The organism is Streptomyces sp. NPDC029151 (assembly GCF_055564315.1).
On record NZ_JBVHWQ010000005.1, the window covers coordinates 233,924 to 349,266 of the forward strand.

At 72.8% G+C, this 115,343-nt stretch carries 85 protein-coding genes and 1 pseudogene (1 of these 86 cut by a window edge); 38 read left to right on the top strand and 48 right to left on the bottom strand.

Annotation, left to right across the window (positions count from 1 at the left end; genetic code table 11):
* Positions 1-397 precede the first annotated feature (397 nt).
* Positions 398-1,243: an RNA polymerase sigma factor SigF gene (locus ACZ4VF_RS20910; protein WP_467927640.1), complete on the bottom strand. Its 846-nt coding sequence runs from the start codon at positions 1,241-1,243 to the stop codon at positions 398-400.
* Positions 1,244-1,543: 300 nt separating this feature from the next.
* Here ACZ4VF_RS20910 and ACZ4VF_RS20915 point away from each other — a divergent pair, with 300 nt between their 5' ends.
* Entirely contained in the window at positions 1,544-1,831 is a 288-nt protein-coding gene (locus ACZ4VF_RS20915) for a hypothetical protein (RefSeq protein ID WP_467927641.1), read from the top strand.
* A gap of 66 nt (positions 1,832-1,897) precedes the next feature.
* Here ACZ4VF_RS20915 and ACZ4VF_RS20920 read toward each other — a convergent pair whose 3' ends face one another.
* Together ACZ4VF_RS20920 and ACZ4VF_RS20925 are read right to left on the bottom strand one after the other, a co-directional pair.
* Complete coding sequence (locus ACZ4VF_RS20920) at positions 1,898-2,794, bottom strand: RNA polymerase sigma-70 factor (protein ID WP_467927642.1); 897 nt, start codon at positions 2,792-2,794, stop codon at positions 1,898-1,900.
* Positions 2,795-2,885: 91 nt separating this feature from the next.
* Positions 2,886-4,073 carry an NAD(P)/FAD-dependent oxidoreductase gene (locus ACZ4VF_RS20925; protein WP_467927644.1) on the bottom strand — a complete coding sequence of 396 codons (1,188 nt, stop codon included), beginning with the start codon at positions 4,071-4,073 and terminating at the stop codon, positions 2,886-2,888.
* Positions 4,074-4,660: 587 nt separating this feature from the next.
* Between ACZ4VF_RS20925 and ACZ4VF_RS20930 the strand changes: the two genes are divergently transcribed.
* The 6 genes from ACZ4VF_RS20930 (at position 4,661) to ACZ4VF_RS20955 (ending at position 11,595) form a co-directional block, all read left to right on the top strand.
* Positions 4,661-6,823, top strand: coding sequence for a discoidin domain-containing protein (locus ACZ4VF_RS20930; protein ID WP_467927645.1), 2,163 nt, complete (start codon positions 4,661-4,663; stop codon positions 6,821-6,823).
* Between the two features lie 136 nt (positions 6,824-6,959).
* On the top strand, positions 6,960-8,051 hold the full coding sequence (locus ACZ4VF_RS20935) for a DUF1996 domain-containing protein (RefSeq protein WP_467927647.1): 1,092 nt from the start codon (positions 6,960-6,962) through the stop codon (positions 8,049-8,051).
* A gap of 303 nt (positions 8,052-8,354) precedes the next feature.
* On the top strand, positions 8,355-9,155 hold the full coding sequence (locus ACZ4VF_RS20940; RefSeq protein ID WP_467927648.1) for an alpha/beta fold hydrolase: 801 nt from the start codon (positions 8,355-8,357) through the stop codon (positions 9,153-9,155).
* Between the two features lie 2 nt (positions 9,156-9,157).
* Positions 9,158-10,477 (top strand): PP2C family protein-serine/threonine phosphatase, encoded by a 1,320-nt coding sequence (locus tag ACZ4VF_RS20945; protein ID WP_467927989.1) that lies wholly within the window; start codon positions 9,158-9,160, stop codon positions 10,475-10,477.
* The gene (locus ACZ4VF_RS20950; protein WP_467927650.1) at positions 10,474-10,812 is read left to right on the top strand and encodes an STAS domain-containing protein; all 339 of its coding nucleotides are present in this window, start codon (positions 10,474-10,476) and stop codon (positions 10,810-10,812) included. Before ACZ4VF_RS20945 ends, ACZ4VF_RS20950 begins: the two co-directional genes overlap by 4 nt.
* Before the next feature lie 408 nt (positions 10,813-11,220).
* A complete protein-coding gene (locus ACZ4VF_RS20955) occupies positions 11,221-11,595 on the top strand; it encodes a hypothetical protein (RefSeq protein ID WP_467927651.1) in 375 nt (124 codons plus the stop codon).
* 62 nt (positions 11,596-11,657) lie between these two features.
* Here the strand turns inward: ACZ4VF_RS20955 and ACZ4VF_RS20960 are convergent, their stop codons facing one another.
* The 5 genes from ACZ4VF_RS20960 to ACZ4VF_RS20980 all read right to left on the bottom strand — a co-directional run bounded on the left by ACZ4VF_RS20960 (position 11,658) and on the right by ACZ4VF_RS20980 (position 17,199).
* Positions 11,658-12,125, bottom strand: coding sequence for a hypothetical protein (locus ACZ4VF_RS20960; protein WP_467927653.1), 468 nt, complete (start codon positions 12,123-12,125; stop codon positions 11,658-11,660).
* Positions 12,126-12,475: 350 nt separating this feature from the next.
* Positions 12,476-13,537: a 2-hydroxyacid dehydrogenase gene (locus tag ACZ4VF_RS20965; RefSeq protein WP_467927654.1), complete on the bottom strand. Its 1,062-nt coding sequence runs from the start codon at positions 13,535-13,537 to the stop codon at positions 12,476-12,478.
* A gap of 17 nt (positions 13,538-13,554) precedes the next feature.
* Positions 13,555-14,175 (bottom strand): histidine phosphatase family protein, encoded by a 621-nt coding sequence (locus ACZ4VF_RS20970; protein ID WP_467927656.1) that lies wholly within the window; start codon positions 14,173-14,175, stop codon positions 13,555-13,557.
* Positions 14,172-15,695 carry an FGGY-family carbohydrate kinase gene (locus tag ACZ4VF_RS20975; protein WP_467927657.1) on the bottom strand — a complete coding sequence of 508 codons (1,524 nt, stop codon included), beginning with the start codon at positions 15,693-15,695 and terminating at the stop codon, positions 14,172-14,174. The genes ACZ4VF_RS20970 and ACZ4VF_RS20975 overlap by 4 nt, the downstream gene beginning before the upstream one ends.
* Positions 15,688-17,199: an FGGY family carbohydrate kinase gene (locus ACZ4VF_RS20980; RefSeq protein WP_467927659.1), complete on the bottom strand. Its 1,512-nt coding sequence runs from the start codon at positions 17,197-17,199 to the stop codon at positions 15,688-15,690. Before ACZ4VF_RS20980 ends, ACZ4VF_RS20975 begins: the two co-directional genes overlap by 8 nt.
* 247 nt (positions 17,200-17,446) lie before the next feature.
* Between ACZ4VF_RS20980 and ACZ4VF_RS20985 the strand changes: the two genes are divergently transcribed.
* Together ACZ4VF_RS20985 and ACZ4VF_RS20990 are read left to right on the top strand one after the other, a co-directional pair.
* Positions 17,447-18,223 carry a DeoR/GlpR family DNA-binding transcription regulator gene (locus ACZ4VF_RS20985; RefSeq protein ID WP_467927660.1) on the top strand — a complete coding sequence of 259 codons (777 nt, stop codon included), beginning with the start codon at positions 17,447-17,449 and terminating at the stop codon, positions 18,221-18,223.
* 250 nt (positions 18,224-18,473) lie between these two features.
* Positions 18,474-19,742, top strand: a complete 1,269-nt coding sequence (locus tag ACZ4VF_RS20990) for an MFS transporter (RefSeq protein ID WP_467927661.1) — start codon at positions 18,474-18,476, stop codon at positions 19,740-19,742.
* A 23-nt stretch (positions 19,743-19,765) separates the two neighbouring features.
* On the opposite strand, the gene ACZ4VF_RS20995 is transcribed toward ACZ4VF_RS20990, so the two are convergent.
* The gene (locus ACZ4VF_RS20995; RefSeq protein WP_467927990.1) at positions 19,766-20,485 is read right to left on the bottom strand and encodes a hypothetical protein; all 720 of its coding nucleotides are present in this window, start codon (positions 20,483-20,485) and stop codon (positions 19,766-19,768) included.
* A 229-nt stretch (positions 20,486-20,714) separates the two neighbouring features.
* On the opposite strand from ACZ4VF_RS20995, the gene arr reads away from it, so the two are divergent.
* Entirely contained in the window at positions 20,715-21,143 is a 429-nt protein-coding gene (gene arr / locus ACZ4VF_RS21000) for an NAD(+)--rifampin ADP-ribosyltransferase (RefSeq protein ID WP_467927662.1), read from the top strand.
* A gap of 245 nt (positions 21,144-21,388) precedes the next feature.
* The gene (locus tag ACZ4VF_RS21005) at positions 21,389-21,709 is read left to right on the top strand and encodes a hypothetical protein (RefSeq protein ID WP_467927664.1); all 321 of its coding nucleotides are present in this window, start codon (positions 21,389-21,391) and stop codon (positions 21,707-21,709) included.
* Between the two features lie 481 nt (positions 21,710-22,190).
* On the opposite strand, the gene ACZ4VF_RS21010 is transcribed toward ACZ4VF_RS21005, so the two are convergent.
* From ACZ4VF_RS21010 to ACZ4VF_RS21020, 3 genes are all read right to left on the bottom strand, one after another.
* The gene (locus ACZ4VF_RS21010) at positions 22,191-22,793 is read right to left on the bottom strand and encodes a dihydrofolate reductase family protein (RefSeq protein ID WP_467927666.1); all 603 of its coding nucleotides are present in this window, start codon (positions 22,791-22,793) and stop codon (positions 22,191-22,193) included.
* Entirely contained in the window at positions 22,790-23,218 is a 429-nt protein-coding gene (locus ACZ4VF_RS21015; protein WP_467927667.1) for a hypothetical protein, read from the bottom strand. The genes ACZ4VF_RS21010 and ACZ4VF_RS21015 overlap by 4 nt, the downstream gene beginning before the upstream one ends.
* Positions 23,219-23,689: 471 nt before the next feature.
* Positions 23,690-24,082, bottom strand: a complete 393-nt coding sequence (locus tag ACZ4VF_RS21020; protein WP_467927668.1) for a MerR family transcriptional regulator — start codon at positions 24,080-24,082, stop codon at positions 23,690-23,692.
* A 59-nt stretch (positions 24,083-24,141) separates the two neighbouring features.
* On the opposite strand from ACZ4VF_RS21020, the gene ACZ4VF_RS21025 reads away from it, so the two are divergent.
* The 3 genes from ACZ4VF_RS21025 (at position 24,142) to ACZ4VF_RS21035 (ending at position 26,927) form a co-directional block, all read left to right on the top strand.
* Positions 24,142-25,401, top strand: coding sequence for an MFS transporter (locus ACZ4VF_RS21025; RefSeq protein WP_467927669.1), 1,260 nt, complete (start codon positions 24,142-24,144; stop codon positions 25,399-25,401).
* 30 nt (positions 25,402-25,431) lie between these two features.
* A complete protein-coding gene (locus tag ACZ4VF_RS21030) occupies positions 25,432-26,226 on the top strand; it encodes an alpha/beta fold hydrolase (RefSeq protein ID WP_467927671.1) in 795 nt (264 codons plus the stop codon).
* 272 nt (positions 26,227-26,498) lie between these two features.
* Complete coding sequence (locus ACZ4VF_RS21035; protein WP_467927672.1) at positions 26,499-26,927, top strand: VOC family protein; 429 nt, start codon at positions 26,499-26,501, stop codon at positions 26,925-26,927.
* Positions 26,928-27,149: 222 nt separating this feature from the next.
* On the opposite strand, the gene ACZ4VF_RS21040 is transcribed toward ACZ4VF_RS21035, so the two are convergent.
* Positions 27,150-27,512, bottom strand: a complete 363-nt coding sequence (locus tag ACZ4VF_RS21040) for a winged helix-turn-helix transcriptional regulator (protein ID WP_467927673.1) — start codon at positions 27,510-27,512, stop codon at positions 27,150-27,152.
* Positions 27,513-27,608: 96 nt separating this feature from the next.
* Here ACZ4VF_RS21040 and ACZ4VF_RS21045 point away from each other — a divergent pair, with 96 nt between their 5' ends.
* On the top strand, positions 27,609-28,523 hold the full coding sequence (locus tag ACZ4VF_RS21045) for an NAD(P)-dependent oxidoreductase (protein WP_467927674.1): 915 nt from the start codon (positions 27,609-27,611) through the stop codon (positions 28,521-28,523).
* A gap of 313 nt (positions 28,524-28,836) precedes the next feature.
* On the opposite strand, the gene ACZ4VF_RS21050 is transcribed toward ACZ4VF_RS21045, so the two are convergent.
* On the bottom strand, positions 28,837-29,277 hold the full coding sequence (locus tag ACZ4VF_RS21050) for a MarR family winged helix-turn-helix transcriptional regulator (RefSeq protein ID WP_467927676.1): 441 nt from the start codon (positions 29,275-29,277) through the stop codon (positions 28,837-28,839).
* 69 nt (positions 29,278-29,346) lie between these two features.
* On the opposite strand from ACZ4VF_RS21050, the gene ACZ4VF_RS21055 reads away from it, so the two are divergent.
* Positions 29,347-29,721, top strand: a complete 375-nt coding sequence (locus ACZ4VF_RS21055; protein ID WP_467927677.1) for a cupin domain-containing protein — start codon at positions 29,347-29,349, stop codon at positions 29,719-29,721.
* A gap of 96 nt (positions 29,722-29,817) precedes the next feature.
* Here ACZ4VF_RS21055 and ACZ4VF_RS21060 read toward each other — a convergent pair whose 3' ends face one another.
* From ACZ4VF_RS21060 to ACZ4VF_RS21075, 4 genes and pseudogenes are all read right to left on the bottom strand, one after another.
* The gene (locus ACZ4VF_RS21060) at positions 29,818-30,510 is read right to left on the bottom strand and encodes a hypothetical protein (RefSeq protein WP_467927678.1); all 693 of its coding nucleotides are present in this window, start codon (positions 30,508-30,510) and stop codon (positions 29,818-29,820) included.
* A 126-nt stretch (positions 30,511-30,636) separates the two neighbouring features.
* A pseudogene (locus tag ACZ4VF_RS21065) lies at positions 30,637-30,900 on the bottom strand (hypothetical protein); the annotation flags it as partial.
* 15 nt (positions 30,901-30,915) lie between these two features.
* Entirely contained in the window at positions 30,916-32,502 is a 1,587-nt protein-coding gene (locus ACZ4VF_RS21070; protein ID WP_467927679.1) for a N,N-dimethylformamidase beta subunit family domain-containing protein, read from the bottom strand.
* Positions 32,503-32,824: 322 nt separating this feature from the next.
* A complete protein-coding gene (locus ACZ4VF_RS21075) occupies positions 32,825-33,256 on the bottom strand; it encodes a hypothetical protein (protein WP_467927681.1) in 432 nt (143 codons plus the stop codon).
* A 560-nt stretch (positions 33,257-33,816) separates the two neighbouring features.
* Between ACZ4VF_RS21075 and ACZ4VF_RS21080 the strand changes: the two genes are divergently transcribed.
* From ACZ4VF_RS21080 to ACZ4VF_RS21095, 4 genes are all read left to right on the top strand, one after another.
* Positions 33,817-34,566, top strand: coding sequence for an SDR family oxidoreductase (locus ACZ4VF_RS21080; RefSeq protein WP_467927682.1), 750 nt, complete (start codon positions 33,817-33,819; stop codon positions 34,564-34,566).
* A gap of 93 nt (positions 34,567-34,659) precedes the next feature.
* On the top strand, positions 34,660-34,785 hold the full coding sequence (locus ACZ4VF_RS21085; RefSeq protein ID WP_467927683.1) for a hypothetical protein: 126 nt from the start codon (positions 34,660-34,662) through the stop codon (positions 34,783-34,785).
* Positions 34,786-34,790: 5 nt separating this feature from the next.
* Complete coding sequence (locus ACZ4VF_RS21090) at positions 34,791-35,996, top strand: low temperature requirement protein A (RefSeq protein WP_467927685.1); 1,206 nt, start codon at positions 34,791-34,793, stop codon at positions 35,994-35,996.
* A 3-nt stretch (positions 35,997-35,999) separates the two neighbouring features.
* Positions 36,000-36,875, top strand: a complete 876-nt coding sequence (locus ACZ4VF_RS21095) for a LysR family transcriptional regulator (RefSeq protein WP_467927686.1) — start codon at positions 36,000-36,002, stop codon at positions 36,873-36,875.
* A 167-nt stretch (positions 36,876-37,042) separates the two neighbouring features.
* On the opposite strand, the gene ACZ4VF_RS21100 is transcribed toward ACZ4VF_RS21095, so the two are convergent.
* The 3 genes from ACZ4VF_RS21100 to ACZ4VF_RS21110 all read right to left on the bottom strand — a co-directional run bounded on the left by ACZ4VF_RS21100 (position 37,043) and on the right by ACZ4VF_RS21110 (position 39,711).
* The gene (locus ACZ4VF_RS21100; RefSeq protein ID WP_467927689.1) at positions 37,043-38,122 is read right to left on the bottom strand and encodes a MerR family transcriptional regulator; all 1,080 of its coding nucleotides are present in this window, start codon (positions 38,120-38,122) and stop codon (positions 37,043-37,045) included.
* 505 nt (positions 38,123-38,627) lie between these two features.
* Positions 38,628-39,086, bottom strand: a complete 459-nt coding sequence (locus ACZ4VF_RS21105) for a hypothetical protein (RefSeq protein ID WP_467927690.1) — start codon at positions 39,084-39,086, stop codon at positions 38,628-38,630.
* Between the two features lie 76 nt (positions 39,087-39,162).
* The gene (locus tag ACZ4VF_RS21110; protein ID WP_467927691.1) at positions 39,163-39,711 is read right to left on the bottom strand and encodes a DUF2231 domain-containing protein; all 549 of its coding nucleotides are present in this window, start codon (positions 39,709-39,711) and stop codon (positions 39,163-39,165) included.
* Positions 39,712-39,833: 122 nt separating this feature from the next.
* On the opposite strand from ACZ4VF_RS21110, the gene ACZ4VF_RS21115 reads away from it, so the two are divergent.
* From ACZ4VF_RS21115 to ACZ4VF_RS21140, 6 genes are all read left to right on the top strand, one after another.
* Positions 39,834-40,604, top strand: a complete 771-nt coding sequence (locus tag ACZ4VF_RS21115; RefSeq protein ID WP_467927693.1) for a helix-turn-helix transcriptional regulator — start codon at positions 39,834-39,836, stop codon at positions 40,602-40,604.
* A 346-nt stretch (positions 40,605-40,950) separates the two neighbouring features.
* On the top strand, positions 40,951-41,442 hold the full coding sequence (locus ACZ4VF_RS21120; protein WP_467927694.1) for a sortase: 492 nt from the start codon (positions 40,951-40,953) through the stop codon (positions 41,440-41,442).
* 60 nt (positions 41,443-41,502) lie between these two features.
* A complete protein-coding gene (locus ACZ4VF_RS21125; protein WP_467927695.1) occupies positions 41,503-42,153 on the top strand; it encodes a class F sortase in 651 nt (216 codons plus the stop codon).
* A gap of 327 nt (positions 42,154-42,480) precedes the next feature.
* The gene (locus ACZ4VF_RS21130; protein WP_467927697.1) at positions 42,481-44,919 is read left to right on the top strand and encodes an MFS transporter; all 2,439 of its coding nucleotides are present in this window, start codon (positions 42,481-42,483) and stop codon (positions 44,917-44,919) included.
* Positions 44,920-45,200: 281 nt separating this feature from the next.
* Positions 45,201-46,175: an Lrp/AsnC family transcriptional regulator gene (locus ACZ4VF_RS21135; protein ID WP_467927698.1), complete on the top strand. Its 975-nt coding sequence runs from the start codon at positions 45,201-45,203 to the stop codon at positions 46,173-46,175.
* Positions 46,176-46,341: 166 nt separating this feature from the next.
* Positions 46,342-47,283: a GNAT family N-acetyltransferase gene (locus ACZ4VF_RS21140; protein WP_467927699.1), complete on the top strand. Its 942-nt coding sequence runs from the start codon at positions 46,342-46,344 to the stop codon at positions 47,281-47,283.
* A 176-nt stretch (positions 47,284-47,459) separates the two neighbouring features.
* Here ACZ4VF_RS21140 and ACZ4VF_RS21145 read toward each other — a convergent pair whose 3' ends face one another.
* From ACZ4VF_RS21145 to ACZ4VF_RS21155, 3 genes are all read right to left on the bottom strand, one after another.
* On the bottom strand, positions 47,460-49,856 hold the full coding sequence (locus ACZ4VF_RS21145; RefSeq protein WP_467927700.1) for a glycoside hydrolase family 65 protein: 2,397 nt from the start codon (positions 49,854-49,856) through the stop codon (positions 47,460-47,462).
* Positions 49,853-50,596: a beta-phosphoglucomutase family hydrolase gene (locus ACZ4VF_RS21150; RefSeq protein WP_467927702.1), complete on the bottom strand. Its 744-nt coding sequence runs from the start codon at positions 50,594-50,596 to the stop codon at positions 49,853-49,855. The genes ACZ4VF_RS21145 and ACZ4VF_RS21150 overlap by 4 nt, the downstream gene beginning before the upstream one ends.
* Positions 50,597-50,704: 108 nt before the next feature.
* Entirely contained in the window at positions 50,705-51,664 is a 960-nt protein-coding gene (locus ACZ4VF_RS21155; RefSeq protein ID WP_467927703.1) for a hypothetical protein, read from the bottom strand.
* A 217-nt stretch (positions 51,665-51,881) separates the two neighbouring features.
* Here ACZ4VF_RS21155 and ACZ4VF_RS21160 point away from each other — a divergent pair, with 217 nt between their 5' ends.
* Positions 51,882-52,589, top strand: coding sequence for a DUF4097 family beta strand repeat-containing protein (locus ACZ4VF_RS21160; RefSeq protein ID WP_467927704.1), 708 nt, complete (start codon positions 51,882-51,884; stop codon positions 52,587-52,589).
* Positions 52,590-52,681: 92 nt separating this feature from the next.
* Here ACZ4VF_RS21160 and ACZ4VF_RS21165 read toward each other — a convergent pair whose 3' ends face one another.
* Positions 52,682-53,809, bottom strand: a complete 1,128-nt coding sequence (locus ACZ4VF_RS21165; protein WP_467927705.1) for an FAD-dependent oxidoreductase — start codon at positions 53,807-53,809, stop codon at positions 52,682-52,684.
* A gap of 207 nt (positions 53,810-54,016) precedes the next feature.
* On the opposite strand from ACZ4VF_RS21165, the gene ACZ4VF_RS21170 reads away from it, so the two are divergent.
* Positions 54,017-54,331 carry an NIPSNAP family protein gene (locus ACZ4VF_RS21170; RefSeq protein ID WP_189295838.1) on the top strand — a complete coding sequence of 105 codons (315 nt, stop codon included), beginning with the start codon at positions 54,017-54,019 and terminating at the stop codon, positions 54,329-54,331.
* Here the strand turns inward: ACZ4VF_RS21170 and ACZ4VF_RS21175 are convergent.
* The 6 genes from ACZ4VF_RS21175 to ACZ4VF_RS21200 form a co-directional block, all read right to left on the bottom strand.
* Positions 54,286-54,891 (bottom strand): DinB family protein, encoded by a 606-nt coding sequence (locus ACZ4VF_RS21175; RefSeq protein WP_467927706.1) that lies wholly within the window; start codon positions 54,889-54,891, stop codon positions 54,286-54,288. The two genes, ACZ4VF_RS21170 and ACZ4VF_RS21175, sit on opposite strands and share 46 nt — an antisense overlap.
* A gap of 102 nt (positions 54,892-54,993) precedes the next feature.
* On the bottom strand, positions 54,994-55,596 hold the full coding sequence (locus ACZ4VF_RS21180) for an anthranilate synthase component II (RefSeq protein WP_467927707.1): 603 nt from the start codon (positions 55,594-55,596) through the stop codon (positions 54,994-54,996).
* The gene (locus tag ACZ4VF_RS21185) at positions 55,593-57,137 is read right to left on the bottom strand and encodes an anthranilate synthase component I family protein (protein ID WP_467927709.1); all 1,545 of its coding nucleotides are present in this window, start codon (positions 57,135-57,137) and stop codon (positions 55,593-55,595) included. Before ACZ4VF_RS21185 ends, ACZ4VF_RS21180 begins: the two co-directional genes overlap by 4 nt.
* A gap of 159 nt (positions 57,138-57,296) precedes the next feature.
* Positions 57,297-58,712 (bottom strand): phenylacetate--CoA ligase family protein, encoded by a 1,416-nt coding sequence (locus tag ACZ4VF_RS21190; RefSeq protein ID WP_467927710.1) that lies wholly within the window; start codon positions 58,710-58,712, stop codon positions 57,297-57,299.
* Positions 58,709-59,389, bottom strand: a complete 681-nt coding sequence (locus ACZ4VF_RS21195; protein ID WP_467927711.1) for a flavodoxin family protein — start codon at positions 59,387-59,389, stop codon at positions 58,709-58,711. Before ACZ4VF_RS21195 ends, ACZ4VF_RS21190 begins: the two co-directional genes overlap by 4 nt.
* Positions 59,390-59,452: 63 nt before the next feature.
* A complete protein-coding gene (locus tag ACZ4VF_RS21200) occupies positions 59,453-60,304 on the bottom strand; it encodes an AfsR/SARP family transcriptional regulator (protein WP_467927713.1) in 852 nt (283 codons plus the stop codon).
* A 428-nt stretch (positions 60,305-60,732) separates the two neighbouring features.
* On the opposite strand from ACZ4VF_RS21200, the gene ACZ4VF_RS21205 reads away from it, so the two are divergent.
* From ACZ4VF_RS21205 to ACZ4VF_RS21225, 5 genes are all read left to right on the top strand, one after another.
* A complete protein-coding gene (locus ACZ4VF_RS21205; protein WP_467927714.1) occupies positions 60,733-61,386 on the top strand; it encodes a response regulator transcription factor in 654 nt (217 codons plus the stop codon).
* 32 nt (positions 61,387-61,418) lie between these two features.
* Complete coding sequence (locus tag ACZ4VF_RS21210) at positions 61,419-62,645, top strand: winged helix DNA-binding domain-containing protein (protein WP_467927716.1); 1,227 nt, start codon at positions 61,419-61,421, stop codon at positions 62,643-62,645.
* An 88-nt stretch (positions 62,646-62,733) separates the two neighbouring features.
* Positions 62,734-63,501, top strand: coding sequence for a thioesterase II family protein (locus tag ACZ4VF_RS21215; RefSeq protein WP_467927717.1), 768 nt, complete (start codon positions 62,734-62,736; stop codon positions 63,499-63,501).
* 39 nt (positions 63,502-63,540) lie between these two features.
* A complete protein-coding gene (locus ACZ4VF_RS21220) occupies positions 63,541-65,337 on the top strand; it encodes a non-ribosomal peptide synthetase (protein ID WP_467927718.1) in 1,797 nt (598 codons plus the stop codon).
* Positions 65,334-66,572: a cytochrome P450 gene (locus tag ACZ4VF_RS21225; RefSeq protein WP_467927720.1), complete on the top strand. Its 1,239-nt coding sequence runs from the start codon at positions 65,334-65,336 to the stop codon at positions 66,570-66,572. Before ACZ4VF_RS21220 ends, ACZ4VF_RS21225 begins: the two co-directional genes overlap by 4 nt.
* Positions 66,573-66,653: 81 nt before the next feature.
* Here the strand turns inward: ACZ4VF_RS21225 and ACZ4VF_RS21230 are convergent, their stop codons facing one another.
* The 6 genes from ACZ4VF_RS21230 to ACZ4VF_RS21255 form a co-directional block, all read right to left on the bottom strand.
* Positions 66,654-66,881 (bottom strand): MbtH family protein, encoded by a 228-nt coding sequence (locus ACZ4VF_RS21230; RefSeq protein ID WP_467927721.1) that lies wholly within the window; start codon positions 66,879-66,881, stop codon positions 66,654-66,656.
* A complete protein-coding gene (locus ACZ4VF_RS21235) occupies positions 66,878-68,851 on the bottom strand; it encodes a non-ribosomal peptide synthetase (RefSeq protein WP_467927722.1) in 1,974 nt (657 codons plus the stop codon). The genes ACZ4VF_RS21230 and ACZ4VF_RS21235 overlap by 4 nt, the downstream gene beginning before the upstream one ends.
* A 39-nt stretch (positions 68,852-68,890) precedes the next feature.
* Positions 68,891-70,519 carry a PhpK family radical SAM P-methyltransferase gene (locus ACZ4VF_RS21240; protein ID WP_467927724.1) on the bottom strand — a complete coding sequence of 543 codons (1,629 nt, stop codon included), beginning with the start codon at positions 70,517-70,519 and terminating at the stop codon, positions 68,891-68,893.
* Complete coding sequence (locus tag ACZ4VF_RS21245; RefSeq protein ID WP_467927725.1) at positions 70,506-71,321, bottom strand: thioesterase II family protein; 816 nt, start codon at positions 71,319-71,321, stop codon at positions 70,506-70,508. Before ACZ4VF_RS21245 ends, ACZ4VF_RS21240 begins: the two co-directional genes overlap by 14 nt.
* Positions 71,318-72,694 (bottom strand): serine hydroxymethyltransferase, encoded by a 1,377-nt coding sequence (locus ACZ4VF_RS21250; protein ID WP_467927726.1) that lies wholly within the window; start codon positions 72,692-72,694, stop codon positions 71,318-71,320. Before ACZ4VF_RS21250 ends, ACZ4VF_RS21245 begins: the two co-directional genes overlap by 4 nt.
* 424 nt (positions 72,695-73,118) lie before the next feature.
* A complete protein-coding gene (locus ACZ4VF_RS21255; RefSeq protein WP_467927728.1) occupies positions 73,119-74,075 on the bottom strand; it encodes a LysR family transcriptional regulator in 957 nt (318 codons plus the stop codon).
* Positions 74,076-74,197: 122 nt separating this feature from the next.
* Here ACZ4VF_RS21255 and ACZ4VF_RS21260 point away from each other — a divergent pair, with 122 nt between their 5' ends.
* Positions 74,198-75,712: an MFS transporter gene (locus ACZ4VF_RS21260; RefSeq protein ID WP_467927729.1), complete on the top strand. Its 1,515-nt coding sequence runs from the start codon at positions 74,198-74,200 to the stop codon at positions 75,710-75,712.
* 145 nt (positions 75,713-75,857) lie between these two features.
* On the opposite strand, the gene ACZ4VF_RS21265 is transcribed toward ACZ4VF_RS21260, so the two are convergent.
* The gene (locus ACZ4VF_RS21265; RefSeq protein WP_467927730.1) at positions 75,858-77,795 is read right to left on the bottom strand and encodes a condensation domain-containing protein; all 1,938 of its coding nucleotides are present in this window, start codon (positions 77,793-77,795) and stop codon (positions 75,858-75,860) included.
* A 122-nt stretch (positions 77,796-77,917) separates the two neighbouring features.
* Here ACZ4VF_RS21265 and ACZ4VF_RS21270 point away from each other — a divergent pair, with 122 nt between their 5' ends.
* Positions 77,918-83,014: an amino acid adenylation domain-containing protein gene (locus tag ACZ4VF_RS21270; RefSeq protein WP_467927732.1), complete on the top strand. Its 5,097-nt coding sequence runs from the start codon at positions 77,918-77,920 to the stop codon at positions 83,012-83,014.
* A 92-nt stretch (positions 83,015-83,106) separates the two neighbouring features.
* Here the strand turns inward: ACZ4VF_RS21270 and aroF are convergent, their stop codons facing one another.
* Both aroF and ACZ4VF_RS21280 read right to left on the bottom strand, forming a co-directional pair.
* The gene (gene aroF / locus ACZ4VF_RS21275) at positions 83,107-84,159 is read right to left on the bottom strand and encodes a 3-deoxy-7-phosphoheptulonate synthase (RefSeq protein WP_467927733.1); all 1,053 of its coding nucleotides are present in this window, start codon (positions 84,157-84,159) and stop codon (positions 83,107-83,109) included.
* 47 nt (positions 84,160-84,206) lie between these two features.
* On the bottom strand, positions 84,207-85,547 hold the full coding sequence (locus ACZ4VF_RS21280; RefSeq protein WP_467927735.1) for a condensation domain-containing protein: 1,341 nt from the start codon (positions 85,545-85,547) through the stop codon (positions 84,207-84,209).
* Positions 85,548-85,737: 190 nt separating this feature from the next.
* On the opposite strand from ACZ4VF_RS21280, the gene ACZ4VF_RS21285 reads away from it, so the two are divergent.
* The 3 genes from ACZ4VF_RS21285 to ACZ4VF_RS21295 all read left to right on the top strand — a co-directional run bounded on the left by ACZ4VF_RS21285 (position 85,738) and on the right by ACZ4VF_RS21295 (position 88,445).
* The gene (locus tag ACZ4VF_RS21285) at positions 85,738-86,541 is read left to right on the top strand and encodes a thioesterase II family protein (protein ID WP_467927736.1); all 804 of its coding nucleotides are present in this window, start codon (positions 85,738-85,740) and stop codon (positions 86,539-86,541) included.
* Entirely contained in the window at positions 86,538-87,146 is a 609-nt protein-coding gene (locus ACZ4VF_RS21290) for a phosphopantetheine-binding protein (RefSeq protein ID WP_467927737.1), read from the top strand. The genes ACZ4VF_RS21285 and ACZ4VF_RS21290 overlap by 4 nt, the downstream gene beginning before the upstream one ends.
* Before the next feature lie 69 nt (positions 87,147-87,215).
* Positions 87,216-88,445, top strand: coding sequence for a cytochrome P450 (locus tag ACZ4VF_RS21295; protein WP_467927738.1), 1,230 nt, complete (start codon positions 87,216-87,218; stop codon positions 88,443-88,445).
* A 16-nt stretch (positions 88,446-88,461) separates the two neighbouring features.
* On the opposite strand, the gene fabD is transcribed toward ACZ4VF_RS21295, so the two are convergent.
* The 8 genes in view from fabD to ACZ4VF_RS21335 are tightly spaced (at most 47 nt apart) and all read right to left on the bottom strand, a layout consistent with a single transcriptional unit that may run on beyond the window.
* Positions 88,462-90,336 (bottom strand): ACP S-malonyltransferase, encoded by a 1,875-nt coding sequence (gene fabD / locus ACZ4VF_RS21300; RefSeq protein WP_467927740.1) that lies wholly within the window; start codon positions 90,334-90,336, stop codon positions 88,462-88,464.
* Between the two features lie 4 nt (positions 90,337-90,340).
* A complete protein-coding gene (locus ACZ4VF_RS21305) occupies positions 90,341-92,584 on the bottom strand; it encodes an enoyl-CoA hydratase/isomerase (protein ID WP_467927741.1) in 2,244 nt (747 codons plus the stop codon).
* Positions 92,572-93,834, bottom strand: a complete 1,263-nt coding sequence (locus ACZ4VF_RS21310; protein ID WP_467927742.1) for a hydroxymethylglutaryl-CoA synthase family protein — start codon at positions 93,832-93,834, stop codon at positions 92,572-92,574. The genes ACZ4VF_RS21305 and ACZ4VF_RS21310 overlap by 13 nt, the downstream gene beginning before the upstream one ends.
* A gap of 5 nt (positions 93,835-93,839) precedes the next feature.
* Positions 93,840-95,075 (bottom strand): beta-ketoacyl synthase N-terminal-like domain-containing protein, encoded by a 1,236-nt coding sequence (locus ACZ4VF_RS21315; protein ID WP_467927744.1) that lies wholly within the window; start codon positions 95,073-95,075, stop codon positions 93,840-93,842.
* 1 nt (position 95,076) lies between these two features.
* Complete coding sequence (locus ACZ4VF_RS21320; protein ID WP_467927745.1) at positions 95,077-95,331, bottom strand: acyl carrier protein; 255 nt, start codon at positions 95,329-95,331, stop codon at positions 95,077-95,079.
* Between the two features lie 47 nt (positions 95,332-95,378).
* Complete coding sequence (locus ACZ4VF_RS21325) at positions 95,379-104,552, bottom strand: amino acid adenylation domain-containing protein (protein ID WP_467927746.1); 9,174 nt, start codon at positions 104,550-104,552, stop codon at positions 95,379-95,381.
* Positions 104,549-112,126, bottom strand: coding sequence for an amino acid adenylation domain-containing protein (locus ACZ4VF_RS21330; RefSeq protein ID WP_467927748.1), 7,578 nt, complete (start codon positions 112,124-112,126; stop codon positions 104,549-104,551). The genes ACZ4VF_RS21325 and ACZ4VF_RS21330 overlap by 4 nt, the downstream gene beginning before the upstream one ends.
* Positions 112,123-115,343 carry the 3' end of an SDR family NAD(P)-dependent oxidoreductase gene (locus ACZ4VF_RS21335; protein WP_467927749.1) on the bottom strand. The gene runs 11,158 nt beyond the window's last position, so the window shows 3,221 of its 14,379 coding nt (coding positions 11,159-14,379); its start codon lies beyond the right edge, outside the window; the stop codon is at positions 112,123-112,125. The genes ACZ4VF_RS21330 and ACZ4VF_RS21335 overlap by 4 nt, the downstream gene beginning before the upstream one ends.

Sequence of the window (115,343 nt, forward strand, 5' to 3'; positions counted from 1 at the left end):
GCGCCCTCCCGGCCGCCGGACCAAGCGGAGGCTCGCGCCCTCCCGGCCGCCGGACCAAGCGGAGGCTCGCGCCCTCCCGGCCGCCGGACCAAGCGGAGGCTCGCGCCCTCCCGGCCGCCGGACCAAGCGAAGGCTCGCGCCCTCCCGGCCGCCGGACCAAGCGAAGGCTCACGCCCTTCCGGCGCAAGCGCGAAGCGCGGGAAGTCAGGGTGAGACCGACGGGGTGATCATCACCTGTGCCGGGCACGGCAGCGTGCCGGCGGAGCAGGCCGGCAGCGCCTGCCTCGTGACCGTCCCCGCCGGTGCCGCGCCGCCCATGCCTGAGCCGCGCCGTGACCTGGCGAAGCCCGCCGCGAGACGCGGCGGGCTTCGTCCGGACTCTTCTCGCGCAGCCCGCTCAGCTCGTGGTCAGCAGGCCTTCGCGCAACCGGGCCAGGCAGCGCGTGAGCAGACGGGAGACGTGCATCTGGGACACGCCGAGGCGTTCGCCGATCTGGGCCTGGGTGAGTTCCTCCACGAACCGCATGTGGATGATCTGCCGGTCCCTCTCGTCGAGTCCCGCGATCAGCGGGGCCAGGGAGTGGAAGTCCTCCACCAGCTCCAGGGCGCCGTCCTCCGCGCCGATGAAGTCCTGCAGGGCGCTCTCGCCGTCCTCGCTGGCGTTGATCGCGGCGTCCAGCGAGGAGGAGTTGTAGCCGTTGGCGGCCAGTCGGGCTTCGATCACCTCGTCCTCGGACAGGCTCATCAGCTCCGACAGCTCCTTCACCGTGGGCGTGCGGCCCAGCCGGCTGCGGAGCTCTTCGGTGGCGCGGGCCAGTTGGACCCGGGCTTCCTGCAGGCGGCGCGGCACGTGGACGGCCCAGGTGGTGTCGCGGAAGAAGCGCTTGATCTCGCCGACGATGTAGGGGATGGCGAAGGAGGTGAACTCCACCTCCCTCGACAGCTCGAACCGGTCGATCGCCTTGATCAGGCCGATCATGCCGACCTGGACGATGTCCTCCATCTCCTCCGGACCACGGCTGCGGAACCGGCCGGCCGCGTAGCGGACCAGGGACATGTTCATCTCGATCAGCGTGTTCCGCGCGCACTGGTACTCGGGCGTGCCCTCCTCCAGCACCGCCAGACGGTCGAAGAACAGACGCGTCAGCTGCCGGGCGTCCTTCGGCGCCACCTGGGAGGGTTCGACGACCTCCGGTGGGCCGGCCACCTCCGCGTCCGTCTTCGCCGCAGCCACTGTCGCCATGATGCTTCCCTCCCCTGTCACTGCACGCTACCGGCGTGCCTCGGGCTGACGACCGCGCGTCTACCCCGGCATTCACAGGTCATGCACACGGATGGAAGACGAGCGTGCCGCCTGCCCGACCGCCGTGCCCGGCTCGTCACCGTTCCGGCACCGTGCACCCGGCGACAGGGGTGTACGAGACACGCGTGGGGGTAGGCACCCCAACCGGAACAAATGCTTCCGGAACGCTGTACGGCCCGTGCCGCGCGGTGACCGCTCTCGGCGGTCGCGCTCGGCGGGCCGAGCAAGAAGGAGATGAGCATGAAGGTGACGCGATGGATCGCGAGCGCGGGCGTGTGTGCCGCGATCGCCGGAGGCGTTGTACTGGGCGGCGGCAGCTCCGCGATCGCGGCTGCCCCGGGAGCGGGTGAACATCACCGGGTGGTCGGCGCCACGGTCGGCGCCGACCACCACGGCGGTGCCCGGCAGCCCACGGATCCGTGGATCGCCGACCAGCTGGCGACCTTCTACCCCTCGGCCGCCCACCGGCTGGCGGTGTTCGACCCCTGGGTCAAGGATCAGCTGGCCCTGCTGCACCCCGACCGGTGAGGACGAGGGGGTGCCCGGCCCGTCGCCCTCGCCTGAAGGGACCGTCGCCGCGGAGCGCCGGTGGGTTCATCGCAGGGTGAGAGGCGTTTCGGCGGTGGCCCTCGTGAGTTTCTGCGGGTTGCGGACGTAATAGAGGCTGGTGATACGGCCGTTCCCCACACAGGCCGCCATGATGCCGTCGATCTCGCCGTCGAGCCGGAAGAGGAGCCCGGGGCTGCCGTTGACCATGGTCGGGTCGACAGCGATGACGGCATCCGTCTTGCCGAGGCCGCCGGCCAGGAAACGGAGTACCTTCTCGGCGCCGACGACCGGCCGCAGCGCGGCGTGCCTGATGCCGCCGCCGTCATTGAGGACGACGATGTCGGGCGCGAGCACGTCCAGCAGCCCTTGGAGGTCCCTGCCCTCCAGCGCTCGCCGGAACGATTCCAGCACGGCCCGGCTCTCGCTCACCGAGACCACGGAGCGGGGACGCCGGGCGTCGATGTGCCGACGGGCCCGGTGCGCGATCTGCCGTACCGCGGCAGCGCTCTTGTCGACCGCTGCGGCGATGTCGTCGTAGCCGACGTCGAAGACCTCACGCAGCACGAAGACGGCGCGTTCCGTCGGTGAGAGCGTCTCCAGGACCAACATGAGCGCCATCGACACGCTTTCGGCGAGTTCGACGTCCTCGGCGACGTCCGGCGCGGTCAGCAGGGGCTCCGGCAGCCATGGGCCGACGTAGTCCTCCTTACGACGCGTCAGGGTGCGCAGCCGGTTCAGCGACTGGCGGGTCGTGATCCGGACCAGGTAGGCACGCTGGTCTCGTACCGTGTCCACGTCGGTCCCGCTCCATCGCAACCAGGTCTCCTGGAGGACGTCTTCGGCGTCGGCCGCGGATCCCAGCATCTCGTAGGCGACGGTGAACAGCAGGTTCCGGTGGACGATGAACGCATCGGTGGCCGCGTCGGTGGCGTGGTCACTCATGTCTTTCGTCTCTCCTCAGCGGTGGGCCCTGGCCATGCGCGGCCGTCTCAGCGTGGGCCGGATCAGTCTTCCTGCGATCGGGCGTCGGTGTTCAGGGAGCCGCCGGCGTAGCACGCTGCCCGTCGCGCAGCAGCCCGCGGCGTCCGGCGTCCTTGAACTGCCAGCTGAACGAACCGGGTGTGCGTGCCTCGTCCACCAGCTCCTTCACGACGCCCTGGCACGCGCGCTCCTTGATGAAGGCCGCGAGACGGCCGCCGATGGAGTACTTGTTCGCGGTGTCGTCCTTGGCGGCGAGCTGCACGGTGGCGGCACGCCGGCCCAGGGCGATGCACTGGCCGAAGTACCCCACGTCGATGGCCGCGGGCTCCCCGCCGGAGATACGCGCCAGCACGGTGTCGGCCGCGTGGGCGCCCAGCGGACGCGCGGTCTGGCAACTCATCCGCAGCGGCCTGCCCGACGGTGCCGCCGCGTCTCCGGCCGCGACGATGCGCGCGTCGTCCACGCTCGTCAGAGTCTCGTCGGTGAGCAGCCGCCCGGAGGCATCCGTGGTCAGTCCGCTGCGGGCGGCCAGGTCCGGTACGCCGAACCCAGTGGTCCAGATGGTCACGGTGCTGGGCAGCGAGGTGTCGTCACCGAGGCGGACGGCTTCGGGAGTCACCGCCGTGACCTTCGCGTCGGGTCCTGCGAGTACGGTCACACCGAGCCTGGCCAGACGTCCGGCCACCGCACGCCGAACCCGCGGGTGCAGGTACGGGCCGAGCACACCGCCGCACACCAGCGTCACCCGGCGGCCCTGCTCCGCCAGTTCGGCGGCGACCTCGATCCCGGTCGATCCGCCGCCCACCACCGTGACGGCCGCCGACGCGGGCGCGGCCCCGACGGCTTCCCTCAGGCGCCGCGCCTCCTCCAGAGTGGCGACCGGGTAGGCGAACTCGGCTGCCCCGGGCACGCGCGGTGCGGCACTGCCACTGCCCACCGCGTAGATCAGATGGTCGTAGCCGACCGTGCCACCGCTCGCCAGCGCCAGGCGCCGCCCGCCGGCGTCGATCCGGCTCACGGTGTCGACGACCAGCCTCACTCGCGGACCCAGTATCCGGCGGTAGTCGACGACACCCTCGTGGGATCCTCCCGCCACCTGGTGCAGTCGTACACGCTCGACGAAGACGGAACGCGGGTTGACCAGAGTCACCGCCACGTCACGGCTCCGGGTCAGGCGGTTGGCCGCCAGAACCCCCGCGTATCCGCCACCGGCCACGACCACCTCGATGTTCCCGCTCACGGTGTCCCCTTCTCTCATGGACGTTCAGCATGAAGACACCGGATCACCGGCTCCTGTGACAGCGCGGGGCACATGCGAGCGGCTCGCCGCCGGCAGCCCGTTCCGAGGCGAGCCACGAGCCCAGCCCGGGAAGGACGCAGCTCCGCCCGGTCCGACGAGTTTCGGGCTCTCGTGGCCGACGTGGGCGTGACCCCGACCGGAGCGGCGAACGCAGAGGCATCAACTTAAGTAAAGATGAAAGGAAAGCCCGTCCAACCGCTTGACCCCTGCATCACCGCCGGGCATGGTTCCCAGGAGCGCTCTCCGCACCGCGTCGCCCCCGGCACGCATCGGCAACCCCCCCTCGGGTCCCGGGGCCGCACCACCACGCCCCGGCTCGCCGCCCGGGGGGCCGCAACTCCCGTACCACGCGCACATGACGGCCTCCTCCCCGGAGCGCGGCCGACGCACCCCACACCGCCGTCGGCCGGTCGAGGCGGGACCGAGGAGTACGGCCCCTCCGGCGTCACGTCCTGCCCCGGCGGCCCCGAATCCGACAGGAGCGCCCGTTGTCCAGACCGGCTTCCCCCGCCCCTCTCCCTCGCCGTGTGACCGCCGGCCCCCTCCTCCGCCGCTCGGCCGTGTCCTTCATCGCCCTCGGTGCCCTCCTCGCCTCCTCGTTCACCGTCGCGTTCGCCCCCCGCGCGCGAGCCGCCGACGCGCTCCTGTCCCAGGGCAGGCCCGCCACCGCCTCCTCGGAGGAAGGCGACGGTTACGCGGCGGCCGCCGCCGTGGACGGCGACCTCACCGCAACCCGGTGGGCCAGCCGGTGGAGCGACCAGCAGTGGCTCCAGGTCGACCTGGGCCAGGTGTCGAACCTCAGCCGCGTGGTCCTGACCTGGGAGTCGGCCTACGGCAAGGACTACGAGATACAGGCGTCCGACAACGGCGACGACTGGCGCACCTTGACGAAGGTGGGCGGCGGTGACGGCGGCACCGACGACCTCGCCGTCTCCGGGACCGGCCGCTACGTCCGGATGCAGGGCCTGGCCCGGTCCGGCGGATACGGGTACTCGCTGTGGGAGTTCCGGGTCTACGGCTCCCCCGGCGGCAGCACTCCGCCGCCCGCCGCGGGCGCCGTGAAGGTCGAGGGCGGTCAGGGCGACTGGCGTCTGACCGTGGGCGGCCAGCCGTACACCGTCAAGGGAGTCACCTGGGGTCCGGCGGTCTCCGACGCCCCCCGCTACCTCCCGGGCGTCAGGGCCATGGGCGCCAACACGATCCGCACCTGGGGCACCGACGGCTCCAGCAAGGCACTGCTGGACGCCGCCGCGTCCAACGGGATCCGTGTGATCAACGGCTTCTGGCTCCAGCCCGGCGGCGGACCGGGCGCCGGGGGCTGCGTCGACTACGTGAACGACAGCGCCTACAAGAACACCGTGCTCACCGAGTTCGCCAAGTGGGTCGACACCTATAAGAGCCATCCGGCGACGCTGATGTGGAACGTCGGCAACGAGTCGGTCCTCGGGTTGCAGAACTGCTACGGCGGAGCGGACCTGGAGGCGCAGCGCAACGCCTACACCCGCTTCGTCAACGACGTCGCCAGGAAGATCCACGGCATCGATCCGGACCACCCCGTCACGTCCACCGACGCGTGGACCGGCGCCTGGCCGTACTACAAGCGCAACGCGCCCGACCTCGACCTGTACGCGATGAACTCGTACGGCAACGTGTGCAAGGTCCGTCAGGACTGGACCGACGGGGGGTACACCAAGCCGTACATCATCACCGAGACCGGACCGGCCGGCGAGTGGGAGGTGCCCGACGACGCCAACGGCGTTCCCGACGAGCCGACCGACGTGCAGAAGGCGGACGGGTACACCAGGGCCTGGAACTGCGTCACCGGCCACCCGGGGGTGGCCCTGGGTGCCACCTTGTTCCACTACGGCACCGAACACGACTTCGGCGGCGTCTGGTTCAACCTCGTACCCGACGGGCTGAAGCGGCTGTCGTACTACGCCGTCAAGAAGGCGTACACCGGCTCGGCGTCCGGGGGGAACACGCCCCCGGTCGTCACCGGCATGACCGTGTCCCCGGCCTCCTCCGCACCGGCCGGCGGCGAGTTCACCGTGCACGCCGACGTCCGTGACCCGGATGGTGACGCGGTCACGTACAAGCTGTTCCTCAGCGGCAACTACGCCAACGGCGACAAGCGACTCGTCGAGGCGCAGTGGCGCCCGACCGGGAACGGGAACTTCACCGTCACCGCTCCCCGGGAACTCGGCGTGTGGAAGGTCTACGTACAGGCCGAGGACGGACACGGCAACGCCGGCATCGAGACCGAGTCCGTCAAGGTCGTCGCCCCGCCGGTGAGCGGGACCGACCTCGCGCTGAACCGGCCCGCCACCGCCTCCTCCTTCCAGCAGTCCTACGGCGACTGCCCCTGCCCCCCGGCGCTCGCCGTCGACGGCCGTACCGACACCCGCTGGGCCGGCGACTGGAGCGATCCCCAGTGGTTCCAGGTCGACCTCGGCTCCGTGAAGGCCCTGCGCAGGCTGCAGCTCGTCTGGGACCCCGCCTACGCCAAGTCCTACGAGGTGCGGGTGTCCGACGACGCGAGCACCTGGCGCCCGGTGTACTCCACGACCGCCGGGGACGGTGACGTCGACACCTTCGACGTGTCGGCCACCGGCCGTTACGTGCGCCTCCAGCTGACGGCACGCGGCACGGGCTGGGGCTACTCCCTCCACGAACTGGGGATCTACGGCTGACGGCCGCCCCCCGGGCCACGACGCCGACGGGTCCTCCGCGGCGCCTCTGCTCACCGCACCGCACGGGTCACACCCTCCGCGGCACGCACCGCGTGACGCGGACGCCTCTTCCCACCCCAACAGGCAGGAGACTCCCATGAAATCGAGTCCGCGACGGCTCGCCGCACTCCTCCTCGGCACCGCCCTCCTCGCCGGCGCCCTCGGCGTCGGCACCCTCGCCTCCGCCACCGGTGACATCCGCGAGGTCCCGGCCGCTGCGATCGCGCACACCGGGCACACCGGGCACCCGACGGCCGTGTCCGGCCAGGCGTCCGGCGACGACCCGGACGGCGACGGCTACATACCGGCCGTGCCGCAGGTCACCGGCGTGACGCCGTCCACGAACACTCCGCCACCGCGCTACTTCCACGAGTTCCAGGCCAACTGCTCGGTCACGCACACCGCTGCGGACGACCCGATCGTCTACCCGGGCCGCCCCGGCCAGTCCCACGACCACACCTTCATGGGCAACACGTCGACCGACGCGGGCAGCACCACGGCCTCCCTGTACGGCGGCGCCACCACCTGCAAGGCGCCCGCCGACGCCTCGGGGTACTGGATGCCCTCGCTGTACAAGGGCGACCAGAAGATCCTGCCCGTCGGCCCGCAGACGATCTACTACAAGGCCGGCGTCACCGACTACACCAGTGTGCGGCCCTTCCCCAGGGGCCTGCGGTTCGTGGTGGGCGATCCGATGCAGAGCGCCGACCAGTTCCGCCACCACCGCGGTTTCGTCGAGGGCTGGGAGTGCGGCGACAGCTACTTCAACACCGACATCCCCACGCGCTGCCCCGACCGGGCCGACGTGCAACTGAACATCCGTTTCCAGGCGCCCAGTTGCTGGGACGGCACGTACCTCGACACACCGGACCACAAGAGCCACATGGCCTACCCGGTCGTCAAGCCCGGAACCAACGACAACATGTGCCCCGCCGACCATCCGGTCGCGCTGCCGATGATCGAGTTCAAGATGGCCTTCCCGGTGAACGGCGACATGTCCCAGGTACACCTGGCGAGCGGGCGCGGCTACTCCTTCCACTACGACTTCTTCAACGCCTGGGAGGAACGCACGCTCAAGGCCCTGGTCGACCACTGCATCGTGGGCGGCCTCCAGTGCGACGCCCGCGGCTACGACCAGACACACCCGGAAGCGGGGGCGGCCCTGAACACGGACTACCGGCTGCCCTGACCTCCGGCCCCGCCCCTCGGCCCGGCCGGGCCCGCTACGGTGCGGCCCGGCCGGGCCCGCTTTCTTCCGGGGGGCCGACCGGGCCTGTTGTCCAGGGAACCGGCCGGGTCCCGGTCGGCTCCGGCGTCGTGCGCGGAGGGACGAGTCCGCCGCCCGGCGCGCAGCTCGCAGTGACTGCTTGTGATGGACCGCCCACGCTGCACGCTTCCCCCTGACCGTGGCCCTATGTGGAGGTGGCGGGCGGGACCTGGGGTGTTCCGGAGCGGAGCCGGAGCAGCGGTCGCGACCTGAGAGACTGGCGGGATGGATGTCGTCCGCAGGAACAACGTCACTGTCACCGGCAACCCCGAGGGACGCACGGTGGTGCTGGCCCATGGGTTCGGCTGTGACCAGAACATGTGGCGGCTCACGGTCCCCGCGCTGGTCCGGGACCACCGGGTCGTGCTGTTCGACTACGTCGGCTCGGGCCGCTCCGACGCGTCCGCCTTCTCGGAGGACCGGTACTCCCGTCTGGACGGATACGCCGCCGATGTGGTGGAGGTGTGTGAAGCGCTGGACCTGCGCGACGCGGTGTTCGTGGGTCATTCGGTCAGCGCGATGATCGGCGTGCTGGCCGCCGACAGGGCAGCGGAGCGGATCGGCGCGCTGGTGATGGTGGCGCCGTCTCCGCGGTACATCGACTGCGACGGCTACCGGGGCGGCTTCAGCGCCGAGGACATCGACGAGCTGCTCGAGTCGCTGGAGGCGAACTATCTCGGCTGGTCGGCGGCGATGGCACCGATGATCATGGGGAATCCCGAGCGACCCGAACTCGGCGAGGAACTCAAGAACAGCTTCTGCGCCACCGACCCGGACATGGCGCGTGTCTTCGCGCGGACCACCTTCCTGTCGGACACGCGGGACGACCTGAAGACCGTGGCGGTTCCGACGCTGGTGCTGGAATGCGCGCAGGACGTCATCGCTCCCCGAGAGGTCGGCGCCTTCGTCCACCAGACGGTCCCCGGCTCGACGCTGGTCACTCTGGATGCCACAGGGCACTGCCCCCACCTGTCCGCACCCGAGGCCACCAACCGGGCGATCACAGAGTTCCTGGCGGCGTTGTGATGATGTGCCGTACCGAACAGCAGCCCGACCCGCCCGACGCCGACGCCGACGCCGACGCCGACGCCGACGAGAAGACACCGGATGCGGCGTTCGCCACGCTGCTGGAGGACAGCGCCGAGGAATTGTACGAGTCCGCGCCCTGTGGCTACCTGTCCACCCTGATGGACGGCACCATCGCGAAGATCAACGCCACGCTGCTGGACTGGCTGGGCCTGGACCGCAAGGCAGTGGTGGGCCGGATGCGGTTCACCGACCTGCTGACCGTGGGGGGCAAGCTGTACCACGAGACGCATTTCGCGCCGCTGCTGCGGATGCAGGGGGAGATCAGCGGGATCGCCCTCGACATCAAGCACGTCGACGGCGACAGGATGCCGGTGCTGGTCTCCTCGGTGGTCAAGCACGGCAGCACCGGTGAACCCCTGCTGATCCGCACCACCGTCTTCGACGCCCGGGACCGTCGCGCCTACGAGGAAGAACTCCTGCGCCGTCGCCGGGCGGCCGAGGAGGCGCGCAGGCAGGCGGAGGCCGACCGGGCCCGGCTGCAGGACGCCCTCGCCGTGCTCCAGCAGTCGCTGCTGCCCGACACCCTCCCGCAGGTGCCGGGCATGGAGCTGGCCGCCCACTACCACACCGCCTCCCCCGACCGGCTCGGCGGCGACTTCTACGACGTCTTCCCCGTCGACGGCAGACGGTTCGCCTTCTTCCTCGGCGACGTGTGCGGCAAGGGCCCCCAGGCCGCCGCGCTCACCTCTCTGACCCGGTACACCCTGCGCGCCGCCGCACTGCACGACCCCGACCCCGTCTCGGCCCTGACCACCTTGAACAAGGTGCTGCACGAGCGCTACGCCGGCAGCGGCGATCCGCGTTACTGCACCGCCGTCTTCGGCACGCTCGAACCGGACCCCGCGACCGGGCGGGTCGCCGTCCGGCTCGCCTCGGGCGGCCATCCCCCCGCGCTCGTCCTGCGCGCCGACGGCACGGCCGACTACCTGCCCACCCCCGGTGGCCTCCTCGTCGGCATCCTGCCCGCGGCCCCCTTCACCACCGCCGGCACCGTCCTCGGCCCCGGCGACACCCTCCTGCTCTACACCGACGGCCTCACCGAAGCCCGCACCGGCAAGGACCGCACCGGCCTCTACGGAGACGAGGCTCTGCTCGCCTTCGCCACCGGTCACGCCGGAAGGGCCCCGCACGCCGTCGTCCAGGCCCTCACCGGACTGCTGGACAGCTTCGGTGACGGTCTCGACGACGACACCGCCCTGCTCGCCCTCGGCGCCACCGCCGGCGCCCCCACCCACCCCACGACGAGAACCCCCGAATGAGCCCACTGAAGATCACCACCCGAGACGCCGTGACCGGTCCCGTTCTGGAGATCGCCGGCGAACTGGACTACAGCAACGCCACCGAGCTGCGTGACCAGGTCACCGCCCTGACCCTCCAGCCGGGCCAGCGCCTCGTCCTGGACCTGGCCGGCATGGAATTCTGCGACTCGAGCGGCATCACGGCTCTGATCGCCGCACACAACCACGCCCAGGCCGCCCGGGCCGGCATGGCACTCTCCGCGGTCCCGTCCCACACGCTGCGCGTGCTGCGCATCGTCGGACTCGACCAGGTCTTCCCTGTCTATCCCGACACCGCCACCGCGATCCGCTCCTGATCACTGGCCGGCGGCACCGGACGTCACCTGGCGTCACGTCGCGCCGGAGCATCACCGTCACCGCACGCGGCCACGGTCGGACGTGCCCGTCCCCGGCGCCGCCTCGGAAGCAGGTGGGTCCTCTCGGGGAGGCGTCGGGCCTCTCGGCGAGGCGTCGGCGCAGGGCCGCGGCTGCGGGGCAGGACCGTCGAGATCATCGGCCCGGGTTCGTGGGGCCGTCACCGTCTTCCCGCCCGGCTCGGACCGCTCGGGCCTGCGCGGACGCGGCGCCCGTCGCCAGGCCGGGAGCCCAGGGAGTCGGTGGCAGGCGGTGAGCTGATCGACAGGGGGCAACGACGCCTGGGTGACCGCGAGCGGGATACCCGCCTGGGACCGGGACTCCACCTGGGGGCTCTTGGAGGTGCTGCGATGCGTACCGGACGCTTGAGGCTTCTGGGGACGGCGACGTTCGCCTACGGGATCGCGACCGCGTATCGGCCGGGTCTGCTGGCCCGCCCGTGTGGGCTGGTGGATCCGAACGGGCGCGTCGGGCCGCACACGGCGATGGTGGTGCGTCCACTGGCGTTGCGGGACGCCGCCACCGGACTGGCGATGGCCGTCGCCCCTCAGGGGCCGGCTCTGGCCACGGCAGCGGTCGTCCGTGTCGCGTCGGACGTAGCCGACGCCGCGCTCTTCGGTTCCTCCCTCCCGACCCGGACCCGCCGTGCGGGGGCGGCCGTCACCGCCCTGGGCTGGGCCGCGCTGACCCTCGCCTGCCTGCTCGGCCGCCGCCACGCCGCATGATCCCGACCGCATACGGTCGTAAGCCACCCTGACCTCGTGGGCCCACGCCGAACCGATGGCGGCTACGGCCGGCGGTCGGAACCGGCCAGCACTCCGTACGTGGTCAGTCCGTAGAAGAGGTGCGGCACCACGTCGGACGCCCAGTCCTTCGCCGACCAGCTCTTCGGATCACTCACACCCAGCCGTGCCATCGGAAGGTCGGTCGCCACCATCGCGAGAGCGCCGGTGACCACTCCGCCCAACCACCAGGGCGGCCGGACACCCGCGCCGCGCGTCAGCGAGACGGCCATGCCGATGCCACAGCCCACGGCTATGCCGGACAGCGCACCCAGTCCCGACAACCGGTTGTCCCGGGTCTCTCCCGCGCCGGGAACCGGATGCCCGGTGTCGCCGGCGATCTTCTCCACGGTCCGGGCCGGGGTCTGGCTCGACGGCCGGCCCCGCAGCGCCATGTCGGCGTAGGTCACGGCGTTCAGTACCGTCGTCCCGGCGGCGCCGGCGACGCCACCGCGCACAATGCTTCCCATCATGCTCGACCGAGTCCCCCTCGGCCTTCAGCCGAATCGCACGACCGCTCCGTGCGCGGGCCGGTAGCAGCGCGGGCAAGCAGTGGGCCGCTCGGCGCCCCGACCGTCCCACGGTGTCGGCCGGCTTGACGCGCACCGACGCGCGGGGTCGTCACGGCGAGGCATCCGTCGTACGGGAGGAATCGCTCAATGACGCAGAGTAACGGCGCGTCGCGGTTGGCATCGTTCACCTGCGCGGCATGCGGAGGCCGACCTCCCATGCCGACTCCGGGGTACATCGATGAGACCGCAGATGGGCTCCCGGGCGGTGCTCACGGGCGTGGCACTGTCGCCTTTCCTTCTCAACGCCAGGGTCAACCATCGTGCCCGGGAGCGCCGGTTCGGGCGGCCGGGTTCGCGCAGTGGGCGAGCGGTTCGCCGCGCAGGTGGCGGCCCACCTCCGCCGCGACGATCCGGGCCGCCTTGTGGGCGACCTCCCGGCTGGCGCCCGCGATGTGCGGCGTGAGGACGACACCCGGCGCGGCCAGCAGCCGGGCACCCGCCGGCACCGGCTCGGTCGGGTACACGTCGAAGCCCGCACCGGCCAGCTGCCCGGAGTCCAGCGCGTCGCACACCGCGTCGTAGTCCACCAGCGCGCCCCGCGCGCAGTTCACCAGCACCGAGCCGGGCGGCATCGCGGCGATCTGCTCGCGGCCGATCATGCCGCGCGTCTCGTCGGTCACGCGTGCGTGCAGGGACACGATGCGGGAGCGGTGCAGGAGTTCGTCCAGCGGCACCAGCTCCGCGATGCCGTCCACCGCCCGCGGGTCCACGTACGGGTCGTGCACCAGGACCGTCGCGCCCATCGCCGCCAGCACCCGCGCCACCCGTGAGCCGATCGCGCCGAAGCCGACCAGGCCCACCGTGGCGCCGTCGATCTCGATGCCGCAGTTCGCGTAGTCGTAGTAGTCGCCGCGCCAGACCGCCCGCTTGAGGTCGGTGTGCACGTCGGTGACCCGGCGGGCGGCCGCGAGGATCAGGGCCAGGGTGTGCTCGGCGGTGGCGACGGCGTTGCGGCCCGGTGCGTAGCAGACCCGCACCCCGTGCCGGGTGGCCGCCTCCAGGTCGGCGTTGACCGGGCCGCCACGACTGACGCAGAACAGCTCCAGGTCCGGGCAGGCCCGAAGGATCCGCTCGGTGAGGGGTGCCATCTGTGTCACGCAGATCCGTGCGCCGCGCAGCGCCTCGATCATCTGCTCCTCGGTCCCGGACGCCTCGTCGACCTCGGCGACCTTCCCGAACGGCGTGTGCGGCCAGGGTAGTTTCAGCTCGCGCACGTCGAGGGCGGCGGGGTCGGGCACGGCGGCGCGCAGTTCGCGTGCGAGCAGCTCGGGCAGGACGAAGTGGTCGCCGGCGGCGAGGACGGTGGTGGTCACGCGGGTACTCCGGTCGGTCAGGGGTGGTCGGTGGGCAGGGCGGGGACGTTGAGCCGCAGCAGCGCGGCCTGGCCCTGGCGCAGCCGCAGTTCGGTCAGCGCGCCGTTCTCCAGCGCGGGGAACACGCTCCGGTAGCGGGCGAGCGGGATGCCGAGCAGCGCGCACAGCATGAGGCGTACGAGGGTGGAGTGGGCGACGACGAGGACGCGCCCGTCGGGCAGTTCGCCGGCGACCTCCGTCAGGCAGGCGATGCCCCGCCGGGCGGCCGCCGCCGGGTCCTCACCGCCGGGCAGGTGGTGGGCGACCGGGTCGGTGAGGAACGCGGCCAGTTCGTCGGGGAAGAACTCGGCCATCTCGGCGCGGGTCAGCCCGTCACCGCGCCCGAAGTCCACCTCGTACAACCGTTCGTCCACGCGCAGCGGCAGGCCGCGGGCGGCGGCCGCGGGCTCGGCGGTGAGCCGGGCCCTCGACAGCGGTGAGCACAGCACCGCGTCCAGGTGCTGCCCGGACGCCCAACGGCCCAGCGCCGCAGCCTGCTTGTGGCCGCGCTCGGTCAGCGGTACGTCGGTGCGGCCGGCGTAGCGGTTGTCCGCGTGCCACGTGGTCTCCCCGTGCCGTACGAGAATGAAGTCGGTCATGTCCGGGCCTTTCCATGGGCGTGTTCGGCCACCCGCTCCTCCAGCCATCCCCGGCGGGCCAGTTCGTCGACGAAGCCGAGGTAGGCGGGCAGCAGCAGCCGCGTGCGCTCCGGGTCGGGTTCGAGTTCCTCGCGGACGCGCACCATCGCCGCCGCCGCGTCCCGCAGGGCGACCCCGGACGAGGTGGCCGCGAGGACGGCCATGCCGACGGCGCTCTCGGCCAGTTCCGGCAGCAGCACCCGGCGGCCGAGGACATCGGCGCGCAGCTGGGACCAGTACCGGTTCCGGGCGCCGCCGCCGGTCAGGTGCAACGGGCCGGAGACGGGGGCGCCGAGCTGGTCGAGGTAGTCGAAGCACAGCCGTTCCAGGCAGGCCACACCGAGCAGGCACGCGTGGAACTCCTCGGCCGTGTCCGCCGGTCGGCCCAGCGTGAAGGCGGTGGCCTGCGGGGCGCGGAAGGGGAAGCGTTCGCCGCCGTCGCCGGCGAGCGGATAGGTCACGGCCGCCGAGCCCGCCGGGCCCAGCGGATGCGGAGACCCCTTCGGTCCCGTCGCCGCGGCCTCGGCGGTCAGCGCGGGCAGGTCGGCGCCGGGGAAGCGGCGGGTGAGCACTCCGGCTCCGCTGCTGGAGGCGCCGCCGGGCAGCCAGGTGCCCTCCGGCCCGCGATGGCAGTACACCACCCCGGCCGGGTCGCGCACCGGGTGCGGGCTGACGCCCTTGAGCACGAGCGTCGTCCCCAGCACCGCGTTCCAGGCGCCGGGCTCCAGCGCGCCCGCGCCGATCTGCGCGGCGCAGCCGTCGGTCATCCCGGCGACGATCGGGGTGCCGGCCGGAATGCCGGTGGCGGCGGCCGCCTCGGCGCAGACCTCGCCGGCGACCGTGCCGGGGCGTACGACGTCGGGCAACAGCCCCGCCGGGACGCCCAGCGCGGACAGCTCCTGCTCCGGCCAGCACTCGGCGAGCAGGTCGTACCCCGTCTTCAGGGCGTGGCTCGCGTCGCTCGGCACCTGTCGGCCGGCCAGGCGCCAGGTCACCAGGTCGGCCTGGTGCAGCAGCCGGGCCCCGGCGGGCGGGCGGTCGTGCTCCAGCAGCCACAGCAGTTTCGGCAGTGCCCAGGAGGGCTGCATGCTCCGGTAGCCGAGGCGCTCCCACACCGGCGCGCCCACCGCGTTGACACGGTCCGCGCAGTCGGCGGCGCGCCCGTCGTCGTACATCAGGCCCGCGGTCAGCGGGGTGCCGTCGGGGGCGGCGAGGAGGATCGTCCCGGAGGTGGCGTCCACGGCGACGTCCCGCACCCGGCCGGCCTCCACGCCGTCGAGGGCCGCGCGGCAGGCGGTGCTCAGCGCGGACCACCACTGCGCGGGGTCCTGCTCGTGGCGGGGCCCGTCACGGCGGCCGGCGAGCGGGCGGGAGGCGGCGCCGACGACCCGTCCGGTGCCGTCGACGGCGACCGCGCGGGCGCTCTGGGTGCCCAGGTCGAGGCCGAGGTGGACGGCGTCGGACGAGAGAGCGTCAGACATGGGTGGCCTCCGGGGCGCGGTGCGTGGCGGCGGTCGTCCAGCCGAGGCCGCGGGCCGCTTCCCGCCAGGTCAGATGCGCCGCGTACAGCTCGTCGTACAGGGCGGCGCGCCCGGGGTCGGGTTCCCAGGCCGGGCCCATCCGCACACATCCGTCGACGGCCTCGCGCATGTCGCGTACGGCGCCGGTGAGCACCAGACCCGTCAGGAAGGCGCCCTTGGCGCCCAGCTCGGTGTCGGTGCTGCGGGCGGTGGGCACCCCGGTGACGTCGGCGATGAGCCGGCACCAGCGGTCGCTGGCCGCGCCGCCCCCGCACAGCCGGAGTTCGCGCACCCGCGTCCCCGACGCGTGCAGGCAGTCCCGGAGCACCAGCGTCAGCCCCTCGAACACCGCCCGGGCCAGATCGGCCGGCGTGTGCGTGAGCGACAGCCCCCAGAACGCCCCCCGTGCGCGGGGATCGAGGAACGGCGCCCGCTCCCCCGCCGGCGACAGGTACGGCAGGAACGCCAGCCCCCGCGCACCCGGCTCGGCCGAGAACGCCAGGTCGCCGAGCGCCCCCGGACCCTCCACACCCAGCGTCCGGCACGCCCAGTCCAGCACCTCCGTACCGGACAGCGTCGGGAAGGCGCGCAGCACCCGCTCGGGACCGTCGTAGGCGATGGTGATGCCGCACGGCTCACCGGAGGTGTCCACCGAGCCGCGCACGATCTCCGTGCACAGCGTGGTGCCGAGGATCGCGCACGCCTGCCCGCTCTCCACGACGCCCGCACCGCGCGCGGTGGCCGCGATGTCGTACGGCGCCATGACGACCGGCAGACCGGCCGGCAGCCCCAGCTCGCCCGCCGCGTGGTGGGTGATCTCGGCGATCCGCTCCTCGTCGCCGAGGACCCGGGGCAGCAGCGGCCGCGCCCAGTCCAGGCCGAACAGGTCGATGACCGCGGGGTCGTAGTCGCCGGTGGCGTGGTCGAGGAACGGAGCGGAGGCGTCCGAGGGGTCGATCGCCGTGACGCCGGTGAGCTTGAGGAACAGCCAGCCCGCGGCGGTGAGGGCGGTCCGCGAGCGCTCCAGCCGCCCCGGGTCGTGCCGCGCGAGCCAGGCGAGGACCGCGTTCGGCATGCCCGCGCAGGTCAGCGAGCCGTTGCGGCGGAACGCGTTCTCCAGCACGCCGTCCTGCTGCCAGCGTGCCAGCAGGTCGCCGGCCCGCCCGTCGGACCACAGGACCGCGGGCCCGGTCGGGCGGCCGTCGCCGTCGACCAGCCAGCAGCCGTCGCCCTGCGCGGTGAACGCGACCAGCCGCACCGGATCACGTGCCTCCAGCTGGGCGAGCGCGCCGCGCACCGTGGACACGACCGCGTTCCAGACGGCCTCCATGTCCTGCTCGGCCCAGCCGGGATGCGGCCTCAGCACCTCGGTGCCGATGCGGGACACCGCCAATTCCCGACCTCGATCGTCGAACACCACGGATTTGATGACGGACGTGCCGACGTCGACGGTCAGTACCGACATGGCTGCACTCCCTGTCCCTTCGTTGCTCCGGCGACACCCTCAGGGAAGCCCGCGGGAGAAGCCCCGTCAATTACTCACCGCGCATATCCCGCGACGGAGGGGGCGACCGGTGTGAAGTACCGGCGAGATGCGGCCGAAACGCCCTCGAGGAGCCGTGTGCCACCGGCTGCGGGGCCCGTGAGGTGGCCGAACTCCGTGTTATGTTCGTGTGCGTTTCGCACGGCGAGTTCGCATGGAGGCCGACGTCATGGACCGCGAGGACGCCCAGCACGACCGGCGGCGCCGGGTGCGCGAGCTCGTCACCGGCAAGGGGTTCGTGCGGACCGCCGACCTCGCCGCGGAGTTCGACGTCAGCGTCATGACCATCCACCGCGACCTGGACGCGCTGCAGGCGCAGGGCTGGCTGCGCAAGGTGCGCGGCGGCGCGAGCTGTCTGCCCTCCACCCAGTTCCACGGCAGCGTCGGCGAGCGCATGCGGGCCATGGCCCAGGTCAAGCGGCGTCTGGCGGGGGCGGCCGCGGAGGAGCTGGCGCCGGGCCAGGTGGTCATGGTCGACGACTCCACCACCTGTCTCGCCCTCACCCAGCACCTGCCCGCGCACACGCCGGTCACCGTCATCACCAACTCCCTGCCCGCCATCTCCACCCTCGCCCGCGAACCCGGAGTGGCACTGGTCGCCCTCGGCGGCGCCTACTTCCCGGCGTACGACGCCTTCATGGGCCCGCACACGGCGGCCGGCGTGGAGGCGTTCCGCGCGGACGTGCTGTTCATGTCCACCACGGCCGTCACCGCCGGCCGCTGCTACCACATGTCTCCGGAAACCGTGCAGGTCAAGCGCGCGATGATGGCGGCCGCGGCCCGCCGGGTGCTGCTCATCGACCACACGAAGTTCGCCAACCAGGGGCTGTACGCGCTGGCCCCGCTCACCGACTTCGACCTGATCCTCGTGGACGACGCGGCCCCGGCGACGGAGGTGCGCCGGCTGCGCGAGCAGGGCGTGGCGGTGCGGGTGGTGGCCGGCTGACCGGCCGCCACGCGTCACGTGAACATCACGCGGACTTCACCCGGCACCCGGCGCGGACATCACCCCAGCTCCCGCCCCTGACCAGCGCCGACGTGCTCGCCCCTCTCCCGTTCGACGGACGACTTCACGCGACGGCCCCCGTGCCCCACGAGGTGTTCCCACCGGCGGATTGACGGACTCCGGCACGGCTCTTTTCATCGTCACCACTCGCGGCATTCCGTTCCGCTCAGCCCCGAAAAGGTGACGAGACGTGCTGAACCTCGATCGCATCGGAATTCCCAGGACGCTTGCCTGGGGATTTCTCGGCGTCCTCATATTCATGATCGGTGACGGCGTCGAATCCGGATATCTGTCGCCGTACCTCGTCGACGAGGGATTCCCCCGCGGCCAGGTGGCCGTGCTGTTCACCGTGTACGGGGTGACGGCGAGCATCGCCGCGTGGTTCTCCGGCGCCCTCTCCGACCTCTGGGGTCCGCGCCGCGTCATGCTGCTCGGACTCTGCGTCTGGACGGCGCTGCAGGTCTTCTTCCTCGCGGTCGCGATCCCCGCCCACAACGTGGGCCTGCTCCTCACGGCGTACGGCCTGCGCGGCTTCGGCTATCCGCTCTTCGCCTACGGCTTCCTGATCTGGGTGACGGCCGTGACACCGCCGCGCCGGCTGGGTTCGGCCGTGGGCTGGTTCTGGTTCGCGTTCACCGGCGGACTGCCCACGCTGGGCTCGCTCCTGGCCAGCTTCGCGGTGCCGTGGATGGGCGCCTACCGCACCCTGTGGCTCTCGCTGGCGCTGGTGGTCGCCGGCGGGCTCATCGCCCTGCTGCTGGTCCGCGAACCGGTGGGCCGCTCCCGGCTCGCCCCGGCCGGTGAACGTCCCGTGGCGACCCTGGTCGGCTCCCTCGCCATCGTCTGGCGCGACCCACGGATCGGTGCCGGGGCCGTGGTGCGGGCGATCAACACGGCCGCGCAGTTCGGCTTCCTGGTCTTCCTGCCGGCGTTCTTCACCGACACCCTCGGCTTCTCGCTCGCCCAGTGGCTGCGACTGCTGTCGGCGATGTTCGCCACGAACATCTTCTTCAACCTGCTCTTCGGTGTCGTCGGCGACCGCATCGGCTGGCGGCGCACCGTCGCCTGGTGCGGCGGCGTGGGCTGCGCGGTGACGACCCTGCTGCTGTACTACGGGACCGTGGCCGCCGGCCACAACTACCCGCTCGCGCTGCTGCTGGTGAGCCTCTTCGGCGCGACACTCGCCGGCTATGTGCCGCTGTCGGCACTCATGCCGTCGATGGCACCCCGGCACAAGGGGCAGGCCCTGTCGGCCCTCAACCTCGGCGCCGGCGTCAGCACGTTCCTGGGACCGGCCGTCGTCGGGCTCTTCCTCGGTCCCCTCGGCGTCAAGGGCGTCATGTGGATCTTCGCCCTGCTGTACGCGGCGAGCGCTGTGCTGACGGCGTTCCTGACGCTGCCTCGGGAGGCGGCGGCCTCGTCCGCGGGCACGGTCGCCGCGCGGCAGTCGGCGGCGTAGGACCCGGCTCCGCGCCGGGTCACCTACCCATGCAGCCAGACCCGCAGCGGACCGAGCGCCTCGAAGCCGTGGCGGACAGCGGCGTCCAGGTCCGCGCCGTGTTCGTAGCCCACCACGGGCAGGGTCGGGAACAGCCGGTGCACTGCGTCCAGCACCACCGGCCAGGCCCGGTCGGCGCCGCCCTCGACCGCGAAGACGTTGGAGATTCCCACCACGTCGTCGCTGCGGCTCGCCACCGCACCGGCGGCCACCAGGCCGTCGGCGGACCGTCCGACGAGCACGGACGTGGCCGGGTCGTCGAGCAGTTCGGGCCGGAAGAGGTCGGCTTGGCCGTCCCCGTCGTCCCAGGCGAGGGCCCAGGCCCGCAACGCGTCCCGGTCCCCGGCCACGTCCCAGGAGAGATCCGGTGAGGCGGGCGGCGCGCCCGCCGGACGATGGATCCACTCCGCGTCGAACAGCACCTTGAAACCGGCCGCCGTCAGGTCGAGGTCGGCGAAGCTGTCCTTGACAGAGGCACCGGCGGCAGCGGTGTCGATCCGGTCCACCAACGCGCCGGCATCGGCTCCCGGTACCAGGGTCACCGCGTCGGGGTGGTACAGCGGCGGCCGGGCCGGGACAGCCCAGGCCTCCGCTCCGAAATCGCCCGTCACGCCGTGCGATCGGCTCATCGACGCGCACCACTCGGCGTTGTTGCGGGCCGCGGCCCGGATCAGGTCCTGCTTCCTCGTCGTCACAGTGCGCATCATCGCCCGCCCCGGCCAGGCCCGTCGAACGATTTCCGCCGGCCACCACCCACTTCGGTGCCCCGACGGGCCACGCTTCGGGGTGGTCCCGGCCGCCCGTCCCGCTCGCGGCACGCCGCCCGGCCGGCCACGCACCCTCGGAGGTGGCGCACGGTGCCGGTGCCGCAGGTCTGTTCGTGTGCGCATCATGTTCCCTGTCGTTGCGCGCACCAGGCCGAAGGAGTAGCCCATGACCAGCAGCCCCGTCCCCTTCCAGGTGTACGAGGCAGGAACCTACCTGCACGGTACGAAGGCGGACCTCGCGCCGGGTGACCTGCTGACCCCCGGCTACGCGTCCAACTACGAGGCAGGACGCACGTCCCGCCACGTCTACGTCTCGGAGACCCTGGACGCCGCCGCATGGGGTGCCGAGCTCGCGGTCGGCGAAGGACCGGGGCGGATCTACGTGGTGGAGCCGACCGGTGATCTGGAGGACGACCCCAACGTCACCGACAAGAAGTTCCCCGGCAATCCCACCCGTTCCTATCGCACACGCGAGCCGGTGCGCGTCGTGTCGGAGCTCACGTCATGGGTCGGGCACTCCCCCGAGCAGATCGAGGCCATGCGGAACGGGCTGGCCGACCTTCGCCGCCGCGGCAAGGCCACGATCCTGGACTGACAAGGGCCGCCGGTACCGCGGAAGCCGGCAGCCGGACCTCTCGCCGGTCGCCGGGGACTCCGCCCGCCGCCCTCGCCCCGGCAGCGGGCCGTCCCCGCCGGAGCGGGCCACCGCGACAACCCGAGACGGCCGACCGCCGGCCCTCTGCGATCCTGTCTGCCATGCCCGCCCGAAATCGAAGACTGCCCCGACACCGTGCCTGGCCGTTGACCACCACCGACATCGAGGCGTGTCTCGGCCCTCACATGAGTCGCGTCACGGACCTGCGGTTCCTCACGGGCCATGACAGCGGGGCCATTGTCCTGGGCGCGGCATGGATCGCTCCCGACCCCCGCAACCACGGTCGCGGAATCCACCCGGAGACGGTCGGCTTCCGCGTGGACGTCCACCCCGTGGATGCCGCTGACCGAGCCGTCACCCGCGCCGTCCTCCGAGCGCAAGCCCTCCCGCAACTGCGCGACTGGATCACGCGGGCGGCCGCTGCCGGCGAGACCTGGCGGTCGACCCCGCACCAGCGCCACTGGCGGCTCACCGACGGCCGCCTCGCCCTCAGCGACGAAGCCTGAACACCGGCCTGGCCGGTGCTGGACCGGGTACCACGGCACGGCACCGACACCATGCGTCCACTCGGCGGGAGTGCGCTCGCCCTGGTCTACCGGCGTCGTCAGTGGTCATACGGACCGCCGACACGGGACACCGGCAACCGAGGAAGGTGAACAGCATGTCCGCCAGTGGGTGCACCGCCCCGGCCCCTGCCTGCGTCCACGTCGTCCATCCGCCCGCAGGGGGCGCGGGTGTTCCCGGGCGGGCGGCAGCCCGCCCCTCCCCCGGGCACCCGGGACGCGAGTGTTTCCACGGCTCCGGGTGGCTGCCGGGTGCGGAACTCGGCCCTCGTGCTCGGCGGCAGAGGCGCGGGAGGGAGGTGGCGGCACCATTCGTGGGCGTACGGCGGTGCGCGGTGCGTTTCCTCTCCCACCAGCTGGGCTTCACCGCCGCCGGACCCGGGGGCCGGTCTGTTGGACCCCGGGTTCAGCGGACGGTCGTAGCTCAGCGTAGACGGTCGTAGACGAGAGACAGCGTCCCGTGCTCGCCCGCGGCCTGGCTGACGAGCGTCCACTTGCCGGCGGGCAGGCCGTCCTCGAAGAGGCGGGGTCCGCCGCCGAGGAGGACCGGGAAGACGGTGAGGGCCAACCGGTCGACCTGGTCGGCTGCCAGCAGTGCCTTGATGACGCTCGCACTGGACAGGACGAGGACGTCACCGCCCTCGGTGGCCTTGAGGCCGGCGACGACCTCGACGGTGGGCTTGTCGACGATCGTCGTCCGGTCCCAGGGTGCCTGGTCGAGAGTGGAGGACAGGACGACCTTGTCGGTGTCGACGAGCCACTTCGCGAAGGCCTCGTCGCGCGGGTCGGCACCTTCCATGCCGATGACGGTGGGCCAGAAACCGAGGAAGCCCTCGGCGTTGACGCGGCCGAGCAGAGCCGTCGTCGCCGTCCGGTGCAGGCTCGTCAGGTGGTCGCGGGCGACGTCGGTCACGGCGTAGGGCATCACCCAGCTCATGTCCAGCGGGTCGTCCGGAGCGGCGTAGCGGCCGTCGAGGGAGAGAGCCATGTTGGTGACGATGCGGCGACCGCGACTCTGCTGGGTCATCCCGTGCTCCTCGTGTCGGTGCTGTCTGTGTCGTGCGCGTGCTCATGGTGCGCGTGCTCGCGGTGAACAACCGCGAGTTCGCCCAGGCTCCGGCCGGAGCCGGTCACGATACCGGCGACGACGTCCGCGGTGCCGACGGTGCTGTCGGTGATGCGCCGGTGGACGTCGAGGCCGGTGCCCGTCCCCGTGCTCCGCAGGTCCGTGCGGACGTGTGCGGTGAACACGGGACGGCCGTCGGCCAGCAGGGGGAGCAGGCGGCAGACGAGGTGCTCGCCCGGAAGGAGGTCGGCGACGACGCCCCGCGCGCGTCCGACGACCAGGTCCGAGCTCTCGGCCTCCTCGGCATCGCGGTACGCCTGGACGATCCGTCGCCGGTCGTGGCTCGAAGACCGAATCCGCGACCGCGCGGGTCGTCGGGGGTCCACCAGCGGGCCGGCAGGGCGGGCTCGATCGAACGGCGCCGGACGCGCCCGGGACTCCCCGTCAGCGAGCGGTGGAGGGCGAAGGACGGGCCGTCCGCCCACCCCGCTTCCCGGGCGGCGAGCCGCTCCGCGTCCAGGGCGCGCCCCTGTCGGTCGTGCCGCGCTCGCGTGCCGCCGCCCGCCTGGTCCGCGGGGTCGGCGAATCGGCCGACCGCGGCCGCCGGTTGACGCAGGGCGGCGGACCGAAGGACGCAGACAGGAGGCCGGCCGATGCGCTGGGAGGTCCCGGTGCCGGCGCGTGCGAGCGGCTGCGGGTGCTCGGTCGTCTGCGGCCGGCGGGCCTGGGCCGGTTGAGCGGCAACCCCGGCCGAGCGGAGGGTCGTTCCGCCGGCAGGCTCACCCGCCGCCGGCGAGCCGGGATCGGCCGGTGCGGCCAGGAATGCCTCTGCGGATCCCGACGGGCGCCGGGCGGTGTCAGCCCTGTGACACCGGCTGAGGGATCGCCGGATCGGCGTCGTCCGGCCCGGCGGCGATGACCGTGTCCAGCACGCTCCGTGACGCCTGCAGGTCGTTGATCGCGCGGGTGATGCGCTCGCGTTCGCGGCGCAGCTCCGCCACCAGGTCCGGGCACACCGGTACGAGGGCCGGACTGTCGTCACGGACGCACGGCAGGACCCGGCCGATGAGGGCTGTCGGCAGTCCCGCGGCGAGCAGGGTGCGGATACGCCGGACGGTGTCCACGTCGGCGTCGCTGTAGACGCGGTAGCCGCTCGGCAGCCTCGTCGGCGCCAGCAGCCCCTGCTCCTCGTAGTAGCGCAGCAGCCGCTCGCTGACCCTGGTGCGGCGGACCATCTCCCCGATGCGCACGTGACCTGCACCTCACTCGATTGACTCTCACACCGATGTGAGACTTTAGCGTCTCGGTCATGACCACCCGCACCACTCCCCCAACGCCCCGACAGCCCCTGGCCCGGGGGCCGGCCCGCACAGCCGCCCTGGCAGCGCTCACCGCGTGCGTGTTCGTCGTGGGCACCGCCGAGTGGGTCATGGTCGGGCTGCTGCCCCAGCTGTCCGCGGACCTGCACCGCCCGCTGCCGGCCGTGGGGTCCCTGGTGACCTGGTACGCCCTTGTGGTCACGGTGGCCGGGCCGCTGGTGACCGTCGTCGTGCTGGGACTCCCCCGCCGCCGCGCGCTGTTGGCTCTGCTGGGCGTGTTCGCCGCCGGCAACCTCGCCGCCGCGTCGGCGGGCGGCCTCGGCACCCTGGCGGCGGCCCGCATGCTGACCGCGCTCACCCACAGCACCGTCTTCGCGGTGGCGGTGGTGACCGCCGTGGCGATGACACCGGTGTCACGGCGTGGCCGCGCCATCGCCGTCGTGACCGCCGGCTGGAACATGGCCACCGTCATCGGCGCGCCCCTGGGTACCTGGCTCGGCGACCGGTTCGGCTGGCGCACCACCTTCTGGGCCGTCACCGCCCTTGCCGGCGCGGTCCTGTGCGCGGTGAGCGCACTCGTACGGCCGCCCGCACCGGAGGAGGTTTCCCTTCCCCGCCGCGAGGTGCGGGGCATGCTCCGGCCACGCGCAGCCCTGGTGCCGGCGATCATCGTGGTGGCGCAGGCCGGCCTATTCACCACCTACACGTACATCGCGCCGCTGCTGCGGCAGGTCAGTGGCTTCACCGACGCCGCGGTCACCACGGTGCTGGCCCTGTTCGGACTGGGCGCGGTCGCGGGCAACATCCTCGGCGACCGCCTGACCGACCGCTCCCCGTGGAAGGGGCTGTGCGCACTTCTGACCGCCCTGGCAGCCGTACTGGCCGCGTTCACGCTCACCAGCGAAACCCGGTGGACGGCGGCCGCCACCGTGCTCGTCCTCGGCGTGATCGCGGCGGCCCTCATCCCCCTGCTGCAGGACCGGGCACTGGCCGCCGCCCCTGAAGCACCCACCCTGGTCACCGCGATCAGCGCCTCCGCCTTCAACCTCGGCGTCGCCGGCGGCTCTCAACTCGGCGGCCAGGCCCTCGGCACCGGGCTCGGCCTCCACGACCTTCCCTGGACCGCCGCGCTGGTAGCCGCAGGCGCCGTGCCCCTCGCGGTCGCTGCCGCACGCCGAACCCGCACCACCACAACCGACCCGACAGCCGCCCCGGCGACCACGGCCACCACGGTCACCGCCCGGCGGTGAACCCGTACGGAAACCGAAGGAGACACACCCATGTCCACCGCTCTGCCCACCTCACGCCTCGGCCGCATCGTGCGCGGCACCGGCCCGGGCCTGCTGCTCGCCCACGGAGCCGGCGGCGGCATCGACGCCAACTACGGCCCCGTCCTGGACACGCTGGCCGAGCGGCACACCGTCGTCGGGCCCGACTACCCCGGCACCGGCCGCACTCCCCGCGCGGGCGCTCCGCTGTCCCTGGACGGCCTGGCCGACGACCTGGTCGCCACCGCCGTGGAGGAGGGCGTGGAAACCTTCGCCATCGCGGGCTACTCGCTCGGCAGCGCCGTCGCGATCCGGGCCGCCGCCCGGCACCCCGAACGTGTCACCGCTCTCGTCCTCACCGCAGGGTTCGCCCACCCCAACCCGCGGTTCCTGCTGGCGGCCCGGATCTGGCGCGACCTGCTGCTCTCCGACGACCTGGAGCACCTGGCCGGCTTCATGGCCCTCGTCGGCCTCAGTGCCCCCGCCCTGGACGCCGTCGGCCAGGACGACCTCGACACGGCCCTCAAGAGCGCCGCGGCCACGATCCCGCCCGGCACGCCGGAACACCTGGACCTGCTCATCAACCGCGTCGACGTACGAGCCGACCTCCCCGCCGTCGCCGTACCGACCCTCGTCGTCTCCACCACCCTCGACCAGCTCGTCACACCGCACCACCACCGGCAGCTCGCCGAGACCATCCCGGGCGCGCGGTACGCCGAGATCCCCACCGGGCACCTGCCGTTCATCGAACAGCCCGAGCAGTGGGGCGCCCTGATGCGCGACTTCCTCCACGCCAACCGCGTCTGACGCCGGCCTCGAACCCGCCCCGGGCTTCCCCGGCCGGGCTGTCGGCGACCTCCTCGGCCGGTCGCCGACAGCCCGCCCCGTGTTCGTAGGAGACCTCGTCGACCGGGTCGCCGACAGCGCATCACGTCCGACGGCCGCGGGATCACAGCGGTCCGGGCACGTCGGCGGGTGGACCTCGTTGCCGGCGAAGTCCTGCCCTTCGGACACCTGGCAGGACCACCTGGTCCCCGAAGGGGCTTTCCCCGTGGCGCACGGGTCAATACGGTGGTCCTGTGATGTCGATCAGGAAGTTCCAGGTCACCTTCGACTGCGCGGAACCCGAGCGCCTCGCCCGCTTCTGGTGCGAGGTGCTGGGGTATGTCATACCGCCACCGCCCGAGGGGTTCGCCACCTGGGAGGACTTCAAGCGCTCGCAGCCGCCTGAGCAGCAGGACGCGTGGTTCGCCTGTGTCGACCCCTCAGGTGTGGGGCCGCGGCTGTACTTCCAGCGCGTCCCCGAAGGGAAGGCCGCCAAGAACCGGGTGCATCTCGACGTGCGGGTCGGCACCGGACTCGTGGGTGAAGAGCGCCTCGCCGCGCTGGAGGCCGAGTGCGCACGGCTGGTCCCGCTCGGAGCGGTACACGTGCAAACGCTGTACGACGGCAACGACGCGTGCATCCCGATGCTGGACATCGAGGGCAACGAGTTCTGCCTCGACTGAGCGAAGGTGTCGGGGCCTTTCCGCGGGCCGCGGTGGCGGCGCGAGGCGGGACCACGCGTCACCGGACTCCGGTCTCACCCCGAAGCGTCAGCCACGCTGAACCGGACAGGCTCCGCAGACTCCGTCCGTAGCAGCGCGCGCCGGGAGCCGAAGGTCCGGCCACCACCCCTCCCCGCAGGCCGTCGTCATCGCGACGGCAGTGACCGGCACCCGTACGAGACCCTAACCCGCCTTCTCCTCCAGCCCCCGAGCGTTCACCCGCTCGCGGCCCCAGGCGGCCAGCGGCTGGAGGGCGTCGTTGAGACGCCTGCCGTCCTCGGTCAGCGAGTACTCGACCCGGGGCGGCACCTCGTCGTAGGAGACGCGGTGCACGACTCCGTCCCCCTCCATCTCGCGGAGGTGGGAGGCCAGCACCTTCTCGGTGATCCCCGGAAGCAGCCGGCGCAGCTGGCCGAAGCGGCGGCAGGGCTGCTCGTGGAGCGCCCAGAGAATCAGGACCTTCCACTTGCCGCCGATCACCTCCATCGCGATGTCGATCCCGCAGACGTGTCCGCCCTGTGTGCTCGGCCGGTTCAGCGTCGTCATGCCCCACCCTTCCGACGTGCTCGCTCACCCCGGGGTAACCACCCACCAGCAAGTGCGTACTTGATCAACCCCAGGCCTGCGACCAGCCTAATCGGCATGACACAGAACCCCGTTGAGAAGACTCCCGTCACGCTGCTGGGCCTCGGCGCGATGGGCACCGCGCTGGCCCGCGCCTGGCGCGCCGGCGGCCATCCGCTGACCGTCTGGAACCGCAGCCCGGCACGAGCCGCGGTGCTCGCCGCCGAGGGCGTCGAGGTCGCGGACAGCGCCGCCGAGGCGGTCGCGGCGAACAGTTTGATCGTCACCTGTCTGCTGGACGACGCCTCGGTCGGTGAGGTGCTGGCCGGCACCGACCTGACCGGCAAGGACCTGGTCAATCTGACGACCGGCACCCCGGCCCAGGCCCGTGCCCGCGCCGAGTGGGCCGGCGAGCGCGGCGCCCGCTACCTGGACGGCGGGATCATGGCCGTGCCCCCGATGATCGGTGTGCCGGAGGCCGGCGGTTACGTCTTCTACAGCGGCTCGCGGCACCTGTTCGAACGGCACCGGGCAACGCTCGGCGTCCCGGCCGGCACCACCTACGTCGGCGAGGACGCGGGCTTCGCGGCACTGCACGACGTCGCCCTGCTCAGCGCCATGTACGGCATGTTCGCCGGGGCCGCCCACGCCTTCGCCCTGATCCGCAAGGAGGACATCGACCCCACGTCGCTCGCCCCGCTGCTCGCCGACTGGCTGATCGCGATGGCCCCGGCAGTTCACCAGACCGCCGGCCAACTGCGGAGCGGCGACTACACGAAGGGTGTCGTCTCCAACCTCGCCATGCAGGTGGCCGGTACCCCGACCTTCCTCGCCACCGCCGAAGAGCAGGGCGTCAGCCCGGAACTGCTCAGCCCCTACTTCGCGCTGATGCGCCGGCGACTGGCCGAGGGCAGCGGCGAGGAGGGTCTGACGGGCGTGATCGACCTGCTGCTCCGGGGCAAGGCGTCGACCGGCCGGGGGGACGGGCACTGACGGTCAGGGGTTGGCCGCGCGGACCGGACGCCGTCCGGCGAACGGGCCCACAGGCGTGGCGGTGAGACCGAGGTGAGAGGCGGCTCGGCAGCGCCTGACCGTCCGGGCCCCCGGTCCCGTGCAGGCTTCGCGGCCCGGCGCCGCTGCCAAGTCGCCGTCTGCCCCGAACACCACGCCGGCGGGGCGCCCCGCCCCCTGGTGGACGGCTCGGTCATGGCCTGGACGGTTCGTTCACGGCTTGGATGGTTCGTCCACGGCCGGCGGTCTCCGGGAGGGCGACGGCCGGCGGTCTCCGGGAGGGCGGGCCGTCGGTTCACCAGGCCGGGCGGATCGGTCCCGGCGGTGCGAGGAGTGTCAGGTCTGCGACGAGTTCGCCGAAGCGTGCCTCGCCCAGTACGTCCCGCCACGGTGCCACGGCGGCCCGTGCCGCCTGGTCGGCGGCGCGTGTGGCGGCCCAGCCGGCCTCGGTCAGCCCCAGGAGGCGGGCACGGGCGTCGTGCGGGTGCGGATGCCGCTCCACGTACCCCTTCCGGACCAGCTCCTCGACCAGCTGGGCGGCGGCCTGTTTGGTCACCCCGAGGTGTTGGGCCAGGTCGGCCGTGGTGGCGCCGCCGGCCGAGATGCGGACGAAGGCGAAGCCGTGTGCGGGTCGCAGGTCCTCGAACCCCTGGCGGGCCACGCCGGCGTGGATCTCCTGCACCAGCTGCCCGGAGAGTGCCAGCACGAGTGCGGAGAGGGCCAGGGCGTCGTCCATGGGGTTGACTATAACCCGTCAAGCAGCTTGTCTATCCAGACAAGAAACTTGTCTAATTGGAGGTTGAGCATGTCGTTCATCCGCAGTGACGAGGCCGTCGTACACGAGATGCACGGTGGCCGTTTCGTTTCCTACGTCCGCCCGGGGACCGGTAGCCGGGACCTCGCCGCCTGGCGTGTCGAGATCCCGGCCGCAATGGCGGGTCCCACCCACACGATCAGCGACGAGGAGACCTTCTACGTCCTCTCCGGTCGCCTTCGACTCACCGTCGACGGCGAGAGCGCCGAACTCCGCGCGGGTGACGCGGCAGTGGCACCCGCAGGCTCCCGACTGGCGGTCGCCAACACCACCGACCAGCCCGCCCACATGTGGGTCACCACCCGCGTCGGACTCACCGCCGAACTGGCTGACGGCAGCACCGTCGCACCGCCCTGGACCCACTAGAGCTCTTCCACGGTGCGGGTTGCGTCGGGGCGGGACGGCTTTCGTGGACTGCCGTGAGGAGCTGCGCGCTCGAGTTTCGGGCGATCGGTTCCCGCATCAGTGGCTGACGGTTCGGCCGTCTTTGTACACCATGAAGTAGTCCCTGGTGGGGAAGGTCAGCTTGAACACCATGCCGTACTTGCGGCGCAGGTTCGTGACGCTGGTGGAGGCCGGCTCACGCAGGCACCGATCGACTGGTGGATCGCTGGGGGGACATGCCGGGATTTCCTCGATCAGCTGACGCTTTCCCTTCTGGCGGACCTGGTCCCATTCGAGCGTGACAGCACCCATGCCGAGTTGTTCCGGCTCACCGGTGCCCGGGCCATCCGGGTCGCCTGTCTTGCCCCGGTAGTAGTCGACGACCTTGGTCGCGTAGAGGAAGTCGTGGCCGAAGGGAATCGGCGAGCCGTCGTGGTCGCCTGCGGTGAGAATGCTGTCGATCGTGTCGGACACATGGTGTGGGCCGGCGCCGAAGTAGGCGGTGAGTTGCACCGTGCAGCGGATCTTGTACTGGTCGTCCCCGTCTTGGAAGAACCACTCCTTCGCCCGCCCGCGCCTGCACAAGTCGTCCACCGTCACCAGGCCCAGGGTGAGCGCGGTGTGGGCGTCCCAGTCGGTGATGGTGTTCCGGTCCTCCTGCTCCACCCGCTCTCGGGCCTTGACCGCCTCGGCGCTTCCGGCGAGTTCGCGGACGGTCTTCTGACTGGTGGCGCCGTCCTGCGAACAGGCGGATACGGCCAGCAGCGCCACGCTGCACACCGTGCCCAGGACGGCTCTGGTACGACGTCGATGCCCCACGGCTGTTCGCCCCCTCCGTGTCCATGACCACTGTGGACGGCGGGAGGGAGAGGTCGCATGAGTATGCGTACTCAGCTGTCACCGTGCCACAGCGGGCGCCAAGCCTGTGGCGGGCAGCGGTATCGGGCGAGGCCGTGTGCAACGGTTGAGATCAAGGAGGTTGGAGGGGCGGGGGCGGTACTGCATCCGTTGCAGCTGCGTCTTCACCAGCGCGGTGAGCGGGTCAGGGCGGTGTCGGATGAGGTTGACCAGTGACCTCGTCAAGTGAGACCACACGCCCTCGACAGGGCTGGACTCGGGGGCGTACGGCGGCAGCTGCTGGACGGTCAGCCATGACGCGGCCCTCCGGCGGCGGCCTCACGCCCGGTCCGGGTACACCTCGCCGACGTTCGGGCGTACGGCCGGGCGGTGGCGGGCGGCGGGGCCCTCCGCGAAGGCGCGCAGGGCGTTCTCCGTCGTGCGGGTGACGAAGTCGCGGGCGCGGGCATCCATCCCGTGGTGGCGGCCGCCGTCGGGGGTCCCGGCCATCAGGGCCTCCACCCAGCGCATGGTGCCGGTGGCGAACACGCCCGCGCCGCTCGGAGCCGTGTAGTAGGCCGAGTCGCTGTGACTGCGGCGCCCGTTGCACACGAGAGGAGAGTGAGCGGTGATCTCCAGCGGCTCGGGGACGGGTGGCGTGGGGGTGACCCGGTCGTACTCGACGCCGACCAGGTGGTCGAAGCCGTCGCCGGGCCGTACGCCCGTTCCTTCGTACAGCCAGTGGTTCGCCGCGTGGACGACGTACGGCGCGTCCGTCGGGTAGCCCTCGTAGAGCACTCCGGTGAGTGACGACTCGGGGTCCGGCGCCGGGGCCTGGCGGAAGTCGGTGGTCGCCAGGGCGGGTCGGGTGGTGTAGGAGGGGTCCGCCCGGACGGAGGACTTGTAGCAGACCACCGTGCGGTCCGGTCGCGTCTCACCCGGCTCGAGGCGGACCCGGCGGAAGCAGGTGTTGGCGCCGAGGAAGAGCACGTTGGTGCCGGCGTCCCGGGCCTGTGTGACGTGCCGGCGCTGCTCCGGGGTCCAGTACTCGTCGTGCCCCAGGCAGACGACCGCGGCCGCGCCGTGCAGGATCCCAGGGTCGCGGTGCACATCCGTGCCCGTGGTGTAGGCGAGGGGTATGCCGAGCCGTTCCGCCAGGACCACCGCCGCCCGTTCGTACACCATGAACTTCTCCGCGCCGTCGGCGTCGTAGGGCCGGTCGAAGCTGACGGCCAGGGAGCGGGCGGCGTACGCCCCGGAGGCACCGGCGTAGAGGCTGTAGCCGCCCCACCGGTTGTAGGCCTGCCAGGTGGACGGCGCGTGTATGAGCACCGTCCGGCCCGCACCCCGCGTGGAGCGCACGATCAGCGGGACGTAGCGCTGGTGGCCGCTGTCCGCCTCCAGCCGCAGCAGATACGCGCCCTCCGGCCAGCCGGCCGTGCCGAGGGTGAGCGTACGCGGCCAGTCCGCGCGTACGGTGCGGGTCCCCGTCAGGAAGCGGGGTTCTGGTTGGACGCGGCCGCGTACGCGCTCCGACGACCACACGAGCCGGGCCTGGGCCCCGCCGTACCAGCCGACGCGGAAGGCCGAGACGCGGAAGGCGGACGCGGTCGTCGAGACGTGCAGGCCGCACTCCTCGCCCGGCTTCACGCTCACCCGGTCCGCGTAGCCGACGATGGCCGGGGCGGGTCCGCGGGAGGTGATACGCCATTCGGGTGTCCCCGGCCGGTCCCGTTCCGCTTCGGGGCGGTGGGAGACGGCCGCCCGGTGCCGCTCGCGTGGAGGGGCGGCCGCGTCGCAGGCCGCGGCCGTCACCGAGGCGAGCCCAAGTCCGGCGCACGCCCCCAGGAAGCGCCTGCGATCCGGCTGCCGTGCGGGCGCCGCCCCGTCTTCCGGCCCTTCTCGCCGGGCAGGACCCATCCCCATGACACCTCCCGTGCTCGCGGCTCGCGCGCGACCTGCTCTCCGGGCCAAGGTGACACAGCACCGCGGACCCCGCGCCCCGCTCCCGGCCGCCGGAGATCCGGGGCGCGCCGGCGGCGGCGCCCTCGACGCCGCCCGCGCCCGTGGGCTCCGTCATGGTGAGGCGGCGGTCGAGGGACCGGTGTGACCCCGCTTTCGGGATGATCACGATGGTCGTCCACGGCACCCGACGCTTGATCCGACCCTCCCTGACCACCGAGAGCGTCACGCGGGCGCGTGCGGCATCAACCACCTCAAGAGGCGGCCGTCACCAGGGCTCGTGGTCCTAAAGCTCGTAGTCCTGCGCCAGTGCCTCCCAGTCGATGCCGCGCAGCGCGAGGTCGGCGTCCTCGCCCGACGGGACGTCCAAGGCGGACTGGAACCAGACGACGGTGAGGGCGGAACGGTGCAGCACCGGGTGGAGCTCGGGGTCGACCGCCGACGAACGGAAGCTGCCGATGCAGGCCACGGACGGCAGCACCTCGACGGCGCCGAAGGCGCCCCCAGGCAGGTCCGGGTACTCGCGGGAGGGCGGAAGCAGATGGACCGGCCTGGAGGGGAACGCGTCTCGGGCCTGCCGCTGGAGGCCCCTGACGTTCATGTCGTTGACGGGCTTGCAGGGATAGCCCTCCAGCATCCCGCCGTAGGTCGAGGACATCCGCAGCTCGGTGAGCTCGATCGAACGTCCGGAGGAGAGGGCTGTGCGGCTCAGCGACATGCCGACACCCTATCGACGGGTTCCACTTGGCCGATGGCTTCGCGAAGGAGCGGCCCGCCCGGTTCGCCGGGCGGGCCGCTGACGCTCCGTGTGCCCGTTTCGCGCCGGTCACTTCGCCAGGAAGGCGAGGAGAGCCGCGTCTCGACGCGTTTCGTGGACGGGCCCCGTCGTGCGTTCACTGCCGGCCGGACACAGGACTCGGGCTGCTCGACTACGGCCGACCGGCGGTGCCGCGGGAACCACCGCCAAGGTGGAAGGCATGACGCATGTGGACGCTGTCGGACCCGATGCTCGCGGTCTCCGTTGCCGACCCGGCGCTGCCCGATGGATGGGCCGCCGAGGTGCAGTGGGACGGTTCTCCAGACGCATGCAGTTGTCTCATCCGAGGAGACCGCCTCGGCGACCCCCGCAGGCCGGATGCATGGTGTGACCAGCGGGTATCGATGACGTTTGTGAGGCTACACATATGTTGCGTTGGCCTGCGCCCGTTATGTCTGCCTAGCCTCGTAAGTGGAAGTGATCAAACCGGTCACTGACGCGAATATGAGGAGGTACTGGACATGACTGAGCACACGCTGAAGGACAAGGTCGCGGTCGTCGGCGGGGGCGAGAAGAACCTGGGCGGGCTGCTCAGCAGGACGTTCGCCGAGGCCGGCGCGAAGGTCGTGGTGCACTACCACACCTCGGAGAAGGAGGCCGAGGAGACTGTCCAGGCCATCCAGGACGCCGACGGGCAGGCGGTGGCCGTTCAGGGGGATCTGACGGACGTCGGGAGCGTGCGGCGGCTCTTCGACACCGCGGTCGACACCTACGGCGGCGTCGACGTCGCGGTGAACACGACTGGCATGGTGCTGCGCAAGCCCATCCTGGAGACCACCGAGGAAGAGTACGACCGCATGTTCGGCATCAACGCCAAGGCGGGGTACTTCTTCATCCAGGAGGCGGGGCGCCGCCTGAACGACCACGGGAAGATCATCAGCCTGGGCACGTCCCTGCTGGCGGCCTTCACCGACGGCTACTCCACGTATGCGGGTGGCAAGGCGCCGCTGGAGCACTTCACCCGGGCGGCGGCCAAGGAGTTCGCCGACCGGTCGATCTCGGTGAACGTGGTGGCGCCGGGTCCGATGGACACGCCGTTCTTCTACGGGCAGGAGACCCCGGAGCGGGTTCGGTTCCACAAGTCGCAGGCCATGGGCAACCAGCTCACCCACATCGAGGACATCGTCCCGCTGATCAGGTTCCTGGCCACCGAGGGCTGGTGGATCACCGGCCAGACGCTGTTCGCCAACGGCGGCTACACCACGCGATGAGCCACCGCCCGCCGGGTCGGCCGCGCCCCCGCCGGCGCGGCCGACCCGGCGGGAGCGGACCGTATCCGATCCCGGCACATGGGGAGACAAGGGATGACTGCCGAGCTGGCCGTGCCTGCGGTGGCCGCGTTCGTCGCCGCGGTCAATACGGGGGACCGGGAGGCGTTCTTCGCCGCCCTCACTGCCACGTACACCAACTTCGAGACCGGACAAGCGTGACCCATATGAGCGGCAACACTGTCAGTGCGGTGGAGCGTGAGGGGGCGCTGCGACGGGTGATGCGCGGTCGGGATCCCGGTGAGGAACACCGCGCCTCCACCCCGCTGGAGCTGCTGTTCGACCTGACGTTTGTGGTCGCGGTCTCGCAGGCTGCCGCACAGCTCCACCACGCCCTGGCCGACGGCCATGTCGCCTCCGGGCTGGTGGGCTACGCTGCCGTCTTCTTCGCGATCTGGTGGGCCTGGATGAACTTCTCCTGGTTCGCCTCCGCCTACGACACCGACGACGTGCCCTACCGGTTGCTGACCCTTGTGCAGATGGGCGGCGTCCTGGTCCTGGCCGCCGGGGTCCGCGCGGCGTTCGACGGCGACTTCACCCTCATCGTGGCCGGGTACGTCCTGATGCGCCTGGCGATGATCCTTCAGTGGCTGCGGGCCGCCATCGAGCATCCCGCGGGCCGGGCGGGAGCGTTGCGCTACGCTGCGGGGATCGCCGTCGTGCAGGCCGGATGGGTCGCCCGGCTGTGGGCTTCGGGCGTGTGGGCGCCGGTCACCTTCGTGGTGCTGGTGGCGGCCGAGCTCGTGGTGCCGGCCTGGGCGGAGTTCCGCGGCAGTGCCACCAGCTGGCATCCGGGACACATCGCCGAACGCTACAGCTGCTTCACGATCATCGTGCTCGGCGAGGTCATCCTCGCCTCACTGATGGCCGTGCAGTCCGCGGTGACCGGCCATGGCCTGTCCGCGCCCGTCGTGCTGATCGCGGTGGGCGGGCTGCTGCTCGTCTTCGCCCTGTGGTGGATCTACTTCACCGGCAGCGACGCCGAACTGACCAGTCTGCGCACTGCCCTGGTATGGGGGTACGGGCACTACGGCGTCTTCGCGGCCCTGGCCGCCGTCGGTGCCGGCCTGGCAACAGCACTGGACGCCACCGCCCACCACACCCACCTGTCGGTGCGGGCCGCCGTGCTGAGCGTGGCGGTGCCCGTGGTGATCGCGCCGGTGCTGCTGGGTGCCCTGCACCGCATGACCGGCACTGGCGCCGTCGGCCACAACCTGCTCGTCGCGGCCGGCGCGCTCCTGGTGCTCGCCCTGGCCTTCGCCGCGCCCGCGCTCGGTGTGGAAGGGGCGGTGCTGGGCGTGGGTCTGACCGTCGCCGCGACACTGGCCGCGAACCTCGCCGTCTTCCGCCGCCGCTCCAGCGAGGTGAGCTGATCCGTGGGTCTGGACCTGAACAAACTGGAGCACCTGATCGCGGTGGCCGAAGAGGGCAGCATCACCCGCGCCGCCGCCCGCCTGCACCTCTCCCAGCAGGCGCTGTCCACCTCCATCCGCGTCCTGGAACGCGAAGCAGGTGTTCCCCTACTGGAGCGCACCGCCACCGGCGTGTCCCTGCTGCCCGCCGGCACCGCTCTCGTCGAGGACGCCCGCGTGCTGCGCGGCGCGGCCCACTCCGCTCTCCAGCGCGCCCGCCGCATCGGCCGCGGCGAGAAGGAGATGCTGCGCCTGGGCCACACCCCGGCCGTCACCGGGGAGGAGGTCATGGCTCTGCTGCGGCAGGTGAGTGCACTCCACCCCCACCTGGCCACCGACGTCAACCAGCGCTACCCGGCAGAGCTGACCGAAGCCCTCCTGGCCGGAGACCTCGACATCGGACTGTGCCGGGCGCTGGCCCCGGCGCACGGGCTGGCCCGCACCACCCTGGGCCACCAACCCCTCAACATCGCGGTGGCCGCCGACCACCCCTTCGCCACACGCACGTCCGTGGCCCTGTCCGACCTCGCCGACCAGCACTTCATCGTCTGGGGCCGGCCCGGCCACTCCGGCTACACCGACCTGCTCATCAACCACTGCCGCGCAGCTGGCTTCGAACCCCGCACCGAACGCACCCCGCTCCAGGGCACCCCGCCCGCCACCGCCGTCATCGGCACCAACCGCTGCGCCTTCGTCACCACACCCCCAGGCCCCGCCGCCGGTGGGGCCGTACGCGTCCTCGCCCTCGACCCACCCGTGGACGCACCCCTGCACGCCCTGTACGCCCCACGGACCACCAGCCCGGCAAAAGACGCCTTCCTCGCCACCGCCACCTTGTGACCACACGCCCGTGGGCCGGTTCCGTCGTTGGCGCCGTCCAGGAATTGCCGGGGACCGTTCGGAGCTCATGGCATCTTCGTTGCCGGCACCAGGGGAGTGACGCCTTGCCTGACGGATGGGGCCCCCGTTCTGGGCGCTATGTGTCTCGAAGTGCATGCCGCTCGCTCCTACTGCTGGAGCTCCATGACGTCGGCGACTACGCAGCTGACGTTATCGGGGCCGCCGGAGCCGTTGGCGAGGGCGATGAGTTCGCGGACGGCCTGCTCGGGTTCACTGATCTCGGAGAGTACTCGGTGGATCTTTTGGGTCGGCACGACAGTCGACAGGCCGTCGGAGCAGAGCAGATACCGGTCTTCCCCCTGGGCGTCGAGGAGCCGCATGTCGGGGGTGGTGTCGGCTCCTGGCCCCAGTGCCCTCACCAGGAGCGACCGTTGGGGGTGGGAGGCGGCTTCTTCCGGGCTGAGGCGTCCTTCGTCGACCATCGACTGGACCATGGTGTGGTCGTGGGTGATCTGGAACAGCTCTCCGCCGCGCAGGAGGTAGAGGCGGGAGTCGCCGATGTGGACGAGGGCCAGCTGTGATCCGGTCCAGAGCATCGCGGTGAGTGTCGTGCCGGTGCCTTCGGATGCAGAGCCCGTTCCGGCGACGTCGTGCACGGCTTGCTTGGCCTGTTCGACGACGTCTTCGAGGACGTTGAGGAGGTTGCCGGCCGGGATGCTGTCGGTTTCGAGGTGCTTGAGCGCGTCGATGGCGGCTGCGCCGGCAGGGGCTCCTTGGCTTCCGCAGCCGTCGGCGACAGCGAGGAGCCGGGATCCCGCGTACGCGGTGTCCTGGTTGCTCTCGCGGACGAGACCCTTGTCGGAAAGAGCGGCGTAACGGATTCCGAGGGACTTGGCGGTCGGGGGCATGGCGGGGTCCTTCCGTGACAGGTGGTCGATGAGGAAGGTGGCCAGAGCCCGCCGTGCGGCAGTGTCGGCCTCGACCTGAGCCCAGAACGCGCGGACCTCTTGTCCCGCCGGGCCCGCATCCAGCGCGCAGACGTGCTGAATCCGGGCCAGTGACATGCCCAAGCGCCGGAGCCAGGCGACCAGGCGGGCTTGGTCCAACTGGTCCGGCGCGTAGAGGCGGTAGCCGGTCACCGGGTCGACGCGTGCAGGGGTCAGCAGGCCGAGCTCGTCGTAAAGACGCAGCGCCTTCGGCGACAGGCGGGACGCCTTCGCGAACGCCCCGATGGTCAGCAACCCCATGCTCGCTCCTCCTCATGCCGAGCGCATCACCCGGCCCCACTGATGCTGTGGCCTCCCCCAAGGTGAAGGTCAACTAGTGGTGCGATCGGTCAGGAACTGGCCCGATGGGGAGGTGCGTGGCCTCGCGCAGTATGTTCTGCGCCTGGTCCTCGCCCAGCTCCTTGCTCAGGCCGTTGGCATGGGCGATCCAGCCGGTAGAGCGCGGGCTCGGCGGACCACTCGTCCACGTGCTGCACCGTGACGCCGACGGCGCGGGCCTGCTCCGCCCCCAGCGGGGGCGGCATATGAGGCTGCAGGCCACGTCGAGCAAGCCCTGGTGGAGATCGGCGCGGTATTCGCAGCGTGGCCTCCGTCACCGGTGGTGTCGGCGCTCCCGCTCAAGCCGAGCCGTCTGCGAGGCAACGAGCAAGGACGGTTCCACGCGGGACGGTCAGGTCGACCGGTTCGCCGCCCGGGCGGCATCGGCGCCGACGCCGCCCGGGGCGCGGGCGGGCGCCCGGTGACGTCAGCTGCCCCCGATGCCCAGTGCGGTCAGCAGCACCAGGAGGAGGGTGGCCACGGCGAGCAGGCCGTGGGCCAGCACGACCGGTACCGGGAAGTGCCGTTCGGCGGGGACGGTCGCCTCGGCTGCCTGGCCAGCGGCGGCGGGCGCGGCGGCCCCGGGCGTGATGCGGTCGCGGTGGACGGGGATCCAGCGGGCGAGCATGACGAAGCCCAGCAGGGCGACCGGCAGCAGCAGGCCGAATGAGGTCCAGGCCAGGGCGTCCTTGTCGGCGAGGAGGTAGACGATCCACACCACCAGGCCGATCGCGGCCAGGGCGAAGTGGCCGAAGAGGACCGGGGCGGGGAGGCGGCTGGTCCCGGTCTGCTGCTGGCGGATGCCGCCGCGTCGGATCCAGGTGCCGAGCATGTAGAAGCCGCCGAGAGCGGTGACCACCCAGGTGATCAGTGCGGCGATGTCCATGGGAGCTCCCAAGGGGGGACGGGGTGAGGCAGCCGGAGGCACCGGCCGCCGTGGTGGGCGTGCGGGTGCGGACGGTTCACCGGGTCGAGCGGGTGCCGCTGTGGCTGCGGCCGTGCGTGAATCCCTCGGCCTGGGTGGACTCGTCGGCGACGCGCACGCCGTAGCGGTAGGCGAGCTTGCCGCCCAGGAAGCCCGAGACGCCCAGAGCGGCCACGCTGACCGCGGACAGGACCAGCCGGCCCGTACCGACGCTTCCGCCGCCGGCGTGATCGCCGTAGCGCCAGAGGAAGTTGACCGCGTAGGCGGCTGTGACCAGCAGGTTCAGCGTCATGTGGACCAAGCCGGTACGAAAGGCCGGGGTCCCGGGCAGGATCGCGAACAGGTCGAGGAACCCGACCGTGGCCGCCAGTAGGGCGCCGATGAGGCCGACGGCGATCAGCCATTCCGAGGACTGGGTCAGGAAGCCGGGGCGGTGGACGACATGCGAGGCGATGTCGAACACCAGGCTCGTCACCCAGGCACCGATCGGCACGGTCACCAGGATCGGGTGGAACGGGTGGCCGTACGGACCGGCGAGCGCGGCGCTGACCGGACGCTTGGCCTGAAGGTGTGACTCACCGGCCATCGCGAACCTCCAGTAGTTTCACCAACAAATCCTGGTCTTATTGCGGGGGGCCGTCAAGAGGCGCAGGACAGCGAGGCCGGAAGAACACTTGTGCCCAGGTGGATGGGGGTTACCGTGGTGCTGTGGCTTCTGATCCGACCGCCGGGGCCGACCGGGCCGACCGCGCCTCTGCCTCCGACCGCGCCATCGACTCCGTCAGCGCCCTGAGCGAGGACTCACGACGGCGGATGTTCACCTTCGTCCGGCGGGCCGGCCGTGCCGTCACCCGGGACGAGGCCGCCGCCAGCGTCGGCATATCGCGCAAGCTGGCCGCCTTCCACCTCGACAAACTCGTCGATGCCGGCCTGCTGCGCGCGCGGTACGGGAGGCCCGGCGGGATCCGCACGGTCGGCAGACAGCCCAAGGTGTACGAACCCACCGACGCCCAGATCACCGTGAGCATCCCCGACAGGCGCCACGAACTCCTGGCCGACCTGCTCCTGGACGCCGTCCTCACCGAGGGCGCCGACGAGAACGCCGCCCAGGCGGCCCTGCGGACCGCCGGGCAGCGGGGCAGGCAGCTGGGCGAGGCCGCACGGGAGGAGACCCGCCCGGGCCGCCTCGGTCCCGAGCGAGGGCTGACCACCTGCGAACAGCTGCTGGACCGGTACGGCTACGAACCCGTCCGGGAAGCACCCACCAGGCTGCGGCTGCGCAACTGCCCCTTCCACCCGCTCGCCGCCAAGGCCCCCGACCTGGTGTGCGGCATGAACCAGGCGTTCCTCTCCGGCTATTTGAAGGGCTTGCAGGTCAACGGGGTCCAGGCCGTCCTGGCTCCCGAACCCGGGGAGTGCTGCGTCCGGCTCGGGCCGTCCGCCCTCGGTGAGGACGGCGAGACACCCGAAGAGCGCTGACCGTCCTGGCACCGGATCACCGTCGCGAGTTCTACGACGTCTTTCGGTCTCACCGCGACGACGTGCTGCCGGGGAGCGCGCGGCCGGGACGGTCCGTACCTCGCACGCCGCACCGCCGGGTCGGCTCACCGGTATGGGGACGCGGTGTCGGGTGACGGACATGAGCGATCCTCGTGGCGGTGACCTGCGGTCCGGAGCCGGCGGGGACGTCCGCACCACCTGACTGGCCGACACATGTGGCGATGCGTCAGGTTGCGGAGCTGACGGACTGTCGGTTGCCTCGTGAGCGGAACACAGGAGAGGCGCCGCGCAGACAGGCCGGACGCTGTCCCGTTGGAGGACTCGCATGCGTTACACACTCGTGGGTGCAAGTATCGGCCTGGCTCTCGGTGCCCTCGGACTCCAGATCCCGGCCGCTGCCGCCGCCGATGACCCGGACGTCCGTATCGACCCGTGGGACGCCTCGCCGGGTTCCACGGTCACGGTCAGTACGAGCGCCTGCGACCCTGACGCGGACTACGGCAAGGGCTGGTCCGAGGTGGCAGGGGAGTTCCACCTCTTCGAAGGCGATGAGGAGGGGGTTCTCACCGGCCGGTTCCACATTCCGGAGGGGACCAGGCCGGGCAGCGACACAGTCACCCTGAAGTGTCCGCCCCTGACCAAGGTGACGGAGACGTACCGGGTCACCGGGCGCCCCCCGAACGGCTCGGTCAACGCGGGCTTCGGACCGGCGGAGGACACGGGGACGGGGCTCGCCCTGGGCGCCCGGCTGCTCCTGACGGCCGCCGCCGGGGGTGCGGTATGGATGTACCGCCGCCCCCGCACCGACCGGGCCTGACCGTCCGTCACCCGTACCTGGAGCACAGCACCCGCCGTGTGAAGCGAAGGCTCGACCGCGATGCTACCCGGACACCGCACCAGCGCCTCCCGAGAGCGGTACATCCCCGCAGGACTCCTTCTGGCCTGCGCCATGACGGCGGCCGCGGCGCTGCTCGTCGGCGGGGGCCCCGGCGAGGAGCCACCGCGGCCGTCGGCGGCCCAGGCCCTGTCGGCGTCCGCGGACGCCACCCGCTCCCCCGCCCGCCCCGTGCCCCCCGCGGATCCGGTACGGCTCCGGATCGGCGCCATCGGCGTGGACGCCCCGATGACACGGGTGGGTCTCGACGCGGCGGGAACACTACGCGCCCCACCAGCCGGGGAGCCCGGTCTCGTCGGCTGGTACGGCGACGGCACGCCTCCCGGCGCGGCGGGAACCGCCGTCGCCACCGGGCACGTGGACACCCCCCTGGGCGACCCCGGTGTCTTCTTCGACCTCGGCGCCCTCACCAGGGGCGACACCATCGAGATCAGCCGCGCGGACCGGCGGACAGCGGTGTTCACCGTCCGTGCCGTCGAGCTGTACGACCGGGAGGGGTTCCCCAGCGACACGGTCTACGGCAGTTCCGGCCGGCCCGAGCTCCGCTTGATCACCTGCGGTGGCGGTTACACCAAGCGCACCGGTTACCAGGGCAACGTCGTGGTCTTCGCGACGCTGACCGCGGTGACGTAGCCGACCGGACGGGCACGACCGTACGCCGCGCGGCTCATGGGCGTACGCACAGCGCGCATGTGGCGTACGCCGGGGCGGGCGTGCCCGGTCGGCGCGGGGGTGGAGCGCATCCACAGGCCGTGCGGGCACACCGCTTTGTCGAAAACCCTTCGGATCCGCCGCCCGGATGTCGGTTTTCCCGGCTCGGCGTGCCCTGGCTGGCCTTCCCGGCGGAACCGGCCGGAAGGTGGCCGTCGTGTCGGCGACCGCCGCCACCGGAACGGAGGACGTGTGAACGTCGGAACAACGGCGCCCGGACCACGGCAGAGTCCGGGAGCCACGCTTGTCATGGCCTGCGTCGGGGTGTTCGTCGCCTACCTGCCGGTCACCAGCGTCTCGGTGAGTCTGCCTGCCATCCAGCGGGCCCTGCATGCGTCGACGTCGCAGCTGTCGTGGATCTCCGACGCGTTCGTCCTGCCCATGGCGGCCCTCATCCTGACCGCCGGTGTCGTCGGAGACGTACACGGCCGCAAGAAGGTCTTCCAGGCCGGCTTGGTGTGCGCCGCCGTGGGAGCCGCCGTCGCCCTGAGCGCGCACTCGGTCCAGGTGCTGTGGGCCGGGCAGGCGCTGGCCGGGCTGGGCGCCGCCGCGCTGCTGCCCACGACGCTGGCGTTGATCAGCCACGCGGTCCCCGACCCGCACCGGCGCGCCAAGTTCGTCGGCCTGTGGGCCGCCGCCCTGATGACGGCACTGGCCGCCGGTCCCCTGATCGCCGGCGTCATTCTCGACCATGCGGCCTGGCGCTGGATCTACGTGCCGACCATACCGGTGGCCCTCCTCACCCTGGCGCTCGCGGTGCCGCTGGTGGCCGACTCCCGGGCTCCCGGGTCGCGGCGGCTCGACTGGCCCGGGCAGCTCACCGCCGCGTCGGCGATCACCGCGCTCGTCTACGGGGTGATCGAGGGCGGCGCCGACAGCTTCTCCGAGCCCCGCGTGATCGTCGCCCTGGCGCTGGCCGCCGTCAGCGCCCTCGCCTTCGTGCTGGCCGAGCGACGCAGTGCCGGCCCGATGCTGGACCTGGCGCTCTTCCGCAGCCCGGCGTTCACCGCCACCACCCTGGTCGCGATGATCACCTTCCTGGGCCTGATCGGCTTCTTCTTCGTCCTCAGCCTCTACTTCGGCATGGTGCAGCGACTCGACACCCTCCACGCGGGGTACCGGTTGCTGGCGGTGACGGCGGTGTGCCTCGTCACCGGGGTCGTGGCGGGGCCGTTGATGCGCCGGGTGTCGGCTCGCCTCCTGATCACGTCCGGTCTGTTGCTCACCGCCGGCGCCCTGGTCTCCCTGACCGCGCTCGACGCGCACACCCCGGCCGGCGCGCTGACCTGGCGGCTCGCCCTGCTCGGCCTCGGCCTGGGACTGGTCGTCACTCCGATGACCGCCACCGCCGTCGCCGCCGTGCCGCATCACCTGGCCGGAATGGCGGCGGCGGGCAACAACGCCTTCCGACAGGTCGGCGGCGCGCTCGGCCCGGCCGTTCTGGGCGTGCTCCTGACCACCCGGACCACCGACGCCCTGCCCGGCCGTCTCGCCGACGCGGGCGTGGACGGCGCGACGGCCCACCGGATCACCGCGGCCGTGGACGCCGGCGGGCTGGGGGCGGTCGCCAGGATGGACCTGGGAGCGGAGACGGGCCGCGCTCTGGGCGCCCTCTCGTCGGCCTTCCTCGACGGCCTCCGGTCGTGCTTGATCGTGGCCTCCGCCCTCGTCCTGCTCGCCGCGGTCGTCGCGGCGGTGCTGCTGCGCACCCCCCGGGCCTCGGTCTCGGACCCGGCGCCGGCCCAGGAGGCGGAGCCCGTGCCCGTACCCACGCCTGAGCCGGTTCCGGCCGACGCGGCCGGGGCCGCCGGTGCGGGTGCGTCCGGTGCGACTGGTGCGCGTCCGGTGCCGGCCCCGACTGCGCGGGCCGACGGGCGCGGGGGTGGGAGCGCCGAGGAAGGTGTTCCGGGGCAGAGCGGTTCCGGGGTGGTCGTCACCGGCCGAGTCCGTGACGCCGTCGGTAACGGCATGGCCGGTGCCACCCTCACCCTCGTCTCACCGGCCGGCCGCCAGGTCGGCCGGGCTCAGTCCCGCGGCGAGGGCCACTACGAGCTGACCGCCCCGGCCTCCGGGCCGTACGTCCTGATCACGGCGGCGGACGGTCATCGACCGCAGGTGACCACGGTGGTGCCGGACCAGCGGCCGCTGGTGCACGACCTGGTTCTGACCGGAGGCGGCGCCGTCGCCGGAACCGTGGTGTCGGCCGATGAAGGGGCGGCCGTGGAGGGCGCCCTGGTCACGGTCACCGACGCACGCGGCGAGGTACTGGCCGGCGGCGTGACCGACACCGCCGGCCGGTTCGACCTGGGCGGGCTGCGGGTGGACGACGTCACCCTCACGGTGAACGCCCCGGGGTTCCGGCCCGGCGCACTCCCCGTGCAGGTTGCCGGTCCCGGGGCCACCGCGCTGAGGGTGCCGCTGTCGCCGGGTGCGCGGCTGCGGGGTGTCGTACGGGCCGGTGCGGACCGCCGGAACCTCGCCGATGCCCGGGTCATGCTGGTGGACGCGGCCGGCAACGTCGTCGGTGTCACCACCACCGGCGCCGACGGCTCCTATGCCTTCGCCGACCTCGATGCGGCGAACTACCAGGTGGTCGCCGCCGGGTATCCGCCCGCCACGGTGACGGTCACCGTGGACGGCCGAGGGCTGGACGGCGTCCACCTGGAACTGGCTCACCCGGAGAGCTGAAGCGGCGGCACGGCCGACGACCGCTCGCACACGTACCGGTTCCGGTGGCACTGGGGCATACAGCAGCCGGATCCGGTGCGGGGGCGCCATCCGTGGGGACGGGAGCGTGCCCCCGTGGGGTCCGGGTCCGGGGCGCTCCCGGGCCCGGACCCCACCCGCCGCGGTTCCCGGGCCGACAGCACGGCCGCGGCGGCCGCGGATGTGCACCGCCTCGCGGAGCGGGATCATTCTGCCTGGCACCCGAGCCGAGAAGAGCAGCAGGAAGAGGCAGGAGGAGTCCGGTGCGGTCCCAGGCTCTCGATCCACTCGATCTCAAGCTGCTGCAGGCGCTGCAGCTCGACGGTCGCGCGCCGTTCAACCGGATCGCGGACGTGCTGGGTGTCTCCGACCAGACCGTCGCCCGCCGTTTCCGTCGGCTGCGCGGCACCGTCCACCTGCGGGTGCTGGGCATCACCGACGAAAGCCGGCTCGGGCGCAGTACCTGGCTCCTCCGCCTGCGGTGCACGCCGGACGCCGCCGAACACCTGGCGAACGCACTCGCCCGGCGCCCGGACACCTCCTACGTCAGCGTGATCTCGGGCGGTACGGAAGTGATGTGCGCGATGAAGCCGCGTACCCGGCAGGCACGGGACGAGCTGCTGCTGGGCCGCCTCCAGCGCACGCCTCGTGTCACCTCGGTCAGCGCCCACTGCCTGCTGCACCACTTCTACGGGGGGCCGCACGGCTGGCTCAACAAGATCAACGCTCTCAGCCCCGCCGAACAGGCCGCCCTGAGCCCGCCGCCCGTGGATCCAGCCGCCTCCCCCGTGCTCCTCGACGACTCCGACGAGGCACTGCTCGCCGCCCTCAGCCGCGACGGGCGGGCCTCCCTCACCGAACTGCAGGCAAACACCGGCCTGTCGGAGTCCGCCGTCAGACGGCGTCTGGACAGTCTGCTCGCGACCGGGGTCCTCTATCTGGACGTGCAGTTCGACCACGAGCACCTCGGCAACGAGGTCGTCGCCATGCTCTGGCTCACCGTCGCCCCGGCCGCCCTCGCCGACGTGGGCCGTGCCCTCGCCTCGCACCCCGAGGTGCGCTTCGCGGCGGCCACCACGGGACAGGCGAACGTCGTCGCCGCCACCCTGCATCCCGGCACCGCCGACCTCTACACCTACCTCAGCGACAAGATCGGTGCTCTGGAGGGAGTGCGCTCCGTGGAGACGGCCCTCACTCTGCGAGAGGTCAAGCAACTCGCTTACGAGCCCGGCCGCTGAACCGGCACCTCCGGCCGGGAGAAACCCGCCCGTGAGCGCGGGCTGTCAGGTCACCGTGGGTACGACGCCACTCCCCCGTCACCGTGCGGAACCGCACGGACGACCGCACGCCCGCTCACCCGCACCTCGCCGCCCCACCCATCGGCCGAACAGGAAGGACCGGTCCATGACCGCCGCCCGCCGTGCCACGCCCGACGACGCCGACGGCATCACCCGCCTGCGCTCGGAGCTGATCCTCTCCGAACCGCCCGACTCGGCCTGGCGCGGCCTCTGCCGGGACCAGCTGGCCGAACGCCTTCGGCCCGGCGGCGACGCCCGGGCCCATGTCGTCGACGTGCCCGGCGCGGGACTCGTGACCTGCGCCCTGGCCCTGGTCAACCCCGTGCTGCCCGCGCCCCGTCACCCGAAAGGGCTGGCCGCACGCGTCCAGGCCGTGGCCACCCGGCCCGGGTACCGGCGCCGCGGGTACGCCAGGGCCGCTCTGACGGCACTTCTCGGGGACCTGGAGCAAGAAGGCGTCACCCTCTTCGAGTCGCACACCAGTGACGAGTCCAGGCCCCTGTACGAGAGCCTCGGTTTCTCCAGCGATCGCGCGCTCATGCGCAGGACCGCGCTGCCGCCCTCCCCGGGTGAGCGCCCCACACGTGCCGCGTCCGGCGGTGACTGGGACACGGTCCGGCGGCTGGCCGACGCGTTCAGCCGGCTCGACAGCGAGAACGGGCTCCAGCCGGAGGAGCAGTGGACCCTGCAAGTGCTCAAGCTCGCCGAGGAGGTGGGAGAGGCCGCGCAGGCCGTCATCGGCGCCCGGGGCACCAACCCCCGTAAGGGCCACAGTCATTCCTGGGCGGACGTCGAGGACGAGGTCGCCGACGCCGTCATCACCGGCATGGTCACCCTGGCGCGGCTGCGGCCCGACGCACGGGAACACCTCACCGCCGTACTGGCCCGCAAGTCCGCGAGGTTCCTCCGGCCGGACGGTGTCCCGCGCCGGCCCCCGGCAGCCGACCACGGTGAGCGGGTCCGGGCGCCGCGGCTCCCGGACGAAGGCCCCGGTCCGGTCGGATCCGGTGGTTCCCAGGGGCCGCCCGACGCGTCCGGTGACTGCTGAGCCGACCGGAGCGCCGCGGACACGGGGTGTTCGTCGCCCGGGTCCCGGGTTCCGTCTCCGTGGTCGGCATCGGGTCCGGACGAGGACCTCGCGTACGTACCCCGGACGGCCACGGCCGGCTGGAGCCGACGACGTTCCACGCCCCCCGGGCCGGCGGCCGGCCCGCGAGATGCGTGTCAGGTCTCTGTCCCCGCTTGCTCTTCCTCTCCGGTGAGCAGGCCCGTCGGGCGGCGGCCCGGTGGCTGCTGCGGTTCGGGGCGGGCGGGGACGGGGGGCACCGGGCGGTCCTGGGGGGCGTCGGTGGTCACGGTCATCGGCTCCCCGTGGTGGAGCACGACCATCGGATCGCCTTCCACCAGCTGGTAACGCGCCTGGGACGGGCCGATGTCCACCTTCAGCCTGCGTCCGCGGACCTGCACGGTGAACGCCACCCGGGACAGTGCCTCCGGCAGGCGCGGTGCGAAGGCGAGCCGGTCGGGTCTTCCGTCTTCGCCGACGTACCGGCGCAGGCCGCCGAACCCCGCCACCAGGGCGATCCAGGTGCCGGCGAGGGAGGCGATGTGGAGCCCGTCGCGGGTGTTGTGCTCCAGGTCGTCGAGGTCCATCAGCGCGGCCTCGCCGAGATAGGCGTAGGCCAGCCGGAGGTGCCCGGTCTCGGCGGCGAGTACCGCCTGGCAGCACGCGGACAGGGAGGAGTCGCGGACGGTGAGCGCCTCGTAGTAGGCGAAATTGCGTGCTTTCTGCTCCTCGGAGAACAGGTGCGGGCACTCCATCATCGCCAGCACCAGGTCGGCCTGCTTCACCACCTGTTTCCGGTAGAGGTCGAAGTAGGGGTAGTGGAGCAGCAGCGGATAGTTCTCGGGCGGGGTCGCCTCGAAGTCCCAGCGCTGGAGCGTCGTGTACCCGGCCGACTGTTCGTGCACGCCGAGAGAGTCGTTGTACGGCACCGCCATGCGCGTCGCCGCGTCCCGCCAGACCGCGCTCTCCTCGTCGCCGACTCCGAGTTCCGCGGCGCGGTCCGGATGGCGCGCCACCGCGTCGGCGGCGGCCAGCAGGTTCTGCCGGGCCAGCAGGTTGGTGTAGAGGTTGTCGCGGGTGATGGCGCTGTACTCGTCCGGTCCGGTGACCCCGTCGATGTGGAAGACGCCTTCCGCGTCGTGGTGGCCGAGGGAGCGCCACAGCCGGGCGGTGTCCACGAGGAGGTCGAGTCCCTCGTGGCGTTCGAAGTCCTCGTCGCCGGTCACCATGACGTACCGGACGGCGGCCTGGGCGATGTCGGCGTTGATGTGGAAGGCGGCGGTACCGGCCGGCCAGTAGGCGGAACTCTCGGCGCCGTCGATCGTCCGCCAGGGGAAGGCCGCTCCGGCCAGGCCCAGCTGACTCGCGCGTTCCCGGGCCGGCGGCAGCATCGCGTGCCGCCATCTCAGGGCCGACGCGACGGCTTCCGGCGCGGTGAACGTCAGGACGGGCAGCACGTACGACTCGGTGTCCCAGAAGGAGTGCCCGTCGTACCCGGTTCCGGTCAGGCCTTTGGCGGGGATGGCCCGGTTCTCCCCGCGGGCCGCCGCCTGGAGCACGTGGAAGAGGGCGAACCGCACCGCCTGCTGGATCTGCGCGTCACCCTCGACCTCGACGTCCGCGCCGGCCCAGAAGCGGTCCAGGTACGCCCGTTGGGCGGCGAGCAGCCCGTTCCAGCCCGTGCTGACGGCGGCCGCCACCGCCCCGTCCACCTGGTCGTGCACGGCCGGTAGCGAGCGCTGCCCCGACCAGCCGTAGGCCACGAACTTGACCAACCGCAGGGGCCGGCCGGGTTCCAGGTCCGCGGTCACCGTCAGCCTGCTGACGTCGGGTTCGCACTGTGCCGTCCAGCGGGTGCTGTCGGGGCCCTCCACGAGGTGGTCGGCCGCTGCGGCCACCCGCAGGGCGCTCTGGGCGGTGCGGTGCACGAGCCGCAGGCGGGTGTCCTGGGCGAAGTGCTCTTCGGCGATCAGGGGGGTTTCGATCGCCGCGGCGACGCGGGGGTCGCCGTGCAGGCGGGGCAGTTGTTCGTTGGCGACCAGTTCGGACTGCACGGCCACCGAGGTGGGTCCGTCGACCGGCTCGACCTCGTAGACGATCGCGGCCACCGCGCGCTGGGTGAAGGAGACGAGCCGCTGTGAGGTGATCCGGACGGTGCGGCCGCCGGGCGACGTCCACCGCGCGGTGCGGCGGACGACACCGGCGCGGAAGTCCAGGACGCGTTCGTGTGCCTGCAGCCGGCCGTAGCGCAGATCGCAGGGGTGGTCGTCGACGAGCAGACGGATGATCTTGCCGTCGGTGACGTTGATCATCGTCTGGCCGGACTCGGGATACCCGTAGCCCGCTTCCGCGTAGGGCAGCGGGTGGCTCTCGTAGACGCCGTTGAGGTAGGCGCCGGGCAGCCCGTGCGGCTCTCCCTCGTCGAGGTTGCCGCGCCAGCCGATGTGTCCGTTGGAGAGCGCGAACACCGATTCGCTCTGGGCGAGCACGTCCAGGTTGAGGTGGGTCTCGCGCAGGCACCACGGCTCGACCGTGTAGCTGGGATGGGTGATCACCGCGGCTCCAGGAGCTCGGCCAGGTCGCGGACGACGACGTCCGCCCCGTGGGCGCGCAGCTGGTCCGCCTGGCCCACCCGGTCGACGCCCACGACCACACCGAACCGTCCGGCCCGTCCGGCCTCGACGCCGGCCAGGGCGTCTTCGAACACGGCGGCCTCGTCGGGTTCGACGCCGAGGCCGCGGGCGGCCTCCAGGTAGGTGTCGGGGGCGGGCTTGCCGCGCAGTCGGCGTTCGCGCGCCACGACTCCGTCGATCCGTTCCTCGAACAGGTCCTCGATGCCCGCCGCCGCCAGGACGTCCCGGCAGTTCGCGCTGGACGACACCACCGCTCGGCGCAGGCCGGCCTCCCGTGCCGCGTGGAGGAAGCGGACCGAGCCCTCGTAGGGTTCCACGCCCTCCTCCCGGATGCGTCGCAGGACCAGGGCGTTCTTGCGGTTGCCCAGTCCGTTCACCGTTTCCGCCTCCGGCGGGTCGTCCGGGGTTCCCTCGGGCAGGTGCACACCCCGGGCGGCGAGGAAGGTGCGCACGCCGTCCTCGCGGGGCCGCCCGTCGACGTACTCGTCGTAGTCGTCCACCGCGTCGAAGGGCACGAACCCGGTCCCCTCGCGTGTCGCGCGTTCGCGGAGGTAGCCGTCGAACATCTCCTTCCACGCGGCCGCGTGGACCTTCGCGGTCTGAGTGAGGACACCGTCGAGGTCGAACAGGCAGGCACGGACATGAGCAGGAAGCCCCAGCATGCCGCCGAGGCTAGGAGCCGCCCGCGGCCGCCCGCGTCAGGCAGTCGTCCGGCACGCCGGAAGACACCCGCTCGGTGGAGGGCCGCACCCGGGCGGGCCGGCCCCGGCTCACTGTCCGACGGTGGCTCTGCGCTGTGCCTGTTCGTACTCGGTGAGGGGGTCGCCGCCCGTCTGCCAGGGCCACGGGGTGACCGTCCCTCCGATGGCCTCGAACACCGGCCGGGCTTCGCCGCGGCGGTCGGCGGCCATCAGCGCGTAGGCGAGGAGGTTCAGGTCGGCGAGGGCTCTGGCGTGGCGGAGGAACCCCGGCTGTCCCCAGGTGTGGGCCACGCGGTCGAGTGCCTGGGCGGCCATTCCCTGGGACCAGTGGGTCCGTGCCACCAGTGCCTCGTATCCGCCCCGGCCGAGAATGGCGTGGTACTGGAAGACCTGGGCGGTGAGTTCCGTCGCCGCGCAGGGCGCGTTGGAGGGCATACGGGCGCACAGCGCGTCGACGAACTCCAGGACCTGGAGCCGGGAGCCTCCTTCCTCGGGGCTGAGGTAGCCCAGCATGTTCATGTACGCCTCGCGGTTCCAGCGGTCACGCGCGAGCACCTCGTTCCACACGCCGAAGACCTGGGGCTGCTTCCAGCGCTGCCGGCGCGCCACCTTCAGCAGGGCCACCCAGGGGGTGGGGTCCTGCGGTGCGAGTTCGGCGGCGCGCAGACAGGCCTCCACGGCGTCGTCCGCCGTGTCGCCCGGGTGGTTCCCGGTCTGGGTCGGTGCCGCCTGGGACCAGGCGTGCAGCACGAGTGCGGTGGCGTTGCGGGGCTCCCGCGCGGCCCAGTTCGCCGGCAGTCGGGAGGCGGCGAGGAAGTCCGCCAGGACGCTGATGCGGTGCGTACGGCGGTCCCAGTCGCCCGGGTCCTGGTCCAGGAGCCGGGACAGCTGAGCCGCGCACAGGTCGGTGGTGGCGATCGTTCCCGTCCTGGTGGTGGCCAGCAGGGACTTCAGCAGTCTGCCCAGTTCCTGGTCGTCGAGTTCGGGGGCGAGACGAGCCCGTTTGCGGCGGCTTGAGAGAAATCCCATGCCCGGAGGCTAAAACGGATCACACCAGGCGCAAGGGCCGAGGTGAGATCGTTATCGATCACACACCCTGCGTGATCATCGGTCCCGGCATCGGGGGGTTATCCCCCGTGGAATCCCGATTCCGGTTCCGTAGGATCCGCCGTGACCGATCATCGATTCCGCTCGCTCCACACGGGGGACCTCCATGCGACACCCACGGACACGCGTCCTGCCGGCCATGACTCTGCTCGCTCTCACGGCCGGCGGACTCTCCGCCTGCTCGGGAATCGGCCAGGACCACACCTTCAAGGACGACACCGAGGTGTCCCGGAAGGTGACCTCGGTCCGTCTCGACGGCGACAACGGAAGCGTGCGGGTGGAGGCCTCGGCCGCCGTCTCCGCGGTCTCCGTGCACCGCAAGGTCACCTACCGCGGTGACAAGCCCAGTGGTACGTCCTTCCGTGTCGAGGACGGCGTCCTGACGCTCTCCGGCTGCGGCGAGCACTGCGGCGTCGACTACGTCGTCACAGTGCCCGCGGCCCTTCCCGTGACGGGGGGAACGTCCAACGGCGGACTGACGCTGTCCGGTGTCGGCCCGGTCGACGTACGGACGAGCAACGGTGAGGTCGCGGTGACCGACGCGGCGGGCCCGGTGAAGGTGCGCACCTCCAACGGCGACATCAGCGTCAAGGACGTCAAGGGCGGGGACATCGCGGCGGAGACGACGAACGGCGAGGTGACGATCCGGACGGGCACCCCGCAGAACATCGAGGCCCGCACGACCAGCGGCAACCTCACGGTCACCGTGCCGCCCGCCAGGTACCGGATCTCGGCGGACGACTCCCACGGCGACAAGCGCGTGGCCTTCAAGAACGACCCGTCGGGCGAGTACCGCCTGGATCTGTCCACGACGAACGGTGATCTGACGGTGGAACAGGCCCGTTAGCGGCCTGTCCCGGAACCACCGGCGGCGGACCCTCACCGGTCCGCCACGGGGTACCGCCGGTGAGCGGCCCGGGGACGCAGGTCCTGTGGGGGCTACTCCTGCGAAGTGAGCGCCGCGAGCAGGGCGCGGATCGGGTCGTCGTCGGAGTCGGCCTCGTGGGCCTCGGCACCCTCGAAGGCGGCGGCCTCGGCGCTGCGGGGGAACATGGCCTCCTCGTACGCGGTGAGCGCGGCCTCGATGTCGTCGGGCTGCGCGGCCAGGGCCTCCCCGAGTTCGGCGCCGTCGAGCATGGCCAGGTTGGCACCCTCGCCGTTCGGCGCCGAGAGGTGGGCGGCGTCGCCGATCAGGGTCACCCCGGGCACCCGGTCCCACCGGTGCCCGGCCGGCAGAGCGTGGAGGGCGCGCAGGACCGGAGCGGTGTCGCAGTCGGTGATCAGCGCGGTCAGCTCCGGCGCCCAACCGTCGAACTCCTTGGCGATCCGTGCGGTGGCCCCGGCGGCATCGGTGAAATCGACGGCGTCGAACCAGTCCTGCGGTTCGGCCAGCCCCACGTAGGCGTGCAGCGTGTCGCCCTTCTCCCGGTGCGCGAAGAGTTCCCGGCCCGGCGTGTGCACGATCATCGACCCGCCGCCGACCGCTTCCGCGGCGGCGGGATGCCGGGTGCCGGCGTCGAACAGGTAGGTCTCGACCACCGACTTGCCGGTGTACTCGGGTACGGCGGTGGAGAGCAGCGGGCGGACCCGGGACCAGGCGCCGTCCGCGCCGACCAGCAGGCCGGTGACGACGGTGCCGCCGCCGGCGAACGTCACCTCGTGACGGCCGTCTCCCAGGCTGCGCGCGCCGCCGACCTTGTGTCCCCAGCGGACGGTGCCGGCCGGGAGCGAGTCGAGGAGGATGCGGCGCAGCTCGCCGCGTTGCACCTCGGGGCGTCCCCCCGTGCCGTCGTCGGCCTTGTCGAACAGGACGCTCCCGTCCGGGGCGAGGACCCGCAGCGCCTGGCGGCCCTCCAGGATGATGCCACGGAATTCGTCCATCAAGTTCGCTGCTTGCAGGGCGAGTTGCCCGTTGTAGTCGTGGATGTCGAGCATCCCGCCCTGTGCGCGGGCCACCGCGGAGGGCTCCGCCTCGTAGACGGTGGCCGGTATGCCGTGGACGTGCAGGACGCGGGCGAGCGTGAGGCCGCCCAGTCCGGCGCCGATGATCGTGATGTCCGTGGTCATGGGGTTTCCGATCCGGTGAGTCGGGACGATGGCGATGCCGGTGGCCGGTGCCGATTGCGGTACCGCTGCCGCCGGCGGCCGGCTCCGGCCGGTTCCACTGTCCCGTCAGCCGTCGACAGACCACCGACAGGTCGTCGACACAGCACCGACAGGGGGCCCACGGAGCACCGGTGGCCCGTCGGCGGACCATCGCCGTACGATGCTGCCGTGATCACCTGTGTTGTCGAGTACACGATCGACGCGGCGAAGATCGACGCCTTCGAGCGGTTCGCCGAGCGGTGGATGACGCTGGTCGAGGAACACGGCGGCACCCACCACGGCTACTTCCTGCCGGCCGAGGGCGCGAGCGACAGGGCGATGGCGTTGTTCAGCTTCCCCGGCCTGGCCGCCTACGAGCGGTACCGGGAACTGTTCGGCAGGCATCCGGACTTCATCGAGGCCGATCGCATCCGGGACGACAGCGGATGCGTCCTGCGTTACGAGCGCACCTTCATGCGGCCGTTGCTGCCGCGCCGTGACTGACCGGCGGGCGTTGCCGCGTACAGGTCGCGGAGCAGCGCGATCTCCGCTCCGTGGTGGATGACCTCACGGTTGACGTGAAGGACGACGGCCGCCAGCGGCCAGTGGCGGTAGGTGTCCCACAGGTCGTCGCTCGGGGCGCTCAGCGCGGCGGCGTCCAGGCCGCGCACCCCGGCGGTCCACCTCTCGTACGCCTGGTCGAGCTGGTGCAGCGCCTCGGTGGCCGTCGCCGCGTACGCGAAGGTCTCGTAGTCCGTCTTCGGACCGCCGAAGTAGTGCGCGACCCGCATGCCCAGGACCCCGACGATGACGTGGCCGAGCCGCCAGGCGATGGTGGTGACGGGGGCCGGGTGGGGTTCGGGTGTCGCCCAGTCGATGACGTGGCTGCCCGATCCGGCCGCCGACGCCGTCCGGACGCGGTCGCGGGGGCGGATGTTCCAGGCACCGGCCGCCGGTTCCCAGAAGTACTCGTCGTCGTCCAGGCCGTCCAGCCGCGGGCGCAGCTGGTGGCGCCAGTGCCAGTCGAGTTGCGCCACCAGCTGTTCGTTCCAGTCGATCTCCATGGCGACGACCGTAGGCGGGGGACGGACCCGGCCGGCCCCGCGGCGCAGCCGACGCCCGGAAAGTGTGAACGGCGGTCCCCCGTTCGTGGGGGTGACGTGCCGTCAGCCGTGTCCCGCCCGGCGCTCGGTCCAGGCGGCCGCGTTCGCGACGAAGTTCCCGATCAGCCGGAGACCGGAGCGGGTGCAGACGCTCTCGGGGTGGAACTGCACGGACTCGACCGGCAGACGACGGTGGCGGAGCCCCATGACGTACCCGTCGTCCCGTGATCTCGCGCTCACCTCCAGCTGCTCCGGCAGCGTCTCCTCGACGACCACCAGGGAGTGGTAGCGGGTGGCGGTGAAGCCGTCGGGCATCCCGGTGAAGACACCGCGTCCGTCGTGCTCGATGTCGCTGGTCTTGCCGTGCATGATGCGCTCCGCCGGCCGGACCACGGCGCCGTGGGCGCAGGCCACCGCCTGGTGCCCGAGGCACACCCCCAGCAGCGGGACCCGGCCCGCCGTCGCCCGGACGAAGCGCGGGTAGTCGTGGTCGTCGGGCGTTCCCGGCCCCGGCCCCAGGACGACCGCGTCCGTGCCCGGCCCGGGCAGGTCGGCGGCGTCGACGTCGGCCGCGCGGACGACCACGACGTCCACGCCCGTCGTCAGCAGGTACTGCCGGATGATGTGGACGAAACTGTCGAAGGCGTCGATGAGCAGGACCTTCACGCCAGCAGCTCCTCTCCCGTCACCGCCCAGTGAGCGGCGCTGCACTTGGCGAGGGTCTCCGTCCACTCCCGCTCGGGGTCGGAGTCGGCGACGATCCCTGCCGACGCCCTCGTCCGGTAGGCCCCGCCGTCGTGGACGAGGGTGCGGATGCACAGCGCGAGATTGAGGTGGCCCCGGTGGCCGATGATCCCGACGGCGCCCGCGTACAGGCCCCGGCGCCTGGTCTCCAGCGCTTCGATGATCTCCATGGCGCGGATCTTCGGCGCACCGGTCATCGTGCCGGCCGGGAAGAGGGCCGCGATGACGTCGAAGACGTCCGTGTCCGGCTCGGTCCGCCCGGTGACCGTGGACACCAGGTGCAGCACCCTCGTGTACCTCTCCGTCCGCAGCATGTCGGGAGCGTCCAGTGTGTCCCTGCGGCACACCCGGCCGATGTCGTTGCGGCACAGGTCCACCAGCATGACGTGCTCCGCGATCTCCTTCGGGTCCGCGCGCAGCGCCGCGGCCTGGCGTGCCGCCTGGCCGGGATCCGCACCGCACGGCAGCGTGCCGGCGATGGGCCGCATGGTCAGCAGGTCGCCGTCCTTGCGGACGAACAGCTCGGGGCTGGCGCCGATGACCGTCCGGCCCGCGAACGGCGCGAGGTACATGTACGGCGAGGGGTTGCGGACGCGCAGGCGCGTGTAGACGTCGACGGGGTCGGCCTCGCTCTCGATCGTCAGCTCGTGGCCGAGCTGCACCTGGTATATGTCCCCCGCCCGCAGGTGGGCCAGGGCCTGCCGGGCGTCGGCGCGGAACCGTTCGGGTGTCGTGCTGTCCCGCACCCGGCCCGGGGGCGGTACGTCGGGACACCCGGGGGCGTCCGCCGGTGCGGGCGCGGCGAGGGCGTGCCGGACGGCCGCCGCGTCCAGCCGCGGCCACCCGGGAGCGTCGGCGAGGACCAGCTCGGCGTGCGGCCGGGGCGTGCGCGTCTGCTCCGCCGTGTACGACAGGCAGCCCTGGAACAGGGCCAGGGAGAGGTCGGGCAGGTCCTCCTCCTGAGGGATGAGGCGGGGGAGGTCCTCGATGTAGTGCACGGTGTCGTAGCCGAGGAAGGCGAGGAAACCGAACTCCCCGTCAGGATCATCGTGTTGTTCTCGTTCGCCTTGTTCGGCGGGTTCTTCCCGGCCGAAGGCCTCGTTCAGTGCCCGCAGGGCGGTCCACAGCGCGCCCGGCGAGGGCAGGTGCAGCGAGCCGCGGTCCGCGGCCGGCAGGCCGAGTCCCCTGCGCATCGCGCTCGTCGCGAGCCGCGTGAGCGCCGGGGCGCCGGCGGCCTCGACACGGCCGCGGGTGACGGTGACGGTGAGCAGGGTGCGGAAGCCGACCAGGCTGCGCCGGCTGTCGGACGCCGGGCCGCCCGCGGACTCCAGGAGGTAGACCTGGTCCCGCCCGAAGCGAGCGGCCAGTGCCCGGTACGCGGCGAGCGGCCGCGGCGCGGCACAGCGCGAGCGCCGTACCGCGACGGTGACGGCCGGGGGGTGAACGGGCGAGTGCGTCGTCATGGAGCGGCGCTCCTTCCTGGCCTCTGCCGACGCCTGGTCTCTGCCGGGTCTCGGCTGCTGCGGGCGGGGATCCGGTACGGGCCCTGGTCCCGGCCGGGACCGGGTGCGGGCCGGGACCGGGTGCGGGTGCGCGTGCCGGCCGGCACCGGGCGCGGGTGGTCAGCCGGGCAGCAGGTGCCGCACCGCGGCCTGCCGGGCTGCCCGTACCTCGTGGTCCGGTTCCGCGCGGTTGTCCTGGAAGCGCGCCGCCTTCCAGCTGACGAAGGCACCGGTGTGGGTCACGGGGTCGAGGTCGGCGGTGAGTTCGACGCTCGCCCGGACACCGCACCGGTCGAGGAGGCGCCGCTCGGTCTCCGCCGCGACTGCCGCCGCGTCGTCCTGGTGGTCGGGCAGGAGCTCCAGCCGTACGGTGACCCGGTCCGTGCCGTCGGGGCCGGGGTCGACGACGATCTGGTAGCCGAGGCAGCCCCGCACGCCGTCCAGCAGCGCCTCCTCCAGCTCCGCGGGCCGCAGACGCCGTCCGCCGACGGTGACGTGGTCGGCGACGCGTCCCGTCACCGCGACCTGGGGCCCGGGCCGGCCGCAGGCGCAGCGCTCGTCGGACAGTCGCACGTGGTCACCGGTGCGGTACCGGACAAGGGGTTTGATCCCGTCGACCAGCATGGTCAGGACCAGCTCCCCCTCGCCGGTCGGGCCGAGGCTGCGCCCGGTCGCGGGGTCGATGACCTCGGGGAGGTAGTTGGGACGCGACAGGTGGAGCCGGCCCTCGGCACAGCCCGTGGCGATGGCGAGGGCCTCCTGTGAGCCGTAGAGGATCGGCAGGGTGTCGGCTCCCCACAGCGAGGCGACGTTCCGGGCGAACGCCGGGGTGCAGATCTCGCCCAGCACCAGGAAGAGGTCGACCTTGAAGTCCCGGCGCAGGTCGTAGCCGTAGTGCCGGGCGGCCTTGGCCAGGCCCAGGCACAGGGCGGGCGCGCCGACGACGACCTCGACCTCCAGTTGGTGCATCAGGCGCAGGGCCTTCTCGAAGCCGACCCGCGGCGACTCGGGCCAGATCTTGACGTGGGCCGCGCCGAGCCGCTGGGCCACCTCACCGAAGGTGTCGCCGAACGCGTACAGCTCGCTGGGGCCCATCAGGCCGATCATCGGCAGGCGGTCGCCGTAGCGCGCCGCGAACAGCCGGCGGCATGCCTCCTCCACGTGCAGGTCGCTGGTGAAGACGTCCTTGGCGTCACGCGGGCAGGGCGTGGAGGCTCCGGTCGTGCCGGTCGTCTCGTAGTAGACGAGGGCCTCGGACACGGGGGCGCACAGCACGTCCAGCAGTTCGCGGCGCAGGTCGTCCTTGGTCGTGTACGGCAGGTGCTCCAGGGAGCGGGGAGTGAGGCCGTCGGTGTCCGCGTCGGCGAGGTGCCGCCGGTAGAACGGGGAGTTGTCCAGCACGTGACGGACCACCGTCCGCAGCCGCTCCGTGTCCCAGGCGTCCCGTCGCTCGGCGCTCAGCGTGCCGTCGAGGTAGTCGCCGGTGTACGAGGCGTACGCCTCCCGGAAGAGCGGGTCGACATGGGCGGCGTTCATCGGCCGGCTCCCTGTGCTCGGCGGGGCGATCGGTGACGCTCGCTGAGGACGTCGACGGCCAGTGCGTCGCGGCCCGTCAGTTCGCGGTGTTCCCGCAGCACCTGGATCAGGTCGACCATGCGGTGCAGCATGCGGGTGACCATCTCCATGCCCTCCTCGTCCTCCAGCGCGCTGCCGGCCTCGTCGCCGTACACCACCGACGGGAAGCCGTGGCCGGCCACGATCATCCGGTTGAGCAGGATGTTGTGGAGCAGGTGCGCGTAGGTCTCGACGTGGCTGTAGCGGCGCCCGGTGACCACGGCGCCCGCCACCTTGTTGGTCAGCCGCCGGTCGAACCGGAGGTAACCGGTGCCGGAGCGTTCGATGAAGGCGGGCATGAGCGGTGCGCTGCCGAACCCGTGGACCGGGGTGGCGTAGATGATGCCGTCGGCCTCGGCCATCCGGTCGACGACCGCGGCCACGTCGTCGTCCACCGTGCAGGGCGTGGTGCGGAAGTTGCAGTCGCCGCAGGGGCCGCACGGAGACATCCGCAGGTCGCGCAGGCGGACGACGTCCAGGCAGGCGCCCCGGCCCGCGAGTTCCTTCTCGGCGTAGCGGAGGATGGCCGCGTTGTTGCCGTCGGGCCGTTCCGAGCCGTTGACCGCCAGGATGCGGATCTTCTGCGTGCCGCTCGCCACCTGCGCCTCCCTCGTGTGAACCGGTCGGGGTGTGGATCGTCGCCGGGCGCGGTTAGCCCGCGGTTACATCAGCGGTGCGAGCCGGCCGTGCAGCGCGTCGTCCAGGAGGCGCCGGGTGCGCGGGGCGGGCTGGGCGTCGAGCCCCTGGCTGAGCCGGCGCGCGCACACGTCGTGCCACGACTTGACGCTGCCCAGTTCACCCCGCTTGCCGTGGACGTACATGAGGGTCTGGTAGGCCTCCTCCTGGTAGGGGTCCACGTCCAGGATCTGCCGGCAGTACCGCGTCGCCGCGGCGTCCTCGGCGTCGCGCAGGGCCAGTTCGCGCAGCCGGTGCAGGGCGCGCAGGACGGTGGACCGGGTCCACTCCCGCTGTTCGGCCACCCAGTCGGTGGTCTCCCCGGGCAGGAACTCGCCCCGGTAGAGGGTGACGGTCCGCCAGTAGTGGGCCCTCGCCGCTGCCGTGTCGCCGCGGCGTTCGGCGAGAGCGCCTCCCTCGAGGTGCCGCTCCATCTCCTCCGCGTCGACCCACACGCGGTCCGCGTGGAGGATGTAGCCGTGATCGCGGTACTCGATGGTGACGGCGGGCTTCCCCTGCCCGTCGGACTCGGTGCGCAGCACCTGGCGCAGCGCGTGCATGGCGACCTTCAGCGAACTGCTCGTGGGCGTCCACTCGCTGCCGGGCCACAGCGCCTCGTACAGGTGCTCCCGCAGCATGAGACGGCCCCGGTTCATCACCAGGTACTGGAAGAGGTGACGGGCCTTGCCCGCCCGCCACTTCAGGACGGGCGCCCCCTGGAGGGTGACGCTGAAGTCACCCAGGCAGCGGACCTTTATTGCCGCGTCGTCCGAGGTGTCCGTGTCGTCCGAGGCGTTCGCGTCGTGGGGGGCGCGGCTCGTCGCGTACGTGTCGGGCATGGTGTTTCCCCCTGATTTCCCCGTTGTGTCCGGCGTGAGACGGCTGGGGGCCCAACGTAGGAAGGTGCCATACGGGCCAACAAGGCAACGGCCTGCCGGTGAGCCGTAGGCATGAGCCGCCGAGTCCGAAGGTCGTAGTCATGCCTACACCCTTGGGGTCATCAGGTGGGAGCGGTTCCCGGGCGGGCTGCCGGCCGAGCGGTTCCAGCCACAAGGGCCGCGCGCACGGACACAGGTTCGGCCGGGAGGTATAGCCTTGAACGGCGCTGAACACTGTCACTTGGTTGTGCAGTGAGGGGGACCTGCATGGCGTCTGCGCACAGGTGCAAGGAACGGAACGGCCCGTCGGGTACCGGCACCACCAGCCCCGGGGGTCGCGCGAGACGCTTGCGTCGGCAGCCCGCCGTACGGGCGCGAGGCAGCGGCGCATGACCGACCCAGCCACCCATACGATCACCATCGTGGTGGCCGACGATCACTCCCTGTTCCGCGAAGGGCTCGCCGAACTCCTGGCGACGGTGCCCGAGTTCAGCGTGGTGGGCACCGCGGGCGACGGTGACGAGGCCCTGTCCCTGGTACGGGAGTACCGGCCGGACATCCTGATCCTGGACGTGCAGATGCCGGGTCCGGCGGCCGCGGTCGTGGTGGAGTGCGCCTGCCGGCTGTCGCCGACGACCCGGACGGCCGTGCTCGCCATGCACGACGACACCGCCCTGATGGAGGATCTGCTGCTGCGCGGTGCCGCCGCCTACCTGGTCAAGAACATGGCCCGGGACGAACTGGTGTCGGCGCTGACCACGGTCATGCACAGCAGCGGGAACGTGCTGGTGTCGGTGCCGCAGGGGGCCATCCGCGCCCTGGGGCGCAGTTCGCCGGAGACGGAGGAGCCCTCGCCCCGCGAACTGACCATCCTGCGTCTCGTCGCCCAGGGAATGACGAACCGTCAGATAGCCAGCAGGCTGCACGTGGCGGAGGCGACCGTCAAACGGCACCTGACCAACGTCTACGGCAAGCTGGGCGCCGTCTCCCGCGCCGACGCGGTGCGCCGCGCCGGCACGCTCGGGCTCATCGACTTCTCCTAGCGTCCGCCTCGCCGGAACCTAGAATGAGGGCCATGTCCCGCTCCTTACGACCCCGGCCGCTCACCTGGGCCCAGGTGGCGGCCTGGCGGCTGCGCCGGCACCACCTGGCCGACCCCCTGACCGCGCCGGATCCCGGTGCCGCCGTGGAAGGCGTCGCGTCGGCGCTGTGCGGTGTGCACGCGCAGGTGATGTCGTCGGCGGAACAGGCAGTGGCGGCCCGCACCCGGCTCCCCGGCACCGCGGCCGCGGTACGTGCCGCGCTCTGGGAGGACCGGCGGCTGGTCAAGACCTGGGCGATGCGGGGCACCCTCCACCTGCTGCCGGCCGCCGAACTCCCGTCGTACGTGGCGGCGCTCCGGCACGACGGGCGTCTTCTGACCGAACGGCTCCTGGAGCAGCAGGGCATCGCGCCGCGCGATGTGGAGCTGGTGCTGGAGGCTTTGCCGGAGGCGCTGGGCGAGGAGACGCTCACCCGCGAGGAGCTGGCGGCTCGCCTCGGCGCCGTCACGGGCGACGACGCGCTCGGTGACAAGGTGCGCTCGGGGTGGGGGGTCCTGCTCAAGCCGGCGGCGCGGCGGGGCCTGGTGTGCTTCGGCCCGCAGCGGGGCCGCAACGTGACGTTCTGCGCGCCGCGTCACTGGCTCGGCGGGCACGGCGAACCGCCCGGGGACTGCGGACCCGCGCTGCCGGCCGCGGACACCGACGACGCGGAGGCGTCCGCACCGGCCCGTGCGCTCGGCCGGATGCTGGAACGCTATCTACGCGCGTACGGCCCGGCCGCGCCGGACGACTTCGCCCGTTGGTGGGGCACGGGCACGCCCGAGGTCCGCGCGGCGCTGCGCGAGCTGGGCGACGCGGTGGAGGCGACGAGTGTCGAGGGCCACCGGGGGTGGGCTCTGCGGGAGGATCTGGACGCGATGGAGGCGGCCCGCCCCGCGTCGGGCGACACCCCGCTGGTCCGGCTGCTCCCGGGTTTCGACCCCTACGTCGTGGGCGCGTCCCGGCAGTTGGCGTCCCTGCTGCCCGATCCGGCACTGCGCACGAAGGTGTCGCGGACCGCAGGCTGGATCTCGCCCGTGCTGGTCGTCGACGGCCTGATCGGCGGGGTGTGGACGGCACGGCGGTCGGCCCGGCGCACCGAGGTCGAGGTCGAGGCGTTCACGCCGCTGCGCCCCGGGCTGCGCCGCCGGGTCGCCGAGGAGGCCGAGACGCTGCTGGCGGTCTCCGGTGAGCACGAGATCGCGGTCCGCTTCGCATAACCGGTCGCTAACCTCCCCGCCCTAGGGTCGCGCTCCGACCGCCGCGGCACAGCCGAGCCGCGTCGGCGTACGGACCTGGGGAGGACGGATGATCCCACCGGCCACGGGCAGGAGGCCGGCCCCGGCGGGACGCTGGCTGCTGCGCGAGCCGTCGCACGAGTCCGGGGCACGGCTGTTCTGCCTGCCGTTCGCCGGCACCGGCGCCGCCTCGTTCCGCGGCTGGCCCGGCCGTATCGGCCCGCTGGAGGTGTGCCCGGTGCAGTTGCCCGGGCGGGAGAACCGCATCCGCGAGGACGGATACCGCGACTTCGACACGTTCGCCGCGGACGCCTCGCGGGCGCTGGCGCCGTACCTGGACCGGCCGTACGCGCTGTTCGGGCACTGCATGGGAGCACTGCTGTGCTACGCGCTGGCGGTACGGATCCAGGAGGACGGCGGGCGGCTTCCCGACCGGCTGTACCTCTCCTCCTGCCTGGTGCCCAGCCGCGGCTTCTTCGGGATGTTCCACCCCTCCATGAGCGACGAGCGGCTCGGCCGCGAACTCGGCCGGGTGGTACGGCGGTTGAGTGGCGGCGAGATCCTGCCGGACCTGCTGCCCCTCGCGATCCGCGTGCTGCGCAACGACGTCGACATGTGCTACGGCTACCGGCCCCCGGGCCCGTACCCGCTCAAGTCGCCGATCAGCGCGATCGGCTGGCGCGACGACCCGGACGTGGGGCCGCGCGACCTGCGCGAGTGGGACGCCTACGGCCAGGTCACCCATCACACCCTCGACGGTGACGCGCTGACCTACCTGACCGCGCCCACCGCCCTGACGGAACTGATCGCCGCGGACTTCGCACCCGCCGCCCCGTGACCGGGATCCGTCCGGGGCCGTCTGCTGGAAGGGACGACGATGAATCAGGACGCACGTGAGGCCGGATCCGCGACCCTCGTGGCGCTGTTCGCGCGGAGCGTGGGCCGGTACCCGGACGCCCCGGCGGTGAGCGACGGCACGTCGCGCCTGTCGTACGCGGAGCTGGACCGCCGTTCCACCGCGCTGGCGCGGGTACTGGTCCGGCGGGGGGTGCGCCGGGGCGACCGGGTCGCGCTGTACCTGCCGCGGGGCGTCGGCCTGGTGACCGCCGTGGTGGGCGTGTTGCGGGCGGGCGCCGCCTGTCTGCCCGTCGACACCGGGTACCCGGCGGCCCGCCGGGACCACATGCTGTCGGCGGGCCGGGTGGCCTGCGTGATCACCGAGCCGGCCCGGTCCGAGGGGCCGGCCCTCGCCGGCTGCCCGGTCGTGGAGTGGAGCGGCGCCGAGGAGAGCACCGGAACCGACGGCCCGCCGCTGCCGGAACCGGCCGGGGCCGACGCGGCCTGTGTCCTGTTCACCTCCGGCTCGACGGGCACCCCGAAGGGCGTCGTGCTCGAACACCGGCAGATGGCCGCCTTCGCCCTGGACCCCGCGCTGCCCGAACTGCGTCCCGGTGACCGGTCGGGGCAGGCCGCGAGCGTCTCGTTCGACACGTTCACCTTCGAGGTCTGGCGGGCCCTGGCGGGCGGTGCCGAGATCGCCGTGCTCCCCTCGTTCGCGCAGCTGCTGGCCACCGATCTCCAGCGCGAGCTGCGACGGCGCCGGATCACCGCGATGCTGGCGCCGGCCGTCGCCCTCAACGACGTGGTGCGCCACGACCGTGAGGCGTTCTCCTCGCTGCGGCTGCTGTGCTCGGGCGGCGACGTCCTGCTCCCGGCGACCTGCCGGGACCTGCTGGAGGGCGGCTTCACCGGCCGGTTGTTCAACCTCTACGGCCCCACCGAGACCACCGTCGCGTGCACGGGTCACGAGATCCGCAGCGCTCCGCCGGACACCGAGGAGAGCGTGCCCATCGGCAGCGCCTTCGCGGGCGCGCGCCTGTACGTGCTCGATCCCGCGCTGCGTCCCGTACCGCCCGGCACCCCCGGCGAGCTGCACGTGGCGGGCAGCGGGGTGGGCCGGGGCTATCTCGACCAGCCGGGGCTGACGGCCGCCCGTTTCCTGCCCGACCCGTTCGCCGCGGACGGCAGCCGCATGTACCGCACGGGCGACCGGGTCCGGCAGCGGCCGGACGGGGTCGTGGAGTACCTGGGCCGGATCGACCGCCAGTGGAAGATCAGCGGCTACCGGGTGGAGCCCGGCGAGGTGGAGGCGGCGGTGCGCAGTCATCCCGGGGTGCGGGAGTGCGCGGTGACCGCCGTCGGCGAGGCGGGTGCCCGGCGCCTGGTGGCGTTCACCGTGCCCGTCGGCGAGGCGCTGTCGCTGCGGGAGCTGCGGGCCTTCCTGGAGCAGCGTGTGCCCCGGTACCTGGTGCCGTCCGAGTTCGTGGTCCTGCCGTCGATGCCGACCGATCCGCACGGCAAGCGGGACTGGGACCGCCTGTTGGCGATCCATGCGGACCGCCCCGCGCGCGGTGCCGGCCACGCTCCCCCGCGCGACGACGTCGAGCGCTATCTGGTGCGGTTGTGGGAGGACCTGCTGGCCCTGGAGGGCATCGGCGTCCACGACGACTTCTTCGCGCTCGGCGGGCACTCCCTGCTGGCGGTGCGGGCCCGCCTGACGATCCAGCGGGACATGCGGATCTCGCTCAAGCCGGAGGCGCTCTTCGAGGACAGCGTGCTCGAGGACCTGGCCCGCGTCATCAACGAGAAGCGAAAGGCGATGGTGAGCTCATGACCGGCCGCACACAGCCCGACGCGCCGACCGACGCGCCGATCGACCTCAACGACCTGGACCTGTTCGTGTCCGGTGACCCGCACGCCGCGTGGTCGTGGCTGCGGGAGAACGCGCCCGTGTACTGGAACCCGACGCCGGAAGGCGGCTTCTGGGCGCTGACGAAGTACGAGGACGTCGCCGCCGCGTACATCGACGCGTCCGCGTTCTCGTCCCGGTTCGGGACGGTGCTGGGCGGCTCGTACCGCAACGCCGCGGACACCGCGTCCGGCCAGATGCTGATCTGCTCCGATCCGCCCGACCACCGGCTGCTGCGCCAGCAGGTCCACAAGGCCTTCGCGCCGTGGATGATCGAGAAGGCCACGCGGCGGGTGGTGGAGTTCCTCGACGCGGCACTGGACAAGTTCGTGGCCGCCGGCGGCGGCGACTTCGCCACCGAGGTGGCGCTGGAGCTCCCGGCCGGATTCCTGTCCGCGATGTTCGACCTCGGGCGCGACGACGCGTTCCGGCTGCTGCGGCTCACCCGCTCCATGATCGGGCACAAGGACCCGGAGTACGCGGGGTCGGCCAGGACGGGAATGACGCTGGTGGCCTCCCAGGTGGAGATCTTCGACATGGTCTCCGAGCTGATGGAGCGACGACGGCGTGAACCGGGCGGCGATCTGGTCAGCATCCTGTGCTCGGCCGAGATCAACGGCCGCCCCATGTCGGACAGTCAGATCCTCTACAACTGCCTGAACGTGGCGGTGGGCGGCAACGAGACCACCCCGTACACCGCCACGGCGGCCGTGCTGGCCCTGGCGGACCACCCAGACCAGGCCGAGCGGCTGATCGCCGACCCCGGGCTGCTGGGCACGGCGGTGGAGGAGGTCTTCCGCTGGACGTCCACCAACGCCTACGTGCAGCGGACGGCGACCCGCGACGTGGAGCTCCGCGGCAACCTCATCCGCGCCGGGGACTCGGTCACGCTGTGGAACGCCTCCGCCAACCGGGACGAGGAGCAGTTCCCCGCACCGGACGTCTTCGACATCTCCCGCACCCCGAACCAGCATCTGGCGTTCGGCGTGGCGGCGCACCGCTGCATCGGCATGGGCGGAGCCCGGCAGGAGATCACCCTGCTCATGCGGGCGCTGGCGGAGCGCCGGCTGCGGTTCCGGGTGGCCGGTCCCGTCGAGCGCCTGCGGTCGAACTTCATGCTGGGCATCAAGCACCTGCCGGTGACGGTGACCGTCGGCTGAGCCGCCGAGGAGCGGTCGCGGCGTACGGCGAGAGGGGGGAGACACCGTCTCCCCCCTCTCGCCGTACGCCGGCCGGCTCCGTCACGTCCGCCCGGTGGCGTGCCGGAGGCTCAGGGGCCGCATGTCGGTCCAGTGCTCGTCCACGTAGCGCCCGCACTCCTCCTCGCTGCCGGAGAACCCGGTGTGCCGCCAGCCGCCGGGCGGCTCCCGGTCGGCGGGGAACAGGCCGTACTGCTCCTCGGCGTTGACCAGCACGTTCCATGCGCGGGGCGCGGAGTCCGCACCGACGTCCTCGTGGCCGACGCTCATGCCATGCCCTCCACCGTGTCGTCGCTGTTCTCTTCGCTGTTCTCGTCGCTGTTCTTGTAGCCGTGCTGGTCGCCGTGCCTGTCCGCGTCGTCGGCGGATGCGGTCTCGGCGCCCCCGGGCCGGTCGTGCGCCGCCGCCTGTTCCAGACGCGCGGCGAGGGCGCGCAGCCGGGGGTTGGCGAAGACGGTGCTCATGGGGACGGCGAGCCGGGTGGCTCGTCTGATGCGGGCCGCCACCCGGATGGCCAGCAGCGAGTTCCCGCCGATGCGGAAGAAGTCCTCGTCCGTGCCGACCTCGTCGACGCCGAGGACCTCGCACCAGGTCCGGGCCACCAGTTCCTCGTACGGCCCCGTGGGCGCGGCGTGCGCGGCCGTCCGGTCCGGGGTGCCGGGCGTACGCGGCTCCGGTCGCGGGAGCCCGGCCCGGTCCACCTTTCCGGACCCGTTCAGCGGGAAGGCGTCGACGACGACGTAGGCGGCGGGCACCATGTGGTCCGGGAGGTGCCGGCGCGCCCATGCGTCCAGGTCCTCCTCGTCCGGTCGTCGCGGTGCGTTCGGGGTGCTCCGGCAGTACGCGACGAGGGCGGGGGCCGCGGGCACGTCGTCGCGCCGGACGACGACGGCCTCGGCCACCAGCGGATGCCCGCCGAGCACCGCCTCGATCTCACCGGGCTCGATCCGGAAGCCCCGCAGCTTGATCTGGTGGTCGAGCCGGCCCAGATAGGCGAGCGTGCCGTCGGCACGCCGGCGGGCCAGGTCACCCGTGCGGTACAGCCGGCCTCCGTTCGCGGCGAACGGGTCCGGGACGAAGCGGGCCGCGGTCAGTCCGGGCCGGCCCAGATACCCGCGGGCGAGTCCCGTGCCGGCGAGGCAGATCTCCCCCGGCTCGCCGTCGGGGACGGGGCGCAGGTCCGGCCCGAGCAGGTACAGGCCCACCCCGGGCAGCGGTGCGCCCAGGTGCGGCTCGTGCCGTGCCTCGACGGGGGTGCTGGTGACGTCCACGGTGCATTCGGTGGGGCCGTAGAGGTTGTGGGCGACGGCGGCTCCGCTCGCTCGGAGGGCGGCCAGGGACTCCCAGAGGTCCGGGTCGATGGCCTCGCCGCCGACGAGCAGCGTCAGCGGGTCCGCGTCGGCCGTGGGCGTCAGGTGCTCGACTAGGGGGCGGAGGTGGGAGGGGGTGATGTCCAGGTCGGTGATGCGCTGTTCGCGCAGGAACCGGGCGAGCGCCTCCGGGTCGGTGCGCAGGTCCTCGGGGAGGAGGAGCAGTGTGTCGCCGGCGCAGGCACGGATCCACTGCTGCACGGAGGCGTCGAAGGAGATGCTCGCGTTCCAGCCGACGCGCGCCGGTTCCCGGCGGACGATGCCGGCGCCGCGCAGCCGGTCCAGCAGCTCGGTCAGGGCGCCGTGCGGGATCTGCACGCCCTTGGGCCGGCCGGTGGAGCCGGAGGTGTAGATGACGTAGGCGGGGTGGCCGGGCCGGAGGTCCACGCGGGGCGGAGCCGCCGCCGCGTCGGCGTCCAGGTCCAGGGTGTCGAGGTACAGGGCGCGGTCGCGCAACGGCCGGGGCAGCCGGCCGGCGACCGAGGAGTGCGTCACCACGGTCGTCATGCCGCAGTCGGCGGCGAGGAAACGGAGCCGGTCCTCGGGGTGGGCCGGATCCAGTGGTACGTAGGCCGCGCCCGACTTCAGGATGCCGAACAGGCCCACCGTCAGGTCCGCGGTACGGGGCAGGCACAGGCCCACCATGGTCTCCGGGGCCGCTCCCCGGGCGCGCAGGATACGGGCCAGCGCGTCGGAGTGGGCCCGGAGCCGGCGGAAGGTCAGCGACCGGGCCGCTGCGACGACGGCGGGCCGGCCCGGATGCCGGGCGGCGGCGGCGTCGAGTCGGCGGTGGACTGGCTCCCACTCCCCCGGTGGGCTCGGTGCGCCCTCGCGCGTGTCGGTGGCCCAGGGTGTGCTGCTGCGTGTCACACGGTCCTCCTCTGCGCTGCTCGGCGCGGCCCTCTCCGGTCAGTACCGGTACTTGGCCGGTTCGGCGTCCAGGGCGGCGACGGCGTCGGCGAACTCCCGTTCCAGGGCGGCCAGGCGCGTGGCGTCCGGCGTGGCGGCGTCGCGTTCGCGCATCAGCCGCTGGGTGGTGTCCAGCAGCGGCTTGAGCGCGGCTGCCGTGACGTTCTTGCCCGCCAGGTACGGCAGGGACCAGAAGTCGAAGTCGTACAGGGGCAGCCAGGTCGACTCGGTGACCGCGTCGAACATGGCGTCGCAGTGGGCGGCGGCCTCCCGGGAGTCCATCGTGAAGTGCTCCCAGCTGTAGCCCGCGCCCTTGATGCCGTACAGCTCCCGGTTGCGGTAGACGGGTGAGCGCTCGTTGCCCCACCACGCCTGGGCCCGCCAGAAGTCGGGGGCGGTCTCGTTGAGGAAGTCGACGGTGTTGGCGACGGTGCGTTCGTTCTCGCCGGGGAAGCCGACGATGAGGGAGGCGAAGGTCGTCACGCCGCGTTCCTTCAGCCGCTGGATCCCGGTGCGGTACTGGCTGTCCTGCGCGAGCTTGTTCATGTTCTGCAGGACCTGGGCGTCCCCGGACTCGATGCCGAGGAAGACGCCGGCGCACCCGGACTCGGCCGCGAGGTCGAAGGTCTCGTCGTCGCGGGCGTTGGAGCAGCGCAGGTAGGAGTACCACCGCAGACCGAGGTCCTCCTCGATCATCATGCGGCACAACTCCTTGAACCGTTTGGGCGGGACGTTGAAGGTGTCGTCGACGAAGACGACGTTGCGTACGCCCTTCTCGGCCAGGGTCCGCAGTTCCCGGCGCACGGTGTCGATCGAGGCGGTGGTCAGGGCGCCGGCCCGGGACGGGTAGTCGCAGAAGGCGCATTTGAACGCGCAGCTGCGGGCGGTGCGGGTCTGTGCCGTGGCACCGATCTGCCGGCTGGTGAAGCGGTTCCAGTCGATGGCGCAGGCGTCCAGGTCGTTGGCCTCCGGGCGGCGGCGGGTGAGCACCCAGGTGTCGTCGGGGCAGTGGATGACGTTGGGCACCTTCTCCACGGAGGCGCCCGCGGTCAGCGCCGCGCACAGGTCGGCCAGGGTCTGTTCGCCCTGGGACTCCTGGACGTAGGTGTCGGCGCCCATGGCGAAGAACATGTCCTGGAGCTCGTCCGTGATGCCGTTGAGGCACAGGTTGTCGATGAGGGGACCGCCCACCACGATGTGCGTGTCGGGAGCGTGCTTGCGCACGAACTCCACGATCTGCACGACCGGCAGGATCGTCACGTAGAAGGTCGTCGTGATCGCCACCATGCGCGGGCGCCGGCTCAGCAGCCCGGCCAGCTCCTCCTGCTCGGCCCCGAACAGCGAGACGGGTTCCGCGGAGTATCCGTGCCGGCGCAGGTGGTTGGTGAGGTAGAGCGCGGCGAGGTTGAAGACCTCGCCCACGTGGTAGCGGTCGTTGCGTCCGGTGGCGCGGTTGCGCAGCCGGCTGAACGCCTCCAGCCAGGGCATGGAGCGGCCCTCGAGGACGAGGTGCTCCTTGCGGTAGATCTGCCACTCGGGGGAGTCCGGACCGGCCTGTTCGCACATCAGCCGGTAGTCGTCGAAGTCACCGGCGTGGTAACCGATGACGACACAGTCAAGTCCGCTCATGTTCGGCTCGCTTTCCGCTCGGGTCGGCGGGGGTGGGGAGGTGGGCGCGCACGAGTCCGGTCACGTACGGCAGGTGGTCGGCGAAGTGGAAGTGGTCGCCCGGGAGGAGGTGCACCTCCGCGGCCCGCCGGGTCCGCTCGGTCCACGCCCTGAGGGTGGGCTCGCTCACCAGGCGGTCCTCGGTGCCGCCCAGCACGGTGATCGGGCATCCCAGCCGCCGCGGCGCGGGCCCGAACCGGTAGTTCTCCACGATCGTCAGGTCCGCGCGGACGGCGTCGAGGACGAGCGTGAGCAGATCGGGGTCGGCGAGCACCTCCGCCGGCATCCCGCCGTACTCGTGCAGCCAGTCCACCAGGGCCGTGTCCGACCAGAGCGCGTCGCCGTAGGTCGCGCCGGGTTCGCGGGCGTGCGGTGCCCAGGCCCCCGACACGCACAGGGCGACGGGCGGGCGCCCGGCCTGCTCCAGGTACCAGGCCACCTCGAACCCCAGGAGTGCGCCCAGGCTGTTGCCGAAGATCACCAGGGGCAGGTCCAGGGCGTCCAGCGCCTCGACGAGCGCGTCGCGCAGCTCCTCCATGCTGCGCGCCGGCGGCTCGCCGAAGCGGGAGCCGCGGCCGGGGTACTGGGCGGCGAGGACGGCGATGTCGTCGGGGAAGTGCGCGGGCCATTCGGTGAAGGCGTGGGCGCTGCCCCCGCCGTGCGGCAGCAGCAGGAGGGCAGCGGTGTGCGGTCCGGGGGTCGGCCGCAGGTCCCACACCCAGGGCCGGGAGAAGTAGGCGGCGCGCTGAGGTGCGGAGGTCATACGGCCGGCTCCACCGTGTAGCCGGGGAGCGGGTGCCGTCGGCACAGCCGGTGCACGGCTCGCCGTACCCGGTCGCGTACGACGGGGTCGAGCCGGTGTCCGGCGCCGCCGGCCGGCTCGGTCGCGGCGAGGACCTGGTGGACCAGGTCGGCGCACTCCCCCATGTCCTGCGGTCCCAGGCCGCGTTGGGCGAGGATGTTGGTCCCGAACCGGAGCCCGCTGGTAAGGCGCGGGGGGCGGGTGTCGTTCGGGATGCGGTTGCGGTTGGCGAGGATGCCGCACTCCTCCAGGGCACGCTCCGCGGCCGCTCCGGACAGGCCGAGCGGCGTGGTGTCCACCAGGACCATGTGCGTGTCGGTGCCGCCGGTGAGCACACGGTGGCCGCGGCGGGTGAGCTCCTCGGCCAGGGCCCGGGCGTCACGCACGATGCGCTCGGCCAGGTCCCGGAACTCCGGTCGCGCCACCAGGGCGAGCGCCCGCGCCTTGGCGGCGATGCCGGCGGCGTTCAGGGTGCCCTGGCTGCGCGGGAAGACCGCCCGCTGCATGAGCTGGGCGAGGGTGCGGACGCCGTCGGGTCCGGGTGTGTCGCAGTCGGCGCCGCTCAGGATCAGTCCGCCGCGCGGACCGCCGAGTTGCTTGTAGGTGCTGAGCGTCGTGATGTGCGCGCGGTCGATCGGGCTGGGGTGCACGCCCGCGGCGACGAGGCCCGCGATGTGCGAGATGTCGGCGAGCAGGTACGCGCCCACCTCGTCGGCGACGGCGCGGAACCGTTCGTAGTCCAGGGCCCGCGGGTAGGCGCTGGCCCCCGCGATGACGACCTTCGGGCGGTACCGGTGCGCCAGGCGCCGTACCTGCTCGTAGTCGATGCGCCCGTCCTCGTCCACGCCGTACCCCACCGCGTGGAAGTAGTCGCCCACCACCGACGCCGGTGCGCCGTGGGTGAGATGGCCGCCCGCGTCGAGGGCGAGGCCGAGCACGGTGTCGCCGGGGCGCATGAGGGCGAACAGGACGCTGAGGTTGGCCTGGGAGCACGAGTGCGGCTGGACGTTGGCGTAACGCGCCCCGAAGACGGCGCGGGTCCGGCGGACGGCCAGCTCCTCCACCTGGTCGAGCCAGCGGCAGCCGGGGTGGTAGCGGGCACCGGGGTACCCCTCCGCCGTGACGTTGGCCAGGACCGAGGCGCCGCAGGCGAGGACGGAGGGGTCGGCGAGGCTGGCGTAGGCGACCATGGCGAGCGTGTCCTGCTGTCGCCTGAACTCCTGCTCCAGCAGCCCGTCCAGCTCCGGGTCGTGCCGCCGGAGCGACGCCGCGGCGCTGACGGTCAGGTCCCGCTGCCCGGTGCCCCGCGCCGCGGGCCCGGCCTGGTTCGGCAACGTCAAAGAATCCACTGCCCTGTCCTCGCGTCCTAGGTGCGTGGTCGGCGACCCCGGGGGAACCGGGGCCCGGCGACCCTAGGGCGACGGGGTTTGGCACCGGTTACGCCGCCCCCGGCGGCCGGGCTCCCGCGTCCGGGCGGGGCCGGTCGACGGGAGGCGGCGAACGCGGTGGAGGCAGCCGGCGGGGGGACAGTCTCGAACCGGTCCGGTCGACGCCGGCGGCGGCAACGGCAACGGCAACGGCAACGGCAACGGCAGGGATCGTGCCGACGGCCGTGCTCACTGGCCGAGACCGGAATCCGTTGATGCCGGCGCCTACCCGGCAGCCGCAGCCGGGATCGTGCCGGCGGCCCGCCTCACGAGCCGGAGCCTGCGGCCGACGCCGTGCCGGCAGCAGCGGGGACCGTGCCCGCGGCCGTGGTCACAGGCCGAGGCCCGACCGGTCTGCGGCGGGCAGCCAGACGGGGCCGAGCGCGTCGGCCATGTCCCGGACGCGGACGCCGCTCGCGACGGCGTCGAGCAGCTGCGACAGGAGGCGGTGCGGCCGGTCCCGGCGCCACACGGCCGACCACGGGTACACCGGGGTGGGGTCGACGAGCGGCACCGTCCGGATGCGCTGCCCGTCGGGGACGTTCATGCCCGCGCCGACGAGGGTCGCCGCGCCCGGACTGTCCGCGACGGTGTCCACCAGGTGGTCGAGGCTGAGTGCCGGTCCGCTCGTGTTCAGGTCGAGCGACCAGCTGTCGGCGAACTCCCGTACGAAGGCGGTCCATTCCGGCACACCGCCGCCCATGGGCGTTCTCAGGGGGACACCGGGCAGCTCGGTGAGGCGGACGGACGGCTTCTGGGCGAACGGGTGGTCGAGGCCCACCAGCAGCACGAGGGGTTCCAGGCGCGCCGGACGGTACGCGAACTCGTCCCGCCACGGAGCGCGCAGTGCGTGCACCCGGCCGAACGCCACGTCGATCTCGCCGCGCCGCAGGGCGGGCAGCGCGTTCTCCAGGCCGTGCCGCATGCTCACCTCCAGCGGCGCCTCCGGGTCGGCGTCGATCCAGCGCTGCACGAGGTGTATCGGGACCAGGCGCTCGTCGAGGACGTCGATGCGCAGCGGCCGGCCGGCGGCGGCGACGGCGGCGACGGCCGTGTCCGCGGCGTCCAGGGCGGCGACGGCCGGGCCCAGGAAGCGGGAGCCCGCCTCGGTCAGTTCCACGCCCTGGCTGGAGCGCTCCAGGAGCCGGGTGCCGAGCAGCTCCTCCAGCCGGCGGATGCGTTTGGACAGCGCCTGCTGGCTGAGGTGGAGCCGCTCGGCCGCCTTGCCGAAGTGCTGCTCGTCGGCCGTCGTGATGAATGCCCTCACCTGCGCCATGTCCAGATCCACGCTCTCATCTTCGAAGACTCCCGATGGTTGTCAAACCGGGAGTGATCGTTGTTGGACAGGCCGCGTGGGCCCGGCATTGACTCGACGTGACGAAGATGTCCGTCCGCTTGCTGGGAGAACAGATGTCCACCATGGAAACCGGGCCCGAGCGCGGAGGAGGCGCCGCCGCACCGCCGGAGCAGCCCACCGCGTTCCCGCGCCGCTGGAAGGCGTTGGCCGTGCTCTCGCTGGTCCAGTTCATCATCGTGATCGACAACACGGTCGTGAACATCGCGCTGCCCTCGATCGAGGACGATCTGGGCACCTCGCAGGCGGGCCTGGCCTGGGTGGTCAACGGCTATCTGCTGGCCGCGGGCGGACTCCTCCTCCTGGGCGGCCGGGTGGCCGACCTCGTCGGACGCAAGCGGCTGTTCGTGATCGGTACGACGCTGTTCGCGCTGGCGTCGCTGACCAGCGGCCTGGCCTGGAACTCCGGCGTGCTCATCGTCAGCCGGTTCGCCCAGGGCGTCGGCGAGGCGATGGCGTCGCCGGCGGCACTGTCGCTGATCGTCCTGATGTTCACGGACGGCAAGGAACGGGCGAAGGCCCTCGGCATGTGGGGAGGGCTGGCCGGCATGGGGGCGACGGTGGGCGTCCTGCTGTCGGGCGTGCTGGTGGATCTGGCCGGCTGGCGCTGGGTGTTCCTGGTCAACCTGCCCGTCGCCGCCGTGGCACTGGCGCTCGCGGCGCGCACGGTGCAGGACGCGCCGGTCACGGGCGCCCGGCGTCGGCCCGACGTCTGGGGCGGTCTGCTGATCACGGCCGGGCTCGTGGCGGTCGTCAACGGTCTGCTGCAGGCCTCGGAGCACCCGTGGGGCAGCGTGGCGGTGTGGGGGTCGCTGGCCGGCGGGCTGGTGCTGGTCGTGCTGTTCGCGCTGGTCGAGGCCCGGGTGGCGGATCCGATGATGCCGCTGCGCTTCTTCACCGACCGGACCCGGATCACCGCCAATGTGGCCACCGTGTTCCTGACCAGTGCCATGGCCGCGATGTTCTTCCTGGTCACGCTGTACGTGCAGCAGGTCCTGGACTACTCCCCGCTCCAGTCGGGTCTGGCGTATCTGCCGTTCTGCGCCGCGTTCATCCCCGGGATGGTGGTCTCCACGCAGCTGGTGACGAAGGCCGGCGCGAAGACGGCGATCATCGTCGGCTTCGTCGTCAGCGCGGTGGGCATGCTGCTGCTGGCGCGCATCGACGCCCAGGGCTCGTTCTGGGGACAGCTCGTGCCCGCGACGGTGGTGCTGTCGTTCGGTCTGGCGATCGGCCTGCCGGCGTTGCAGAACGCCGCGCTGCACCGACTGTCGGACGCGGACGCCGGCTTCGGGTCGGGGGTGCAGACGTCGGTGCAGCAGCTGGGCAGTTCGCTCGGTCTCGCGGTGCTGACGACGCTCGCCGTCACGCACGCCCAGGACTCGCGCGGCTCCGGCGGCGCGGCCGGGCAGGCCCTGGTGGACGGCTACCGCTTCGCGTTCGTGACGTCGGCGGTGGTCCTCGTCGTCGGCGCGGTCCTGGTGGCCGTCGTCATGCAGGCCGTACGGCAGCCGCAGCAGCCCGGGTCCCCCCAGGTGCAGGCGCCCCCGGCCGGGGCGCAGCACACCTGACGTCCGGTCACACCCGACCGGCCCGCGACGAGCGGCCGTCCCGCCGGAGTCATCCCCCGCCTCCGGTCCGGGGCGGCCGCTCTTGTTCCTGCTACGGCTCCTCCTCCTACGGCGTTCTCCTTCTCCCCCGCTTCGGGGCCCGGGTTCAGGGGGTGTCGCGCAGACGCTCCAACGCCCGCGCCACCTCCTCGTCGCTCATCCCCTCGACCTGCTCCAGCAGGTCCGCCGCAGCCGTCCCCTCATCGCCGGCTCCGTCGGTTCCGTCGGTTCCGGATTCGTCGGTTCCGGCGGTGTCGGCACCGGCCTCGACGGCACGGGCCAGCGCGGCGACACTGCTCGTCTCGAAGATCTGCAGCACCGACAGATCGGTGCCGAACTCCTCGTTGACGGCGGCGATCACGTCCACCGCCAGCATCGAGTAGCCGCCGAGGGCGAAGAAGTCGTCGTCGCGTTCCAGCCCGTCACGGCCCAGGGCGCCGGCCCAGATGCGGGCCACGGCGCGCTCGGCCTCGGTGCGCGGTGCGCCGCCGCTGCCGGGCGCCGGGCCGTCCGGGGAGGCGGGAGCCGGGGCGTCGGCCGGCGCCGCGGACCAGGCCGGCAGCGGCGGGCGGGGCCGGCCGGGCTCCTCGCCCGGCGCGTGCGGCAGGGGTGCGCCGGGGTGGTCCACCGCGGCGCCGAGGATGTCCAGGTAGGCGTCGCAGATCCGGCGGGCGCTGCGCGCGTCGATGCGGTCGCTGTCGTACTCGAACCGGCCGGTCAGCCCCTCCAGGGTGTCGTCCAGCACCAGCTCGAAGTCGAAGCGGACGGTGTCGTTGGACATGCCCCGGCAGGCGGCGCGCACCGAGTCGCCGAGGGGGGTCCAGCCGAGGGTCGCGGGAGTGCCGCCGTAGCTGAAGATCGTCTCGGTGATGGGGTTGGTACGTCCGTGGCGGGCGGGCCTCAGCTCCTCCACGAGCTTGCCGAACGGCAGGCTCTGGTGCTCGATGGCGCCGAGGACGGCCTCCCTGACCCGGTCGAGGACCGTCGCGAAGGAGGCGCCGCCGCCGGTGTCCGTGCGGATCACGACGGTGTTCGTGAGCGAGCCGAACACCCGCTCGTAGCCGGGGGTGTCGCGGCACGCCAGCGGCAGGGCCGTCGCCACGTCGGGGCGGCGGGCGAGCCGCGCGAGCAGTACCTGGTAGGCGGCCAGCAGGACCATGAACGGCGACCCGGCGTGCTCCCTGGCCAGGCCGACGACCCGCCGGCGCAGGGCCGCTGGGACGGCGAAGCGGACGGTGCGGCCGCGGGGAAGGGCGGTGGCGGCGGGGCCCGGCCGGTCGTAGGTCAGGCGCAGGCCGTCGTAGCCGTCGAGGCGGCGGCGCCAGTAGGCGGTGAGCCGCTCGGTCTCCGCCGGGGTCAGGGTGGCCCGCTGCCAGGCGGCGTAGTCGGTCAACTGGGGACCGGGGTCCGGCAGTACGACGTCGCGGCCGGCTGTCAGCGCGGCGTACGCCGCGCCGACCTCGTCCAGCAGGACGCCCACCGCTCCGCCGTCGGCGATGGTGTGCGAGGCGATCCACACCAGCACGTGCCGCTCGCCCGGCTCGTCCAGCCGCAGCAGCTCGAAGCGCCACAGCGGCGCGGTCTCCAGGTCGAAAACCGTGCGGGCGAGTTCGAAGCAGCGGGCGTCGGCCGCGGCCCGGGGGTCGTCGTGGCCGGACAGGTCGCGCACCGGCAGCTCCACCGGCACCCGTTCCCGGACCACCTGGCGCAGGCCACCGGGGCCGGGTCGTAGCTCGGTGCGCAGGGCGTCGTGCCGCTGCACGACCGTACGCAGTGCGGTGTGCAGGTGGTGCGGCTCCAGGGGGCCTTCCAGGTCGAAGCGGAAGGGGACGTTGTAGTTCGGCGTGCCGGCGGTCAGCCGGCTGAGGAACCACAGTTGTTCCTGGGTGTGGGTGGCCGGGCAGGGGGCCGCGTGGTCGGCGCGCGGCACCGGCGGGGCGGCGGGTGTCTCCGGTCGTCCGTGTGCGGGGGGCTGTCCGGCCCGCGCGCGCTCGGCGAGGCGGGTCCACTGCTGGGGCGTCAGGCGGCTGAGGGAGTCGTCCATGACCGACCGAGGCTAGGGCCGCCGGGTTAGCGCCCGGTTACGCCCCGCCGCGTAACCCTTGCCTAACCTCGGCGGCCTACCGTCCCCGCCTCCTGTCTCCAGCGCGGAAAGGGCGGAACGTCGTGCGGGACACCCACTCCCACGAGTCACAGCTCTACGTCCACGAACGTGTGGCACTGGCAGCCCGCCGCACCCCGAGGGCCACGGCCGTCGAACACGCGGGCACGGCCCTGGACTTCGCCGGCCTGGAGGAGTCGGCCAACCGGCTCGCCCGGCACCTGCGGGGGCTGGGAGTGCGGCCGAAGGCGCGGGCCGGCCTGTACCTGGGGCGCGGCACGGCGCACCTGATCGCCCAGCTGGCCTGTTTCAAACTGGGCGTGGCGGCGGTGCTGCTGGACCCCGCGCACCCCTCGGCCCGGGTGGCGTCGATGCTGCGGCACGCCGAGGCGGCCGTCGTCCTGGCGGACGAGCACACGGCGTCCGGGCTGGACGAGGATCCCGGGGTGCCGGTGGTCCTGATGGACGGCGACGCGTGGCGTTCGGCGCCCGCCGAACCGCTCGGGGTCGCGGTGACCGACGCCACCGTCTGCCATGTGGCGTTCACGTCCGGCTCGACGGGCGACCCGAAGGCCGTGCTGTTCCGGCACGGCGCCCTGCGGACGCTGGTGCACACCCTGATCGAGCAGTGCGCCATCGAGCCGCTCTCACGCGGCAGTTGGCTGTGTTCCCCGGGAGCGGGGCTGGTCGAGGTGGACTGTCTGCCGCTGCTCGCCGCGGGCGCGGCGGTGTGCGTGCCGGAACCCCATGTCGCCGCTGACCCCGCAGCGCTGCGGGACTGGCTGGTGGGCGAGCGCGTCTCCCACAGCCTCATGATGACCGCGACGGCCGAGCGCTGCTGGTCGCTCGACTGGCCGGAGGACACGGTGCTGCGCACCGTGCGGGTGGCGGGCGAGCGCCTGCGCGCCTGGCCGCCGGAGACACTGCCCTTCGAGGTGGTCAACGTCTACGGATCGTCCGAGGCCACCGTGGTGACCACCTGCAACCTCTCGGCCGTGAGCCGCGCCCTGACCGAGGACGAGCGCCTGCACCGCGCCCCGCCGGTGGGCCGCCCCGTGCCGGGTGTGAACGTCCACGTGCTGGACGAGTCGCTCGCTCCCGTCCCGGCCGGTGAGCCCGGCGAGCTGTACGTCTCCGGTGCCGGACTGTCGCTGGGCTACCTCAACCAGCCGGCGACGAACGAGGAGAAGTTCCTGCCCAACCCCCTCCCGGACGACCCGCACCCGGTCCTGTACCGGACCGGCGACGTGGCCCGGCGCTGGCCCGACGGCGAGATCGAGGTCATCGGCCGCGCCGACGACGAGGTGAAGATCCGCGGCTACCGGGTCCACCTGGGCGAGGTCGAGTCGGCGCTGGCGCGGCAGCCGGGGGTGCTCCAGGCCGCGGTGACCGTGACCGAATCCGCGGACGGGGAGCGCCGGCTGGCGGGCTACCTCGTCACCGCCCCGGCCGCCCCTCCCCTGCTGTCCGAGATCCGCCGGGCGCTGCGCCGGACGCTGCCCGCCTACATGGTTCCCGTGAGCCTCACGGTCGTGGACGAGATACCCGTCGGCCCCGGCGGCAAGGTGGACCGGGCCGCGCTGCCGGCTGCCGACCGGAACCGGCCCGGCCTGGACGTGCGCAGGGTCGAGCCGCGCAACGAGACGGAGCGGCGTCTTGCGGCCCTGTGGTCGCAGGTGCTCGGACTGGACGACATCGGTGTCCTCGACGGCTTCTTCGACCTGGGCGGCGACTCGCTCAGCGCCGTACGGCTGCTGACCCGCGCGCGGGAGGAACTGGGGCTCGACGTGGCCCTCCCGGACCTCATGCGCGCGTCGAGCGTCGCCTCCCTGGCCCGGCTGGCCGCGGCACGCGGCGCGGCCGAGGCGACCTCGTCCCTGGCCGGCCTGCCGCAGGTGCACCACGACCCGGCCGGCCGGTACGAGCCGTTCCCGCTGACGGAGACGCAGCAGGCGCTGTGGATCGGCCGGGGCGCCGCCGTCGACTTCGGGAACGTGGGCTGCCACGGCTACTTCGAGTGGGAGCGCGACGGACTGGACGTGCCGCGGTTCGAGCGGGCGTGGGCCGAGGTGGTGCGCCGCCACGACATGCTGCGCGCGGTCGTCCTGGCCGACGGCACCCAGCGCGTGCTGCCCCGGGCCGCCGGCCAGGAGGTGCGGGTGCTCGATCTGCGGGACGAGTCCCCGGACGCGGCCGGTGAGCGCGCGCGGCTGCTGCGCGAGGAGATGTCGCACCAGGTGATGGATCCGCACACCGGTCCGCTGTTCGACGTGCGGGTCACCCTGCTGCCCGGCGGCCGGGTGCGTCTGCACATCGGCGTCGATCTCCTGGTCGTCGACGCCTGGAGCCTGTTCCAGGTGCTCTTCCCGGAGCTGATCGAGCTGTACGAGGACCCGGACACGGCCCCGCCCGCACCGGAGATCACGTTCCGGGACTACGTGACGCAGGCGCGCTCGGCGCTGGAGGCCACGTCCGCCTACGAACGCTCCCGCGCCTACTGGCTGGAACGCGTCCCCGATCTGCCCGCCGCTCCGGACCTGCCCCTGGTCACCCGGCCACGGGGCACCATCCGCTTCGAACGGCACGCGCACCGGCTCGCCCCCGCGCGCTGGCACCGGCTGCAGGAGCGGGCCCGGCGGCTGGGTGTGACGCCGTCCGGCATCCTCGTGGCGGTCTTCGCCGAGGTCCTGCGCACGTGGAGCCGGAACGACGCGTTCACCATCAACTTCCCCGTCTTCGACCGGCTTCCGGTGCACCCGGACATCGACCGGCTGCTCGGTGACTTCACCAACACGCTCCTGGTCGCCGTGGAGAAGACCGACGGGACGTTCGCCGAGCGCGCGATGGACATCCAGGAACAGATCTGGACCGATCTCCAGCACCGGCACTTCAACGGCGTGCGGGTGCTGCGCGAACTGCAGCGCCGCCGGCCCGCCGCGGGGGCCCGCCCGGCCATGCCGATCGTCGTCACCAGTCTGCTCGGGCATCCGCCCCGGCGGCAGGTGTCGGGGCTCGGCGAGGAGACGTACGGCATCTCGCAGACCCCGCAGGTGCTGCTCGACTTCCAGATCCGGGAGATCGACAGGACCCTGCACCTGAAGTGGGACTTCCTCGACGCGATGTTCCCGCCCGGCCTCGTCGACGACATGTTCACCGCCTACTGCGGTCTGCTGGACCGCCTGATCACGGAGGAGGCGCTCTGGCAGGCCGAGCGGTTCGATCTGGTGCCGGCCGAACAGCTCGCCGTACGCGCCGAGGCCAACGACACGGCGCGGGAGGTCGGCGACACGCTCCTGCACGAGGTGCTCGCGCGGCAGGCGGCCGAGCGCCCCGAGGCCCCCGCGGTCGTCACCACCGCCCGCACCCTGTCCCACGCCGAACTGCACGCCCACGCCAACCGCGTCGGACGGCGGCTGCGGGAACTGGGGGCGCGTCCCGGCAGGCTCGTGGCGATCGTCGCCGAGAAGGGGTGGGAGCAGTACGCGGCGGTGTACGGCGTCCTCACCTCCGGAGCCGCGTATCTGCCGGTCGACCCCGCGGTACCGCCGCTGCGGCTGCGGGAGTTGCTGGAGAACGGCGAGGTGGAGCTGGTCCTCACCCAGGGCCGGCTCGTCGACGCCCTGTCCTGGCCGGAGGGCGTACGGGTGCTGGCCGTGGACCGTGACTTCGACACCGTCGGCGACGCCCCGCTCGCCTCCGTGCAGGGGCCGCGCGACCTGGCGTACGTCATCTACACCTCCGGGTCGACGGGCCGGCCCAAGGGCGTCATGGTCGACCACCGCGGTGTGACCAACATGTACAGCGACATCAACGCACGCTTCGGTGTCGGGCCCGCGGACCGGGTGCTCGCCGTGTCGGGGCTGCACTTCGACGCCTCCGTGTACGACGTCTTCGGCATCATCGCCGCCGGCGGGGCGGCCGTTCTGCCCGACCCCGCCGAACGGCCCGACCCCGCGCACTGGGTGGACCTCGTCCGCCGGGAGTCGGTGACGTTCTGGAACTCGGTGCCCGCCCTGGCGCAGATGCTGGTCGAGGCGGCCGAACAGGTCGCCGGCGATCCCGCGGCACCCGTGCTGGAACCGCTGCGGCTGACCGTGCTGTCGGGCGACTGGATCCCGCTGACGCTCCCCGACCGGATGCGGGCGCTGGCCCCGCGCCTGCGGGTGATGGGGTCGGGCGGGCCGACGGAGACCATCTGCTGGTCGATCCTGCAGCCGGTCGGCGAGATCGACCCGGACTGGACGAGCATCCCGTACGGCAAGCCGATGGCGAACCATCGCTACCACGTGCTGGACCGAGCCTGGCGGGACCGGCCCGTGTGGGTGCCCGGCGAGATGGTGGTGGGCAGCGAGGTCGGACTGGCCCACGGCTACTGGCGCGACGAGGAACGCACCCGGGAGCGCTTCTTCCGGCTGCCCTCCACCGGGGAGCGCGTCTATGCCACGGGCGACCTGGGGCGCTATCTGCCGGACGGCTCGATCGAGATCCTGGGGCGCGACGACTTCCAGGTCCAGGTCAACGGGTACCGGATCGAACTGGGCGAGGTGGAGCACGCCGCCCGCAGCCACCCCCGGGTGGAGGCGTGCGTGGTCGTGGCGCCCGCCCGGGAGAGCCGGGCCCGCCATCTGGTGGCCTTCGTGGCCGGGGACGTCGGCGCGGACGAGGTGTCCGCGTATCTGAGGGAACGGCTGCCCGGCTACATGGTTCCGGCGGACGTACGGATCCTGGACGCCCTGCCGCTCACCGGCAACGGCAAGGTGGACCGGCTCGCCCTGACCGGGCAGGCGCGCCGTACGGCCGGGCAGGCCGGTGCGGAGGACCTGGACGACACTCCCAGGGGGCCGCTGGAGGCACTGGTGGCCGCGGTCTGCGCGGAGGTGCTGGAACGGCCCGAGGTGGGTGTCCAGGACGACTTCTTCCTGCTCGGCGGCGACTCCCTCACGGGAACGCGGTTCGCGGCCCGGCTCGGCTCGCTGCTGGACGTGCCCCTGTCCGTCCGTGACATCTTCGACATGCCGACGTGCGCGCAGCTGGCCAAGGGCCTGTCGACCGACCCCGAGCACGGCCCGCGGGTCGTCGGCTTCGCCGAGACCGTGGCCCGGATGGCCACGGAGGACGCGGGAGACGAAGGAGTCGACGGAGTCGAGGAAGACGACGGGTAGGCGCGGGGTGTGCGGTGAGGGGCTGCCGGACGGTGTCCGGCAGCCCCTCGCTGTCGCTGTATCGGGCGGACGCCCTCGCGTGTCCGCCCCGGTCAGCCGCCGCTCACGGACGTCAGTGTCCGCCGGCCCGGCGTACGCTCCAGGGTGCGCCCCGCCGACCGCGCGGCCGGCGGCAGCCTGCGCATCAGCTCGGTGAGGTCACTCGTCGGCAGGGCCTGCGCCGCGTCGCACAGGGCGGCGGACGGATCGTGGTGCGCCTCGACGATGATGCCGTCGGCCCCCACGGCGGCCGCCGCGAGCGCGAGGGGCAGCACGCGGCCGCGGGTGCCGGCGGCGTGGCTCGGGTCCACGATGACCGGCAGGTGCGTGCGTTCCTTGAGGACGACGACGGCGGCGAGGTCCAGCGTGAAGCGGTACCCGGTCTCGAAGGTGCGGATGCCCCGCTCGCACAGCACGAGCTGCTCGTTGCCGCCGTCGAGCACGTACTCCGCGGCGAGCAGCCACTCGTCCAGAGTGGCGGCCAGACCGCGCTTGAGCAGGACCGGCATCCGCAGCCGGCCGGCCTCGCGCAGCAGTGCGTAGTTCTGCATGTTCCGGGCGCCGATCTGGACCATGTCCACCGCCTGCGCCACCCGTTCCATGTCCCGGACGTCCACCACCTCGGTCACCACGGGCAGTCCGGTCCGTTCCCGGGCCTCGGCCAGGAGCCCCAGACCGGCGTCGCCGAGGCCCTGGAAGGCGTACGGCGACGTACGGGGCTTGAACGCCCCCGCGCGGAGGGCGTGCGCGCCGCAGGCGTGGACCTCACGGGCCGTGGTCAGCATCTGCTGCCGGTTCTCCACGGAGCACGGGCCAGCGATGACGGTGAAACCGGGGCCCCCGATCTCCACGTCCGACACCCACACCGGTGTGGTGGCCGCGCGTCCGGCCAGCCGCGCCGCCCGGGGGTACCCGGCCGACAGGGACGTGATCTCCGTGACCTGCGGGAGGCCGTCCAGGGCGGCCGCGACACGGTCCCGGTCGCCGGTGAGCGACACCAGATGGGGCGTGTGCACTCTGAGACCGGATCCCGCGAACTGCACCGCCGACAGCACCTGCCGGCGCTGTGCGGGGGTGCACGTCTCACTCAGGACGATGGCGATCATCTGGGGTCCTTCCTCGGGGTGCGCGGGCGGGCGCCGCGGCACGTGGCTCAGGCGCCGCCCAGCCGCGCGAGCCGCAGGGCGCAGTGGCGCAGCAGCTCCCGCGCGGTGCGGACGTGGTGCGGGTCGCTCGGGCAGTGCGCTTCGAGGACCAGCCGCCCGGACGGCACGGGGCGCGCGGTGAGCAGCAGGGCGAATCGGGTGGTGCGGTACTCGGGCTCGACGTACGACGCCTCCAGGCCGGTGAAGCGGGGGGCGTCGCCGGTGGCCGCCCGCCCGTCCTGGTCGTCGTACACGAACATGACGTCCGCCAGCGGGGCGGGCCGGTCGTACGCGTGGGGTGCGACCCGGCGCACCACGTGCTCGAAGGGCAGCCGGGCGTTGGCCAGGGCGGCGAGCACCGAGGCCCGGCCGCGCCGGACGAGTTCCTCGTCACCGGGAGCGCCGCCCACGTCGACGCGCAGCACCACCCGGTTCACGAAGCAGCCGACGACCTGGTGGGTGTCCGGTGTGTCGCGGCCGGACACCGACGAGGCCACGACGATGTCGCCGCGCCCGGTCAGGGTGCCGAGGACGTCCGCGAAGAGGGCGTACAGGGTCATGAAGGGGGTGGCCCCGGCCCGTCGGCCGAGGCCGCGCACCGCGTCCATGGCGCCGGCCGGGACGTCGGCCCGCTGTACGACGCAGCGGGCGCCGTCGGCGGCGGACGCGGCGGGCAGGGGCGCGGGAGGCAGGCCGGCCAGGGTCCGCACCCAGTGGCGCGCCTGCCGCTCGGCCTCCTCACCGGCCAGCCACCGGCGCTGCCGGGCGGCGTGCTCGGCGAAGGGGACGGGACGGGAGGCGGGCGCGGACCCGTTGTAGTGGGCCGCGAGGTCGTCGAGGAAGAGACGCATCGACCAGGCGTCGTTGGCGATCGCGTGGATGTCGACGACCAGGACGTGGTCGTCCGGGCCGAGGCGCAGGAGCGTGGTGTCCACGGGTGCCTGTCGTGCCAGGTCCCTGCCGCGCCGGTTGACGCGCTCGATCTCGCGCTGCACGCCGTCGGGTCCGTCGGGGACCTCCACGAGACGGGGCTCCCGGGCAGGCGCGGTGCCGCGCAGCTGCCACAGCTCGCCGTCCTGCCGGCGGAAGGTGGAGGTGAGCAGGTCGTGCCGGTTCAGCACGGAGCGGACGGCCCGGCCGAGGCCGTCGGTGTCGAGCGGCCCGCGCAGCGAGAGGGCCCACGGCCACAGGTAGCGGGGGTCGGCGGGGTCGGCCTGGTTGAGCCGCCAGTACCGTTCCTGCGCCGCGGTCGTGGGGGCGCGGTCCGGCCGTCGCCCCGCCGCCAGGGCGTCGATCAGGGCCCTCCGGTCGGGTGAGAGCGCCTGGATGCGCGCGTGGACATCGGCCACCGGTATCAGCTCCTCGTACGCGTACGGCTCAAGCGTGGCGGGGCCCGGTTTGCCCACGGTTACGGCCGTCCGGGCGACGCCGGCGGGCGGCGGGCGGCGTAACTTCCGGATAACCGGTCGTGCGTAGCGTCCGTGCTCGTCTTCGAGTCGACAGGCCGCGCCACCGGACGCCGTGGCCCCGGGAGGAAGCATGTCGCAGCGCAGCGGCACCTGGCTGTTGCGGGAACCGTCGGCCCACGCGGACGCCCGGCTGTTCGTCATGCCGTACAGCGGCGTCGGCGCCTCGGTGTTCCGGCACTGGCCCGAGCGGTTCGGACCCGTGGAGGTGTGCCCGGTGCAGCCGCCGGGCCGGGAGAACCGGCTCGGCCACGCCCCGTGCGAGACGTTCGAGGAGTTCGGCGCGGACTGCGCGCGTGCCCTGCTGCCCTACACCGACCGGCCCTACGCCGTGTTCGGGCACTGCATGGGCGCCTTGCTGGCGCACGCCCTGGTCACCGGGCTTGCCGCGGAGGGGGCCCCCGCTCCCCGGCGGCTGTTCGTGTCGTCGTCCCGTGTGCCGCACTGGCCGCCGGAGCGCCGCTACCGGATGCCCGCCCCCGGAGCCACCGGCGTCTACCACCCGTCGATGACGGACGACCAGCTGCGTGAACAGGTGCAGCGGGTCTCACGCATGCTGGGCCAGGGAGAGCTGCACCCCGATCTGGTCCCGATGGCGCTGCGGGTGCTCAGGGCCGATCTGCGGATGTGCTTCGGGTACCGCCCGGCGGCGGCGGAACCGGTCGACTGCCCGGTGACGGCCGTCAGCTGGGAGGACGACACCGATGTACGCCCCGAGGAGATGACGTACTGGTCCGAATGCGGCCCGCTCAGCTCCCACACGCTCCCCGGCGGCAAGTGGACGGTCCTCGACGCCACCGCCCCCCTGGCCGAGGTGATCGAGCGGGACTTCGACCGGCCCCAGGAAACCGACGTGCAGCGGAGGATGACGGTATGACCCCTCTGGTACGCCCCAGCGGTCCCGTGGAGATACGAGGGGTGCGCACGGAGCCCGCCGAGATGGAGCGGGTACTGCTGGAGCATCCCTCGGTCGCCCGGGCGGCGGTCCGCACCACGGGCGGCGAGCCCCGGCGTCTGATCGCCTTCGTGGCCCCGTCCGGTGACGCGCTGTCCCTGCGGGAGCTGCGGGAGCACCTGGCCGACGCGAAACTCGTACCGGACCCCGAACAGGCCGCGGGGCTCCCCGAGTTCGTGGCGATGACGGCACGCGCGCACCAGTCCGACGCGGCCTGGACCGCGGACGGCCTGGCCGGCGCCCTGGAGGACCTGTCCCGCAGGCGGGCCCCGCACGCACCGCCCGCCGGTCCCACCGAGCGCTACCTCGCGGAGGTCTGGGAGGACCTGCTCGCCGTCGACGCCATCGGGCTCGACGACGACTTCTTCTCGCTCGGCGGCCACTCGCTGCTCGCCGTGCGGGTGCGGATACGGCTGCAGCGGGATCTGGCGCTGGAGGTGCCGCCGGAGGTGCTGTTCGAGAACAGCGTGCTGCGGCACCAGGCCGAAGCGGTGGACCGGGCGCGTACCGGCGAGGCCGCGCACTGAGGCCGACGAGCCGCGTACCAGGTGGAGAACCGCGCGTGTGAGGCGGAGGAAAGGAAAAGGAGAACACCGATGCCGGGGTCCCGCACCATCCTGTCAGCCGACGAGATCGACCGTCTCGACTTCGCCGACCGGGTCCTGCACTCGACGTGCGACCTCACCGAGGTGTGGCGGCATCTGCGCACGCACGAGCCGGTCCGCCGGCAGCCGCCACGCGACGGGCTGGCCGGCTACTGGATGCTGACGGCCCACCGTGACGTGAGCGCCGTCTACCGCGACACCACGCACTTCACCTCCGAACGCGGCAACGTGCTCGACGCGCTGCGCGGAGGCGGGGACTCGGCGGGTCGTCGCATGCTGTCGCTGACCGACGGCGTCCGGCACGGCGAGGTGCGCCAGATCCTGACCAAGACCTTCTCCCGGCGGGGGCTGGAGGCGCTGGGTGTGCGCATCCGGGCGATGGCCCGGCAGCTGATCGGCCAGGCGCTGGAGCGCGGTACCTGCGACTTCGCGACGGACGTGGCGAAGGAGATCCCGCTGGCCGCGATCTGCGACCTGCTCGGCGTCCCGCCCCGGGACCGCGAGCGCATCTTCGCCCTCACCTCGACCATGGTCGCCTCCGAGACCCCCGTCCTCACCCCTGCCGACGCCTGGCGGGCCAAGAACGAGGTCCTGTACTACTTCGCCCACCTCTCGGAAGGACGGCGGACCGCCCCCGCCGACGACATCGTCACGCTGCTCACCTCGGCCCGGGTCAACGGCAGCGGTCTCACCGACGACGAGATCGTCTTCAACTGCTACAGCCTCATCCTCGGCGGCGGCGAGACCACGCGGATGGCCATCGGCGGTGCCGTGCTCGCCTTCCTCGACCACCCCGACCAGTGGCAGGCCTGGCAGCGTGGCGAGGTCGCGGTGGAGACGGCCGTCGACGAGGTGCTGCGCTGGACCACCCCGTCCATGCACATGGCGCGCACCGTCGTACGGGACGTCACCGTCGGCGGCACGGAGCTGCGGGCCGGTGACATCGTCACCCTCTGGAACGTGTCGGCCAACCGGGACGAGCAGGTCTTCGAACGCCCCGACGACTTCCGCCTCTCGCGCAGCCCGAACAGACACGTCACCCTCGGCGGGGGCTCGCACTTCTGCCTCGGCTCCCACCTGGCCCGCCTGGAGATCGGCGCGGTCCTGGAATCCCTCCGCGACCTGGTCGCCGACCTGGAACCGGCCGGCGAGCCCGCCCGGATCTACTCCAACTTCCTCGGTGGGGTCTGCAGCGTTCCGGTGACCCTGAAGGGCCGGTGACCGGCACGCCTCCTTCTCAGGCGCCGGCCAGGCGGCGCAGTTCGTCGCGCAGGGCGCGAACGGTGCCGCTGTTGTTGCCGAACTGGTTGATGGCCGGCGCGCCGCGGAGGGCGGGGGCGTAGCCGTGCTTGAGGAAGTTGGCGAACGAACCGCTGGCGCTGAGGTCGACGAAGAAGTGACGGTCGGGGGCGGTGAACTCGGACGCCATCAGTTCGTCGAACCGGACGGGGCGGCGGATCACGTCCCACAGGTACTCGTCCCCGCCGTACCGGGTCCCGAGGCGGCCGGCGAGCATCGCGGAGTGGACCGGGAGCCGTGGCGTCGTGACGGTGACGTCCCTGGTCAGGGAGAGGAAGTCGGAACGGATCGGGTCGATCAGCGCGGAGTGGAAGGCGTGGCGCACGGGCAGCCGGACCGTGATCACGCCTTCGGCGTCCAGGGCCTGCTGGAGGGCGGCGAGCCGGGTGCCGGTGCCGCTGACGACGAAGTTGCGGTCGTAGTTGACGGCCGCGAGGGCGATGTCGCCGAAGAGGTCGCGCCGGGACCGGTACAGGTCCGGGGAGTCCAGGACGGACAGCATGCCGCCGTCCGGGCACCGCTCCTGCAGGAGCCGGGCCTGGCCCGTCACGAGCCGCAGGCCGTCCTCGAAGGACAGGGCGCCCGCGGCGGTGGCGGCGACGTACTCGCCGAGGCTGTGGCCGAGCACCGCGTCGGGGTGGACGCCGTCGGCGCGGAGCATCTCGGTGAGGCTGTAGCCGATGCCGTAGAGCGCCGCGTGCGAGGTGAGGACGTCGTCGAAGGGACGGCCCCTGCGGCTGTCGTCGTGGACGGCGGCCAGCAACGAGGTGCCGGCCGTGGCGCGGTGGGCCGCGTCGCAGCGGTCCATGGCGTCGCGGAACACCGGATCGGTGTCGTAGAGGCCCCGGCCCATCTGGTGGTACTGGGTGCCCTGGCCGCCGTACATGAAGACCAGTTCGGTGCGGGGGCGGGCCTGGACGGCGGGAGGCCGCCGGGGGGCGGGGGCGGTCTCGACGGGCAGGGGGTCCTTGAGGATCTGGGCGGTGAGCTTGGTCAGCACGGTGCCCGGGCCGATCTCCTGGAAGTCCCGGTACCCCTGGGCGATCAGCCAGGACATCGACTCGTACCAGCGGACGGCGCCGGATATCTGGTGGGCCAGGTGGTCCGCGTAGCCCTTCGTGGGGTAGGGGCGGGCGGTGTGGTTGGCCACGACGGGGAGGGTGAGTTCCGCGAGGTCGAAGCCGGCGAGGTGGAGCGCGAACTCCTGCTGCACGTCCGTCATGCAGCGGGAGTGGAAGGCGGCGCTCACGTTGAGCGGGACGAACCGGGCGCCCGCCTCGGTGTAGGCGGCGCGCAGTGCGGGGTCGTGCAGTTCGTCGTACTCGCCGGACAGGATGCACTGCGTGCGCGCGTTGATGTTGGCGATGTCGACGTTGCGGAACGGCAGGCCGGTGAGGATCTCGCGCACGCGCTCCTCGTCGAGGTTGACGACGGCCGCCATGGCGCCCTTGGGGGCCCGGCTCATCAGCTCGCCGCGCTTGGCGACGAGCCGCAGGCCGGTGGCGAAGTCGAAGGCGCCGGCGGCGAACAGCGCGCAGTACTCGCCGAGGCTGTGGCCGGCGACCGCGGCGGGCAGTTCACCGCGTTCGGTGGTGCGGTCGAGGTAGGTGAGCGAGTTGACCACGTACAGCGCCGGCTGGGTGTACCGCGTCTGGCTCAGCACCCGGTCCGGGTCGCGCAGGCACAGCTCCTCGACGGAGTAGCCGAGCACGTCGTCGGCCTGGGCCACCAGTTCCGGGAACTTCTCGAACAGCCCGGCACCCATGCCCTTGTGCTGGGAGCCCTGTCCCGGGAAGACGTAAACCGATCTCATGTGCTCACTTCGCTGTGTCGTGTGACGTGCCGGTGCGGGCGCCGAGGGTGCGGCCGAGCAGGGCCGCGGTCTCGCGCATCAGGTGGTCGGCGACGGCGGCCACGTGCCGCTGCCGCCAGGAGGCCAGCGGAGTGCCGCGGACCCAGGCGTTGAACGCGCCCAGCGCCGGGCCGCAGTGGATCTGGTAGTCCACCTTGTGCTCGGGACGGCCGGCCAGGGCCAGCCGGGTGGAGTGGACGAAGTACCAGCGGAACACCTGGGCCATCCGCTGCTTGGGGTTCCGTTCGATCTCCGCGAGCCGGTCGGGGAACCGCCGGGCCAGATGGGCCCGGGTCTCCTGCCACACCGTGTCGAGCGGGCGTCCGAAGTACTTCTGCTCCAGGGTGGCGCGGGTCCGTGCGTCCAGGTCGTCGAGCGAGTCGTGGCGCAGGTACAGCTCGTACAGTCTCTGGGCGCGCGCCGGGAAGAGCAGGCCCTTCCTGGCGACCTGCATCCGCGCCCCGACCTCGAACATGTCGCCGGCCGGCGCGTAGTCGGTGTCGTGCACGCCGAGGTCCTGGAGGATGTCCTTCACCGCGTCGCTGGTGCCCGCCTCGACCGTGCACTGGTTGACGGACCCGGTGACGACGAAGTCGGCGCCGAGCATGAACGCGGCGAGGGCGGCCTGCGGGGTGCCGATGCCGCCGGCGGCGCCGAGCGGCACCGGCTCCGGGTAGCCCTCCTCCCGGGTGACGCGGTCGCGCAGTTCGCTCATCGCGGGCATCAGCACGTAGGCGTTCTGGGCGTCGGTGTGGCCCGCGGAGTCGGCCTCCACGCACAGGTCGGAGGCGAGCGGGATCCGCCGGGCGAGGTCGGCCTGGTCGGGGGTGATGTGCCCGGCGTCGAGCAGCCGGCGTACCAGTTCCGGCGGCGCGGGCCGCAGGAACCGCTCGGCCACCTCGGTGCGGGAGACCTTGGCGATGACACGGTTCCGTTCGCGCACCTCGCCGTCCCTGCCGCGGGAGAGGCCGGCGAGGCGGTAGCGGACCAGCGGGAGGGACGGCTGGATGTAGGCGGAGGCCTCGACGCAGCGCACGCCGTGGTCCAGGTACAGCTCCACCAGCCGTGTCTCCAGCGCGGGGTCCTGCGGGGAGCTGAGCAGGTTCGCGCCGTACGGCTGCCCCGCGTCCAGTTCCTCGCGGACGCGGCCGAGCGCCTCGTCGACGGCCTTTGGGCTCAGCCCGCCCGTGCCGAGGAAGGCGAGCATGCCGGCCCGGCCCATCGCGGTGACGAGTTCGACCGAGGCGATCCCCTTGTACATGGCGCCGGCCACGTAGGCGCGGGTGACGCCGTGCGCCGCGCGGAAGCGGGGGCTGCCGAGATCCTCCGGGGTGACGGCCGGGGTGGAAGCGGGGGTGAAAGCGGGGGCGGCGGGGGCCGTGGCGGTGACGGGAGCCGTGGCGGTGACGGGGGCCGGCGGGTGGGGCCCCGGCGCCGTCTCCCAGGGGAACAGTCCCTCCTCCGCGTACCGCTGGATGGCGCGTATGTTCATCGGGTCCTCGAAGACCTCCCGGTTGGTGGCGAGCGCGGCGGATTTCGTCTGCTCGGGCATCGGGGACAGCTGCCGCAGGTACGCCTTGTAGCGCGCGACGGCCGGCTTCGACAGCCGGGTCAGGCGCTTGAGGTGGGCACGCAGCAGGGCCTCGCTGTCCGCTCCGCACGCGTCGACCAGCCCCCAGGCACGGGCGCGTTCCGCGTCCACGGTCTGCGTGGTGCCGGCGAGGTAGTGCGCGTGCTGGAATCCGGTGCGCCGGATCAGGAAGGGCAGGACGACGGCGGGGATGAGGCCGAACAGCAGCTCGGACAGGCTGAAGGTGGCGCCTTCGTCGGCGATGACGATGTCGCAGGCCGCCACGAGGCCGACGCCTCCGGCGTTGGCCTTGCCCCGGACGTGCGCGACGGTGAGCAGGTCGGCGTACGCCAGGTGCCGCAGCAGTTCGAACAGGGGTTCCGGGTCGGCCGCGGTGGGCCCGCCCGAACGGGCCGCGTCGGCGATGACGCCGAAGTCGGCCCCGGAGCAGAAGACCTCCGGCAGCCCCTCCAGCACCAGGACGGTGGCGGGCGACGCCGCCGCCCGGGCCAGTACGTCGGTCAGCTCGCGCACCATCGCCGTGTCCAGGGCGTTGCCCGCGTCGGGCCGGTGCAGCTGCACGAACCAGGCGCCGCCCTGCTCGCGCAGCCTCAGCGTGGAGCAGGTCAGCCCACCCATGCGTACTCCCGGTGGAAGTCCTTGACCGCCCGGAGCACCAGGCGGGGTCCTGTGCCGTGGGCCGGCCGGGTCACGGGGACGAGGCTCTGGTCAACCGTCGTGTCGCGGGTGCCGAAGCGGACGAAGTCGCTCCTGGCCAGCAGGGTTTCGTACGCGTCGATGGTCAGCCGGTGGCGGGCGTCGAGGTGCTCCCCGATGCCCGTCTCCTTCAGCCGCGTCGCGCCGTCCGGTGTGACCACGCCGCTGTAGAACTCCGAGCAGCAGCCGGAACCGTAGGAGAACAGGCCGATGCGCCCCGGGGTGTCGAAGCCGCCGTTGCACACGGTGCTGGCCAGCGACAGGAACACGGTGGCGCCCATGATGTTGCCGACGCGGCCGCAGTACTCCAGTCCGGGCGCCACCCGGCGCTGGAAGTCCTCGGCGATGGCGCCGCCCCTGACCCCCGCGACCTTCCGCATCATCGTGCGGTGGGCGCCCTTGACCATGCCGCCGAACGGCGTGTGGAAGGCCAGGTACTGGAAGGAGTCGCGGTAGTCGGCGCCCTCGACCTTGCGCTCGTAGGCCCGGTAGGACTGTTCGCAGCAGTCCAGGTAGGACATCAGCGACAGGTCCACGTCTCCGGACTCGCTGTCCGGCGCGGGGCGGCAGGTGTCCATGACCTCGTAGCCGTACGTGCCGCTGGCGCCGACGTCGAGCTGGAACACGTGGGGGACGTCGCTGACCAGCATGGCCACGGCGCCGGCGCCGCCGCTGGGTTCGGCGTAGGACCAGTCCTGGGCGGAGGCGTCGGCCCCGTCCTCGAGGTGGTAGCGCGAGATGTCGGTGGCGACGACCAGCGCCTTGGCGCCCGGCGAGGTCTGGGACAGGATGAAGTTGCAGGCCATCTGCAGTCCGGCGGTGCCCGCGTAGCAGGCCTGCTTCAGCTCGAACATGCGGCAGTTGCGGCTGAGGCCCAGCTGGTCGTGGAGGTAGGTGCTCACGGACTTCGAGAAGTCGATGCCCGACTCGGTGCAGGTGATCAGCAGCTCGATGCGGTCCCTGTCCTGCGGACTCATCCGGTCCAGGAGGGGGCGGGCCGCGTTGGCGCCGAAGGTCACCGGGTCCTCGAAGGGCAGGGCGACCGTCTTCTCCCGCATCAGCAGGTTGTCCAGCCGCTGCGGGTCGAGACCCCGGCGCCGCGCCAGCTGGGCGACGTCGAGCACGGCCGAGCCGCCGAACACGTTCATGGCTTCGATTCCGACGCGGGACATGACCTCTACGCTCTCCCTGGTTCGCACGCGCTCATGCACAGTGCCGTGTTGATGCCGCCGAAGCCCATGCTCAGGCTCAGGCAGTGGCGCACCCGCGCCTCTACCGCGGCGCCGCGCACCCAGTGCAGGGAGTCGTCGACCGGGTCGTGGAGGTTGCGGGTGGGGTGCAGCCGGCCGTGCCGCATCTGCAGCAGCGCGGCGACCGCCTCCACCGCGCCGGCCGCGCTGAGTCCGTGGCCGGTGATCGACTTCGTGGCGTTGACGGCGGCGCGGGTGAGTCCGCTCTCCCTGAGGGCCCGGGCCTCGGTGCGGTCGCCGACGGGCGAGGCGGTGCCGTGCGGGTTGACGTAGTCGATGTCGGCGGCGGTGAGGCCGGCCGTGCCGAGGGCCTGCCGGATCGCCCGGACCTCGCCCTCCAGCGAGGGGTTCGGGCCGCGGTTGCCGTCGAGCTGCACCGACCAGCCGGCCAGTCGCGCGTAGGGGGCGTGCCCGCGCGGCGGGCGGGCCCCGCGGCGTTCCACGACGAGGGCCGCGCAGGCCTCGCCGAAGACGAAGCCCCGGTGGCCCGTGTCGAAGGGGCGGCAGGCCGCTTCGGGGGCGTCGGCGCACGTCTCGGGCGCCATGGCGCCCATCGACTGCAGGGCGAGGAGTTCCCAGTACGACAGGTCCGCGAGGGCACCGAGCGCGACGCAGACGTCGACCCGGCCGGACGCGACGGCCTCGGCCGCCTCGATGACGGCGAGCTGGCCGGAGGCCGAGGCGCCGCCGACCGTGTGGGCCAGCCCGCGGATGCCGAAGGCCGCCGTGGCCAGGGCGCACAGGTCGGTGTCCAGGTAGGACATGCCGTAACCGGGCCGGAGGAACCGGGGCTTCGCGCGCTGCCTGTCCTGGGCCTGCACCAGCTCGCGCTGCTGCACGTTGCTGCCGCCGACGACGAGGCCGACTCGGGAGGGGTCGGCCTCGTCGAGGCCGGCCTCCGTCCAGGCCTCCTCCAGGGTGGCGAGCGCCACCTGGGCGGTCAGGGAGGCGGTACGCAGATCGCGGGCGGCCACCCGGGCGGGCGGGGTGAACGCGGGGATCTCCGCGCCCACGAACCCGCTGTCGAGCTGCCGGCCGGGGCGCCGCATGACGCCGAAGCGGTGCTCCCCGGCGAACAGCGCCCGCGCGAACTGCTCCTTGCCCTGCCCGACGGCCGTGGTGACGCCCAGCCCGGTCACCACGATCTCGGCGACGTCACGCACGTTACCGGGCCCTCGCGGAGGTCTTCTCGCCCAGCAGCTCGGCGAGTTCGCCCAGGTTCCGCGGGCCGTGCGTGTCGACCAGGGGTATCTCCAGGTCCAGTCGTTCCAGTACGACCATGACGATCTCCGCCCGGTCCATCGAGTCCGCGCCGAGCGCCTCCAGCGAGTCGGACGCGGTGAAGGGGTGGCCGTCCAGCTCGGGCAGGACCTCCACGATCGCCTCGGTGATCAGGGGCAGGATCTCTTCGCTTGTCATTTCCACCATCACTTGCCACAGGCCGCCGGGTCGCGGCGGGTCGTCGGTCAGAACTCCGTGCCCCGCGCCGCGGCGCGGAGTGCGGCCAGGTCGGCCGCGGGACTGGTCAGGATCTTCAGCAGCAGCCGTTCGTAGAGCGCCGCCATCGTCCGTGCGGTCCTCCTGGCGAACAGGTCGCCGCTGTACTCCAGGTGGCCGTGGAGCCCGGTGGGTGTCTCGCGCAGCACCAGGTTGAGGTCGGACTTCACCGGACCGTCGCCGGAGCGCACCGGCAGTGTGGCGAGGTCCGGGGCGGTGCTGTCGCGGGGCGCCGGGGCGGGGGCCGGAATGAGATTGAACATCACCTGGTACAGCGGCGAGCGGGCGGGGTCCGGGTCCTCGTCCAGGGCCTCGGCGAGGGCGGCGAACGGGACGTCCTTGTGCGCGTGGGCCTCGGCGGTGACCCGCTTGGTCTGCTCCAGCAGCTCCTCGAAGGTCCGGGCGGGTGCCACGTCCAGGCGCATCACCAGCACGTTGACGAAGTAGCCCACGAGCCGTTCGAGGTCGGGGTGCGGGCGGTTGGTCACCGGGGAGCCGATGGCCAGCTCGCGGTCCTCGGTGTACATGCCGAGCAGCACACCGAACGCCGACAGCAGGGTCATGTAGAGGGTGACGCCGCGTTCCTGGCTGTAGCGCTGGAGCTGCGCCAGGAGTTCGGCGGGGACCGTCACCTCGACCGTCGAGCCCTGGTGGGACGCGACCGGGGGACGCCGGTAGTCGGTGCGCAGGGACACGCAGGCGGGCAGGCCGGCGAGCTGCCGACGCCAGTAGGCGGTCTGCCGGTCGAGTTCGGCCGGGCCCACCGCCTCCTGCTGCCAGCGGGCGAAGTCGGCGTAGCGCAGCGGCAGTTCGGGCAGCTGCGGTTCGTCGCCGCGGGCCAGGGCGGTGTACGCGGCGTTCAGCTCGGCGAGGAGGGTGCCGGTGGACCAGCCGTCGAAGATGCCCCAGGGGCGGGTGACGACCGCGACGTGCTCGTGCTCCGACAGGGCCAGCAGGTGGACGCGGAGCATGCACCGGTCGGCCGGGAGGAACGGCCGGGCCCGCTCCGCGCGCAGCAGTTCGGCGACCGCCGCGTCCCCGTCGACCTGCTCCACGACGACGACGAACCCGCTGTCCTCGTGGACGCGCTGCACGGGGGTGCCGCCGTCGGTGTGGTAGCTGGTGCGCAGGACCGCGTGCCGTTCGACGAGCAGTTCGAAGGCGCGCGCGTAGGCCCGCCGGTCCAGCCTGCCGACGACGCGGTAGGCCATCTGCACGTTGTCGTAGGCGGAGCCCAGGTGTGCTCGCGGGTTCAGGAACCACAGCTCCCGCTGCTGCAGCGACAGCGGCGCCTCGGGGGCGGTTCCGGCGCGCGGCAGCGGGATGGGAGCCCGGTCCGGCCCGGTCGGGGGCCGCTGCTCCTGTTCGTCCAGGGCCGCTGCCATCTCGGCGACGGTGGCGCCGCCGAGGATGAGGTGCAGTGGCAGGTCGTGGCCGGTCTCCTGCTTGACCCGGATGGTCAGCCGGGTGGCGAGCAGGGAGTGGCCGCCCAGGTCGAAGAAGCCGTCCTGGAGGCCCACCCGGCTCAGGCCGAGGACGTCCGCGACGAGCCGGCACAGCTCGCGCTCGGTGCCGGTGCGCGGTGCGACGTAGGTCCCCGTGGTCACGTCGGTCTCGTCCGGGGCGGGCAGGGCCTTCTTGTCGACCTTGCCGTTGGGTGTGACGGGGAGTTCCTCCAGGGCCACGAACACGCTCGGCACCATGTAGTCGGGAAGCTTGGCGGCCAGGTGCTCCTTGAGCACGCGGGCCAGCGCCTGCCCCGTCCGGCCGATCTGCGGGGTGTTGGCCAGGCGGGAGCGGCGGTACGGCGCCCGGGCCCGGACCCGCGGCAGCTCGCCCCTGCCGAGGACCAGGTCCAGACCGTCGGGGCGGTCCTGGGACCAGGTGGCGGCGACGCGGTAGCCGAGGCTCTCGGCGTACCGGAGGGCCTCTTCCAGTTCGCGGACCGCCGCGGTGGCCGTGGCGGACAGCCGGGCGCCGGCGGGCAGCGGCTCCACCTGGTCGGCGGCGGACCGGCGGGCGAGGCCCTCGGCGACGGCGACGTCGTCCGCGATGCGCGGGTTGGCCAGGCCGGCGACGCCGAACCGTTCCGGGGCGCCCTCGTCGAGCAGTGCTCTGAGGGCCGCCGGGGTGTCGGCCTCCAGCCAGGTGGACGGCCCGTCCGGAGCGGCGGCGCCCTTGGTCAGCACCACGTCGTAGCGGTAGGCGATCATCTCGTTCTCGCCGAGTCCGCGCTTGACCCGGAGGTCGACGGCGCCGATCTCGGGGAAGCGTTCGCCGAGACCGGCGAAGAAGGTGGGGCTCACCAGGAGTTCGCCGTCCTGCCGGCGCCGGCGCCGCACCTGCTCGGCCAGCGCGGCGGCGGACAGGCGGACCGGGGTCCGGCTGCGTTCCACCGCGCCCGCGTGGGCGGAGAAGAGGTCGAGGTTGCGCACGTCGCCGACGAGGATGCGCCCGCCGTCCTCGACGAGCGGCAGGATCCGGGCGATGGCCTCCTGGAGGTACTGCCGGTTGGGGAAGTACTGCACGACGGAGTTGAGGACGACGGTGTCGAACCGATCGCCGTCCGGTGCCGTCACCGACAGGGCGTCGCCCTGGGCGAGCGTGACGTGGGACCAGCCGCGGCGCTCCGCCCCGCGGCGCACCCCGGCGAGCGCGGAGGCCGAGATGTCGACGGCGTGCACCGCCTCGCAGGCGTCGGCGTAGCGGTACAGCAGCAGTCCGGTGCCGCAGCCGATCTCCAGCAGCCGCCGGGGGCGCAGTTCCCGGATCAGGCCGACGGTGCCGTCGATCCACTCGCGCATCTCGGGCTCGGGGATGGGCTCGCCGGTGTAGCTGCTGTTCCAGCCGACGAGGTTCAGCTCGGCGTCGGTGGTGTCGGCCGCCTGGTCGGCGGCCTCGGCGTACTGGTCCTCGAAGAGCCGCTGCCACTGCTGGAGCTGCTCGGCGTTCTGCTCCTCGGCGGCGCTGTCGAGCCAGGCGTCCGTCGGGCGCACGTGGGCGATGAGCTTGCCGCCGTCGCCGTGGGCCTGGGTGGTGACGACAGCGCTGTGCACGGCGGGATGGGTGTGCAGGGCGCTCTCGATCTCGCCGAGTTCGATGCGGAATCCGCGTACCTTCACCTGGTCGTCGACGCGGCCGACGAACTCCAGGGTGCCGTCGGGGAGCCGGCGCACGAGGTCGCCGGTGCGGTACAGCCGCGCGCCGGGAGCGGGGTCGAACGGGTCGGGGACGAACCGCTCGGCGGTCAGCTCCGGGTTGTCCAGGTAGCCGCGGGCCACGCCGGCGCCGCCGACGCACAGTTCGCCGACGACCCCGCAGGGCACCAGCCGCAGCCGGTCGTCGGTGACGTGGGCGGTCGACTGCGCGATGGGCCGGCCGATCGGGATGACCGCGTCCTCGGCGAGGTCCCGGGGGATCACGTGACAGGTCGAGGCGATGCTGTTCTCGGTGGGGCCGTAGGCGTTGACGACGGTCAGCCCGGGGTGCGCGGCGTACAGCGCGCGCACGTCCTTGGCGGAGAACGCCTCGCCGCCCACGCCGAGGTAGGTCAGCGGCAGCCGCCGGTGCAGGGAGGCCTCGGTGAAGGCGGGCAGGAACGCGGCGGACAGGGCCAGCATGGTGACCCCGGACCGCTCGATGCGGTCGAGGAGCTGGACGACGTCCTTGGAGTCGCCGTCGTGCAGCACCAGCCGGGCGCCGTTCAGCAGCGGGCCGAGCACCTCCTGGGAGCCCACGTCGAAGGAGATCGACGAGTGGTGCAGGACGACGGTGCGCTCGTCGGCCGGGAAGTAGTCGGGGTTGCGCACCAGCCGGACCACGCCCCGCTGCTGCACGAGGACGCCCTTGGGCCGTCCCGTGGAGCCGGAGGTGAAGATCGCGTAGGCGAGGTGTCCGGGGGTGGTGCCCACCTCGGTGCGGGACAGGCCGGACCCGGGCCGGCCGGCGAGCACCTGGGTGCCGTCCCCGGCCAGCTCGCCGGTGTCGAGGTGCACCACCTGGCCGACGCCGTCGAGCAGCGCGGCGGGCACGTGGGACTGGCTGAGCACGATGCGGACGCCGGAGTCGCGGACGATCGTGCGGACGCGTTCCTCCGGGTAGCCCGGGTCGATGGGTACGTAGGCGCCGCCCGCCTTGAGGATGCCGAGCAGGCCGGCCACCGTCTCCGGGGACCGCTCGGCGCACAGGCCGACGAGCGTGTCGGGGCCGACGCCCTGCTCGCGCAGGTGGTGCGCCACCCGGTTGGCCCGGGCGTCGACCTCGGCGTACGTCAGGGTCCGGGTGCCGTGCTCGACGGCGACCGCGTCCGGCCGCAAGCGGACCTGCTCCTCGAACAGGTGCGCCAGGCAGCTCTCGTCCGGGTACGGCCGGCCGGTGTCGTTCCAGTCGGTCAGCAGCCTCCGGCGCTCGGGCGCGGGCAGGATGTCGACGGACAGGGCCGGGGTGCCCGCGCCGTCGTCGGTGGCGAGCGCGGAGACGATGGCGGACACGGCGGCCTCGACGTAGTCGATGACCGCTGCGACCGAGATCGAGGCGTCGGCCTGGGCGTTGAGGGACAGTTCGGCACCGGTGTCGTCGACGGACACGCCCACCGGGTAGTTGGTGCGGTCCACCGAGCCGAGCCAGCGCACGCCCTGGGCCTCGGCGCCGGGCATGCCGGTGTCGTCCTGTCCCGGTTCGAAGTGGCGGAAGTTGAGCATCGAACTGAACAGCGGGACGTCGCCGTCGAGGCCGCTGGAGCGCTGGGCCAGGATCAGCGAGGCCTGCTCGTGGGCGATCAGCTCCTTCAGGGCGGTGTCGATGTCGGACACCAGCTCGCCGACGCTCTTGCCGGCCAGCCGGACGCGCAGCGGCAGGGTGTTGATGAAGTTGCCCAGCATCCGCTCCACGCCCGGCACGCCCTGCAGCCGCCCGGACAGGACGGTGCCGAACACCACGTCGTCGAGACCGCTGCACACGGCGACCACGACGGACCAGGCCGCGTGGAACAGCGTGGCGGGGCTGGTGCGCAGCCGCTGCGCCTCGGCGCGCAGGTCGCGGGCGAGGCCCGGGGGCAGTGAGCGGCGCAGTTCGCGCACGCCGCGCCCGTCGCCGCGGACGTCGGTCAGGCCGAAGGGGGTCGTCGGCTCGGTCACGTCCGCGAGCCGGTCCCGGAAGAACGCCTCCGCCTCGCCCGCGGCCAGCTGGTGCAGGGTGTGGGCGACGAAGTCCCGGTAGGGGGCCGGCGGCGCGAGGCGCTCCAGGCGCCCCGACATGTGGATGACCAGCTCTTCGAGGATCAGCCGCAGCGAGGTGGCGTCCTCGATGAGGTGGTGGGCGCTCAGGCGCAGGAAGCGGCGGTCGGAGTGCGGGTCCTCGGCGATCAGCAGGTCGAGCAGCGGGGCGGTGGCGAGGGTCATCCGCTCCGGGTGTTCCAGCAGGGCCCGGGCCTGGGACTCGGCGTCGGCGGCGGGGTCGAGCGTGTGCCGCCGCACCGGCAGGCGGGCCTCCCGGTGGACCACCTGGACGGGTTCGGGCAGGCCGGCGGTGAGGACGGCGGTGCGCATCACGTCGTGGCGGTCGACGAGCGACTGGAGGGCGGCGACGAACCGGGTGACGGCCTCCTCGTCCTCGGCGGCGAGCAGGATCGGGATGACGTAGGGGTCGTTGTCCGGGTCGATCAGGTGGTGGAAGAGGATGCCCTCCTGCGAGGGCACGAGCGGATAGATGTCCTGCACGTTCGGGGCGCCGCCGGGCACCGTCGCCACCACCGCGTCGATCTGCTCCTGGGTGAGGTCGATCAGGGGCAGCAGGTCCGGGGTGATGCGCGCGCACCGCCGCGGTATGCGGTTCGGCGGGACGGTGTAGGCGGTGGCGGTGCCGGCCGCGTCGATCTCCTCGGCCAGGCGGGCCAGGGTGGGGGCGTCGAACACCGCGCGCACGGTGACGGCGAGGCCGTGTGCCTTGAGGCGGGCGATCAGGACGGTGATCAGCAGCGAGTGACCGCCGAGCGCGAAGAAGTTGTCCTGGGCTCCGACGCGCGCCCGGTCGAAGCCGAGCAGCTCGGCCCAGACCTCCGCGAGCAGTTGCTCGGTGCCGGGGCGCGGTGCGACGTAGGCGTGCCGGTCGTAGGCGTCGATGCCGGGCGCGGGCAGCGCCCTGCGGTCGAGCTTGCCGTTGGCGGTGACCGGGAGGGTCTCCAGGGTGACGAAGGCGCTCGGCACCATGTACTGCGGCAGGGTGCGTTCCAGGTGGGCGACGAGCGCGTCCCGGTCGGCGGCCCGGGGGCCCTCGGCGACGACATAGGCGACCAGCTGCTGGTTGCCCGGCTGGTCCTCGCGGACGACGACGGCGCAGGAGCGCACGGCGGGGTGCTGGGCCAGCCGGTGTTCGATCTCCCCGGGCTCGATCCGGAACCCGCGGAGTTTGACCTGGTCGTCGGCGCGGCCGAGGAACTCCAGGGTGCCGTCGGCGAGCCGGCGCACCAGGTCGCCCGTCTGGTACATGCGGGCGCCGGGCTCGTCGGCGAACGGGTTCGGCAGGAAGCGTTCCCCGGTCAGGTCGGGGTTGCCCAGGTAGCCGCGGGCCAGGCCGTCGCCGGCGATGTACAGCTGTCCGACGCAGCCGACGCCCTGGGGCTCCAGGGCCTCGTTGAGGACGTGCAGCTGGATGTTCTGGATGGGCCGGCCGATGGGAACGGTGTGCAGCGGCCGGTCGTCGGGGCAGGTCCAGTGGCTGACGTCGATGGCCGCCTCGGTCGGGCCGTACAGGTTGTGCAGCGGTGCCCGGTGGCGGGCGTAGTGGCGGGCGCACAGGTCGGCGGGCAGGGCTTCGCCGCTGCAGAAGACCTGGCGGACGGAGGTGCACGCGGCCCAGTCCGCCTCGTCCACGACCGAGCGGAGCATGGACGGCACGAAGTGCAGGGTGGTGACGCCGGTCTCCCGGACGAGCGAGACGAGGTAGTCGGGGTCCTTGTGGCCCTCCGGCTCGGCGACGACCAGGCGGGCGCCGGCGACCAGCGGCCAGAAGAACTCCCACACGGACACGTCGAACGTGAAGGGCGTCTTCTGGAGCACCACGTCGTCCGGGCCGAGCCGGTACTCGTTCTGCATCCACTCGATGCGGTTGACCACCGCCCGGTGCTCGACCATGACGCCCTTGGGGCGGCCGGTGGAACCGGAGGTGTAGATGACGTACGCCAGGTCGCGGGGGCCGGCCGCGGCGGGCTCGGCGACGGGCGTCTCATCGTCGGGGCCGGATATCCGGCCGTCGGTGTCGAGGGTGAGCAGCCGGCGCACGCCGGCCGGGGGCCGGCCGGCGTGCTGCGGCTGGGTCAGCACGACCTCGACGCCGGAGCTGTCGACGACGTAGGCGGTGCGTTCCGCCGGGTGGGTCGGTTCCAGCGGCAGGTAGGCGCCGCCGGCCTTGAGCACGCCGAGGATCGCGGCGACCAGTTCGGCGGAACGCTCCATGTACAGGCCCACGACGGTGTCCGGGCCGACGCCGTGGCGGCGCAGCGCGTCGGCGACGCGGCCGGCCCGGGCGTCCAGTTCGCGGTAGCTCCACTCGCGGTCGCCGAAGACCACGGCCGTGCGCTCGGGGTGGCGGGCCACCGCCTGTTCGACCAGCTCGTGCAGGCAGCGGTCGTCCGAGTAGGGGCGCCGGGTGTCGTTCCAGGCCTCGAGCACCTGGTGGCGCTCGGCCGCGTCGAGCATGCCGAGCCGGGAGATCCGCTCGCCGGGGCCGTCGGCGACCGCGGCGAGCAGCTGGGTGTAGTGGCCGACGAAGCGCTGGACGGTGGCGCGCTCGAAGAGGCTGGTGTTGTACTCGACGGCGCCGATCAGTCCGTCGGGCGTCTCCCGCAGGTCGAGGGTGACGTCGAACTTGGTGATGTCGAAGTCGAACTCGACCAGCGACACCTCCAGTTCGCCGAGCCGGACGTCGCGCTGGGTCTGCCGCTCCTGGAGCACGAACATCGTCTGGAAGACCGGTGCGTGACCGAGGCTGCGTTCCAGGCGGAGTGCGTCGACCACCGCCTCGAAGGGCACGTCCTGGTGGTCGTAGGCCTCCAGTGCCGTCTTGCGGACCCGGGCGAGGAGCTCGGCGAACGTCGGGTCGCCGGCCAGGTCGGTGCGCAGGACGAGGGTGTTGGCGAAGAAACCGATGAGGGGCTCGGTCTCCAGGCGGTTGCGGCCGGCGACGGGCGTCCCGACGGCCAGGTCGGTGTGGCCGGTGTAGCGCTGCAGGGCGATGAGGTAGACGGCGAGCAGCGTCATGTACAGGGTGACGTCGTGCCGCTCGCTCAGCTCCTGGAGCCGCCGCACGAGGCCGGGCGGGCAGCTGAACCGCTCGTGGGCGCCCTGGTAGGACTTCGTCCGCGGACGCGGCCGGTCGGCCGGGAGGGTCACACGGGCGTCCACGCCGTCAAGGCGCCGCGTCCAGTAGCCGATCTGGCGTTCCTGCACCTCGTCGTCGAGCCACTGGCGCTGCCACTCGGCGTAGTCGGCGTACTGGACGGGGAGCGGCTCCAGCGGGGACGGCCGGCCCTCGGCGTACGCCTCGTACAGGGCGACGAGGTCGGCGAGGAAGACGCCCAGGGACCAGCCGTCGGAGACGCTGTGGTGCATGGTGACCATCAGGACGTGCTCCCGCTCCGCCCGGCGCAGCAGCCTCACCCTGATCAGGCAGTCGCGCTCCAGGTCGAAGGGGGTCACCGCCTCCCGCTCGCAGACGGACCGCAGACGGGCCTCGTCGGCCGCCTCCTCGTAGGGGACGCGGAAGTCGGCACCGTCGCCGATGTGCTGGTGGGGCACGCCGTCGTGGTCCACGAACCGGGTGCGCAGCACCTCGTGCCGCCGGACGATCTCCTCCAGGGCGCGGTGCAGGGCCGGCCGGTCCAGCGGGCCGCGCAGCCGCAGCGCCGTCGGGATGTTGTAGTACGCGCTGGTCCCGTCCAGCTGGGCGAGGAACCACAGGCGCTGCTGGGCGTACGACAGCCGGACGGGCTCGTCCGGGGTACGGTCGGCGCGCGGGATGACGTCGAGCGCGGAGAGGTCGACGCCCTGCTGCTCCAGCAGCGCGCGCAGGGCACGCTGCCGCTTGGCGGGGAGCGATCTGATCTTCCGGATCAGGTCCTGCGTGCTGCCTTCGTTCACGGTGGTCATCGGGGGCCCCGGGCTCCTTGTTCTCGCGCGGCGGGCTGGCTCTCCAGAGCGTCCAGCTCTTCGTCGCTCATGCTCTCGATCAGTCCGAGGCTCTCGCGGATCCTATCGACATCGAACGGATCCCCCTGCGCCCGCACCGGAGCGCATCGCTCCAGCTCAGCGGCCATGTCGGCGAGCGTGGGGCGTTCGAAGACGGCCTGGATGGGCAGCTCCGCGCCCGCCTGCCGCTTGAGCCGGTTGACCAGTCGGGTCACCAGCAGCGAGTTGCCGCCCAGGGCGAAGAAGTTGCTGTCCACCGAGAGCCGCGAGGCGTCGGTGCGCAGCAGTTCGGCCCAGACCCCGGCGACGGCGCGCTCCGCGTCGGTGCGGGGGGCGACCAGGCGCTCGCGGCTTCGCCGCCCGCTGTCGGGGGCGGGCAGGGCGCGGCGGTCCAGCTTGCCGTTCTGGGTGAGCGGCAGCGCGTCCAGCAGGACGTGTGCGGCGGGCAGCATGTACTCGGGCAGCGCGTCGCGCAGGGCCGCCTGGACGTCGGCCAGCAGCGCGGTCTGTCCGGACCAGCGGGGCGGGGCCGGTTCGGCCGGCCGGGCGGGGCGGTCGTCGTCCTCGCGTACGGCGTAGACGTTGTACAGCGTGGTGTTCTGCAGCAGCCGGTTGTCCTGCTCGCTGACCACGCTGTAGCCGAGGGCGCGGAGCAGGGTCTCCACCTTCTCCAGCTGGCCGTCGATGTCGTGGAGTTCCACGACGAGCTGGCGGATCCTGGGCCAGTCGCGCCAGTGGATGCCCTTGAGCACCTCGTACTCGGCGTTCTCGACGTCGATCTTGAGCAGGTCGATGCGCTCGATGCCCTGCTCGGCGATGATCTCCGACAGTGTCCGCAGGCGGCAGGTGAACTGTTCGCTGTCCATACGGGCGTCCACCACCTCGTCGACCAGTTCGTCACCGGCGACGGCGCCGTCCTCGGTCAGTTCCTCCTGGTTGCGCAGGTAGGAGCGGACCATCTCGTGCGCCTGCTCGGCGGTGGTACGGCTGCTGGAGATGACGGTGTTGTGCCGGTAGAAGGTGAAGGTCTCCTCCGTGGCCTCGGCGGCCAGTCCGCAGTCGAACACCGTGGCGTCGAGCCCGTGCAGGGCGACGTTGCGCCGCAGCGAGTCGAACACCGGCGGGATGGGTTCGAAGGCGTAGATCCGGGCGCCGGGGCAGCGCAGGCCCGCGAAGAGGGTGAACAGGCCGATGTTGGCGCCCACGTCCACGATGCAGTCGCCGTCGTGCAGCGTGATGCCGTTCCTGAGGTATTCGAGGTTGGTGAAGATCTCCTCGTAGACGAAGTCGGTCTCGCTGCGGTTCTGCTGGAAGACCGTGACGCCGTTCGGCAGTTCGTACGTCCGCTCCAGCGCCTCCGGTTCCTCGCGGCCGAGCCGGATCAGCTCGCGCACCGCGTGGGCGTGGCTCGCCGAGGGCACCAGATAGGACACGAGCCGCTGGTCGTCCTCGCCGTACTCGCGGACGACCACGCGGGCGTCGTCGATGCCCGGGTGCGCGCCGAGCCGGGCCTCGATCTCGCCCAGTTCGATGCGGAAGCCGCGCACCTTGACCTGGTCGTCGTTGCGTCCGAGGTACTCCAGGGTGCCGTCGCTCTGGAGGCGGGCCAGGTCGCCGGTGCGGTACATGCGGGCGCCGGTTTCGGGGTGGAACGGGTCGTCCAGGAAGCGTTCGGCGGTCAGCTCGGGGCGGTTCAGGTAGCCGCGGGCGACGCCGGCGCCGCCGACGTACAGCTCGCCGACGGCGCCGAGGGGGGCGGGCCGGCCGTGCCGGTCCAGGACGTAGGCGCGCAGGTCGGGAATGGGCTCGCCGATGGGGCTGACGGTGCTGTCGGCGTCCGCCTCGGTCAGCGGCCGGTGGGTGACGTGCACCGTGGTCTCGGTGATGCCGTACATGTTGACCAGGGCGGTGCGGCGGTTGACGGTGCGCCGCATCCAGGGCCGCAGCGAGGTGACGTCCAGGGCCTCGCCGCCGAAGACGACGGTGCGCAGCCGGTGCGGTGCGGGGTCCTCGCCCTGGGCGGTGATGAGCTGGCGGAACGCGCTGGGCGTCTGGTTGAGCACGGTGACGCCCTCGTCGCACAGCAGCCGGTAGAAGTCCTCCGGGCTGCGCGTCGTCGTCTGCGGCACGACCACGAGGCGGCCGCCGTGCAGCAGGGCGCCCCAGATCTCCCAGACGGAGAAGTCGAAGGCGAAGGAGTGGAACAGCGTCCACACGTCGTCGCGGCCGAAGCGGAACCACGGTTCGGTGGCGGTGAACAGCCGCGTGACGTTGCGGTGCTCGACCATCACGCCCTTGGGTGTGCCGGTGGAACCGGAGGTGTAGATGACGTACGCCAGGTGTGCGGGGGTGACGCCCGTGGTGTGGGAGGGAAGGTCGGTGCCGGGCAGGTCGCGCCAGAGGGCGCCGTCGGCCCGGACGTCGACCACGGGGATGCCGGGGGCGTCGAGCCCGTCCGGGAGCGGGCCGTCGACCAGCAGGGCCCGCGGTGCGCTGTCCGTCAGCTGGTGCCGCAGCCGGTCCACCGGGGAGGCGGGATCCATCGGTACGTAGGCGCCGCCGGCCTTCAGCACGGCGAGGAGGGCCACGACGATCCCCTCGCCGCGCGGCAGGCAGAGGCCGACGAGGACGTCGGGGCCGACGCCGAGGTCGCGCAGATGGCGGGCGAGCCGGTTGGCCCGGGCGTTCAGCTCCCGGTAGCCGAGGGTGGTGCCCTCGTGGGAGAGCGCGACGGCATCGGGGGTGGCGGCGGCGGTCTCCTCGAACCACTGGTGCAGGCAGCGGCCGGCCGCCGGGTGCGGTGTCCGGTCGTCACCGCCGGTGTCGAGCAGCCGGCGGCGCAGCTCCTCCGGCAGAACCGGGACCTCCAGGGCGGGGCGGGGCTGCGCGTCGGCCAGCGCGTCCATGAGGCCCGCCATGGCGGTCTCCAGGTAGGTGATGACCAGGCCGGCGTCCTGGGCGCGGTCGATCTGCGCGTCGATCGAGAAGGAGTGGCCGAGGTCGTCCACCGACACGGCCACGGGGTAGTTGCTGCGTTCGATCACCCCGGCCAGGGAGGTGACGCCCACGCGCTCCAGTTCGGCGTCGTCGATACGGTCCCCCGCCTCCAGGTGACGGAAGTTGAAGATCGCGTTGAACAGCGGGGTGTCGCGCGGGACACCGCTGTGCCGGTGGACGGCGGCCAGCGGGGTCTGCTCGTGGGCGACGAGGTCGCGCAGCGCCCGGTCGGTCTCCTCGACCAGGTCGCGGACGTTCCGGCCGGTCAGGTCCAGGCGCACCGGAAGGGTGTTGATGAAGTTGCCCAGCATCCGCTCGATGCCCCGCGGGCCCTGGAGCCGGCCGGACATCACGGTGCCGAAGACGACGTCGTCCCGTCCGGCGCAGGCCGCCACGACCAGGGCCCAGCCCGCGTGGAACAGCGTGGCGGGGCTGACCTTCAGCTCCCTGGCGCGGGCCCGCACGCGCCGGCCCAGCTCCGCGTCGAAGGGCCGGCGCAGGTCGAGGACGCGGCGGCCGTCGCCGTGCACGTCCTGGAGGCCGAACAGGACGGTGGGCTCGGTGACATCGCCGAGCCGGGCGCCGAAGTGGGCCTCCGTGTCCAGCGTGCGGGCGCGGTGCGCGGTGTGGGCGATGAAGTCGCGGTACGGCACCGGAGCGGGCAGCTTCGACTGCCGGCCGGTGAGGTGGGCGACCAGCTCCCGGAACAGCAGGCCCAGCGAGGTGGCGTCGTCGATGAGGTGGTGCAGGTTGAGGACGGCGCTCCACCGGCCGTCCTCCGGGTCCCGGACGGCGCGCAGCCGGATCAGCGGCGCCCGGTCCAGGCGCATCGCCTGGTCCTCGGCGAGGATCCGCTGGATCTCGTCCGCCGCGGTGGCGCCCGGCGCGGGATGCCGCTCGTCCACGGTGAGTTCGGCGTGGCGGACCACGACCTGGAGGGGCTGGGGCAGTCCCTCGGTCAGCACCGCGGTGCGCAGGACGTCGTGCCGGCCGATGACCGCCTGGAGGGCGTCCGCGAACCGGTCCAGGTGGTCCCGGCTCGCGAAGGAGAAGACACCGGAGAGCACGTAGGGGTCGCGGCCGCCCTCCTTGAGGTGGTGGAAGAGCATGCCTTCCTGGAGCGCGGCCAGCGGATAGGCGTCCTGGAGGTTGGCCGCGCCCCCGGGGACGGCGGCCACCACGGTGGCCAGCTCGTCCTCGGTCAGCTCCACCAGGGGGAGCATGTCGGGGGTGATCCGGATGCAGCCTTCGGGGATGCCGCCCGCGGGAGCGGTGAACGCCTCCTCCCCGGCGCTCCGCTCGATGCCCGCGGCCAGTTCCGCGAGCGAGGCCGCGGCGAACACCGAAGAGAGGTCGCAGTGCAGGCCGGCGGAGCGCAGCCGTGCGGTGAGCTTGGGGATGAGCAGGGAGTGGCCGCCCAGCGCGAAGAAGTTGTCCTCGACACCGACGCGGCCGGCGTCGAGGCCGAGCAGCTCGGCGCAGACGGCGAGCAGGGTGCGCTCGGTGGCGGTGCGCGGGGCGACGTAGGCGCGGACGGCGTACGCGGTGGTGTCCGGGGCGGGCAGCGCCGCGCGGTCGAGCTTGCCGTTGGGGCTGAGGGGCAGAGCGTCGAGCCGAACGAGGGCGCTGGGGACCATGTGGTCCGGCAGTGCCTGCCCGAGGTGGCCGGCCAGCTCGTCGTGCAGCTCCGGGGTGAGTGCCGCGTCGTCGGCGCCGAGGACGACGTATCCGACGAGGACGTCCTCGCGGGCCGTGACGGCGCAGGCGCGTACGCGCGGATGGGTGCCCAGGCGGGCCTCGATCTCGCCGAGTTCGACGCGGAAGCCGCGCACCTTCACCTGGTTGTCGATGCGCCCGAGGAACTCCAGCACTCCGTCGGGGCGGCGGCGCACCAGGTCGCCGGTGCGGTACATGCGGGCACCGGGCTCGTCGGCGAACGGGTTCGCCACGAAGCGTTCCCGGGTCAGGTCGGGGTTGCCCAGGTAGCCGCGGGCCAGACCGGCGCCGGCGATGTGCAGTTCGCCGGGGCAGCCGACGGCGGCCAGGCCGCCCGCGGCGTCGAGGACGTGCAGCTGGATGTTCTGGATCGGCCGGCCGATGGGGACGGGACCGGACGTGTCGTCGCGCGGGCACGTCCAATGGCTCACGTCGATGGCCGCTTCCGTCGGCCCGTACAGGTTGTGCAGCGGGGCGTCGTGCACGGCGTAGTGGCGCCCGGGCAGCTCCGGCGGCAGGGCCTCGCCGCTGCAGAAGACCTGGCGGACGGTGGTGCACGCGGCCCAGCCCTCGTGCTCGACCATCAGCCGCAGCATGGAGGGCACGAAGTGCAGCGTCGTCACCCCGGTCCGCCGGACGGTCGCGACCAGGCGGTCGGGGTCCTTGTGGGCCTCCGGCTCGGCGACGACCAGGCGGGCGCCGGCGACCAGCGGCCAGACGAACTCCCACACGGACACGTCGAAGCTGAACGGCGTCTTCTGGAGCACCACGTCGTCCGGGCCGAGCCGGTACTCGTTCTGCATCCACTCGATGCGGTTGACCACCGCCCGGTGCTCGACCATGACGCCCTTGGGGCGGCCGGTGGAACCGGAGGTGTAGATCACGTACGCCAGGTCGCGGGGGCCGGCCGCGGCGGGCTCGGCGACGGACGGAAGGCCGGCCGGGTCGAGCGGGCGGCCGTCCTGGTCGAGCGGGCGGCCGTCCGGGTCGAGGTGGAGGATCTCCGGCGCCACGAGGTCGAGACGGGGCTGGGCGAGGACGAGCCGGGCGCCCGAGTCCCGCAGCATGTAGGCCAGGCGGGCCGCCGGGTAGCCCGGTTCGAGGGGCAGATAGGCACCGCCGGCCTTCATGACCGCCCACAGGGCGATCACCATCTCCGGTGACCGCTCCATGTGGACGCCGACCACCGTGTCCGGGGTGACGCCCCGCCGGCGCAGCTGGTCGGCCAGAGCGTCGGTGCGGGCGTCGAACTCGGCGTAGGTCAGGGTGCGGTCGCCGAACACCAGGGCGGTGCGGTCGGCGTGGCGTCGCACGGCGGCGGCCAGCAGGTCGGGCAGGGTCCGGTCGGCGGAGTACGGCGTCCGGGTGTCGTTCCAGTCGGCCAGCAGCCGCCGGCGCTCCTCGCCGGACAGGTGCGAGGCGTCGGCGAGCGCGCGGTCGGGGGCTTCGAGCAGGGCCTCGACGAGCTGCGTGTAGTGGCGCAGGAACCTCTCGACGTCGGCCGCGGCGAACCGGTGGGCGTCGTACTTCAGGTGCAGCGCGTGGTCGTCGGTGTTCTCGAGGACTTCGAGGTGGAGCTTGAACTCGCCTTCCTGGGAGATCTCCTCCACGAACCGCACCGCGCGGGCCAGGCCGAGGTCCAGGACCTCGTCGGCGACGTGCATCATGCGCTGGTTCTGGAAGACGTAGGAGACCTGGAAGACCGGCGAGGTGGCCGGGTCGGTCCGCAGGTTGAGGTCCCGCACCATGCGCGGGAAGGGGTAGGCGGCGTGGTCGAGTCCGTCGGCGAGGACGAGGGAGAGTTCCCGCAGGTGGGCGGCGAGGGTCAGGTCCTCGCGCGGGGCGGACCGCACCGGGAGCATGTTCACGAAGTAGCCGACGGAGTCGGCGAAGGCGAGGTCCGGGCGGCCCATCGAGGGCACGCCGACGACGAGGTCGCGTTCCCCGCTGTAGCGGTGCAGCAGCAGCTGGTACACGCCGAGGAAGAACACCGCGGGCCGTACGCCGTGGGAGGCGCACCACTGCCGCACGCGGGCGCTCGTGGGGGCCGGCAGCTGCAGGCGGGCGGTCTCTCCGGCGGGTGCGGTGCCCGGGGCGGGGTCGCGTTCGATGCCGAGGCGCAGTGTGGGCAGCGGGCCCTGGAGCGTCCTGGTCCAGAACGCGCGGTGCCGTTCGCCCTCGGGACCGGCGAGGAAGTCCTCCTCCCAGCGCACGAACGCGTCGTAGTTGTCCTGTGCGGGGCTCGTCCACCGGGTGCCGGTGCGCAGGGCCTCGTAGGCGGAGATCAGGTCGCTCAGGAAGAGCGGTGTGGAGGCGCCGTCGAACACCAGGTGGTGGAAGACGAGCAGGACGACGGTGTCCGCGCCGTCGGCCTCGAGGACATGGGCCCGCGCGAGCGGGTCCTCGGCCAGGTCGAACGGCGCCTTGGCCTGCCGGCGGGCCTCGGCGAGGAGCCGGGGGGCCGACCCGCCGGGGAACCGCTCGTGCCGGAAGTCCGCCGGGCGCTCGGGCCGCGCCTCCAGGTAGGGGGTGCCGTCCTCCGTCACCACGGCGCTGCACAGGGGGCTGTGCAGCGCGACGGCCAGCTCGAAGGCCTGCCGGAAGCGGGCGATGTCGAGCGGTGCGGCCAGGCGGAAGCAGACCGGGACGTTGTAGACGTCGGAGTCCGGCTGCAGCCTGTGCAGGAGCCACAGGCCCTTCTGTCCCTCGGACAGCGGGCGCCGGCGCCCGGGCTCGGCCTGGGGCCGCTCGTAGAAGGCGAGCACGTCGTCCGCGGAGAAGACGCCTGCCTTGAAGCCTGCGAGTATCTGGTCCTCGTTCACGCGCGCGGTGCTTCCTTCATGAGTGCCTTGAGGTCTTCGAGGCTGACGTGCCCCTGTCGGAACTGCTCCAGCGCCAGGGCCCTGGCGGCCCGGGGTCCGTGGCCCTCCTCCGGGGCCTCCGGACGTGTGCCGCCGGCCGCCGGTTCCTCCGTGCCGGACGCGGGCCCGCCCGGGTGCCGGGCCGCGAGGCGGGCGGCGAGGCGTTCGAGGGTGGCGCACTCCAGGATGTCCCGCGTGGACAGGTCCAGGCCGAGGTCGGCGCGGAGCCTGCGCTGGAGCCTGGCCCACAGGATCGAGTCCACACCGAAGCCGTGCAGGTCCTTGTCCGGCGGCAGTTCGGCGGCGGCAAGTCCGAGCGCTTCGGCGAAGAAGCCCGTGAGGTAGGCGGTGAGGTCGTCGCCGGGGGCGGTCGGGACGGTGGTGGGCGCGGTCGGGGAGACCGGTGCCTCCCGGCCCGCCGGAGCTGCCGCTGCTGCCGGAGCTGCCGGGGCCGCCGTTGCTGGCGGAGCCGCCGGAGCCGTGGTGGCCGCCGGGGTGGTCGAGGCGGTCGGTGTCGCCGCGGCGCTGCCGCGCCCGGTGCGGCCGATCCAGTGGCGGTCGCGGAGGAACGCGGTGCCCGGGAGCGGAACGAGCCTGCGGCTTCGCCCCTGGTGCAGTGCGTGCCACGGCACCTTCGCCCCGGCGGCCCACAGCGCGGCGATCCGGTCGAGGTCGCCGTCCCGGAGCAGGGCGGTGAGGAAGGCCTCTCCGTGGGCACCGGCCAGAACGGCCGACAGCGGGTGGGAGCCGCTCTCGGCGTTGCCGTGGTGGAGCGGAGCGGTGCAGGGCCGTCCGGGCTCGCCGTCGTCCAGGAAGTGCAGGAGCGCGTCCCGGAGTTCGGCCGTGGAGCCGACCACGGTGGCGAACCGCTCGGGCAGGGCCTCCCGGCCGGTCTGCAGCGTGTGGGCGAGGTCGGCCAGGTCCGTCGCGTCGTCGCGCTCCAGGAAGTCGAGCAGCCGCCGGGCCGTGGCGCGCAGCCGTTCGGGCCCCTGGGCGGACAGCGGGACCAGCTGGGCGGCGGGCCCGTCCGCCGGCTGCGGTGCCGGCGGCCGGGGTGCCGGCTGCCGGGGGGCGGCCTCGATCACCAGGCTCACGTGACTGCCGCCGGCGCCCACGGAGTTGACGAGCGCGCGCAGGGGCGTCGGGTGCCCGGAGTCCGCGCGGTCCGCCCGGCGCGGGCGCCACGCCGTCAGGTCCTCGCAGGGCTCCAGCGGGGTGTCGTCCCAGCGCAGGTTCGGGTTGGGCGCGCCCACCGCCGTGAGCGGGGTCAGCTCGCCGTGCCGCAGCTGGAGGACGACCTTGGTGAGCTGGGCGATGCCGGAGGCGGCCTCGGGATGGCCGAGGCCGGACTTCACCGAGCCGACCGCGACGGGTTCGGACACCCCGGCGAAGACCTCGCGCAGCGCGCTGACCTCCACGGCGTCCGAGAGCGCCGAACCGGCCGCCGCCGCCTCGACGTAGCCGATGGAGTCCGGGGTCGCGCCCGCCCGCTCCAGGGCGCGGCGCATGACGGCCACCTGGGTGCGGTGGCTGGGCGCCATGAAGCCGCCGCCCCGGCCCGCGTGCAGGGAGGCGCTGCCCTTGATGACGGCGTGGACGGTGTCGCCGTCGCGCACCGCCGCGGCCAGCGGCTTGAGCAGCACGGCGCCGACCGCCTCGGCCGGAAGGTACCCGTCGCCGTCGCGCAGGCTCCGGCTGCCGGGGTGGCTGCCGAGCAGCTGCGCCTGGGACAGGGCGACGTACTTGTCGGGGTGGACGGTGAGGTTGATCCCGCCGGCGATGGCGAGTTCCGCCTCACCGCGCAGCAGGTCGGCGCAGGCGAGGTGGACGGCCTGGGCCGAGGAGGAGCACATGCTGTCGACGGCGAGGCTCGGTCCCTCCAGACCGAAGAAGTACGACACCCGGTTGGCGATCATGTTGTACGAGGTGGCCGCGGTCAGCGCCGCCCGGGCGGTGTCCGACTCCTCGGCCCGGTACATCTGGTACATCGAGCCGACGTAGACCCCGACCCGGCGCCGGTAGCGCCGTTCGAGGGCCTCCTGCGTGACGCCGCTCTGTTCGAGCAGGTCCCACGCCGTCTCCAGGAACAGCCGCTGCTGCGGGTCCATCGCCTCGGCCTCGCGGGGCGAGATGCCGAAGAACAGCGGGTCGAACCGGTCGATGCCGTCCAGGAATCCGCCCCAGCGGCAGTAGCTGGTGCCCACCGCGTCCCGGTCGGCGTCGAAGAGCGCGTCGGGGTCCCAGCGGTCGCGCGGCACCTCGGTGACGCAGTCCTTGCCCGCGCGGAGGTTGGTCCAGAAGGCGTCGAGGTCCTCGGCCTGCGGGTAGCGGCCGACGACGCCGATGATCGCGACGTCCTGACCGGCTCCGGCGACGGGTGCCGGGGCCGGGGCGGACGGCACCGGTCCGGCGGCGGGTGCCGGGGCCGGGGCGGACGGCACCGGTCCGGCGGCGGGTGCCGGGGCCGGGGCGGGGGCGGTGCGCGGAGTGTGGGCCCGTGGCCGGGGCGCGGCCGGTTCCCCGACCAGGTCCCGCAGCGCGTCCGGGTGCCCGGCGACGAAGTGCGCGGCCAGTTCCCGCACGGTCTGCAGTTCGAAGAAGAGCGTCTTCGACAGGGGGCCGAAGGTCTTCTCCAGGCCGGCGATCAGGTCGGTCGCCACGACCGAGTCCATGCCGTACCGCTCCAGCGGGGTGTCGGCGTCGAGACGGCCGGGGTCGAGCTTGAGGGCCGTGGCGATCCTCCGCCGGAGGTGGCGCACCGTCCGCTCCTCGAGGCCAGCGGTCGCGGCGGCCTCGTCCGTGCCGGGCCCCGCGTCCTCCGCGACCGCTGCGGCGGTCTGCGCGGCCGGTTCGGCGGCCCTCGGCTGCGGGCGTGCGGTGTCCGTACGCTCCGTCAGCCGGGGAAGCAGGGCGTCGCGCCGGCCGGAGACGACCACGAGCCGCCCTTCGTCGAGGCCGTTGTCCCGTGCGGCGACACCGACCCGCAGGGCGTGCAGCGCGCTGTCCGTGTCGAGGGGGGCGAGGTCCATCCTCCGGAGCTGCTCCTTGGTCGCGTCGTTCACCTGCATGCCACCGTCCTCCCAGAGCGGCCAGTTGACGGAGAGGGTCGTGCCCCTGCGCAGACCGCGGTCCGCGAGCCGGTTGCGCCGGGCCGCGAACGCGTCCATGAAGGCGTTGC

Bases quoted from the DNA above. Each gene is read 5' to 3' on its own strand.
- ACZ4VF_RS21190 (WP_467927710.1), bottom strand. From the start codon at position 58,712: ATGAACGCCGCCCATGTCGACCCGCTCTTCCGGGAGGCGTACGCCTCG.
- ACZ4VF_RS20975 (WP_467927657.1), bottom strand. From the start codon at position 15,695: ATGTCTGACGCTCTCTCGTCCGACGCCGTCCACCTCGGCCTCGACCTG.
- ACZ4VF_RS21225 (WP_467927720.1), top strand. From the start codon at position 65,334: ATGACCGGCCGCACACAGCCCGACGCGCCGACCGACGCGCCGATCGAC.
- ACZ4VF_RS21050 (WP_467927676.1), bottom strand. From the start codon at position 29,277: ATGGACGACGCCCTGGCCCTCTCCGCACTCGTGCTGGCACTCTCCGGG.
- ACZ4VF_RS20910 (WP_467927640.1), bottom strand. From the start codon at position 1,243: ATGGCGACAGTGGCTGCGGCGAAGACGGACGCGGAGGTGGCCGGCCCA.
- ACZ4VF_RS21155 (WP_467927703.1), bottom strand. From the start codon at position 51,664: ATGGGATTTCTCTCAAGCCGCCGCAAACGGGCTCGTCTCGCCCCCGAA.
- ACZ4VF_RS21310 (WP_467927742.1), bottom strand. From the start codon at position 93,834: ATGTCCCGCGTCGGAATCGAAGCCATGAACGTGTTCGGCGGCTCGGCC.
- ACZ4VF_RS21125 (WP_467927695.1), top strand. From the start codon at position 41,503: ATGCTACCCGGACACCGCACCAGCGCCTCCCGAGAGCGGTACATCCCC.
- ACZ4VF_RS21150 (WP_467927702.1), bottom strand. From the start codon at position 50,596: ATGCTGGGGCTTCCTGCTCATGTCCGTGCCTGCCTGTTCGACCTCGAC.
- ACZ4VF_RS21265 (WP_467927730.1), bottom strand. From the start codon at position 77,795: ATGGACGACTCCCTCAGCCGCCTGACGCCCCAGCAGTGGACCCGCCTC.
- ACZ4VF_RS21140 (WP_467927699.1), top strand. From the start codon at position 46,342: ATGACCGCCGCCCGCCGTGCCACGCCCGACGACGCCGACGGCATCACC.
- ACZ4VF_RS21085 (WP_467927683.1), top strand. From the start codon at position 34,660: ATGACTGCCGAGCTGGCCGTGCCTGCGGTGGCCGCGTTCGTCGCCGCG.
- ACZ4VF_RS21090 (WP_467927685.1), top strand. From the start codon at position 34,791: ATGAGCGGCAACACTGTCAGTGCGGTGGAGCGTGAGGGGGCGCTGCGA.
- ACZ4VF_RS20920 (WP_467927642.1), bottom strand. From the start codon at position 2,794: ATGAGTGACCACGCCACCGACGCGGCCACCGATGCGTTCATCGTCCAC.
- ACZ4VF_RS20970 (WP_467927656.1), bottom strand. From the start codon at position 14,175: ATGACCGACTTCATTCTCGTACGGCACGGGGAGACCACGTGGCACGCG.
- ACZ4VF_RS20995 (WP_467927990.1), bottom strand. From the start codon at position 20,485: ATGCGCACTGTGACGACGAGGAAGCAGGACCTGATCCGGGCCGCGGCC.
- ACZ4VF_RS21070 (WP_467927679.1), bottom strand. From the start codon at position 32,502: ATGGGGATGGGTCCTGCCCGGCGAGAAGGGCCGGAAGACGGGGCGGCG.
- ACZ4VF_RS21075 (WP_467927681.1), bottom strand. From the start codon at position 33,256: ATGTCGCTGAGCCGCACAGCCCTCTCCTCCGGACGTTCGATCGAGCTC.
- ACZ4VF_RS21120 (WP_467927694.1), top strand. From the start codon at position 40,951: ATGCGTTACACACTCGTGGGTGCAAGTATCGGCCTGGCTCTCGGTGCC.
- ACZ4VF_RS21030 (WP_467927671.1), top strand. From the start codon at position 25,432: ATGTCCACCGCTCTGCCCACCTCACGCCTCGGCCGCATCGTGCGCGGC.
- ACZ4VF_RS21260 (WP_467927729.1), top strand. From the start codon at position 74,198: ATGTCCACCATGGAAACCGGGCCCGAGCGCGGAGGAGGCGCCGCCGCA.
- ACZ4VF_RS21325 (WP_467927746.1), bottom strand. From the start codon at position 104,552: ATGACCACCGTGAACGAAGGCAGCACGCAGGACCTGATCCGGAAGATC.
- ACZ4VF_RS21045 (WP_467927674.1), top strand. From the start codon at position 27,609: ATGACACAGAACCCCGTTGAGAAGACTCCCGTCACGCTGCTGGGCCTC.
- arr (WP_467927662.1), top strand. From the start codon at position 20,715: ATGACCAGCAGCCCCGTCCCCTTCCAGGTGTACGAGGCAGGAACCTAC.
- ACZ4VF_RS21320 (WP_467927745.1), bottom strand. From the start codon at position 95,331: ATGACAAGCGAAGAGATCCTGCCCCTGATCACCGAGGCGATCGTGGAG.
- ACZ4VF_RS20950 (WP_467927650.1), top strand. From the start codon at position 10,474: ATGAGCCCACTGAAGATCACCACCCGAGACGCCGTGACCGGTCCCGTT.
- ACZ4VF_RS21005 (WP_467927664.1), top strand. From the start codon at position 21,389: ATGAGTCGCGTCACGGACCTGCGGTTCCTCACGGGCCATGACAGCGGG.
- ACZ4VF_RS21290 (WP_467927737.1), top strand. From the start codon at position 86,538: ATGACCCCTCTGGTACGCCCCAGCGGTCCCGTGGAGATACGAGGGGTG.
- ACZ4VF_RS21100 (WP_467927689.1), bottom strand. From the start codon at position 38,122: ATGGGGTTGCTGACCATCGGGGCGTTCGCGAAGGCGTCCCGCCTGTCG.
- ACZ4VF_RS20960 (WP_467927653.1), bottom strand. From the start codon at position 12,125: ATGATGGGAAGCATTGTGCGCGGTGGCGTCGCCGGCGCCGCCGGGACG.
- ACZ4VF_RS20940 (WP_467927648.1), top strand. From the start codon at position 8,355: ATGGATGTCGTCCGCAGGAACAACGTCACTGTCACCGGCAACCCCGAG.
- ACZ4VF_RS21130 (WP_467927697.1), top strand. From the start codon at position 42,481: ATGGCCTGCGTCGGGGTGTTCGTCGCCTACCTGCCGGTCACCAGCGTC.
- ACZ4VF_RS20985 (WP_467927660.1), top strand. From the start codon at position 17,447: ATGGACCGCGAGGACGCCCAGCACGACCGGCGGCGCCGGGTGCGCGAG.
- ACZ4VF_RS20955 (WP_467927651.1), top strand. From the start codon at position 11,221: ATGCGTACCGGACGCTTGAGGCTTCTGGGGACGGCGACGTTCGCCTAC.
- fabD (WP_467927740.1), bottom strand. From the start codon at position 90,336: ATGAGATCGGTTTACGTCTTCCCGGGACAGGGCTCCCAGCACAAGGGC.
- ACZ4VF_RS21105 (WP_467927690.1), bottom strand. From the start codon at position 39,086: ATGGACATCGCCGCACTGATCACCTGGGTGGTCACCGCTCTCGGCGGC.
- ACZ4VF_RS21040 (WP_467927673.1), bottom strand. From the start codon at position 27,512: ATGACGACGCTGAACCGGCCGAGCACACAGGGCGGACACGTCTGCGGG.
- ACZ4VF_RS20945 (WP_467927989.1), top strand. From the start codon at position 9,158: ATGTGCCGTACCGAACAGCAGCCCGACCCGCCCGACGCCGACGCCGAC.
- ACZ4VF_RS21165 (WP_467927705.1), bottom strand. From the start codon at position 53,809: ATGACCACGGACATCACGATCATCGGCGCCGGACTGGGCGGCCTCACG.
- ACZ4VF_RS21230 (WP_467927721.1), bottom strand. From the start codon at position 66,881: ATGAGCGTCGGCCACGAGGACGTCGGTGCGGACTCCGCGCCCCGCGCA.
- ACZ4VF_RS21210 (WP_467927716.1), top strand. From the start codon at position 61,419: ATGTCCCGCTCCTTACGACCCCGGCCGCTCACCTGGGCCCAGGTGGCG.
- ACZ4VF_RS21305 (WP_467927741.1), bottom strand. From the start codon at position 92,584: ATGGGTGGGCTGACCTGCTCCACGCTGAGGCTGCGCGAGCAGGGCGGC.
- ACZ4VF_RS20915 (WP_467927641.1), top strand. From the start codon at position 1,544: ATGAAGGTGACGCGATGGATCGCGAGCGCGGGCGTGTGTGCCGCGATC.
- ACZ4VF_RS20935 (WP_467927647.1), top strand. From the start codon at position 6,960: ATGAAATCGAGTCCGCGACGGCTCGCCGCACTCCTCCTCGGCACCGCC.
- ACZ4VF_RS21285 (WP_467927736.1), top strand. From the start codon at position 85,738: ATGTCGCAGCGCAGCGGCACCTGGCTGTTGCGGGAACCGTCGGCCCAC.
- ACZ4VF_RS21175 (WP_467927706.1), bottom strand. From the start codon at position 54,891: ATGGAGATCGACTGGAACGAACAGCTGGTGGCGCAACTCGACTGGCAC.
- ACZ4VF_RS20980 (WP_467927659.1), bottom strand. From the start codon at position 17,199: ATGTCGGTACTGACCGTCGACGTCGGCACGTCCGTCATCAAATCCGTG.
- ACZ4VF_RS21080 (WP_467927682.1), top strand. From the start codon at position 33,817: ATGACTGAGCACACGCTGAAGGACAAGGTCGCGGTCGTCGGCGGGGGC.
- ACZ4VF_RS21185 (WP_467927709.1), bottom strand. From the start codon at position 57,137: ATGACGACGCACTCGCCCGTTCACCCCCCGGCCGTCACCGTCGCGGTA.
- ACZ4VF_RS21240 (WP_467927724.1), bottom strand. From the start codon at position 70,519: ATGAGCGGACTTGACTGTGTCGTCATCGGTTACCACGCCGGTGACTTC.
- ACZ4VF_RS21110 (WP_467927691.1), bottom strand. From the start codon at position 39,711: ATGGCCGGTGAGTCACACCTTCAGGCCAAGCGTCCGGTCAGCGCCGCG.
- ACZ4VF_RS21245 (WP_467927725.1), bottom strand. From the start codon at position 71,321: ATGACCTCCGCACCTCAGCGCGCCGCCTACTTCTCCCGGCCCTGGGTG.
- ACZ4VF_RS21055 (WP_467927677.1), top strand. From the start codon at position 29,347: ATGTCGTTCATCCGCAGTGACGAGGCCGTCGTACACGAGATGCACGGT.
- ACZ4VF_RS21220 (WP_467927718.1), top strand. From the start codon at position 63,541: ATGAATCAGGACGCACGTGAGGCCGGATCCGCGACCCTCGTGGCGCTG.
- ACZ4VF_RS21025 (WP_467927669.1), top strand. From the start codon at position 24,142: ATGACCACCCGCACCACTCCCCCAACGCCCCGACAGCCCCTGGCCCGG.
- ACZ4VF_RS21205 (WP_467927714.1), top strand. From the start codon at position 60,733: ATGACCGACCCAGCCACCCATACGATCACCATCGTGGTGGCCGACGAT.
- ACZ4VF_RS21010 (WP_467927666.1), bottom strand. From the start codon at position 22,793: ATGACCCAGCAGAGTCGCGGTCGCCGCATCGTCACCAACATGGCTCTC.
- ACZ4VF_RS21215 (WP_467927717.1), top strand. From the start codon at position 62,734: ATGATCCCACCGGCCACGGGCAGGAGGCCGGCCCCGGCGGGACGCTGG.
- ACZ4VF_RS21295 (WP_467927738.1), top strand. From the start codon at position 87,216: ATGCCGGGGTCCCGCACCATCCTGTCAGCCGACGAGATCGACCGTCTC.
- aroF (WP_467927733.1), bottom strand. From the start codon at position 84,159: ATGATCGCCATCGTCCTGAGTGAGACGTGCACCCCCGCACAGCGCCGG.
- ACZ4VF_RS21160 (WP_467927704.1), top strand. From the start codon at position 51,882: ATGACTCTGCTCGCTCTCACGGCCGGCGGACTCTCCGCCTGCTCGGGA.
- ACZ4VF_RS21200 (WP_467927713.1), bottom strand. From the start codon at position 60,304: ATGCCCGACACGTACGCGACGAGCCGCGCCCCCCACGACGCGAACGCC.